This window comes from Promicromonospora sp. NPDC090134 (genome assembly GCF_044746965.1).
In the GTDB taxonomy this organism is placed as follows: Bacteria; Actinomycetota; Actinomycetes; order Actinomycetales; family Cellulomonadaceae; genus Promicromonospora.
The window spans coordinates 114,618-228,801 of the sequence record NZ_JBIVCZ010000004.1 but is presented as its reverse complement, the minus strand read 5'-3'; the positions used below and the strand labels follow the sequence as shown (position 1 = coordinate 228,801).

Sequence of the window (114,184 nt, the reverse complement as noted above, 5' to 3'; positions counted from 1 at the left end):
TCGCGAGCGTCAGCTCGCGCAGCCGGTCCGTGGTCTCCGTGCCGAGGTCCTTCGCGATCTCCTCGACGGAGATGTACTCGTCGTGCCCCTCGTCGGCCTTGGTGGACGGCGTGAACACGGGCTGCGGCAGGCGGTCGGCCTCGACCAGGCCCGGGGGGAACGCCACGCCGGACACGCTGCCGGTCGCGTTGTAGCTGTCCAGCCCGCCGCCCGCGAGGTACCCGCGCGCGATGCACTCGACCGGCACGATGTCCAGCTTCTTGCAGCGGATCGCGCGGCCCGCCCACTGAGCGGGCACGTCCTCGCTGATCACGTGGTTGGGCACCAGGTCGGCGAACTGCCGGAACCACCACAGCGAGAGCTGGGTCAGGATCGCGCCCTTGTCGGGTACGGCCGTGGGCAGCACGACGTCGTACACCGACACGCGGTCGGAGGCCACCAGGATCACATCGTCGCCGTCCGCGTAGACCTCGCGAACCTTGCCCTTCCGGATCAGTTCCACGGGCCCAAGGTTAACCCGGTACGCGCACCGGACCGGTGCGCGTACCGGGTTGTGCACCTGGTGCGCACTACGCGCCCGGCAGGTCCAGGACCGCGTAGCCGTGCCCGTCCAGGTGCACGACGTCGGGCCCGCCGTCGCCCGCCTCGACCCGGAGGCCCCGGGCGACCACCGGCCGTGCGCCCCCGGCGCCGTCCAGCGGGAGCCGCACGGCCGCGCGGCCCGGGTTGAGCACCACGGCGAGCGAGCCGCCTCGCACGTACGCCAGGGGGTATCCGGTGGCGAGCACCTCTGTCGGTGCCGCCACGTCGAGCCGCTCGTCGGCGTGCCGCAGGGCGATCAGGTCGCGGACCAGGTGCAGCAGCGAGCCGTCGTCGTCGACCTGGGCGGCGACCGTGGGCCGGTCGGGGTCCGGGTCCTGCGGCAGGTAGGTGGAGGCCGCGGGCTTGCCGGGCCCGTACGGGCCCGCGGGCAGGTCGCCCCACTGCATCGGCGTGCGCGAGCCCGCCCGGTCGTAGGTCGGGCCCAGCCGGGAGCCCTCCAGCGTCGGCGTGCCCGGTACGTACCGCATGCCGATCTCGTCGCCGTAGTAGACCGACGGCATCGCGGGCCAGGTCATCGTGAGCACGTGCGCCACCCGCGCCTGCTCGGCGTCGCGCGGGCCCGCCACCAGCCGCGTGAAGTCGTGGTTCGACGTCGGCAGGCCCACCACGCCGCCGCGGCCGGCCGCCGCGATGGCGTCCGTCGCGGCCCGCCAGGCCGTGACGAACGTGGCGGCGTCCCCGGTCCCGTCCGCGCCCGCCCAGGGCGACGGCTCGCCCCAGCCGGGGCTCACCGTGCCCGCGTCGTTGTTCCACAGCGACCGCAGCGGCAGCCCGTCGTCGTCCCCGCCGAACTGGAGGAAGAAGTCGGCGTGGAAGCCCGCCGGGACGGCTACCTTCGGGTCGCCCCACTCGCTGATGATCACGCGCCCCGGGAACTCGCGGTCCAGCCAGGCGCGCATCTCGTGCCAGAGCTTGCCGGTCTCGACGTGGCCGGGATCGTCCTTGACCAGGGACGCCGCCATGTCCACGCGGAACCCGGCCACGCCGAGGCCGAACCAGTGCGCCATGATCTCCCGCAGCGCGGCCCGGTTGGCCAGCGGCCCCGGGGCATCGACGGGCTGCCGCCACGGCTCGGCGGGGTCCGTGCGGGCATACCCGAAGTTCAGCGCCGGCTGCACGGGGAAGAAGTTGGGCTTGTAGTACCCGCCCCGCGTGCCCGGGCCGGGCTGGAAGCCCTCGGCGGGCACGTCGCTCCACACGAACCTGCCGTCGTCCGGGTCGTCGGCCGACGCGCGGAACCACGGGTGCTGGTCCGACGTGTGGCCCGCCACGAGGTCGAGCAGCACCGAGATGCCGCGCCGCCCGGCCTCCTCGGTCAGCCGCGCCATGTCCTCGTTCGTGCCGTAGCGCGGGGCGACGGCCATGAAGTCGGCGACGTCGTACCCGGCGTCGGCGAACGGCGAGACGAAGCACGGGCTGAGCCAGATCGCGTCCACCCCGAGCCACGCGAGGTAGTCCAGGCGCTCGGCGATCCCCGCGAGGTCGCCGATCCCGTCACCGTTACCGTCCGCGAAGGACTGCGGGTAGATCTGGTAGAGCACGGTGCGCCCGAGGCGCGGGGCGAGGTCGACGGAAGCCAAGGAGCTACCCCTTCGTAGGTGGTGCGGAAGATCCAGCGTGTCAGACGCCCCGGTCACCCGGGTGACCGGGGCGTCTGACACGTCGGGGTGCTAGTCGCGGCCGACGGCGAACGTCTCCATGGCCATCAGCGGGCGCACCTGGCGCTCCAGGGCGCCGGGCGCGACGTAGCGGCGCATCGCGTCGTCGGCCAGCTCGTTGCCGAGCGCGGCCATGATCATGCCCTGGTCCAGGGACAGGTAGCGCTGCGAGACCTGCCCGCTGCGCACGGCCACGGCGTCGTAGAAGCCGCCCGGGCCGTAGGCGTCGAAGTCCGCGGCGATGTTCCGCAGGTTGGTCATGGCCTCCCCGGGCGCGTAGCGCAGGGCGAGGAACGACGCGTGCGGCGTCACCACGCCGTCGCCGTACTCCGTGGGCGCCGGCGAGCCCTCGCGGCAGCCCTCGTACGGCTGGTCGACGCTCGTGCGCTCCTGGTCCGAGGTGTAGCCCGGCCCGTCCAGCCCGAGCTGGTCCACGCCGTACTCGCGGTACCCGCCGGCCGGGTTGTTCGACGGCGAGAAGCCCCAGTACCCGTAGTCCGCCTCCCGCAGGCCGTGCTCGATCTGACCCTGCACGTACAGCAGGTGGTTGCGGCCCCACGACCGCGGGCCCCACGTCTCCTCGGGCACGAACAGCGGCACCATGAGCGCCTCGAACATGCTGCCGCCCCAGGTCGGGACCACCCGCATGCCCCGGTACGGCAGCGCGCCCTCGAAGACCGGCACCCCCAGGTGCTCGGCCCACTGCCCGACCGGGCGCGTCTCGGTCCACGACCAGTCGCACGTGTCGGGGAACGTCCGGTAGGTGCCGAAGTAGTGCTCCGCCGGGATCTGGCCCTCGGCGATGCCCAGGTACGAGGCGATCCGCGGCTCGGTGTTGAACGCGCCGTAGTGGTGCCCCGTGTACCAGACGTCGGCGCCCATCTCGCAGTAGTCCCCGGCCACCGGCGCGGTCTCCTGCGGGTCGACGTCCCAGAACCCGCCCCGGATCTGGTTCTGCGCCGGGTCGTAGTAGCAGCCGAAGTCCATGGCCTCGCGGACGGCGTCCGCCTCGTCGGCCAGGGACGGCTCGGCGCGGCTCGTCAGCAGCAGACCCGTGGCGAGCCAGCCGTTGTCCACGCTCGACAGGAACGGCTTGATCCGGTCGCCGCTCGTGGGGAACGTCAGGAGCTTGTCGCCCGTGGCCGGGTCGTACCAGTTGTAGAACATGCCGCTGGGCTCGTGCTTCTCGAGCCCGGCCACGGTGTGCAACGTGGTCGCCAGGCGCTCGCGGGCCTCCTTGCGCCCGATCAGGCCCGTGTCCCGCGCCACCACGGTGCTCCACAGGTACGCGCCGATGTTGGTCGGCGAGGTATAGCCGCCGCGGCTGGCCGGGTCCAGGTCGCCGCCGATGTTGTCGTCGGGCAGGCCCGTCTCCTCGTCGACCAGGGCCTCGAACGAGCGCCAGGTGTCGGCGGCCCAGGTGCGGAGCTGACGGCGGTCCTGGGCCTGGGCCGACGTCGCCCCCGTGGCGCTCGCCGGCAGTGCGGTGAACGCCAGGGCGGCGACGGCGGCCGTCGCGATCGTGGTGCGGATCCTGCTCATCAGGTGTCTCCTACGTCGTCGTAGTGGTGACAGGGCAGCGGTGGTGACAGGGCAGCGGTGGTGCGGACGGGTCAGGCGGGCAGCTCGCCCGTGCGCGCGACCTGGCCGAGCCACGCGAGGCTCGGCTTGGGCGTGCGCTCGAAGGTGGTGCGGTCCACGGCGATCAGCCCGAACGTGGGCCGGAAGCCGCTCATCCACTCGTAGTTGTCGAGCAGCGACCAGTGCAGGTAGCCGTCGACCCGGCAGCCCGCGGACATGGCGCGGGCCATGCCCTGCAGGGCGCCGGTCGTGTAGTCGATGCGGCGGGCGTCGTCGGCCGTGGCCATGCCGTTCTCGGTGACGATCATCGGCACGCCGCCGGTGATCTTGTGGGTGTACTCCAGCGCCTCGCCGAGCGCCTGCGGGTAGTACTCCCAGCCGGTCAGCGTCTTCTCGACGTCGTCGCCGAAGGGGATGGGCTCGCCGTCCGCCCCGATGATGGTGCGCAGGTAGCTCTGCACGCCCACGAAGTCGTCGCCGCGCGCGACCTCCAGGAAGAAGTCCTCGCGCGGGTAGGCGTACGCGTCGCGCGCCTCCTGCGCCCCCGGCGCGGCCTGGAACACCTGGTTGGCGATGGTCCACCCGGCCTGGACGTGCCCCAGGCCGTGCAGGATGTCGACGGCGCGGCGGTGGGCGGTCGCCTGGATCTCCGAGGCCGCCTGGTCCGGGGCGGCGAGCCCGGCGGCGTCCAGGTTGGTGCGCCGGCTCGCGCCGAGCATCATCGAGGTGATGTTGGGTTCGTTGATCGTCACCACGTGGCGGACGTCGCCCAGGATCTCCGTCGTGGTCTCCACGTACCGGCTGAACAGGTCGACGGCGTCGGGCGCGAACCAGCCGCCGCGCTCCGCGAACCAGCGGGGGAGCGTGAAGTGCAGCAGCGTGACCATCGGCGTCACGCCCGCCTCCAGGCAGGTGTCGATCATCCGCCGGTAGTGCGCGAGCTGCGCCCGCGAGATCTCGCCCTCGGCCGGCTCGATGCGCGCCCACTCGATCGAGAAGCGGTACGCGTTCAGGCCGGCGTCCGCCAGGAGGCGAATGTCCTCCGGGTAGCGGTGGTAGCTGTCGACGGCGTCGCCCGAGCTCTCCGCGCACAGTGACCCGGCGACGTGCTCCTTGGCCCACCAGTCGCTGTTGGTGTTGCCGCCCTCGATCTGGTGCGCGGCGGTGGACGCGCCCCACAGGAACGTAGGTGCGGTGGGCAGCGTGATCTGTTCGGTCACGGAAGAACTCCTACTTCAGGCCGGTGGTGGAGATGCCCTGCACGATGTGCCGCTGCAGGGCCAGGAAGACGATCAGGATGGGCAGCACGATGACGGTCGCGCCCGCCACCAGCAGGCCGTACTGCACGGTGTTCTGGCCCGTGGAGTACAGGGCGAGCGCGACGGGCAGCGTGTACTTGTCGGCCGACTGGACGGCGACCAGGGGCCACAGGAAGTTGTTCCAGGACCCGAGGAACGTCAGGATGCCGAGCGTCGCCAGCGCGGGCTTGGTCTGCGGCAGCACGACGGCGAAGAACGTCCGGAACTCGCCGGCCCCGTCGACCCGGGCGGCGTCGAGCAGCTCGTCCGGGATGTCGAGCATGAACTGCCGCATCAGGAACACGCCGAACGGCGCCGCCAGGAACGGCAGGATGAGCGCCGCGTAGGTGTTGATGAGGTCCAGGTTGGCCACGAGCACGAACAGCGGCACGAACGTGACCATGCCGGGGACCATCAGCGTGCCCATGATCAGCAGGAACAGGGCGCGGCGGCCGGGGAAGTCGAGCTTGGCCAGCGCGTAGCCGACCATGGCGCTGAACAGGACGGACCCGACGGTGACGACCAGCGCCACGATCACCGAGTTGGCGAAGAACCGCGGGAAGTCCAGGGACGCGAAGAGCTCGGTGTAGTTGTCCCATGTGGGCTGCTCGGGGAGCAGGGTGGGCGGGAACTGCCGGATCTCGCCCTCGGGCTTGACCGACGAGACGACCATCCACACCAGCGGCCCGAGCGAGGCCGTCAGGCCGAGCAGGAGCACGACGTTGAGCAGGATCGCGCGCGGGGTGAAGCGGCGCGAGCCGCGCTGGTGCGGGGCCGACCGGTTCGTCGTGGGGCGGCGCGTGCCGGGCCGCTCGGTTAGGACCGTCATCACTTCTCCGTCCTGAGCAGGCGGAACTGGAGGTAGGACAGGATCACGATGGCGACGAACAGCACGTAGCTCATCGCGGCCGACAGGCCGTAGTTCCCGAACCCGAACTGGTTGAAGATCTCGTAGGCCACCGAGTTGGTGGCCCCGAGCGGCCCGCCCTGCGTCATGACGAACGGCTCCTCGAAGAACTGCAGGTAGCCGATGCCGGTGATGACGGCGCAGAACAGCAGGGTGGGCCGCAGCAGCGGCACCGTGATGGACCGGAACTGCCGCACGGCACCCGCGCCGTCGATGGCCGAGGCCTCGTACAGGTCGCGCGGGATGCCCTGCAGCCCGGCCAGCAGGATCACCATGGAGTACCCGACGTTGCGCCAGGTCGCCATCATGATCAGCGCGGGCATGGCCCAGGTCTCGTCGGTGAGCCAGCGCGGCCCGTCGACGCCGACCAGCCCGAGGGCCGAGTTCACCAGCCCGAAGTCGGGCTGCAGGAGGAACCGCCACACCACCGCCACCGCGACGATCGACGTCACGACCGGGGCGTAGAAGCCCACGCGGAACACGGACCGGAACCAGGTCAGGCCCGAGTTCAGCAGGACCGCCAGCAGCAGCGCCACCCCGAGCGTGAGCGGCATGGCCACCCCGACGAAGTAGAGCGTGTTGCCGGCGGCCTGCTGGAACTTCGGGTCGGCCAGCACGGCCGCGAAGTTGTCGAACCCCACGAAGTTCACGGCCCAGGGCGTCCGGAGGTCCGAGCCGTGCATGTCGGTGAACGCCATGTACAGCGAGGACGCCACCGGGACCAGCATGAACACGGCGAACAGGATCGTGAAGGGCAGCGCGAAGCCCCAGGCGGCGAGGCCCGTGCGGCGGCGGCGTGCGGAGAGGGCCACGGGTCAGTCCAGGCCCGTCCCGATCGAGGTGGCCGCTTCCTGCATCTTGGCGGCGGCCTCCTCCGGGGTCAGGTCGCCCGCGATGGTCTGCTCGATGATGAGGTCGAGCTCGTGCTCGATCTCCGACCAGGTGGGGATCGCGGGGGTGGAGCGTGCGGTCTCCAGCACGCCCTGGTACATGGCCACGGCCTCGTCGTCGGCCAGCGCGGGGTCGTCCCACGAGGTCTGGACGGCCGGCAGGTCGTTCGAGATGCCGAACCAGTCGACCTGGGTGGCCGGGTCGGTGGCGTACTGCACGAACTTCCAGGCCGAGTCCGGGTTGGCGGCGTCCGCCAGGACGGCGAGGTTGGAGCCGCCGATGAACGACGCCGTCGCCTCGTCGGCGGGCAGCGGCACCACGCCGAACTTGTCGGCGAAGTCGTCACCCGCGGTGGTCAGCAGGTTGGCGCGCTCCCAGGGGCCCGAGACGAACGAGCCGAGCTTGCCGTCGATGAAGTTCTGCACCTTCTCGTCCTCGACGAGCACCGGCGGGGCGAGCCCGTCGCGCATGAACGAGGAGTAGTACTCCAGGGCCTTGACCTGGGCGTCGTTGTCGAGCGTGAACTCGCCGGCGTCGTCCAGGATCTCGCCGCCCGCCTGCCAGTAGAACGGGAAGTACATCAGGGCGGTGGAGTTGCCGCGCGTCTGCAGCGCGATGCCGTGCTCGGCGCCGGCGTCCTGCAGCCCGGCCGCGAAGTCGGTCAGGCCCGCCCAGTCCGCGGGCGCCTCGACGCCGGCCTCCTCGGCGAGGTCGGTGCGGTAGTACAGCACGCGCGACTCGACGTACCACGGCACGCCGTACGAGGTGCCGTCGACCTCGGTGGTCTCCCAGGCGCCCGGGAAGAACGCCGAGGAGTCGATGTCCTCGGGCGTGGGCGCGAGGCCGTCCAGGCCCACGAAGCCGCTCATCAGGGTGGTGCCGACCTGCATGACGTCGGGCACCTCGCCGGTGGCGATGGCCGTGTTGATCTTCTCGGTGGACGACTCCCACGGCACCGGCGTCACGTTCACGGTGACGTCCGGGTTGTCGGCCTCGAACTGCTCGGCGAGCTCGGGCAGCAGCTCACCCTCCGTACCCATCGCCCACACCTCGACGGTGCCCGTGGCGGGGCCCTCCGAGATGCTGCTGGCGCTGTCTGCCGTGGTGCCGGCCTCGTCGCTGCGTCCGCACCCGGTCAGGGCGAGGGCCAGTGTGAGGGTCGACGCCGTCGCCGCTACGGCGAGGCGAGGTGTCCTGTTCACGATCACTCCTTTGTTGACCTGCTTCCGAAATTTCGAAGGCGAATCTCGGAAAGACCCCGGGAGATTAGACGGGCCGCACGATGGTGTCAACCAGCCCGCGGCCCGCTACCGCCTGGTTTACCGGGGCACGCGACGCGATGGGCTACCATCCTGATTTCGGAAACGCTTGCTTCACCGATGTCCGACGGAGGACCCATGGCAACCGACCAGCCGCACATCCCGCTCGCCGTCGTGGCGGCCGAGGCGGGCGTCTCGGTCCCGACGGTCTCCAAGGTCCTCAACGCGCGGCCCGACGTCTCGGGGAAGACCCGGGCGCGCGTCACCGAGGCGCTCGCGCGGCACGGCTACGAGGTGCGCCCGCCGCAGCCCAAGCCCACCGGCATGATCGACGTCCGCATCGTCGACTTCGAGGGGACCTGGTCCGAGGCCGTGGTCCGGGGCGCCGTCGCCGGCGCCCGCCGGTTCGGGCTCGACGTCGTCCTGGCGGTCGAGCCCGACCCCGACGACTGCAGCGCGTGGGTGCGGCACGCGCTGGAGCGCGGCACGGACGGCCTGGTCAGCATTGTCGCGGTGCCCGACGCCGAGGCGCGCCGCGCCCTGGAGCAGACCGGTACGCCGCTCGTCGTCGTCGACCCGCGGCAGCGGCCGCCCGAGGGCATGCTCAGCGTGGGCGCCACCAACTTCCAGGGCGGGCTGGAGGCGACGGCGCACCTGCTGTCCCTGGGCCACACGCGCATCGCCACCATCACCGGCGCGCTGGAGCAGGACAACGCCATCGCGCGGCTCGCGGGCTACCGCGCCGCCATGATCCGGGCCGGCCTGACCACCGACGACGACCTGGTCCACGTGGGCGCCTACGGCGTGACCTCCGGGTACGAGGGTGCGCAGCGGCTGCTGGCCCTGGACGACCCGCCCACCGCGATCTTCGCCAGCAGCGACGACACCGCGCTCGGCGCGCTGCGGGCCTTGCGCGAGGCCGGGCTCGTCGTGCCGCGCGACGTCTCGCTCGTGGGCTTCGACGACCTGCCCATCGCGCCGTGGATCGACCCGGCGCTCACCACGGTGCGCCAGCCGCTCGCGGAGATGGGCGCCACCGCCGTCGACCTGGTGTACCGCGCCCGTACGGCGAGCGGGCACACGCTGCGCACCGAGCTCGCGACCAGCCTCGTGGTGCGGAGCTCCACCGCGGCGCCGGCTCGGTAGGGCCGCCTCGTCAGCGGCGCCCGCGCGTCAGCGCTTCGGGCGGCGCGGCTTCTCGACCTCGGGCAGGGGCAGACCGCCGGGGCCCTCCTCCGCCGTCGGGATCGCGGGCTCGCCGCGGGCAACGCGCTCCTTGGCGCTGGCCGCGTACGCGTCCACGTACTCCTGGCCGGACAGGGCGAGGATCGCGTACTCGATCTCGTCGGCGACGGCGCGCAGCACGAACTTGTCGCTCTCCATGCCCTTGTACCGGCTGAAGTCGAGGGGCTCGCCGATCACGGCGCCCAGCGGCATGAACGCGGGGATGGACCGGCCCACCGGCTGGGCGACTTCGGTGTCGACCATGGCGACGGGGATGACCGGGGCGCCCGACTCGAGCGCCATCCGGGCCACGCCCGTCTTCGCCTTGTAGAGGCGGCCGTCAGGGCTGCGGGTGCCCTCGGGGTAGATGCCGAACAGGCTGCCCTCACGCAGCACGCGCAGGCCGGTGCGCAGCGCGGCCTCGCTGGCGGCGCCGCCCGAGCGGTCCACGGGGATGACGCCGATGCCGGTCATGAACCAGGCCACGATCTTGCCCTTGAGGCCCTTGCCCGTGAAGTAGTCGGACTTGCCGAGGAAGGTCACGCGGCGCGAGATCAGGAGCGGCAGGATGAACGAGTCGATCACCGCCAGGTGGTTGCTGGCCACGATCGCGGCGCCGTTCCGGGGCACGTTCTTGCCGCCGACGACCCACGGCTGGTACGCGAGGCGCAGCAGCGGGCCGACCAGCACGTTCCTCATCACCCAGTAGAACAAGATTCCTCCTCAAGACCCGCCCCCGCGAGCCCCCTGACGACAATAGAGTGTGCCCATGGCCGCATCGAACACCGACGACCGAGACGACGACGTGCCCGGCGACACCCCACGCGAGCTGGGCGACGACGACGTGGCATCGCGCTGGGCCGACATCGTCGCCACGCTCGGCGACATGGACGTCTCTCGGGCCGACGGGGAGACCGACGGCACGGAGAAGTCCGCCGAATCTTCTCAGACATCGCGGTCCGATGACGAGGGCAGCGACGACGACGGGGGCGCGGACGGCGACCGGACCGGTGACGCGGGCGCCGGCGGGGCCGGCCGCCAGGTGGGCGGCTGGTCGGACGGCGGCTGGTCCGGCGGTGACTGGACGAGCACGGGCGACACGGACGCGGCCGACGGGCCGGGCACGGGGCCGGGCTCGTCGTCGGACGCCTCCGCGTCGCGCACGCCCTCCGGCCCGCGCGACTGGCCGCTGTCGCCCGACGCCGAGGCGCTCGAGGAGGCGGAGTCACACTTCACGCCGCCGGAGCCGCCCGCGCTGCTGTCCCGCGACCCGCTGCTCACCATGGCGTGGAGCTTCGTGGTCGGCGTGCCCGTGCTCGCGGTGATCGGGATGATCGTGTCGGCGGCGGTGCCGGCGGTCTCGATCCCGCCGCTCGCCGGTCAGATCGGGCTCGGCCTGTTCGTCGCCGGGCTGGGCGTGCTGATCTGGCGCATGCCGCACCAGCGCGACCCGGACGACAACGGCCCGGGCGCCGTCGTCTGAACCGGAGCGGAGCCGCAGGTTCGGACGACCGAGAGCATCGTGTAGCCGAACGACTCAGGCGGACAGATCACCCGGGTGATCTGTCCGCCTGAGTCGTTCGGCGTCGGGGAGTGCTCAGCGGCGCGCGAGGTCCGCCGCGCCGACGATGCCGGCCTCGTTGCCGTGCTCGGCCAGCTCGATCTTGGCCACGGGCCGGTGCCCCATCGCCGAGAGCTGGGCCTCGAAGCCGCGCCGCACCGGGCCGAGCAGCAGGTCGCCGGCCGCGCCGACGCCGCCGCCGATCACGATGAGCTCGGGGTCCAGCAGGGCCGCGACCGACGCGGAGCCCTCGCCGATCCAGCGCCCGAGGGTCGCGAGCAGCTCGATCGACAGCTCGTCGCCCTCCTGGGCGGCCTCGGTCACCATCTTGCCGCGGATCTTCTCCGGGTCGCCGCCCGCGAGCTCGAGCAGGCGGTCCGCCTGGTCCACCCGGGCGACGGCGGCGTGCTGGGCGTCGCGCTCCAGGGCGCTGCCCGAGGCGTACTGCTCCCAGCAGCCCTCGTGGCCGCACCCGCAGTAGTGGCCCTCCGGCACGACGCGCATGTGCCCCACCTCGGCCGCCATGCCCCACTTGCCGCGCACCAGCTCCCGCTCGGAGATGACGGCGCCGCCCAGGCCGGTGCCGACCGTGAGCATGAGCATGTCGGTGGCCTCGCGGCCCGCGCCGAACCGGAACTCGGCCCAGCCGGCGGCGTTGGCGTCGTTCTCGACCACGATCGGCAGGTCGGCGTCGACGAGCTCGGCGACCTTCGCGGCCAGCGGGTACTCCCGCCAGGCGATGTTGGGTGCGAAGTTCACGGACGTGCGGTCCGGGCTGACGAAGCCGGCCGCGGCCAGGCCGATCGCCCCGACCTCGTGCTCCTTGACGAGCTCGTTGCACGCGTCCGCGATGGCCCTGTCGATGTGCGCGACGTCGTCGGCGTCGGTCTCCCGGCGCACCTGGGCGAGGATCTTGCCCTCCTCGTCGACGACTCCCACAGCGATCTTGGTGCCGCCGATGTCGACCCCGATGGCGTGCATTCGTCCTCACGTTCTCTCGTTGCGCGACGGCCGCGTGGGCCGTCGAAAAAGGGGCTGCACCGAGAAGGTGCGCACACCCAGGGTAGCGACCGCGAGGAGTGCAACACGCGGAGTCCGTTTCCCGGTATCTTTGCAGGCACGGTCAGTACTGCCACTGGAGTCAGAATGGACGAGATCTTCAGCCCGATCCTCATCGAGCTGCCCCCCACCTCCAATCTCAACGATGTCCTCGCTGAGCGGGTCGGCGCCGGCGCCGACAAGCCGATGATGGAGGTTCCCGCGGGGAAGGGCGAGCCCTGGCGGGTCGTCAGCGCCGGCGAGTTCGACGCCCAGGTGGTCGCTGTGGCGAAGGGCCTGGTGGCCCGTGGGATCGAGCCCGGGGACCGCGTCGGCATCATGTGCCGCACGCGGTACGAGTGGGCCGTGCTGGACTTCGCGGCCTGGGCCGCGGGCGCGGTGCCCGTCCCGGTCTACGAGACCTCCTCGGCCGAGCAGGTCGAGTGGATCCTGTCCGACGCCGAGGTGAAGCTGGTCTTCGCCGAGACCGCGGCCCACGCCGCAACCGTCGCCGAGGTGCGCGACGCGACCCCGCTCGTGACCGACGTGCTCGTCATCGACGACGGTGCGCTCGACGCGGTCGCGGCCGCCGGCGGGGACGTGTCCGACGACGAGATTGCCCGACGCCGGGGCATCGCCGGGCTCGACGACCTGGCCACGATCATCTACACCTCGGGGACCACGGGTCGGCCCAAGGGCGCCGAGCTGACGCACCGCAACTTCGCGTCGCTCGCCGTGAACGCCGTCGAGGCCGTGCCGGAGGTGTTCGCCAAGGACGGCGGACGCACCCTCCTGTTCATTCCGATGGCGCACGTGTTCGCGCGCTACATCCACGTGCTCGCGGTCGCCGGCGGCGTGGTCACCGGGCACTGGGGCGACACGTCGACGCTGGTCGACGGCCTGGGCGAGTTCAAGCCGACCTTCATCCTCGCGGTGCCGCGGGTGTTCGAGAAGGTCTACAACACGGCCGAGCAGACGGCGGCGGCCGGCGGCAAGGCGAAGATCTTCCACTGGGCCACGGCGACGGGCATCGCGTGGTCGCGGGCGCTCGACACGCCGTCGGGCCCGGGGCTGGGCCTGCGGCTGCAGCACGCGGTCGCCAGCGCGCTGGTCTTCTCCAAGCTGCGCGCCAAGCTGGGTGGGCGCGCGGAGTTCGCGGTCTCGGGCGGCGGCCCGCTCGGCGAGCGCCTCGGTCACTTCTACCGCGGCCTGGGCCTGAAGGTGCTGGAGGGCTACGGCCTCACCGAGTCCACGGCCCCCACCAGCGTGAACCGTCCCACGGCGACGAAGATCGGCTCGGTCGGCCTGCAGCTCCCGGGCTGCGGCGCCAAGATCGCCGAGGACGGCGAGATCCTGCTCAAGGGCCACCACATCTTCCGGGCGTACCACAAGAACGAGGCCGCCACGGCGGAGGCGTTCACCGAGGACGGCTGGTTCCGGACGGGCGACCTGGGCGTGCTGGACGACGACGGGTTCCTCACGATCACCGGCCGCAAGAAGGAGATCATCGTCACGGCCGGCGGCAAGAACGTGGCGCCCTCGATGCTGGAGGACCGCATCCGCGCGCACGCCCTGGTGAGCCAGTGCGTCGTGGTCGGCGACGGCAAGCCGTTCATCGGTGCGCTCTTCACGCTCGACGCCGAGGGCCTGCCGGGCTGGCTCAAGATGCACGGCAAGCCGGCGATGTCGGTCGACGAGGCGCGCAAGGACCCCGACGTCCTCGCGGCCCTCGACGGCGCGGTGCAGCGGGCGAACAAGGCGGTCTCGAAGGCCGAGTCGATCCGCAAGTACACGGTGCTGGCGGGCGACCTGACGATCGAGAACGGGTACCTCACGCCCAAGCAGAGCGTGAAGCGGGCGGTGTTCCTCAAGGACTTCGACGCCGACGTCGAGCGCCTGTACGCGGACAAGAACAAGGACAGCCTGCACCTCCTCAACTGAGGCCGGGCCGCCCCTCGCACGTGTCAGACCCCACAGGTCACCCGGGTGACCTGTGGGGTCTGACGCGTGTCTGACGCGGGCGGGGTCAGCTGGTCGTGAACGAGATCCAGGTGTCCGGCGGCAGGTCCGGGCGGCCGGGGACGGCGCGGTGCTCCTCCGTCCAGGCCGCGCCGACGGCGTCCGCGGCCACCGCCCGCCAGAACCGCACCGCCGGCGGGTTGGCGTCCTGGAACGCGACCTCCCAGCGGCCGGGGAACGAGGCCAGCACGTGGGCCGCGAGCTCCCGCCCGACGCCGATGCGCCGCACGCCGCGCACCACGAAGAACGAGCTGAGCACCCGGGTCGGCCCGTCGAGCCCGCGCACCAGCGCGAACCCGACCGGCGACGCCGGCGCGCCGGCGGGCTCCAGGTGGGCGACGACGCCCCGCCAGCCCGGGTCGGTGAACGCCGCGTCCAGGCGCTCGCGCCGGAACTGGCCGCTCGCGTCGGGCAGCGCACCGGAGACCTCGGACATGTCGTGCCGGAACAGGAGCCAGAGCCGTTCGAGCACGGGCTGGTCGGCCGCCGTCGTCGGGCGGAGGGTGAGCCGGGCGGGTGGGGTCTGCTGTGAACTCGTCGTGTTCGTCATAACGGAAAGCCTCCCGGGCCGCTAGGCGCCGGGAGGCTCACCGACATTCTCTCATGCGCGGGACGCCGTCCGACAGCGACCGTCCGGAGGTGCTCAGTCACCGGACGTGCCGAGCGCCACCCCCACCGCTCAGTAGGATGACGACGAAGGGTGCCGTGCGGGCGAACGCCGGCCGCGGTGCCCCCGAAATTTCCCTGATGAGAGGTGCTCCTCCGATGGCTGTTCGTCGTGTGGCCCTGCTGACCGCCGGCGGCTTCGCGCCCTGCCTGTCGTCCTCGGTCGGCGGTCTGATCGAGCGTTACACCGAGCTCGACCCCGAGATCGAGATCATTGCCTACCTGCACGGCTACCACGGCCTGCTGACGGGCAACAAGATCGAGATCGACGACGAGGCTCGCAAGCAGGCTCATGTCCTGCACAAGTTCGGCGGCTCGCCGATCGGCAACTCGCGCGTGAAGCTGACCAACGTCAAGGACGCGGTCAAGCGCGGCCTCGTCAAGGAGGGCCAGGACCCGCTGCACGTCGCCGCGGAGCAGCTCAAGGCCGACGGCGTGGACGTGCTGCACACCATCGGTGGTGACGACACCAACACGACCGCCGCCGACCTCGCCGCCTACCTGCACGAGAACGGCTACGAGCTGACCGTCGTGGGCCTGCCCAAGACGATCGACAACGACGTGGTGCCGATCAAGCAGTCGCTGGGCGCGTGGACCGCCGCCGAGGAGGGCGCGAAGTTCGCGGCCAACGTCATCGGCGAGAACCGGGTGGGCCCGCGCATGCTGATCGTGCACGAGGTCATGGGCCGCCACTGCGGCTGGCTGACCGCTGCCACGGCGCAGTCCTACCGCGGCTGGCTCGACGAGCAGGAGTGGGCTCCGGCCCTCGGCCTGTCGCGCGAGCGCTGGGACGTGCACGCGGTGTTCCTGCCCGAGCTCGAGATCGACCTGGAGGGCGAGGCCAAGCGCCTGCGCGGCGTCATGGACGAGATCGGCAACGTCAACATCTTCCTGTCGGAGGGTGCGGGCATGCACGAGATCGTGGCCCAGCTCGAGGCGGCAGGCGAGACCGTGGAGCGTGACCCGTTCGGGCACGTGAAGCTCGACACGATCAACCCCGGCCAGTGGTTCGCCAAGCAGTTCGCGGAGAAGCTGGGCGCGGAGAAGGTCATGGTGCAGAAGTCCGGCTACTTCTCGCGCGCTGCGGCCGCCAACTCCGAGGACCTGCGCCTCATCAAGTCGATGACCGACTACGCGGTCGAGTGCGCGCTGCGCGGCGAGTCCGGCGTCATCGGCCACGACGAGGAGGACGGCGACCGGCTCAAGGCCATCGCGTTCCCGCGCATCGCGGGCGGCAAGGCGTTCGACGTCTCGCAGGAGTGGTTCGGCCAGATCCTCGCCGAGATCGGCCAGCCGCTCGTGCCGGCCGCTCCCGCGGAGCACTGAGCACCGTGCGGGCACCACTGGCATCGCTGGTAGCACCGGCACCGGCACTGCGGACGGCGGGTCGATGAGCACCGTCGCCGACCCGGCCGAGCGCGCCGCCGGTCCGGCAGGGCTGGACCACTACCGCACGCTGGAGGCGCGCCAGCAGCCGACGTGGCCGGACCCGGCCGCGCTGGCGGCCGCCACCGGCCGCCTGGCCCAGGCCGCGCCGATCGTGGTGCCCGCACAGGCCGACACCCTGACCGAGCGGCTGGCCGCCGCCGGCCGGGGCGAGGCGTTCCTGCTCCAGGGCGGAGACTGCGCGGAGACGTTCGCCGAGGCGAACGCCGACCGCATCCGCAACAAGATCCGCACCATCCTCCAGATGGCGGTGGTGCTCACGCACGGCGCGAGCACGCCCGTGGTGAAGATGGGCCGCATGGCGGGCCAGTACGCCAAGCCGCGGTCCAGCGACACCGAGACGCGCGACGGCGAGACGCTGCCCGCGTACCGCGGCGACATGATCAACGGGTTCCCGTTCACCCCGCAGTCCCGGATCCCCGACCCGGAGCGGCTGGAGCAGGCCTACCGGATCTCGTCGGCGACCGCCAACGTCGTGCGGGCCTTCACGCAGGGCGGCTTCGCCGACCTGCGGCAGGTGCACGAGTGGAACCGCGGCTTCATGAGCAACCCCGCCTACGCGCGGTACGAGAAGACGGCGGACGAGATCGACCGGGCCATCCGGTTCATGCACGCGTGCGGCGCCGACTTCGACGCGCTGCGCTCCGTCGAGTTCTACCTGAGCCACGAGGCCCTGGTGCTCGACTACGAGCGGGCGCTGACCCGCACCGACCAGCGCACCGGCAACGCCTACGACACCAGCGCGCACTTCCTGTGGATCGGCGAGCGCACGCGCCAGCTCGACGGCGCCCACGTCGACTTCATGTCCCGGATCGCCAACCCGATCGGCGTGAAGCTGGGCCCGACGACGGCGCCGCACGACGCGCTGGCGCTCACCGAGCGGCTCAACCCGGACAACGTGCCCGGGCGCCTCACGTTCATCACGCGCATGGGCGCGGGCCGGGTCCGCGACGTGCTGCCGTCGCTGGTCGAGGCCGTGACCTGGTCCGGCGCGAACGTCACGTGGGTCACCGACCCCATGCACGGCAACACCATCACGTCGGACAGCGGCTACAAGACCCGCCGGCTGACGGACGTGCTCGACGAGGTGGCCGGGTTCTTCGAGGTGCACAAGGCGCTGGGCACCGTCCCGGGCGGCCTGCACATGGAGCTCACGGGTGACGACGTCACCGAGGTGCTCGGCGGCAGCGAGGAGATCTCCGACGCCGGCCTCGCGCTGCGCTACGAGACGCTCGTGGACCCGCGGCTGAACCACCAGCAGTCGCTGGAGCTGGCGTTCCAGGTCGCGGAGATGCTCCGCAGCTAGCGGGTCAGGGCTGCGCGGGTCAGAGCAGCGCAGGTCAGAGCAGCGTCTGCGCCACCCGGCGCACGGCGGCGCGCTTGCCGCCGATCAGGGAGTCCACGGGCCGCTCACCGAGCTCGTCGTTGGGCGTGAACAGCCACTCGAGGATCTCCTGCTCGGTGAACTGCGCGTCGGACAGCACCATGATGGTGCCGCGGAGTGTCGGGATCACGCCGGGGCGGCCCTCGACGTCCGGCAGCACGAAGATCGCCGGGACCTGGAAGGTCGTGCGCTCGCCACGCTTGATACCGACGACATGCCGGTCGCTCACCAGGCCACGGGCCTTGCCGACCTCGATGTCGAGGGACTCGGCGAGGTCAGGGAGGGTCAGCCATTCGCCCACGAGGGCATCGAGATCTGTCACGGGAGAAGCCTAGGCGACGCGGCCCGGGCTCGGGACACGGCAACGATCCGGCAACGGCCCGCCGTCCGGTATGCGCGTTCCGGCCTGGCCGTGGGTGGTCACCCGTACACTCCCACCCGTGGCTCAGGTGACGGCAGACCCTCTCATCGGCCGCCTGGTCGACGGGCGGTACGAGATAGTCGCGCGCGTGGCGCGCGGAGGCATGGCCACGGTGTACCGCGCCCACGACACGCGGCTGAACCGTGAGATCGCCCTGAAGGTGATGCACCCGCACCTCGCGGAGGGGGAGCAGGCCGCGAGCTTCCGGCAGCGCTTCGAGCGCGAGGCCCGGTCGGCCGCCGGCCTGCAGCACCACGGCGTCGTCGCCGTCTACGACCAGGGCACCGACGGCGACATGCGCTACCTGACGATGGAGTACGTGCCGGGAACCAACCTGCGCCAGCTCATCCGCGACGGCGACCTCACGCTGCGCCGCTCGTTCGCGATCCTCGACGTGGTGCTCTCCGCGCTCGCCGCCGCGCACGCCAAGGGGATCGTGCACCGCGACATCAAGCCCGAGAACGTGCTGCTGGAGGAAGGCACCGGGCGGCCCAAGGTGGCGGACTTCGGCCTGGCCCGCGCCATCTTCGAGGTGTCGAACACGACGACGGGCACGATCCTCGGCACGGTGGCCTACCTCGCGCCGGAGACCATCGCCACGGGCCATGTCGACGCGCGCGCCGACGTGTACGCCGTGGGGATCCTCGCGTTCGAGCTGTTCACCGGACGCCTGCCGCACGAGGGGGAGGGACCCATCCAGGTCGCGTTCGCGCACGTCAACACCGACGTGCCGCCCGTGAGCGCGTTCGCCGGCCACCTGGGCCGCCCGCTCGACGTCCTGGTCCGCGCGCTGACCGCGCGGGACCCGGACCGGCGCCCGCACGACGCCGCGGTGGCGCTCGACGCCCTGCGCAGCACGTTCCGCCAGATCCCGAACGAGGTGCTGGACATCCCCGCGAAGGTGGCGCCGCCGCCGTCGTCCGCCGCGGTGAAGGCCGCGCGTACCGCGGTCGTGGAGCGGCCGCCGGCCGGCCAGTGGGTGGTGCCGCAGCAGCAGACGCCGCCGCCTCCGCCGCCCGCGCCCCGGCCGCGCCGTGGCGGCAAGATCCTGCTGGGTGTCGCGCTGGTCGCGGTCCTGTTCAGCGCCTGGTGGTACACGGAGCACGGCCCGGGCGCCTACGCGGTGGTCCCCGACGGCGTGGTCGGCGTGGCCGTGGCCCAGGCCGAGGAGGCGCTGACCGAGGCCGGGCTGACGCCGGACAACGTGGGGCAGCACGACTCCGACGTGCCCGAGGGTGAGGTCATCTCGGTAGTCCCCGACGAGGGGCAGCGCTCGCAGCGCGACGTGCCCGTACGCCTGGTGGTCTCGCTCGGGCCCGAGCTGGCGGAGGTGCCGGCAGGGCTGGTGGGCATGGCCGAGGAGGAGGCGCGGGCGGCGTTGCGCGGCGTCGGCCTCGTCGACGTCGAGGTCTCGCGCGAGTACTCCGCCGACGTGGCACGTGACCTGGTGATCTGGGCCTCGGTCCGTGACGGCGGTACGGTCCCGACCGACGAGACCGTGCGGCTCACCGTCTCCGACGGGCCTCCGCCCGTCACCGTGCCGGAGCTGACGGGTCTGTCCGCGGCCGAGGCGCAGGACGCGCTGGCCGCCCAGGGCTTCGACGTCGTCCGGGAGGACAAGTTCGACAAGAAGGTCGAGGCCGGGACCGTGATCCGGACCGAGCCGGGCGGCGGCAAGGGAGCCGAGCCGGGCAGCACCGTCACCATCGTGGTGAGCATGGGCGCCCAGGGCACGGTGCCCGACGTCGTCGGGTTGTCCGTCGAGGACGCCCAGGCGCTGCTCGACGAGGCCGGCTACACGTCGGCGGTGCGTGGCTTCGGTGAGCTGTTCGACGAGGGCGTCAAGGAGACCGAGCCCGTCGCGGGAGAGAAGCTGAAGAAGGGCGAAGAGGTCACTCTCTGGACCTGGTGAGGCTCTGGACCTGGTGAGGCCGGGCTGGTGAGGCTCAGGCCGTCCGGTCGACCGCCGCGTGGGCCAGGTCGGTGAGCAGGCCGCGGCCGGGCTCCGCCAGGTCCGCCAGGCCCAGCAGTGCGTGACCGCGCACGGCGAGGTCGGCGATGAGCTGCTCGACGGCGTCCAGCGCGCCGGAGCCGACGATGACCTCGCGCACCCGCGCCACGTCGTCGTCGGACAGGTCGGGGTTGCCGAGCGCGGCGACCAGGACGGCGGCCTCGGGACCGTCGGCGTCGGGCAGCAGCGCCAGGGTGCGGGCGACGACCACGGTGCGCTTGCCCTCGCGCAGGTCGTCACCGGCGGGCTTGCCCGTGACGGCCGGGTCGCCGAAGACGCCGAGCACGTCGTCACGGAGCTGGAACGCCTCGCCCAGCGGCTTGCCCGCCGCCTCGATCCCGGCCGCCGCCTGCTGGCCGGCACCGGCCAGCAGCGCGCCCAGGGCGAGCGGGGCGGCCACGGAGTAGCTCGCGGTCTTGGCGCGCAGCACGTTCCGGGCGCGCTCCTCGTCGGCGGCGGGGTCCCGGCCCCACGGCTCCGCCTGGACCAGCACGTCGAGGAACTGGCCCACGACCACCTCGCTCTGCATCACGTCGAAGCGGGCGCGGGTCGCCTCGGCGACGTCCGCGGGCAGCGGCGCGAGCGCCGCCGAAAGCTCGCGCTGGGCGGCCAGGAGCACCAGGTCGCCGATCAGGATGGCGGCGGAGTCGCCGAACCGCACCGGCTCGCCGGCCCAGGCCGCGACGGCGTGCCGCGCGGCGAACGCGCGGTGGGCCGTGGGGCGGCCGCGGCGGGTGTCAGAGTTGTCCATCACGTCGTCGTGCAGCAGGGCCGCGGCCTGGAACAGCTCGAGCGCGGCGCCCACCCGGACGGTCGCGACGCGGGCGGGGTCGGCCGGGTCGGCGGAACCGCCGTGCGCGCGGAACGACCAGTAGCAGAACGCGGCGCGCAGCCGCTTGCCGCCAGCCAGCAGCCCGGCGGCCTCCTCGACCATGGCCTCGGCGCTCGGGCTGATCGCCCCGACCTCGGCCGCCAGCCGGGCGAGGTGGCCGCTCACGGCGGCGTCGACGTCGCCACGGAGATGCTCGGCGTCGACGAGGGCGGCGGGGTCCAGGGGGGTGGGGCTCAGAGCGGTGGGACGGGCAGGAGAGACGGGCACGGCACCAGCCTATGGGGTACGGACGGTGCCGCTGATCGAGCCGAGGCGCCGCTCCCCGTCGTCGAGCACGCCCACCACGAGCGACTCCTGCACCTCGCCGGACTTCTCCTTGGTGATGCGCAGGAACGCGGTCTGCGCGGTGAGACCGCTCGCCTCCGGCGCGTCGATCCGCCGGAAGCCCTGCGCCGTGAGGATCTTCTCGGCCTGCTTGATCACCTGGTCGGTCGGACGGCTCGACGACAGGTTGAGCGTGACCTGAGTCATCGGGACGTCCTTGGTCTTCGACCCCTTCGACCCCTTCGACCCCGCGGCCGCGGGCACGGGCTGCGCCGACGACGCGAGCAGCGTCGCGTCCTCCGGCATCGGGAAGAGCTCCGGCGGGAACCCCTGCGCGTAGGTGGCCACCGCGGACGACGGGTCGAAGGTCGGCAGCTCGGTGGGTCCGCCGGTCGCGGCGTCGCTCGGTCCTGGGCTGCTGCTCCTGGTGGTGCTGCCGGTGGTGGTGCTGCCCGCCGCTGACTGCTCGGTCCCGGCACCGCACCCCGTGGCGGCGAGCGCCAGCCCGACGGCGGCGGCGAGCACGGCCGTGCGGCGGGCTGTGGCGAAGCGGGGCACGTCGCACACCGTAGCCGCACAGGCCCGGGTGATGACAGCGTGCGGTGATGAGACCGTCGGGACGGGGCGGTGCGGGAGCGAGCGCGACCACAGGAACCGCGTTGTCCACACGGCCCGCCTGGGCGCGCAGCCGTCCCGCCGGCGGGCTGAGATCGTCCACATGAACCCCGACAACGGCACGGCCCGGGACGGCGTCCCGAACGACAGCCCCGTGTATGACAGCTCCGCGTATGACAGCCCCGCCAACGACAACTCCCGTCGCGACGTCCCAGGGAACGCCGTCCCCGGGTACGGCATCTCCCCGGACGACCTCCGCCAGGCGACGGACCCGAACGCTCGACAGGTCCCGAACGCTCGACAGGTCCCGAACGCTCTGGTGGTCCGCGTAGCCGGGCCGGAGGACCTCCTCGCCTACGTCCCGTACCGGCTCGGTTTCGAGCCCGTCGAGTCCGCGGTGGTGGTGAGCCTGACGGGCCCGCGCCAGCGGGTCGGGCTCGTGGCGCGGGTCGACCTGGGCGACCTCCGCCTGCGCCGCCCAGGTGACCCCGACGGTCCCGACGGCGCGGCCACGGCCCGCTGGCTCGTCGACCACGTGGTGGCCGACGGCGCGGACCGGGCCGTCGTGGTGCTGTACACCGCCACGGACGTCACGGTGCCGTCCGGCGCGGCACGGCGCGCGGCGGACCTGCTCCGGGCACGGCTCGACCGACGGCTCCCGGGGACCGAGGTCTGGCTCGTGACGCCGACGGGCTTCCGGGCTCTCGACTGCGCCGACCCGATGTGCTGCCCGGCGCAGGGCCGGCCGCTGTCCGCGCTCCAGGGCACCCGCGTCGCCGCCCACATGGTCCTGGAGGGTCGCACCGTGGCGGGCACCCGCGAGGAGCGGTACACCCTGCGGGCCGCGCCGGAAGCCGCCCGTACGCAGGCGCGGCGAGCCGCGGCGCGCTGGACCGACACCTACCGCCGGCTGCTGAGCCGGACCAGGTTCCCGAACGGCGGCGGCCCGATCGACGGCGCGGCGTTCGGCCCGCTGCCCGCGGGGGGCACCGCCCGAAGCACCGGCCGCGGCATCGCCGTGCGGGCCGAGCAGGTCGCGCGGGCCGAACGGGCGCTCGCCGACTGGGGAGCGGAGAGCTTGGGCCTGTGGCGCGCCGCGGTGCGTGCCACGGCGCGCGCGACGCCCGGGGAACGCGTGCCGCTCTCCCCGGTGGACCTGGGCAAGATCGGTGCGGCGCTCGCAGACACGCCCGTCCGGGACGCGGTGCTGCTCAGCCTCGCTCCTGGCACGGCGGAGACGGCGCTCCGCACCGCGCGGCGGGAGACGGACGGCGACACGGACCGGTCCACCGGAGCCGTCATGGCGCAGATCATCGACCCGCAACGGGGCATCCCGCCCGACGAGGACATCACCCGGCCGGCACGCGCCGTGCTGGAGGCCGTGGTCAGGCACGTGCCCCGCAACCGGAGGGCCCCGGCGTACCTGCTGCTGGCGCTCGTCGCCTGGTGGCACGGCGACGGCGGGCTGGCGGCCGAGCGGGTCTCGGACGCGCTGGGGGTGGACCCGGACTACCGCCTCGCGCTCCTGCTGCGCAGCGCGATCGTCGGGGGTGTCCCGCCCGGCTGGGTGCGGCGGGAGCAGGCCCTCTTCCACGGTGACTCCTGTGCTGAATCCGCTGGCGACTCCCGTGGCGACTCCCTTGGCGACGCGGGTTCGGACGAGCTGGCTGCCGTGTGAGTGCGGTGCGAGCGCCGTGTGCGGCATCGACCTGGCCGCGGTGTGGGGTAGCGTCGGCTGACATGACGATCGTCGTCGGCCACCTCGCCACGTCCGAGGGCCGAGAGGCCCTCAGCACCGCTGTCACCGAGGCCCGGGAGCGCAATGCCCCGCTGGTCGTCGTCACGAGCGGGAAGCGTCCCGTCGACGAGTGCCAGGCCGAGCTCGACGAGCTCGTGAGCGGCCCGGCGGCCGGGCTGGACGTGCGCGTGGAGGAGGGCAGCGGCGATCTCGCCGAGGACCTGATCCGTGCGGCCACGAGCACCGGCGCCGAGCTGATCGTGATCGGCCTGCGCAAGCGCAGCCCCGTCGGCAAGCTCATCCTCGGCGCGGGTGCGCAGCGGATCCTCGTCGAGGCGCCGTGCCCGGTGCTCGCCGTCAAGGTCTGATTCCGTCAAGGTCTGAGTCCGCGGCGTCCGATCCGGCGGCGCCTGATCCGCCACGTCCGATCCGGCGGCGCCTGATCCGCCACGTCCGATCCGGCGGCGCCCGATCCGCCACGTCCGATCGAGCCACGTCCGATCCGGCGGCTTTCGATCCCCAGGTCCCCGTCGTTCCAGGCCCGGCCTGCGCTCGATCCGTGATCGGTGCAGCCCGAGGCCTGGTCGAGAGCCTGGTCCAGGACAGATTCGCCGCAGATTCGCCGAACTGGGAATGGTGCGGGGGTGCCAGTCGTTGACTCTTGGCACGCGAAATCAGAAACCCCGTGGGATGGTCCCGCCCGACGTGACTTCGCACTGACTTTGCCCATATCACCGCGTTCGTCGCGGGGTACAGGGAGGCCGACGGTACAATATATATGTTCGCCGGCGGAAGAAGAAGGTCCAGTGACGGCCCCGCCGGCGGTACACCGCCCCCTCGAATGCCGAAAGGTCGGTTTGTGGCGCCCACTCCGCTGAAAGCCCCCCAGGACACCGCTCCTGTCCCTGCACGCGACAACCTGCCCCGTGAGTTCGAGCATCCTGCCTTGCAGGAGCTCCTCGCTCGCGGTGCCGCCGACGGCTCGGTCGACGCCGAGAACTTCCGGCGTGCATGCGAGACGGCGCAGGTCGGTGACGCCAAGCGGCTGAAGGCGGTGCTGCGCGCACTGGCCAACGCCGGTGTGCAGGTCGGGCTCCCCACTGTTACCAAGGTGGCCGCGGCGTCGGCCACCCGTTCCACAGCGGTCGCCGCCAAGGCGCCCGCCGACGAGGCGGAGGCCTCCGCGAAGCCTGCCCGGCGCACCCGGGCGACGGCGGCGAAGACCACGACCGCCAAGAGGTCGACCCCGGCGCGCTCCACCGCGAAGCCGAAGGACGACGACGAGATGCCCGACGACGTCGATCTTGAGTTCGACGACGTCGACGAAGATGACGAGGCGACGACGAGCACGCGCAAGAAGCCGGCGGCGAAGGCCGGCGCGAAGAAGCCTGCTGCTCGGGGCAAGTCGAAGTACGACAACATCGAGCCCGACGGCGTAGCCGTCGAGGACCCCGAGGACGAGACCGACTCCGGTCCCGAGACCGTCACCAAGACGACTCGCGGCCGAGGCGGCAAGACGGCCAAGGAAGGCGACGAGAGCTCCGGCTTCGTCGTCTCCGACCGGGACGACGACGACCAGCCCGCACAGCAGGTCGTCACCGCCGGTGCCACGGCCGACCCGGTCAAGGACTACCTGAAGCAGATCGGCAAGGTCGCGCTGCTGAACGCGGAGCAGGAGGTCGAGCTCGCGAAGCGCATCGAGGCCGGCCTGTTCGCCGAGGAGCGCCTTGCCACCACGGAGTTCGACCGGAACGACAAGGACCAGCGCCGCTTCGAGCGCGACCTCAAGTGGATCGCGCACGACGGCAAGCGGGCCAAGAACCACCTGCTGGAGGCCAACCTCCGCCTCGTGGTCTCGCTCGCCAAGCGCTACACGGGCCGCGGCATGCTGTTCCTGGACCTGATCCAGGAGGGCAACCTCGGTCTGATCCGTGCGGTCGAGAAGTTCGACTACACCAAGGGCTACAAGTTCTCGACCTACGCGACCTGGTGGATCCGGCAGGCGATCACGCGTGCCATGGCCGACCAGGCTCGCACCATCCGCATCCCGGTGCACATGGTCGAGGTCATCAACAAGCTGGCCCGCGTCCAGCGCCAGATGCTCCAGGACCTGGGCCGCGAGCCCACGCCGGAGGAGCTGGCCAAGGAGCTGGACATGACCCCTGAGAAGGTGGTCGAGGTCCAGAAGTACGGTCGCGAGCCCATCTCGCTGAGCACCCCGCTCGGCGAGGACGGCGACAGCGAGTTCGGTGACCTCATCGAGGACTCCGAGGCCGTCGTCCCCGCGGACGCCGTGTCGTTCACGCTGCTCCAGGAGCAGCTGCACCAGGTCCTCGACACCCTCTCGGAGCGCGAGGCCGGCGTGGTCTCCATGCGGTTCGGCCTGCAGGACGGCCAGCCCAAGACGCTCGACGAGATCGGCAAGGTCTACGGCGTGACGCGCGAGCGCATCCGGCAGATCGAGTCCAAGACGATGTCGAAGCTGCGCCACCCCTCACGGTCGCAGGTGCTCCGCGACTACCTCGACTGAGCACAGTCGACCGAGCACGATCGACCCGGCCCGGGCACGACCCGGGCCCGACGCCGGGCGGGTGAACTTCTTCGGAAGGTCACCCGCCCGGCGTCTTCGTATGGGAGCGTGCCCGATGTGTCCACCTCGATCAGCGCCGCTCCCGGAGCAGGACTTGTCCGGACGCTCGCGGTAGTCCTCGTCACGTGCCTCACCGCCACGCTCCTCACGGTCGGCCTGCCCGCCGTCCCCGCCGTCGCGGCGGGGTACACGCTGACGGCGTCCGGCTCGGCCACGACCACGGCGGCCACCGCCAGGACCCTCTCGGTGGTCTACCGCTACAACGGCGCCGCCCGGAAGAACGCGTCGGTGGCCGTCCAGCAGTACCGGGACGGCACCTGGGTCCGGATCAAGACCGTGACCACCGGCTCCACCGGCAAGGCGACGACGTCGGTGAAGCCGTCCGTCACCACCAAGTACCGCTTCAAGACGGTCAAGGCCACCAGCGCCACGCTGACGGTGACGGTCGTGCCGGGGTCGTGGGCGATCGCCGGCTCGGGCAACGGGCACGGCGTGGGCATGGCCCAGTACGGCGCCTACCAGATGGCGCGTACCGGGAGCACGGCGTCGCAGATCCTGGGGTACTACTACCCGGGTGCGACCGTGGGCACCGCCAACAACCCGCGGACGTCGATCGACGTCCAGGTGCTCGGCAAGGCGGCCGACCCGACCACGACCACGATCAGCCTGTCCGCGGGCTCGTGGCGGCTGCTCGACGGCGCGCAGGCGCAGCTCGCCACCGGCACGTCGGCCCGCAAGCTCTCGATCGCCCGGACCACGGCGGGCGTGACCGCCAAGATCACCGAGAACGGCACGGTGCGCCAGACGATCAGCGCCCGCCGCACGCTGTGGCTCGAGTGGACCGGCACGGACTACTGGGCCGGTACCGCCGGCACCGTGACCGTCTCCGGGGCGCAGGGCAGCTACCGGCACGGCCGGCTGCGGATCACCAGCCCCAACCCGCGGCCCAACGTGGTCAACCAGGTGGTCCTCAACGACGAGTACCTCTACGGGCTCGACGAGATGCCGTCCCTGTGGGGCACGAGCGCCTACGGCGGTGCCGCCGCGCTCCAGGCGCAGGCGATCGTCGCGCGCAACTACGCCATCCTGGCCAAGACCGCAGGCCTCAAGACGTCGTGCGACTGCCACCTCTACGACGACACCAGCAGCCAGAACTACACGGGCTGGAAGAAGGAGGGCGGCGAGGCGGGCTCGACGTGGCGCGCCGCCGTCGACGCCACCCGGCAGGACGGCGCCTCGACCGTCTCGATCGTGCGCAACCCCGCCGATGAGATCGCCGAGACGCCGTACTTCGCCTCGACCGGCCGCGGCGGGAGCTACTCCGGCACCACGAACAACCAGGACGCCTTCGGCACCGCCGCGCAGTCCCACCTCGCGCACGTCGCCGACCCCTACTCGGCGCAGGCACCGGGCAACCCGAACACCTCCTGGACCGGGACACTCACGCAGACGAAGGCCAAGTCGGTCTTCGACCTGGCCTGGGTCAAGTCCGTCAAGGTCACGGCCCGCTACTCCAGCGGCCAGATCAAGACGATGCAGGCGGTCTCGGTCCAGGGCACCACCCGCAACCTGACCAAGACGGCGGAGGGCTGGCGCACCACGCTCGGGTTCCGGGCCTCGTGGGCGGACACGGTCACGTCGCGGAAGTGAGCTCGGCAGAGATGCACTCACGCTCGACCGAGATGAACTCAATAGGAATGAGCTGAATGCGGGGTAGGCGGCGCGGCGACCCGGCGTTACGGTAGCCCCTGGCAACGATGCCTACCGTGTTGCCGACCGTGTACGGGACCAGGAAGGTGACACCGATGTCGCTAGCAAGGTCGCACCGCAGCCCGTCGTCTGCCCACCCCGCACCAGCCCTCGTCCGACGTCGCCTCGGCGCGGCGTTCGCGGCCCTGGCCACGGGCGCCGTGCTCGCCGTCGTACCGGGGACGGCCGCGCCGGCCGCCACCCCGGGTGCCGGCCCGGCTGCCGGCCCGGGTGCGAGCCAGGCGACCTGGCCGGTCACCGACGCCCACCTGCCCACCCCGTGGACGCAGGAGGTGACGCCCGACAACGCGCTCCCGGAGTACCCGCGGCCGCAGCTCACCCGCGATCGCTGGGAGAACCTCAACGGCCTGTGGGAGTTCGCGGGAGCGGCCGAGGGCGAGGCCCCGCCGTTCGGCGAGACGCTCGCCAAGGAGATCCTGGTGCCCTACCCGACCGAGTCGGAGCTGTCGGGCGTCGACCGGCACGAGGACCACATGTGGTACCGCCGCACGGTCGAGGTCCCGGACTCCTGGCGCTCCGGCGGTCAGCGCGTGGTGCTCAACTTCGGCGCCGTGGACCACTCCGCGACCGTCTGGGTCAACGGGCAGGAGGTGGCGCACCACGAGGGCGGCTACGGCCGGTTCTCCGCGGACGTCACCGACGCCCTGACGGCGTCGGGCCCGCAGGAGGTGCTGGTCGGGGTCACGGACCGCACGGACGCGACCTGGCAGCCCGTCGGCAAGCAGCGCAACGTCCCGGACCACGGCATCTTCTACGAGGGCGCGTCCGGCATCTGGCAGACGGTCTGGATGGAGCCCGTCGCGGCGAGCCACGCCACGACGCTCGACATGACCACCGACGTCGACACCAGCACCCTGACGCTCACCGTCGAGGGCAGCGCGGCGGCCGCCGGCCGGCAGGTCGACGTCGTCGTCCGCGCGAGCGGCGGGAAGGACAGCTCCGGCGGGAAGGACCGGGCCGGAACGAAGGACAGGGCCGGCACGAAGGGCGAGGCCGTGGCACGCACGGCCGGGACCGTGGGCGACGCGATCTCGGTGCCCGTGCCGCGCGCCCACCTGTGGACGCCGGAGGACCCCTACCTCTACGACCTCGAGGTCCGCGTCCGCGACGCGCGCGGCAAGGTCGTCGACACGGTCGGCTCGTACTTCGGCATGCGCGAGATCGGGATCGCGCCCGGCGCGGACGGGCGCAACCGGGTCACGCTCAACGGCGAGGTCGTCTTCCTGCTCTCCACGCTCGACCAGGGCTACTGGCCGGACGGCATCTACACCGCGCCCACGGACGAGGCGCTCGCGTTCGACCTGGAGCAGCACAAGGAGCTGGGCTTCAACACGGTGCGCAAGCACATCAAGGTGGAGCCGGACCGCTGGTTCTACCACGCCGACCGGCTCGGCCTGCTGGTGTGGCAGGACATGCCGGCGATGAAGCCCGGCCGTCCGCCGGTCGAGGCGCAGGAACGGTTCGAGCGCGAGCTGCACGAGATGGTCGACCAGAGCTGGACCTCGGTGATCGGCTGGGTGCCCTTCAACGAGGGCTGGGGCGAGTGGTCCCAGGAGGCGACCGGGCGGATCGCCCGCGAGGTCAAGGCGCAGGACCCGACCCGGCTCGTCGACGCGCACTCCGGCGTCAACTGCTGCGACTCGCTGGGGGACAGCGGCGCGGGCGACGTCATCGACTGGCACCAGTACGTGGGCCCGGCCCAGCCGGTCCCGGACGCCGCGCGCGCCTCGATCGACGGCGAGCACGGCGGGTTCGGCCTCGAGGTGGACGGGCACATGTGGTTCGAGGACGGTCACGCCTACGAGATGACGCCCGACGCCGCCACGCTCACCCGGCGCTACGTCGAGAACACGGAGGACGTGCTCACGTCCGCGCAGCAGTGCGGCATCAGCGGGTCGATCTACACGCAGATCACGGACGTCGAGCACGAGGTCAACGGCTTCTTCACCTACGACCGGCAGGTCGAGAAGATGGACTTCGGGCAGGTGCGTGCGGTGAACGAGTCGATCATCGAGGGCGCGGACGGCTCGGGCGCGGAGCCGCCCGTCGTCGACCCCGGGACGCCGGGGCTGGCCGGGGTGCACGCGTGGGGCTTCGACGAGGGCGCGGGCACCGTCGCCGCGGACGGCGTCGGCGACGCGGACGCGACGCTGACGGGCACCACCTGGGCCGACGGCGTGGCGGGCGGCGCCCTGTCGTTCGACGGCGCCGGCGAGGCCGACACGGGGCGGACGCTGGTGCGCACCGACGGCTCCTACAGCGTCTCGGCGTGGGCGCGGCTGGACGTGGCCGACGGCGGTTTCCAGACCGTCGTGAGCCAGGACACCGGGGGCAACAGCGCGTTCTTCCTGCAGTACTCGGGGCAGGACCAGCGCTGGGCGATGAGCTTCGTGGGCGCGCGTGCGCTGTCGCCGACCAAGCCGGAGCCAGGCCGCTGGTACCACCTGACGGGGGTGCGCGACGCCGCGACGGGGGAGCTGTCGCTCTACGTGGACGGCGAGCGGGTCGACGCGTTGGACGTCTGCACCGCACCCGAGACACAGGGGCCGCTCGTGATCGGCCGCGGCCAGTACGGCGGCAACGAGGTCGACCACCTGCGCGGTGACGTCGACGACGTCCGGGTCTTCGACCGGGCGCTGACCGCCGAGGAGGTCGCGCAGCTCGCGGCGGGCTGAGGCGCCCGGACCCGGACATGACGACGCCGGCGGTGGGTCACCCCTCGGGGTGGCGCACCGCCGGCGTCGGCCTGTCGGCGTCTGTGGTCCGGTGGTCGTCCAGCCTGGGTGTCAGGCCTGGCCGTGCTCCGCGTGGAGCCGGTCGGTCTCGTCCTGGACATGGGTGGCGACGTCCGCGTAGGCGGACGCGTGTGCGCGCGCGTGGTGGCCGCAGAAGAGCAGCTCGCCAACGGGCAGAACGACGCGCACGTAGGCCTGCGCGCCGCAGCGGTCGCAGCGGTCGAGGGCGGTGAGCGGTTCGGTCGTCAAGGTCGTCACATCTCCATCCAACCATTCGCTCGCGCGGTTCATGCCGGCCCGGGTGGGCGGTTCGCTGCGAGCATAGCGGCGTCGCTCACACTTCTGGTGCCCTTCCGCCCCCAATTGCGCTGAAAGGGTAATTTCCGTCATGGGGTGAAAACTGGCGTCACACAGCGGTTCGCAGGGCGTTCGGGTCGCGTCGCGGGGCGCCTGACGTGGGTTGTCGGTGACCTCGTCTACGCTGTCGCCGTGACCGCAACGTCCGAGTCGTACACCGCTCGCCACCTGTCCGTCCTCGAGGGCCTCGAGGCGGTTCGAAAGCGTCCCGGTATGTACATCGGGACCACCGACTCCCGTGGCCTGATGCACTGCCTCTGGGAAGTCATCGACAACTCCGTCGACGAGGCCCTCGGCGGCCACGCCACGAAGATCGGCGTCGTGCTGCACGCCGACACCTCGGTGACCGTCTCGGACGACGGGCGCGGCATCCCCGTCGACATCGAGCCCAAGACGGGCCTGAGCGGCGTCGAGGTGGTCTACACCAAGCTGCACGCGGGCGGTAAGTTCGGCGGCGGCTCCTACCAGGCGTCCGGTGGTCTGCACGGCGTCGGCGCCTCCGTGGTGAACGCCCTGTCCTCGCGGCTGGACGTCGAGGTGGACCGCGGCGGCAAGACGCACCGCATGACCTTCCACCGGGGCGAGCCGGGCACGTTCTCCGACCCGGCCTCGGGTCCGAGCCCGGACGCGACGTTCCACCCCTTCGTGGACCACTCCGAGCTGGGCATCGTCGGCAAGGTGCCGCGCGGCCGCACCGGCACGCGCGTGCGCTACTGGGCCGACCGGCAGATCTTCCCCAAGTCCGCGGTGTTCAGCTACGACGAGCTGGTCACCCGCGTCCGGCAGACCACGTTCCTGGTGCCGGGCCTCGAGATCGTGGTGCGGGACGAGCGCGGCCTGCCCGGCACGCCGGGCGAGCACGGCCCGCACGAGGAGTCCTTCCAGCACACCGGCGGCGCGGCCGACTTCGTCGAGTTCCTCGCCCCCGACACGCCCGTCACGGCGACGTGGGTGCTGCAGGGCTCGGGCAACTTCACCGAGACGGTGCCGGTGCTGGACGAGCGCGGCCACATGTCGCCGCGCGAGGTGCAGCGCGAGTGCGAGGTCGACATCGCGCTGCGCTGGGGCACGGGCTACGACACCGAGGTGCGCTCGTTCGTCAACATCATCTCGACCCCCAAGGGCGGCACGCACCTGACGGGCTTCGAGCAGGGCCTGCTCAAGGTCATCCGCAAGGGCGTGGAGACCAACGCCCGCAAGCTGAAGGTCTCCACCAAGGACGGCGCGGAGCGCATCGAGAAGGACGACGTGCTCGCGGGCCTCACGGCCGTGGTCACGGTGCGTCTCGCCGAGCCGCAGTTCGAGGGGCAGACCAAGGAGGTGCTGGGCACCGGCCCGGTGCGCCAGATCGTCTCCCGCGTGGTCGAGAAGGAGATCCAGGCCCGCCTGACCGCCACCACGCGCGACGGGAAGACGCAGGCCTCGCTGCTCCTGGACAAGATCGTCGCCGAGATGCGCGCCCGCATCACGGCGCGCAAGCAGAAGGAGATCTCGCGCCGCAAGAACGCGCTGGAGACCTCGTCGCTGCCGGCCAAGCTGGCGGACTGCCGCTCGAACGACGTGGACCGCTCCGAGCTGTTCATCGTCGAGGGCGACAGCGCGCTCGGCACCGCCAAGCTGGCCCGGTCCAGCGACTTCCAGGCGCTGCTGCCGATCCGCGGCAAGATCCTGAACGTCCAGAAGGCGTCGATCAGCGACATGCTCCGCAACGCGGAGTGCGCGGCCATCATCCAGGTGCTCGGTGCGGGCTCCGGCCGGTCCTTCGACATCGAGGCCGCGCGCTACGGCAAGATCATCATGATGACCGACGCCGACGTGGACGGCGCGCACATCCGCACCCTCCTGCTGACCCTCTTCTACCGCTACATGAAGCCGATGGTTGAGGCCGGCCGCGTGTTCGCGGCGGTGCCCCCGCTGCACCGGGTCGAGGTGATCGGCAACGGCCGGCGCAAGAACGAGTACATCTACACGTACTCCGAGGCCGAGCTGGGCGTCACGCTGAAGAAGCTCGACCGGGCGGGCCGGCGCTACAAGCCGGACATCCAGCGGTACAAGGGTCTGGGCGAGATGGATGCCGACCAGCTTGCGGAGACCACGATGGACCCGCGCCACCGCACGCTGCGCCGGGTGACCGCGGAGCACGCCGAGGCGGCCGAGCGGGCCTTCGAGCTGCTCATGGGCACCGACGTGGCGCCCCGCAAGGAGTTCCTCATCGCGGGGGCCGCCGAGCTCGACCGGTCGCGGATCGACGCCTGAGATCGACGCCTGAGACGGCGGCGCCGTCGTATGCATGCCGACCTAGACTGGCCGGCGTGAACACGACTTCCCGCCATCCCCTCCGGACCGTCGCCTCGGCGGCGGCCGCCCTTCTCGTCGCCGGCCTGCTCGCGGCCTGCGCCGGTACGACGGCGGAGCCGGAGCCGATGGTCTCGGCGACGCTGGGCCAGCAGTCGGCCGCCGAGGCGTCGCCGTCCGCGGAGGCCTCGCTGTCGACCGACGCGTCGGGCGAGGTCGAGAGCCTGAGCTACGGCGGCCGTACCGGTGCGACCGCCCTGGAGCTGCTGCTGGAGGCGGACCCGTCGGCCGAGGTCACGGGGGAGGGCGCCAACGCGTTCGTCACCGCGATCGGCGGCCGGGTCGCCGACGACTCGAAGAACGAGTTCTGGTCGCTCGCCGTGGACGGTGAGCTCGCGCAGGTCGGCGCCGGAGCGCTCGAGACCGAGGACGGTCAGGAGATCACGTGGACCCTCGAGACGTACTGACGCCGTCGTCGGACGGGCGCGACGAGCCGGACCGCGATGTGCCGGGGCGTGACCCCGTGCGTCGTGACCCCGTTCGTCGTGACCCCGTGCGTCGTGACCTGACCGTCCGGGAGCTGGCCCACCGCTGGTGGCGGCCCGCGACCGTGGTGCTGGCGCTGGCCGCCGCGGTGGTGTGGCGGCTCGTCGCGCCCGGGCTCGGTGCGCCCCCGAACCTGGAGATCGCCACCGCGGCGACCTTCCTCGCCGTGCTCCTGCTGCGCAACCGCTGGGCGGCCGTGGTCCCGTTCGCCGTGGTCGCGGTGAGCGACGCGGTGCTCGGCAACACGCAGATCATGTGGTTCACCTGGTCGGCGTGGGCCGTGGTGGGCGCCGGCGCGATCCTCGCGCGGCACCTGCGCGGACCCGGTCGGTACGCGGCCGCGCTCGGCGTGGGCGTGGGCGGCTCGCTGTGGTTCTTCGCCTGGACCAATTTTGGCGTGTGGCTGCTGGACGGGCTGTACCCGTCGACCCTGGACGGGCTGCTGGCGAGCTACGTGGCGGGGGTGCCGTTCCTGCGCACCATGCTGCTCGGCAACCTGGTGCTGGTGCCGTTCGCCGCGCTGCTCGTCGGCCTGGTGGAGCGTGCCGAGACGGCCGCGTCGCCGGCCCCCGCGGTCGCCAAGAGCTAGGCCGGTCCCGGTCCCGGTCCCGGTCGCGGTCGCGGTCGCGGTCGCGGGCCGGGCGGACACTTCTGTCCGGATGCTGTTGTCTCCACACTATTGCGGTTAGAGTCAGTAGTGGCCCGCTCGCGGGCGCGGGCGCTCAATGCCGAGCGTCCGAGGACCTCACCGAGGAGATCCGATGCCGCTCGTCAACCGTCCGCACGCCTCGCACCTGTCGTCTGCCGTGCCGAAGCCTGTACCCGAGCCTGGTTCCAAGCCTGTTTCCAAGCCTGGCCGCAGGTCCGTCCAGCTGCGCTGGACCGCTGTCGTCGCGGCCCTGACCGTGCTGGCGCTGCCTGCGGTCGCCGTCCCGGCCGCGGCGGCGTCCGACCTCTCCGATCCGTCCGCCCCGTCCGCCGCGCCCGACCCGTCCAGCTCGGCGTCCGACGTGCCCGACGTGCCCGTCGTGCCGAACCAGGCAGTCCCGCTCGACGACTTCTACACCCCGCCGACGCCCCTGCCCGACGGCGCGGACGGCGAGGTGGTCCGGTGGCGCGAGGAGCCCCGGCAGCTCAGCGCCCGCAACTACCTGGTGATGTACCACTCGACCAACGCCACCGGCCAGGACATCCCGGTGACCGGCCGGGTGCTGGTGCCCACCACGCCCTGGCGGGGCGAGGGGCCGCGGCCGATCGTGTCCGTGGCGAGCGGGACGCGCGGCGTCGGCGACACGTGCGCGCCGTCGCGCTGGCTCGACTACGAGCGGCCGTTCATCGAGCCGATGCTGTTGGCGGGCTGGGCGGTCGCCGTGACCGACTACGAGGGGCTCGGCACACCGGGCGGGCACACCTACGTCGTCGGGCAGTCGGAGGGGCGCACCGTCATCGACGTGGTGCGCGCCGCCACGAACCTGCCGGCCACCGGCCTGCAGGCCGGCGGCAAGGTCGCGTTCTCCGGGTACTCGCAGGGCGGCGGGGGAGCGATGTGGGCGGGCGAGCTGCAGCCGGAGTACGCGCCGGAGCTCGACCTGGTCGGCGTCGCGGCGGGCGGCGTGCCCGCCGACCTCGGCGAGGTCGCGGAGGGGCTCGACGGGCAGGTCGGGTTCGGGTTCCTCCTGTTCGCGGCCTACGGGCTCGACGCCGCCTACCCCGAGCTCGATCTCGGGTCGTACCTCAACGAGCGTGGCCGCGAGACGTACGAGCGCGAGCAGGACGCCTGTGTCGAGGCGACGATCGCCCACGCGTTCCAGAACATCGGGATGTTCACGTCGACCGACCCGCTGCAGTCGCCGCAGTGGCGGGCGCGCCTCGACGAGAACCGGCTCGGGGCCAACCCGCCCGACGTCCCGATCCGCCTCTTCCACGGGACGCTCGACGAGATCGTCGCGCCGGGCCAGGCCCGGACGCTGCGGGACGAGTACTGCGCCGCCGGCGCGGAGGTCCAGTGGGAGTGGCACCTCGGCGAGCACGTCTCGACGATGGTGACCGGGGCGCCCGGCGTCATCGCCTTCCTCGACCGGCGGTTCAAGGACCGGCCGTTCCTCGTTCACTGCTGAGCGCACTGCTGAGCGCCACCGACCGGGCCTCTGCCGACCGGCCGTCGGCCGAGATCCATGCAAACGCGCAGGTAGAGGCCACTTTTTGCGCGACCGACGACGGGTCCGGGGTGATCCCCGGGCCCGTCGTCGCCATGCCGTGTGCCGTTCCCCGGCTGTTCACGCGCGCGTCGCCGTCCGGTTAGTCCGGTTGATGACGATTACCGCGTACGTGAGTCCGTCCGAGAACGACCAACGCACGAGGGGTTCTGTCATGGCCAACATCAATGTGACCTTCCAGCAGATGGAGGACGCTTCCCAGCGCATGAAGCAGGAGGCGGACGACATGCAGGCGAAGCTGGACCAGCTGCGCTCCATGGTCGACAACCTGGTCCAGGACGGCTACGTGACGGACAAGTCCTCCAAGCGGTTCGACGAGTCCTACAAGGAGCTCGACAAGGGTGGCAAGCAGGTCATGGAGGGTCTGACCGGCATCGGCGAGTACCTCAAGCAGGCCGCCGAGGCACTCCGCAAGACCGACGAAGAGCTCGCGAACGCCCTGAACAAGTAGTCCCGTGGCCGACCTCGTAGTCACGTCGGTCGCCGTCGACGAGGCCGCCGAGCAGCTGGCGGCGATCATCGACGAGTTCAAGAACATGGGAAAGCTGTGGGAGGACGGCACCGTCTGGGGCCACGACACGGTCAAGAAGGCCATGGACGACTTCGTCGAGGACTGGTGGGTCAAGCGGGAGAAGCTGACCACCAACCTCTCGGACCTGCAGAAGAAGATGGCGCAGGCCGCGGAGCAGTGGAACAACCTGGAGATCGAGCTCGCGGCGTCGTTCGACGAGCAGTAGGTCACGAGCAGTAGTTCACGAGCAGCAGGAGGACGACGAGGATGGGCGACACCCGGGCCGGGGAATGGCACCTGCTCGACTACGACTCCGACCCCGTCCCGGCCGACGTGGCCGGGTTGGACCCGGTGATCAAGCACTACGAGGACATCGCGCAGGCGATGTCGACGCAGGCCAAGCTGCTCAAGAAGATCGGCGACGGCGACGAGACCCTGCTCAAGGGCAAGGCCGCCGACGCCATGCGCAAGCGCTCCCGGGAGAGCGCCGACGCGCTGAACAAGGCGTCCGGCCGGTACGACGACATCCGGGACGCGCTGCGTACCTTCCGGCCGGAGCTGGAGTACGCACGCTCGGAGACGGGCCTGGCACTGACGGCGGCCCAGGACGCGGCCGCCGCACAGAAGGGTGCCGAGGGCCTGCCCGACCCGGTGAACGCCGACCGGCCGGACGACGCCCCGCCGCTCACCGACAAGGAGAAGCAGGAGTCCGAGAGCCGCAGCGGCAAGATCAACGAGGCCAAGGGCGACCTGGAGGCGGCCAAGGCCAAGGCACGCGCGGCCATGGTCAAGTTCGACGCCGCGGCCACCGCCGCCGCGAACAAGATCCGGGAGAACTGGGGCGACGACGGCCTGCACCACAGCGGCTGGGAAGCGTTCCTGCACAAGCTGAACAAGTTCCTCAAGAAGCTGGTCGAGATCCTGATGTACATCGGGATGGCGCTGGCGGTGCTCAGCATCCTCATCCCGGGCCTCGGCATGCTCACGCTGCTGAGCGTGATCGCGACCGTGGTCTCCGTCGCCGCGAGCTTCATCCTGGCGGTCCAGGGCGAGGGCAGCTGGCTGAGCGTCATCATCGGCATCCTCAGCCTGGGTCTGATCGGCGTCGCGGCCAAGATGGCCGGCTCGCTCAAGACCATCCAGGCCGCGCAGCTCGGCTCCAAGGTGAAGTTCACGCCGGGAGCGATCAAGGAGCTCAACAGCCTCGCCAGCCGGCTGGCCATCTACTCGAAGAACCCGATGCGCCCGTTCGACCGGTTCATGACCGGCAAGCTCGGGGCCCAGATCAAGCCGTTCACGAACTGGGGCAACTTCATCCAGACCACTCGCGTGTCACCCGGCTGGTGGCAGATCGGCAAGCCGAACGCGTGGGTCAAGGGCGACTTCAGCAAGTTCGGTGCGTGGTTCAAGAACGACTCGAGCCGCTTCCTGGCCGCCGTCAAGGGCGGTCCGTGGCGCTGGGACCGGCTGATCGGCATCAGCGACATCAAGGACGTGCAGAAGATCAACGCGGCCCTCGGCCAGCTCGGGATCACCGGGTTCGCCATCAAGCCGTGGATGTACATCGGCCCCATCTCGTACACGTTCGGCTGGTCCATGCGGCCGTTCAGCCTGATCAACCCGTCGAACTTCAACCCGACCGACCCGCGCTGGAGCCTCGACGGCTGGCGCGACGCCGACTACAGCGGCCTCTACTCGGAGCAGACGGGCCTATGACGACACCGGAGACCAGCACACCCAGCTCTGCCGGCACGTCCAGCTCTTCCAGCACGGCCGGCTCTGCCGGCACGGCCGGCGCACGTGCCCTGGCCGCGTCCTGGGAGTTGCGGCTGGACCTGCCCGAGGGCTGGCTCGAGGTCCCGGGCGGCATCACCGGGGCGGCCGAGGACCTCGCCGCCTGGGAGCGCGGGGCCACGGCCGTCGTGCGTGAGTCGCTCGAGCCCGAACCCGACGAGTCCGGCACGCCGGTCGAGCTGGACGACGACGCACGTGCCTACCTCGACGAGCTGGCCGTCGTCTCGGTGACGAACCTCCGGGCATTCGCCGACGGCATGGCTCCCGGGGACCACCGCGTCGTCGCGGCCCTCGGGGTGATGGGGCGCGGGCCGGTGCCGGTGCTCGTCGCCGTGGGGATCAGCGACCCGGCCGCGCCCGACGACGACCTCATGGCCGCGCTGGGAGCGACGGGCGGCTACCCGGCGGCACCGCCCGCCGTCGAGTACCCCGACATGCCCGAGGGCGACGGGGTGCGGGTGATCCGCCTCGACATCGGCGAGGAGAGCGGCGGCGCCTGGATGAGCGTGGGGCTGGGGCGGCGCACCGAGCACCCCGACGCCGTGGTGGACACGGTGCTGGTCTGGCGCACCCAGGACCTCCTGCTCGGCGCGGCGATGGTGGAGCTCCTCGACCAGCTCATGCCGGCCGTGCGGATCGACCGGGCCGAGGCATGACCGGGCCCGCGACAGGAGAGCACGCGACCCCGACCGACACCTGGGCGTTCCTGCTGCCCCCGGGGTGGGCGCGGTTCCCGCTCGGCGAGGGGCGCGGCACCGAGCTGGACGCCGCCGTCGACGAGGTGGTCGCCCGCGCACTGCCGGCGGACCCGGCGCTCGCGGGCGGCCCGGACGCCGACGTCGAGGCACGCCGGGAGCTGCTCCGGGCCTCGCTCCGCGCGGCGCTCACCGGTGCGGGTGCCGGCGCCGACCCGGCCAGCAGTACCGGCACCAGCACCAGCACCAGCACCAGCACCAGCACCGGCGCCGTGTACCTCCCGATCGTCCCGATCGCCGGCGTCGCCGTCCCGGCGTCGATCACCGAGACCGAGCTCTTCGGCGAGGTGGGGCACAGCCCCGCCGAGGTCGCGGAGCAGGTGCTGGGCCGGACCCACGACACGTGCGAGGCGGTTGACCTGGACGGACGTCCGGGTGCGCGGGTGGTGCGGACCGGGCACGATGTGCACCGAGAGGGCGGTCGGCCGGTGAGCTCCTCGCGTGAGGTGACGTATGTCGTCTCCCGGGACGAGGCGGTCGGTGACTGGCTGGTGCTGTCCTTCAGCACCGGCTGGAGCAGCCGGGACACCGAGCGGCTGGCCGAGACACTGGTCGAGTTCTTCGACGCCGTCATGGCCACGTTCCGCTGGACCGGTCCCGGCTCGAACCCCGTGAACCTGCCCGAACGGAGGGTCCCCGGATCCGCGTGAGGGTTTACCCGAAGATTCACCCCAGGGGTGTCCGGTTCATGTACGATCGCCCTGTTTTCCACGAGGCAACCCGAGAGGACCGATCATGGCCAACATCAATGTGACCTTCCAGCAGATGGAGGACGCTTCCCAGCGCATGAAGCAGGAGGCGGACGACATGCAGCACAAGCTGGACCAGCTGCGTTCGATGGTGGACAACCTGGTCCAGGACGGCTACGTGACGGACAAGTCCTCCAAGCGGTTCGACGAGTCCTACAAGGAGCTCGACAAGGGTGGCAAGCAGGTCATGGAGGGTCTGACCGGCATCGGCGAGTACCTCAAGCAGGCCGCCGAGGCACTCCGCAAGACCGACGAGGAACTCGCCAACGCGCTGAACAAGTAGTCGTCGGATGGCCGACCTCGTCGTTACCTCGATCGCCGTCGACGAAGCTGCCGAGCAGCTGAAGTCGGTGCTCCACGAGCTCGAGAACATGAAAGAGCTCTGGGACGACGGCGACCTCTGGGGTCACAGGACGGTGAAGAACGCCATGGGCGACTTCGTCGACAGCTGGTGGGTCAAGCGGGAGAAGCTCCAGGAAAACCTCAAGGACCTCCAGGACAAGATGGAGAAGGCCGCCGAGACCTGGAACGACACCGAGATCGAGCTGGAGAAGTCGCTCACGCCCGAGGGCTGACCCGACGGACCTGAAGCTCGACAGACCCGAAGACCTGGTCGGCGCCGGACGGCGCGACCAGGCCCAAACTATGAGGAGGCCGGATGAGCGCCGCCCGCGTGGGTGAGTGGCATCTGCTGGACTACGACGACGACCCTGTTCCGGCCGAGGCGTCCGGTCTGGATGCGGTGATCAAGCACTACAAAGAGATCGCCGAGATGATGACCACGCAGGCGGCGCTCCTCAAGAAGATCGGCGACGGCGACGAGACCCTGCTCAAGGGTGAGGCGGCCGACGCCATGCGGGGCCGCGCCGGAGAGAGCCACGAGCATCTCGCCGCCGCCGCGGGTCGGTATGACGACGTCCGCGCGGCCCTGGAGGGCTATCGTCCCGAGCTGGAGACCGCGCGCTCGGAGACGGGCAAGGCCCTGGCGAAGGCCGAGGACGCGGCCGCGGCCCAGAAGGGCGCCGAGGGCATGCCGGACCCGGTGAACGCGGACCGACCGGACGACGCGCCGCCGCTCACCGAGCAGCAGAAGCAGGAGTCCCAGAACCGTTCGAACAAGATCGAGGGTGCCAAGGGCGAGCTGGCGGCGGCCAAGGCCATCGCCGTCGCCGCGATGTCGGCCCTCGACTCGGCCGCGGAGCGGGCGGCCGCCAAGATCAAGGAGAACTGGGGCGACGACGGGCTCAAGCACAGCGGCTGGGAAGCCTTCGTGCACGGGTTCAACAAGTTCCTCAAGGGGCTGGTCGAGATCCTCGGCTACATCGGCATGGCGCTCGCCGTGCTCGCGATCCTCCTGCCCGGGGTGGGTGCGCTGGCGCTGGCCGGCCTGATCGTCGGTGTCGTGAGCCTCGTCGCCTCGATCGTGCTCGCGGCCCAGGGCGAGGCGAGCTGGATGGGCGTCATCCTCGGCGTCATCGGCGTCGCGGCGGCCGGCGTCGGCATGGTCGTGGCCAAGTCGATCACGGCGTCGGTCAAGGCGGCACAGGGTGCCGTGCTCGCCGGCAAGGGCGGCTCGAGCACCTTCATCGGCACCCTGGGCGGTTTCATCATCAAGCCGATGCAGCTGCAGAAGATCTCGATCATGATCACGAACAAGCTGCCCGGCTGGGCCTCGATCGTGTCCCCGATCAAGTCCTGGTCGCTCAGCGGCGCGCTCGGCCTCGGCGGGCTCAAGGAGCTCAGCCTGCTCGGCCTCTGGGGCGCGAAGTTCACGATCAAGCCGTGGATCTACGTGGCCGGTCCGGGCGCCATGCTGTCGGGCCTGATCAGCGGTCTCTGGGGTGCCGTGCCGCCCACGAGCTTCCCCGGCGAGGACAGGCGCGGGGACTGGACCGGAGAGACCGACTACGAGTACAACCACCTCACCACCTGAGCCAGGAGCCGATTCAGTGTTTGCGACTTCGCTGTGTGCGACGAGACGTAGGGGGCCGGCATGAGCGGCGTCGGCGTCCAGGACTGGACCTGGACCATCGAGGCCCCGGCCGGCTGGCTGGTCGTGCCCTCCACGGTGACCGAGCCCGCCGAGACGGTCGGCGCGTGGCAGGGGGAGGCCGTCGAGCTCCTGCTCACGTCGTTCCTGCCGGAGGACCCGGACGGCGGGACGGCGCAGCCCGACGCCGGGCACGTGGAGCTCGTGCGCGGCTCCCTGACGCAGACGGTCGCGAGCCTGGTGGCGTTCGCCGACGAGGCGGCGACCGAGGGCGCCCGGGCGATCGCGGGCCTCGGCCTGCTGGACCGCGGCCCCGTTCCGGTGCTCGTCACCGTCGGCGTGATGGACCCGGCCGAGTCGGACGACGCGCTCATGACGGTGCTCGGCGCGACCGGCGGCAACCCGGTGAACCCGCCGAGCATCGAGTACCCCGAGCTGCCCGACGGCGACGGCATCCAGGTCACCCGCGTGGACATCGACGAGGCGGGCGGTGCCTGGGTGACGGTCGCCGTCGGCCGGCGCACCGAGCACCCGGAGGCGGTGGTGGACACGGCCCTGATCTGGCGCAGCCAGGACCTCGTGCTCGTCCCCACGATCCTGGAGACGCTCGTCGGCCTGCTGTCGGCCGTGAAGATCATCCGGAGCGAACCGTGAGCGAGAGCCCCGTGAACGAGAACCCTGTGAGCCAGAACCCCGCGAGCGAGACCCCCGCGAGTGCGGCCCCCGCGAACGGCCAGTCGGGCGGCAAGCCGACCGACGCCTGGGTGATGCTCCTGCCGCCCGGCTGGGCCCGGTTCCCGACGGGCGAGGGCCGCCAGCGCGAGCTGGACGAGGCGGTCGAGCAGGTCGTCGCCCGGGCCCTGCCGGACTCGCTGCCCCGCGACAAGGCCGAGCCGTTCCGGCGCATGCTGCGCGACGAGCTGCACAAGACCCTGGGCCAGGCGCGCGACGCCGGCACCGGCGCGGTCTACCTGCCGACCGAGCCCATGGAGGGCGTGATCGTCCCGGGTTCGATCGCGGAGATCGAGGTGGTCAGCGACGTCGGCACCGACCCGACGCGGATCGTGACCAGCATCCTGAGCGACGGGTACGAGGAGAGCGAGCTGGTCGAGATCGACGGCCGCCCCGGCGTCCGCGTGGTGCACACCGAGCACGGCGTCAAGAGCGAGGACCTGGAGCTGTCGACCCGGCAGGTGCTGTACGCGGTCTCCCGGGACGAGGCCGACGGCGAGTGGCTGGTCCTGTCGTTCACCACGATCTGGAACAGCGAGAACACCGAGCGCCTGGCCGAGGCCATGGTGCTCTTCTTCGACGCGGTGATGACGACCTTCCGCTGGGCCGGCCCCGGCACCAACCCCCTCAGGCTGCCGGAGCGAAGCGTTCCCGGCTCGGCCTGAGCGAGCCACCTGCGAGGCCCTTCCTGAACCGCCGGGCCTGAACCGCCGGGCCTGAACCACCCGAGCCTGAACCACCCGGGCCTGAACCACCCGGGCCTGAACCACCCGGCGCACCACCCCTGACTGACGCGGCTCACCTGGAGCGCGACACATCTGAAGACGGAGCAACTGTGCAGCACGCACCCCGTATCGCCGCCGCTCTCGCAGCGGCGGCCCTGTTCACGACCGCCGTCACGGTTCCTCTCGCGGCCGCCGCCCAGGCGGCCACCACGGGTCCCGTTCTCGTGGGCGCCGCCCACGCCGCGGTCCACGCCGGCCCTGCCGCGCACCACCTCGCAACGGACAAGCTCGCCACGGACACGAAGGCCGGCGAGAAGGTCAAGTACTACGTGGTGCCGGCCAAGCCGGAGGGCCAGCAGGAGTTCCTGTTCGACATCGCCCAGCGACTCCTCGGCGACGGCAACCGGTACAAGGAGATCTTCGAGCTCAACAAGGGCCGCACGCAGCCCGACGGCAACGCCCTGGTCGACGAGACCGTCCTGCTGCCGGGCTGGGTCCTGCAGCTGCCGGACGACGCCGAGGGCGAGGGCATCGAGGTCGGCGTGCTGCCGACGGGGCCTGCCGAGGGCGCCGGCGAGGCGAGCGCCTCGCCCGAGGCGCCGGCCGCGCCGTCCGTGCCCTACTACGTGATCGCGACGACGCCGGAGGGCGAGCCGGAGTACCTGCACCTGATCGCCGAGCGGTTCCTGGGCGACGGCGAGCGGTACACGGAGATCTTCGAGCTGAACAAGGGCCGCACGCAGCCCGACGGCGGCAAGCTCACCGACCCGGCGGTCGTGACGGTGGGCTGGGTGCTCCAGATGCCGGAGGACGCCAAGGGCGAGGGCCTGCAGAACGGGCCGCTCCCGGGCGCGAGCCCGTCGGTGGAGGCGAACGCCCCGACCGAGGCGACCGACCCGGCCGGCTCGGCCGGCTCGGACGAGCAGTCCACCGGCGGGTCCGGGCTGGAGCCCGTCCTGATCGGCATCGGCCTCGCCGTGGTCGCGGCGGCCCTCGTGCTCCTCGTGGTCTACGCGGTGCGCCGCTCGCGCTCCGGCCGCGCGGAGCCCTTCGACGACAGCCTGCTGCGCACCGACACGTCGGCGTCGTGGATGGTGGACCGTGCCCTGCGAGTGCTGCTCGCGTCGTGCGAGCGCGACGGCGTCGAGGTGCCGGGCATCACCGGCGTCTTCATCGAGGGCGGCGCGATGCGCCTGCGGCTGGCCGGCCCGGTCTCCCCGGCGCCCGAGCCGTGGGTGGCGAACGAGGACGGCCAGAGCTGGTCGGCGCCCCTGGCGCGGCTGCAGGCGGCACCCGCCAGCGAGGCCTCGACCGCGCAGTTCTCGCGGCTGGTCACGATCGGCGTGGCCGAGACCGGCCGGGTGCTGGTCGACTTCGCCCGCGCCCGTGGTGTCATCAGCCTGGACGGTCCCACCCGCGCGCGGCACGAGGTGCTGCGCCGCTGGCTGGGCGAGCTGACGGGCAACCCGTGGTCGAACGACCCGCGCGTGGTCATGGTCGGCAACGGCCTGCCGCAGCCGGAGCAGGTGGAGCACCTGGCGGCGATCGAGCAGGTGATCCCGGAGCTCGACGCCACCGGCGGCGGCGTGCTCGTGCTGTCGCAGGCGCCGTCGGTGGCGCAGCAGGACCTGCTGGCCGCCCGGTTCGCCGACCCGCGCTTCGCCTGGGTGGTCATCGTGCTCGGCGAGTCGACGTCGGCGAAGTGGCGGATCACCGCCGGCGACGACGGCTGGCTGCGCAGCGGCTTCCTGCCCGACGTCCGCTACACGGAACAGACGGCGGTGCGACGGGCCGGTGAGTGAACGACTGACAAGGGTCGCGCGCCGCTTTCTGGCGCCGACCCTGGTGACCGCGCTGCTCGTCGCGCTCGTCGGCACGGGCGTCGTCCCGGCGCAGGCGCAGGAGGACCCGGTACTGGTCTCGCAGGGCAAGCCGACCGTCGCGTCGTCGCTCGAGAAGCCCGAGTTCCCCGCGCGCCAGGCCGTGGACGGCAACCCGAACACCCGGTGGTCGAGCGCGTTCAGCGACCCGCAGTGGCTCCGGATCGACCTGGGGCGGTCCACGACCATCCACCGGGTCGAGATCGACTGGGAGGTCTCCTACTCCACGGACTACCGGATCGAGCTGTCGAACGACGGCGAGACCTGGGAGGCGGCCTCGATCCAAGCGGGCGACGGCGGCAACGACGTGCTCAACTTCCTTGGTGAGGGCCGCTACGTGCGGATGTACTCCGGGGCGCGCGTCGGCACGGCGGGCAACTCCATCTGGGAGATGCGGGTCTACGGCGAGCCCGAGCCCACGCCGACCGCGACGCCGACGCCGAAGACGCCGGACCCGAAGCCGAGCGTGACGCAGCAGGCGGAGGCCACCCCGACCCCCACGCCGACGCCCGTGCCGAGCCGCACCGGCCCGCCGGGCTCGGTGCTGTACTACGTGGTCAAGGCGACGCCCGACGACAACGTCGAGAAGCTCAACGACATCGCCGAGCGGTTCCTGGGCGACCGGGAGCGCTGGCCGGAGATCGCCGCGCTGACCGAGGGGCACCGGCAGCCCGACGGCGAGTACCTGACCGACCCGCGGACCCTGACGCCCGGCTGGGTGCTCCGGATGCCGAAGGACGCCGTGGGCAAGGGCCTGAAGTTCGGCCCGCTGCCGGGGTACGAGGGGCCGTCCCCCTCGCCGTCGGCCACGCCCTCGCTCGAGCCGACCCCGACCCCGGCGTCGACCAGCGACGTGGCCGGGGCCGACGACGCGGCCTTCTCCCTGCCCGTCGTCCCGATCCTGCTGAGCGTCGGCGGGCTGGTGCTCCTCGCGCTCCTGGGGCTGGTGCCGCTGTGGCTGGTGCGCCGGCGCAAGCGGCACGAGCCGTTCGACGACAGCCTGCTGCGCACCGACACCTCGGCGGCGTGGACCGTCGACCGGGCGTTGCGGGTGCTGATGGCGGCCTGCGAGCGCGACGGCCTGGAGATACCGGGCACGACCGGCGTGTTCATCGAGGGCAGCTCGCTGCGGCTGCGGCTGACGAACCCGGCCTCGCCCGCTCCGGCCCCGTGGCAGGTGAGCGAGGACGGGCAGAGCTGGTCCGCGCCGCTGGCGAAGCTCCAGTCCGGGGCGGCGTCGGAGAGCCCGACCACCCTGTTCTCGCGGCTGGTCAACCTGGGGATGGGGGAGACGGGCCGGGTCCTCGTGGACTTCTCCGTGGCCCGCGGCGTGATCAGCCTGGACGGCCCCACCCGGGTGCGGCACGAGGTGCTGCGCCGGTGGCTGGGCGAGCTGACGGGCAACCCGTGGTCGAACGACCCGCGCGTGGTCATGGTGGGCAACGGCCTGCCCCGGCCCGAGCAGGTGGAGCACCTGGCGGGGATCGAGCAGGTGCTGCCCGAGCTGGAGGTGGGCGACGGCGGCGTGCTGGTCCTGTCGCAGGCGCCGTCCGCGGCGCAGCAGGACCTGCTCGCGGCCCGGTTCGCCGGCCCGGACTTCACGTGGGTGGTGATCGTCCTCGGCCAGGCCCCGTCCGCGAAGTGGCGCTTCACCGCGGGCGACGACGGCTGGCTGCGCAGCGGGTTCCTGCCCGACGTGCGCTTCGACGAGCAGACCGCCGTGCGGCGGGGAGGCGAATGACATGCACGCTCTGATCACCGTGCGCCACGGCGCACGCGAGACGCTCCTGTCCCTGGACCTGGACGAGCGCACCAAGGCGGCCGACCTGGCCGAGCGGCTGGCGGCCGAGGTGGGCGCGCCCCGCGGCAGCACGATGTACGTGGACGGCCGCGCCGTCCAGGGCCACGGGGTGCAGGACCGCTCCGTGCACGGTGCCGCGATCGCGACCGGTCCGGGCGCCGAGCTGCTCGTCGCCGACTCCGGCGTCCGGGACGGCGCCGTCGTCACGTTCGCCGAGCCCGGGATCGGGACCGGCGGTTCGGGCGGCCCCGTCGACCTGTGCGTCACGGGCGGCATCGGCACGGGCGCGGTCGCCCGGCTCGGCGTCGGCGAGTCGATCCTTCAGGTGGGTCCCGACGGCCGGGTCCGCGTCGACGAGCCGCGCGAGGGCGGGCTGGCCGCCATCGCCGTCGTCGTGGGGCTGGACGGCGCCGTGCGGGTGCGGCGGATGCCGGACCCGCGCTCGGCCGGGCGGCTCGTGCACCTGGACCGGTCCGAGGACCCGCTGGGCGAGGACGACGCGCCGTGGCCCGCGGGCACGCAGCTCCGGATCGGTCCGAGCGTCCTGACGGTCCAGTCCGCCACGCGGCCCGACGCCGACCTGCGGCCCGCCACCGAGCCGGGGCACCTGGACTACAACCGTCCGCCGCGGCTGCTGCCGCCGATGCCGCCCACGCACTTCCGGCTGCCGAGCGAGCCGGTGGCTCCCGCCCGGAACCCGCTGCCGTGGCTCGGCATGGCCATGCCCGCGGTGCTGGGCGTCGTGATGGCGATCGTCTTCAAGTCGCCGTTCTACCTGATGTTCGCCCTGGCCTCCCCGCTGATGGGCTGGGGCAACTGGTGGATGTCCAAGCGCAACGGCACGATCACGCACAAGGAGCGCCTCAAGCAGCACGCCGAGGAGCGGGCGGCGCTGGAGGAGGAGGTGCTGGAGGCGGTGCGGCGCGAGCAGCACCGGCGCCGGGTCTCCAGCCCGGGCGCCGCCGAGCTGCGGCTGATCGCCACCACGCCGACGCGTCGCCTGTGGGAGCGCCGCAGCACGGACAGCGACCACCTGACGGTCCGGCTCGGGCTCGCCGACGCGACCAGCCGGGTCGAGGTCGAGGACAGCGCCGAGCCGGAGCACCGCCGCAAGACCCGCGCGACCGTCCGGTCCGTCCCGGTCACGGTGTCGCTCAAGGAGGCCGGCGTGGTCGGCCTGGCCGGTCCCGGGGACTGGCCGCGTCGTCGGGCCCGCTGGATGGTGGGCCAGCTCGGGGTGCTGCAGAGCCCGCGTGACGTCCAGGTCTACGTGCTGACCAGCTCCGAGCACGTGCAGGACTGGGCCTGGGCGGCGTGGCTGCCGCACGCCCGCCCGGCGTTCGGCCAGGACGCCGTCGCCCTGATCGGCACGACGACGGACACGCTCGCCGCCCGCGTCGCCGAGGTGAACTCCCTGATCACGCAGCGCCGGGCCGCCATGGAGGGGGCCGGCGGCAAGGTCATGTCCGGCCCGCAGGTCGTGGTGGTGCTCGACGGCGCCCGCCGCCTGCGCGCCCTGCCCGGCGTCGTGTCCATCCTGCGCGACGGCCCCGGCGTCGGCGTGAGCGTCGTCTGCCTGGACGGCGACGAGCAGCTGCTGCCGGAGGAGTGCACGGTCGTGGCGCTCGCCCGCGTCGACGGCGGCATGACGCTGCGCCGGCAGGACGCCGATGACCTGCGCACCATCCTGGTCGACGAGGTGAACGACGACTGGTACGAGCCGGTGGCCCGCGCCGTCGCCGCGGTGCACGACGTGACCGCCAGCGAGGGCGAGGGCCTGATCCCCGACTCGGCGCGCCTGGTCGAGGTGCTCGACATCGAGGAGGTCGACGCCGAGCAGATGGTGGCGCGGTGGCGGATGATCTCGACCGGCGGCAAGGGGAGCACGGCGGCCGTCGTCGGTGTGTCCCTGGACGGGCCGTTCGTGCTCGACATGGTGCGCGACGGGCCGCACGCCCTGGTGGGCGGCACGACCGGTTCCGGCAAGTCCGAGTTCCTGCAGACCGTCGTCGCCTCGCTCGCCGTGGTGAACACGCCGGAGACCATGAACTTCGTGCTGGTCGACTACAAGGGCGGCGCGGCGTTCAGCCAGTGCGAGCAGCTGCCGCACACGGTCGGCATGGTCACCGACCTCGACACCCACCTGGTGGAGCGCGCGCTCGACTCGCTGCGCGCGGAGCTCACCTTCCGGGAGCACGTGCTGGCCGCCGCGGGCGCGAAGGACCTGGAGGACTACCTCGACGCGCAGAGCCGCGGGTATGTCGGCCCCACGCTGCCGCGCCTGATGATCGTCATCGACGAGTTCGCCTCCATGGTGCGCGAGCTGCCCGACTTCGTCACCGGCCTCGTCAACATCGCCCAGCGAGGCCGCTCGCTCGGCATCCACCTCATCCTCGCCACGCAGCGCCCGTCCGGCGTCATCTCCCCGGAGATCCGCGCCAACACGAACCTGCGCATCGCGCTGCGGATGACGGACAAGAGCGAGTCCAAGGACGTCATCGACGCGAACGAGGCCGCGGAGATCGCCAAGTCGCAGCCCGGCCGCGCCTACGCCCGGCTCGGGCACTCGTCGCTGGTCCCGTTCCAGTCGGCCCGCGTGGGCGGACGGCGCCTGTCGCTGTCCGACGTCGGGCAGGTCGAGGCGCCGTTCGTCGCGCGGATCTCCGTGACCGACCTCGGGGCCCCGGCGCCCAGCCGCCCCCGGGTCAAGCGCAGCGAGGACGTCGAGACCGACCTCGCGGCGCTGGTCGAGACGCTGCGCGAGACGGCGCGTGTGGGCGGCTGGGACGAGCCGCGGCGGCCGTGGCTGCCCGCGCTGCCGGACCTGCTGCCGTTCGACGATCTGGTGCAGACCAGCGCGCAGTCGCAGTTCGCCTGGGCGCTGGAGGACTCGCCGTCCGACCAGCGGCAGGGTCCCGCCCTGATCGACCTGGACGAGTTCGGGCACCGGTACGTGGTGGGCGCGCCGGGCAGCGGCCGGTCGACGGTGCTGCGCACCAGCGCGTTCGCCGCGGCCAGCCAGATGTCGGTGGCCGACCTGCACCTGTACGCGATCGACTGCGGCAACGGCGCGCTGACGGTGCTCAACGAGCTGCCGCACACCGGCGCCGTCGTGCAGCGCGGGCAGGCCGAGCGGGCCAAGCGCCTGCTCACCCGCCTGCAGGCCGAGCTCGGGCGACGCCAGCAGGTTCTCGCGGCCGGCAACTTCGCCAGCGTGACCGAGCAGCGTGAGCTCGCCGAGCCGGGCGCCCGCCTGCCGCGCGTGCTCGTGCTGATCGACCGCTGGGAGAGCTTCATGAGCACCTACGGCGAGGTCGACAGCGGCAAGCTGGTCGAGACCGTCCAGGAGCTCCTGCGCGACGGCGCGAGCGCCGGCATCCACCTCCTGGTGTCCGGCGACCGCAGCCTGCTCTCCAGCCGGATGAGCGTGCTGACCGACGACGCGCTCGTGCTGCGGCTCACCGACAAGTTCGACTACGGGATGGTGGGCATCGACCACAAGAAGCTGCCCGAGGAGATCCAGCCGGGACGTGCGTTCCGGTCGGGCAGCGGGCTCGAGGTGCAGGTGGCGATCCTCGGCGACGACCCCTCGGGTCGCGCCCAGACCAGCGCGGCCCGCGTCATGGCCGCCATGATCCGGGAGCGGGAGGACGTGGTGCCCGGCACCGGCCCGTTCCGCGTGGACGACCTGCCCTCGACGATCACGGTGGACGCCGCGTACCAGTACGCCGGTCCTGAGGCCGCGCAGCCGATGTGGGCGCTGCTCGGCGTCGGCGGCGACGACCTGACCGCGTTCGGCATGGACCTCGCCGGGGACGCGCCCGCGTTCCTGGTGGGCGGACCCTCGAAGTCGGGGCGGTCCACGATGCTGGCCGTGATGACGGAGTCGCTGCTGCGCGGCGGCACCCAGGTGGTCATCCTGGCGCCGCGCCCGAGCATCCTGCGCGACCTCGAGGGCAGGGCGGGCGTGCGCGCCGTCCTGACCGGCACGGAGATCACCGAGGAGGAGCTGGCGCCGCACCTCGACCCCGACGGCGAGCCCGTGGTGCTCGTCGTGGACGACGGCGAGCTCGTGGCCGACGTCCCCGCCAAGACCTGGCTGCGCGCGTACCTGCGCACGGCCGCGGACAACCGGCGCGGCCTGATCCTCGGCGGCGACGCCTCCGAGGTGGCCAGCGGCTTCTCCGGCTGGCAGGTCGACGTCAAGAAGAGCCGGCGCGGCGCGCTGCTCAGCCCGCAGGACCGGTTCGACGGCGACCTCGTCGGCGCGAGCCTGCCCCGCTCGGCGGTCTCGACGCAGGTGACGCCGGGCAAGGCGCTGGTGCACCTGGGGTCGGGCGAGCTGATGACGGTGCTGGTGCCGACGCTGTAGCGGTTGTTGTTGCTGTAGCGGGCTGTCGCGAGCCGGGACCGGGCTGCCGGTCCCGGCTCGTCGGTCTTGTTCGGCTGGTCCTGTTCGGCTGGTCCTGTTCGGCTGGTCCTGCTGGCCGGTCCTGTTGGCCGGTCCTGTTGGCCGGTCGTTCGCGGGCCGTTCATCCCGGTGGTGGAGGGTGCGGCCCGTGCGTCGCTCTCCGACTGTCGCGGCAGCCTCCGCGCTGCTCGCGTTCCTCCTTCTGCCCGCGCTCGCCCCCTCGGCGGGCGCGCACGGCTTCACCTCCACCGTCTACGCCGACGCCTCGACCCCCGAACCGGGCGTCGTGCGCACCGAGCTCGCCCTGGAGTACGACCTGCTCGTCGTCTCCGCCGCCGAGTACCAGGACGACCGAGCTTTTTTCGACGAGGGGATGGCCCTCTGGGAGACGGGCGAGGAGCCGACGGCGCTCGCCGCCCACGCCGACACCGTGCTCGGCTACGTCACCGACCGCTTCCAGGTGACGGCCGACGGCGCGGCGTGCGCCCCGGCGCAGGTCGGCGGCTTCGAGATCACCGACCGCGAGGGCGTGCCGTACGCCGTGCTGGTGCTGGACCACGCGTGCGGGGCGCCGGCGGAGACAGGGAAGCCCGTCGACCACGAGGTGCGCAGCACCCTCTTCGCCGACGACGAGGGCTACGTCACCGGCACCACGACCATCCTCGACTACGAGCTCGACGGCGCCGCCGGCAGCGCGGCGCTCACGCAGCACACGCCGTCCTTCTCGACGGTCGAGCACTGGTACGAGCGCATGGGCCATTTCTTCGTGCTGGGCGCGGAGCACCTGCTGCTCGGCCCGGACCACCTCCTGTTCCTGCTCGCGCTGATCGTCGGCTCGCGCCGCCTGCGGGACGTGGTGCTCGCCGCGACGTCGTTCACGCTGGCGCACTCGGTGACGTTCCTGCTGGCCGCGCTCGGCGTGGTCAGCGCGCCGGCGGCCGTGGTCGAGCCGGTCATCGCGCTGTCGATCGCGGTGGTGGCGGCCTGGCACGTGTGGGGGATGTGGCGCGGGCGGGGATCGCCGTCGCACGCGGGCGCCCTGGGGCATGAGGGCGTGCTGGAGCCGGCTCGGGCCGGACGGCTCGGGCTCGACAGGGCTGGACAGGGCTGGGCTGGGCTGGACCGGGCCGACTGGTTCCGGCTCGCCGTCGTCTTCGCCTTCGGCCTGGTCCACGGCCTCGGGTTCGCGGGTGCGCTCGGCATCGACGAGCCGTTCTCGTGGACGTTGCTGTGGTCGCTCCTGGTGTTCAACGTGGGCATCGAGGTGGTGCAGCTCGGGATCATCGCCGTCGTCTTCCCGCTGCTGATCCTGCTGCGCCGCCGGGCGCCGCGCACCGCGCTGTGGACGGGCGTCGTGGTCGCGGCCGGGGTGACGGTCGTCGGGCTGTTCTGGTTCGGTCAGCGGCTGTTCGGGCTGGGCTGACAAGGGACTTCGCGGCCGGGGCCGAAAGATCACCCGCCGTCGCGCCGCATGTTCATCTGTCGCTCATCCCGGCGTCGGCACCGATTCGTCTCCCGGGGCAAGTGTCGGCTCGGCGCCGCTCGGCGCTCCCTTCACTGGAGGACTCATGCAAGCGAATGACCATCGCCCGGCCGCGTCCGTGCGCGGCTGGGGTCGTTCAGCCGTCGCGGCGGTGGGGCTCGTCTCCGTCGTCGCCGGCGGCCTGACCTACGCCGCGACGTCGGCGGGTGCAGCCGACCTGCCCTCGACGTTCCTGGGCGGCACGACCACCTGGGCGTACTCGGACGACAACACCGACCCGGCCGCGGGCAGCAGCGACCGGCTCACCTGGACCTACGCCGGGTTCGACGACGCGGGCTGGCAGCGCGCCGCCGGGCCGTTCGGCGCGAAGAACGGCTCGGCGACGCCGGACCTCGGCTCCGGCTTCCCCGTGACCACGGTGCTCGACCACTACGTGGACCCGGCTGCGGCGACCAAGGTCGCGATCCCGACCTACCACCTGCGGACCACGTTCGACGTCACGGCGGACCAGCTCGCTCAGATCGCGTCGCTGCGCGGCGACGTGACGTTCGACGACGCGGTGCAGATCTTCGTCAACGGCACCAAGGTGGCCGGCTTCGTCGACGAGCGCGTCGAGGCCGTCCCCGACGCGCAGAAGAACCTCACCTACGCCGGCGCCAGCGCCGGTGACCCCGTGAACCAGCAGTTCAGCGTCCCGGCCGACGTGCTCCAGGCCGGCGTGAACACGCTGGCGATCGGCCTCTACAACGACCGGGCGAGCAGCTCCGACGCGTACCTCGACCTCAGGTCGCTGGTCCCCGTCGAGGTGCCCGAGGAGGAGCCGACCACCACGGTGACCGACCTCGTGCTCGGCATCGGCGCGACCCAGGCCGAGCGCAACCTGGCCTGGTACTCGGACCAGGACACCGAGCAGGTGGCCCAGATCGCGCCCGCGGGCGAGGTCGTGGGCGACGTGTTCCCGGACGACGCGATCAGCGTGGCGGCCACGGGCGGTCCGTCGTCGAGCGGCGAGTTCTACCGCCACGCGACGTTCACGGGGCTGCAGGAGAACACCGCGTACTCGTACCGGGTCGGTGCCGAGGGCGCCTGGTCGGCGGTCTCCACGTTCCGCACGCGGGACTTCGACGGCGACTTCGACTTCCTGTTCTTCGGCGACCCGCAGCTCGGCTCGTCCGGCAACGTGCCGCGCGACACCGAGGGCTGGGTCGACACGCTCGACGTCGCCACGGCCGCCTACCCGGACGCCGAGATGCTCTTCTCGGCCGGTGACCAGGTGGAGTCGGCGAGCAGCGAGGCGCAGTACGAGGCCTTCCTGTCGACCGACCACCTGCGCCAGATCCCGTTCGTGGCGAACAACGGCAACCACGACGTCGGCAACAAGGCGTACCGCCAGCACTTCAACACGCCGAACCTCGACGAGACGGCCGGCCCCGGATCCGGCACGAGCTCGGGCGGCGACTACTGGTTCGTCTACAACGACGTGCTCTTCCTCAACCTCAACTCCAACAGCCGCGACTACGCGTCGCACGAGCGGTTCGTGCGCGACGTCGTCGCGGAGCACGGCGACGAGGCGAAGTGGAGGGTCGTGTCGTTCCACCACTCGATCTACTCGGTGGGCCCGCACGCGACCGACAGCGACGTGATCGACCGCCGCAACACGTGGCCCACGCTCTTCTCCGAGCTCGGCATCGACCTGGTGCTCCAGGGCCACGACCACAGCTACGCCCGCTCGTACCTGATCCGCAACGGCGAGAAGGCCGACCCCGCCGAGGAGGCGGGCGCCGACGTGCTCACCCCGGGTCCCGGCGGCGTGCTGTACGTGACGGCCAACTCGGCGTCCGGCTCGAAGTACTACTCGGCGAACGCGGCCGGCTCGTGGTGGCTCTCGGCCTTCAACCAGGAGAACGTGCGCAACTACACGGCCGTGGAGGTGTCCGACGACGCCATCTCGGTGCGCACCATCCGCTCCGAGGCCAAGGACGCCGACCGCCCCGTGAACTCGGTCGTGGACCAGGTGACCATCGCCAGGCCGGTCGACCCGAACACCCAGAAGCTGCAGGTCGTGGTGCCGCAGGGCGCCCCGGGCGAGTTCGTCTGGAGCATCGACGGCGCCAACACGCTGGTCGACCTCGGCACCGCCGAGGCCGCAGGCGACCACTACGCCGCCGAGGGTTCGATCAACCCGATCCGGGTGACCGACACGCGCCGCGGCGGCCCGCAGTGGTCGCTCTCGGCCCAGGTGGGCGACTTCACCTCCGGTGACCAGTCGTTCTCCGGCAAGTACCTCGGCTGGACCCCCGACGTGATCGAGGCGGGTGGCGGCTCCGTCGCCGGTGCGCAGATCGCGACCGGGTTCGGCGGTGGACCTGGCCTGTCGGAGTCGGCGGCCCTCGGCCGCGCCGCGGCCGGGCACACCACGGGTTCGGCGCACTTCGGCGCCGACCTCGACCTGAAGATCCCCGTCGACGTCACCGACGGGACCTACCGGGCCACGCTCACGCTCACCGCGCTGAGCTGACCGAAGCGGGGCTGACCTGCGCGGGCTGACCTGTTCGAGCTGACCTGCGTGGGCTGACCTGCGCAGTGCCGCCCCGCGCCGGGCGGGCGGCGCTCTCACGAGGAGCGTCGCCCGCCCGGTGACCCGGTCGATCCGTCCCGAACCTTGTCTGAACCGCACCATCGAAGGAAGCTCCATGCCCGTGCCCGCCGCCCGCGCGACCACGCGCCGTGTCGCCGCTCGCTCCTCGGCCGCGTTCGCGGCCCTGTCCACGGGGCTCGCGGCCCTGCCTGTGGGGCTCGCGGCCCTGGCCGTCACCCTCGGGACGGCGCTCGCCGGGCCGGCTGCCGCTGCGCCGGCGACCGCGCCCACCGACGACGTCACCTGGGGCGTGCGCACCGCGACCAACGACCACGGGGCCGAGCGGGAGAACTTCCGCTACACGGTGGACCCGGGCGCCAAGGTGTCCGACGAGCTCGTCGTCACCAACCACGGCGAGACCCCGCTCAAGCTCGACATCTACGCTGCCGACGGCTACACGACGACGGCGGGGCAGCTCGACGTGCTGACGCGGGACACCGGCGCTGAGGACACTGACACGGGGGACACTCACACGGGGGACACCGACACGGGGGACACCGGCTCCGTGCACGTCGGGTCCTGGCTCGACCCCGCCGTCGACCAGGTGCGCCTCGCGCCCGGCGAGAGCGCCGACGTCCCCTTCACGCTCGACGTGCCCGACGACGCGACTCCCGGCGACTACGCCGGCGCGATCCTCACGTCGCGCACCGTCACCGCGCAGGAGGCGGGGCTCGACTACGAGACCCGGTCCGGGATCCGCGTGTACCTGCGGGTCGCCGGCGACCTCGCGCCGAGCCTGACGGTCACCGACGCGCACGTCGGGTACCACCAGACCCTCAACCCCTTCGGACCGGGCGACGCGACCGTCACCTACACCGTCCGCAACGACGGCAACGTCCGCCTGGCCGCGCAGCAGGACGTCGGCGTCGCCGGCCCGTTCGGCTGGCTCGGCGCGCAGGGCGCGGCCGCCGACGTGCCCGAGCTGCTGCCGGGCGAGTCCTGGCCCGTGTCCGTGCCGGTCGACGGCGTGGCCCCGCTGTTCTGGCTCGGCGCCGACATCGTGCTCGTCGCCCAGCTTCCCGACGTAGCCGGCGCGACCCCCGGCGTGGCCCCGGTCGAGGCCCACGCGTCCGGCTTGGCCGTGCCCTGGCCGCTGCTCGCCGTCATCGTGCTGCTGGTCGGAGCCGTCGTCGTGATCGTGCGCCGCCGCCGGACCCGCGGGCAGCGCGAGGACGCCCGCGTGCAGGCCGCCGTCGCGAAGGCGCTCGCGGAACGCGCGGCGTCGGAGGGCACGTCGGCGGAGGGCACGTCGGCGGAGGGCACGTCGGCGGAGGGCACGGCGGTGGAGGGCACGGCGGTGGAGGGCGCGGCGGGCGAGGGCGCGGCGGGCGAGGCCGAGGAGTCGACGGGCTCTGACCAGGCAGCCCCTGAGGAATCAGAGGCGCCGAGGTCCGGGGCGGTCGCACCGTGATGCGGCCGGCAGTGGGACTCACCGCGAGTCTGGCCGCGGCCGCCGTCGCGCTCACCCTCGCCGCGTGCGGCGCCGTCGCGCCCGGCTCGACGTCGGACGGCGTCGCCAGTCCGCCGCCCCTGACCGGTTTCGCCGCGCGGTTCGTCGGGTCCAGCCACGAGCCGGCGCCGGAGGCGACGGTCCGCCCCACGCCGGGCACGTGGGACGACGTCGCCGTCCCCGCCGGGTACACGATCGTCGTTATCGCCCGTGGCGACGACGACGCGACGGCGACCCTCACGGACGCCGTCGAGCGCTACGCCGCAGACCACGGGGCGGACCTGACCGTGCTGGAGGCGCGGAGCGACGACGAGGTCGAGCAGCGCATCGACGAGGCCGTGACGGCCGCGCCGGACCTCGTGGTCGGCGTCGGCGACGGCGTGGTGGACGTCTTCTCCTTGATCACCGCGCAGTACCTGGAGACCGACTTCCTGGTGGTCGGCGCGCAGCTCCCGGAGCCGACCCACAACGTGACCGCTGTCGTCTGGCCGGGCGCTGAGTTCCGGGGAACGGGGCTGGGCAACGACGACGCCCACCCGGCCGCAGTCACGCCCGGCCGGGCGCGCGAGGCGGTCTCGGCCGGGGCGGCCAGTGTGCTGCACGACCTGACGGGCATCGTCATCGAGCTCGGCTAGGTGCTCGGGGTGTCGGAGGGCTCGGTTAGGGTCGAGGAATGGCCGGACACCGGATCTTCGCGATGAGCTTCGCCAGCATCTACCCGCTGTACGTGCAGAAGGTGGAGCGAAAGGGGCACGCCACTGCCGAGCTGGACCAGGTCATCACCTGGCTCACGGGCTACGACGACGCCGGGCTGCGCCGTGTCCTCGACAGCGACGTCGACCTGGAGACCTTCTTCGCGCAGGCCCCCGCGATGAACCCGAACGTGTCCCTGATCAAGGGCGTCATCTGCGGGTACCGCGTCGAGGACATCGAGGACCCGCTGATGCAGCAGATCCGGTACATGGACAAGCTGGTCGACGAGCTGGCCCGTGGCAAGAAGATGACGTCGATCCTGCGGGGGAGCGCGACGGCCGGGATCTGAGGCGGGCGGCACGGAGTCCTCGGTCGCGGCGATGGTTGCCGGCTCCCTGCCATGGTGCGATCCCGCCATGTCCCGATCCTCTCTGTCGAGGTGTGCGCGAGGCCCCTGAGGCGTGCCCCTTGAGCAACAGTAGGCCTTGATCTGCCTCGGGAAGAGTTATCCACGGATTTCAAATGCGCCTCGCAGTGCGTATGAATGTTCGAGACAATGGTGTCAGGCGAACGGCGAGGGCAGGGGGTGGCACCGGTGGAGTCCACGAACGGGCGAGGAACTGAGGGCGTGCAACCAGCTGGTGCTCCTGCTGCTGGCCCGGCAGGCGTGGCCTCGTTGGAGGGTGTGCTGGACCGGATCGAGGCCGCGGTGGGGGAGCTGGCGGCCCTGGTGGCGTCGGAGGTGCTCGATGGTTGGGGCGCTCCGTCGATCGCCAGGCTGATGCGGGCCCACACCCGGGTCCGCAAGGTGACCGGACGGTTGGATGGTGTGCGGTTCACGGTGCTGCCCCGGATCGAGGACGAGGGTTCGTGGCGTAGTGGTGGCATGTCCCGGACGTTCACGTCCTGGCTGCGCCTGCGCGAAGGCGTGTCGGCGTCGACGGCTCGGAAGGACGTCACCGCCGCCCGCCGCCTGGCGCAGGCGTTGCCGGTGACCCGTGAGCGTCTGGTCGCCGGCACCCTGGGCGCGGATCATGCCCGCGTGATGTGCGAGGTGGCCCCGACGAGTCAGAGTCGTGAGGACGCGTTGGCGTGGCTGGTCGATACCCGCACGGGTGAGCCGACCACACCAGAACTGTTCGTCCAGACGGTGCCGATCGATCTGCCCGACCCGGCGGACGACCCGGACGGTACCCGCACCCGTGACCAGATCACCGAGGTGCTGGAGACCGCGATCTCCGAGGGGACCCTGGTCACGGGTGAGGGTCTGGTGTTGCGGGAGGCGGGAGTGTTGAACGCGGATCAGTTCCGGGTGGTGGCGCGCCGGTTCGCCACGGTGACCGATCCGGACACCGATGACGTGGAGGACGACATGGCCGCCCGGGGTGAGTTCCTGGACGTGTCCAAGACCCTGGGCGGCTTTCACGTGGCGGGGTTTCTCACTGACGAGCACGGTCTACTGGTCTCGACGGCGATCACGGCGTTGATCGGTGCCCCGGCCGCTGAGGATGATCGGTCCCCGGCGCAGCGTCGGGCGCAGGGACTGGCGGATCTGGCACGCCTGACCCTGGACGCGAATGTCGTTTCGCCCGGTGCTGCGATCCCGCCGCATCTGAACGTGACGGTGTCGTGGTCGGAGCTGACCGCGCAGGTCACCCGTACCCGGGACGGGTTGTGCCTGACCTGCGGACAGGCGCAGCCAGGTCGGGGCAGCAAGCCCTCACTCCCGGTCCCGCGCGGCACAGGACCGACGACACCGGGCAGCGCGACGACACCGGGCAGCGCGACGACACCGGGCAGCGCGACGACACCGGGCAGCACGACGACACCGGGCAGCACGAGAACACCGGGCAGCGCGGCGACACCGGGGCGGGTCACCGTGCCCGGTGCGCCTTCGGTGTCCGGGTTGCTGTCCGTGGGTGGTGCGGTGTTCACGGAGTCAGGTGGTCGGGTGCCGTCGGGGTTGTTGCGCAGGTTGGCGTGTGACAGCGCGGTGACGCGGGTGGTGTTCGGCCCGGATGGTGCGGTACTGGATGTGGGGCGGGCGCAGCGGACGGTGTCGGGGCAGATGCGTCGTGCGGTGATCGCGCGCGATGGGCATTGTGTGTTCCCGGGCTGCGATCAGCCGCCGTCGCGGTGCGAGGTTCATCATGCGGTGACGCACTGGGCTGATGGTGGTGGGACGTCGGTGGGCAACAGTGCGTTGTTGTGCTGGTACCACCACCAGCTCGTCGATACCCGGGGCATCACGATGCACTGGGCCGGTAAACCTGCCGCGCCCACCGGGGCCGGGGCGCTGCTGGAGACCGGGTGGGCCTTCACCGACGCCCGTGGTCACCGCCTCCGCCTGCCCGAACCCATCGACCCGATTCCCGTACCGAGCGAGGCTGCCGACCCCGACGACTCGTCCGCCATGCCACCCGCGACGGCGGCATAGCCGATGGCCCGGCGATGCCCTGGCTCTGCCCTTCCTCGCGCGTTCGAGAGGCGAGGTCGGGACGAGCCAGGGCATCGCCGGTCAGACCGCGTTCGGGGTGAGCGCGTTGAAGACGACCTCGCGTTCGGCGCCCGTGGCGATGCGCCAGACCGCGTCGGCGAGGTCGTCGGGGTCGAGCACCGGTTCGGGTGTTGCTTCCGGCGCATCCGCTGCGCTGACGTTCGTGGTCGCCCGGCCCGCTGTCAGCATCCGGTGGATGTCGCCGCGCTCGATGAGCCCGCCCACCACGAGCGAGCCCACGTGGACGCCGTCGGGCCCAGCGGCCGCGGCGAGGGTCAGGGCGTAGGTGCGCAGCGCGGCCGAGGCCGGCGCGAACGGCCCGAGGAACGGCAGCGGGACGACGGCGCTGAGTCCCGACACGTAGACGATCGCTCCGCTGCCGCGCTCGCGCATGCCCGGCAGCACCAGTCCGGCGAGCTCGACGGCGGGGTCCACGACCTGGGCGGCGGCGGCGCGGACGTCGTCGGCGCGCGTCTCGAGGATGCCGATCGGGGCGGCCGCCGGGTTGTCGGCGCCTGGCCCGTGATAGACGACGTCGACGGGTCCGAGCTCGGCCTCGACCTCGCCGACCGCGCGCCGCAGGTCACCGGGGCGGCGCACGTCCGCGGCGACGGCGACGGCGCGGACCCCGGCCGAGCGGAGGTCGTCCAGGTAACCGGGGTGCCGGTCGGCACTGCGGGAGACCAGGCCGACCTGGTACCCCTCCTTGCCGAACCGCCGGGCCACCGACATGCCGAGGCCGGGTCCGGCGCCCAGGACCAGCAGGGTGGGGGAGTGCTCATTCTTGTCTCCTCGTCGTCTCGCCGTCGAGCTGCCCCGACGTGACCGTTGGATACGGTGACGTCATCGATCCTCACGGCACCACGGACGTCTCGGAAGAAGGCACTTTCATGTCAGATGGGAACACCGGTGTCCCCCACCCCGACGCCCACATGGTTGCCGCCGCCGACCGCGGCCAGCTGCCGGGACGGGTCCCGACAGCGGACTACGAGGCGTGCCCCGTCACGCACACGGTGCGGATGCTGGGCGACAAGTGGACGCTGCTCGTGCTGATGCTGCTCGCCGAACGCGCGCACCGCTTCAACGAGCTCCACCGGCGCGTCGACGGGATCAGCCAGCGGATGCTGACCCGTACCCTCCGGGCGCTCGAGGACGACGGACTGGTCACCCGAACCGTCTTCCCCACGGTTCCGCCCGGGGTCGAGTACGACCTCACCGAACGGGGCCGCGAGCTGCTGGTCCCGCTGTCGGCCCTCGCGGACTGGGTCGTGCGGGACCGGGTGGCATAGGCGGTTCGCGCCGCCCGCCCCTCCGTGGGCGCCCGGCCCCGCACCCCGTGTCCCGGACCCTCCCAGGACCCTCCCAGGATCTTTCTGTCGCGTCTTGAGCGGCGGAATCTCGCTGGTTAGCGTCGCGCCGGACGCGCGGCGACGTCGCGCCCGGAACGGAGGTCGTGCCCAGGGCAGACGGCGTCCCGACGGCAGTACGGCAAGGCCGCTTCCCGCCTCTGGGCGGGGGAGATGTGGCCGACGGCCACTTGAGCTCATGCGCGCGGTGTACCTCGTCCGAGCTCCCGGATCGCGTCGAAGAGATCTTGAGGGATCTCGAGCTGTGGGAGGTGCCCGGTGCCGGGCAACACCGTGAACGACGATCCCGGGATGGCCGCGGCGTAGGCGCGGCCGTAGTCGGGGTCGACGATGCCGTCGCTCTCGCCCCACACGACGTGCACAGGCAGGTCGAGGTCCCTGAGCCGCTCGAGCAGGGTGCAGCAGCACGCGTGAGTGCGTGCGTTCGGCGAGAAGGTCAGCGAAGCCGATCATGGTGCGCGCGCCGCCGCCACCGTGCAGGAGTAGGAACGGCCGGGTTCGGTCCCAGTCCTCGACGGTCACGGGTGTTCGACCGGCGGCGACCGAGACGGTGATGGTGTGCCTCTCGCTTCGCGTCCACGACTACGCCGCGCGTCAGTGGTCGAGCCGGCGTAGTGCCTGGTCGATCGCCGCGCGCAGCCGCTGGGGATCCTGGCCCGCGCGCTGCCGCACCCGCAGTCCGGTCAGGACGGTGAACAACAGGTCCGCCGTCGCCTCGACGTCGAGGTCCGCGGGCAGCTCGCCGGTGGTGATCCCGCGACGCAGCAGGGTTGCGATCACACCGGTCGTGCCGTCGAAGGCGGCGTTGACGCGCCGGGCGGTCTCCGGGTCGCCATCGCCCAGCTCGGTGGCGGTGTTGACCATGAAGCAGCCGGGCTCGTCCGGTGCCCCGACCATCGACCACAGCCAGTCGCGCAGCGTCGCGAGCACCGGCCGCTCCTCGGCCAGTGCGTCCGCGTTGCGTGCCGTCTCGCGCTCCTGGTAGAGGTCCAGTGCACGCAGGAACAGCTCGTGCTTGTCGCCGAAGGTCCGGTACAGGCTGCTCGGGTTGAGTGCGAGGGCCGCGCCGAGATCGCGCGTGGAGGTGGCGTGGTAGCCGCGCCGGTGGAACAGCTCGGAGGCCCGCGCGACCACGTCCTGCTCGTCGAACTCCCGGGGTCGTGCCATGGCCCAAGCATACCTCGATTGTGTAGCGACCGCTCCCGTACTAGGGTGCGTCAACATACGGGAGCGATCGCTCCCCAACGAGGAGGCCAATGATGAGCAACAAGGTGGCGGTCGTCAGCGGTGGGACCGCGGGCATCGGTGCGGCGGTTGTCGAGCGCCTGCGCGGTGCCGGCTATTCCGTCGTCACGGGGTCCCGCTCGGCCGTGCCCGAGAAGAGCGACGACCTGACCGTGGTGCGGGCCGACCTCGGCACCGGGCAGGGGGTTGAGGCGCTCGCCATGGCCGCGCTCGAACGCGGCCGCGTCGACGCCGTGGTCAACAACGTCGGGCGGTTCGACCACCGTGCCTCGTTCCTGGACATCACCGACGAGCAGTGGCGGGAGAGCTTCGCCGTCAACGTCCTCTCGGCCGTACGGCTGACCCGCGCACTGCTGCCGGCCCTTCTCGAGCAGGGCGGTGCGATCGTCAACGTCTCGTCGATCAACGCCCGGTTGCCGTTTCCCAATGTCGTCGACTACTCCGCGTACAAGGCCGCGCTGACCAACCTCACCACGAGCCTGTCGGAAGAGTTCGCCCGGCGTGGTGTCCGGGTCAACGCGGTGTCGCCCGGACCTGTCCGCACCTCGAGCCTGAGCGCCGTGGCCACCGCGTCCGGCATCACCCGGGACCGCACCCTTGATGAGGGCGTGCCCGCGAAAATGGGCGTCACGCTCGACCGCGTGGGCGAAGCCCACGAGGTCGCCGAAGCCGTCGCCTTCTTCCTGAGCCCGCACGCCCAATGGATCACCGGTTCCGACCTCGTGGTCGACGGGGGAACCATCAAGACGGTCTGACGGGTCCAGCCCACTGGGCCTGGACCGGGCCCAGTGGGCCGCCGGAGCGGCGGATGGACGGTGCGCCGCCTGCGGCCGTTCTGGGTCTATAGCGGTGCTACATTGTAGCGGTGCTACAGAACGCGCTCGGTGACGCCCGCCAGCGTCTGCTCGCCGCCGCTTTCGAGATCGCCACACGTGACGGTGTCGACGCGGTCTCCACGCGTGCGGTCTGCGCGGCAGCAGGCGTGCAGGCCCCGTCGCTGTACCACCACTTCGGCGACCGGTCGGGACTGATCCGCGCGGTCGTCGATACGGCGTTCGAGGAGTACTTCCAGCGCAAGGACACCGCTGCACCGGTGGACGACGCGGACCCGTCCGCCCGCGTCGCCGCAGGATGGGACGCGCACATCGCATTCGCGCACGCCTACCCAGGTCTCTACACGGCGATGTACCCGACATCGGGCCCGCCGCCGAGCCAGGTCGAACGAAGCGGTGCGCTGCTGCGCGCCGGTTTCGACGAGCTCGAGCAGGCAGGTGCCCTCCGGGCAGGGGTCACCGCGGCGCTGGCGACGAACGCGCTTCGCGCAGCCCTCCGCGGTGTCGCCCACGCCGTCGCCGCGAACCCTGACAACGACGACAACGACGCGACGTCCGCCGTCGTCCGTGACGCGCTCATCCACGCGCTCGTCTCGGATCAATCACCCGACCCTCGCTAGGGACCAACACCATGACCGACCTGCTCACAGGCAAGACCATCCTCATCACCGGCGCTTCGGCCGGCATCGGCGAGTCCGCCGCGCACCTGTTCGCCCGCGAAGGTGCGAACGTCGTCATCACAGGCCGCCGCAAGCCTGAGCTCGAGCGGGTCGCCGAGAACATCGAGAGCGGTGGAGGCAACGTCCTGGCCGTTCAGGCCGACACCACCGACGCCGGCGAGGCACACCGAGCGGTCGCTGCCGCGGTCGAGAGGTGGGGGCACCTCGACGGCGCCCTGAACAATGCCGGTCGCACCCAGGGCGGCGGCCGCCTCGCCGAGGTCACCGACGAGACCTTCGACGCCGTCCTCGAGACCAACTTCAAGGGCGTGTGGCTGGCCATGCGCGCCGAGCTGCAGGCCATGACCACGGAGGGCGCGCCTGGCGGCTCGATCGTCAACGTCGGCAGCATCGGCGGCACCTTCGGCGCTGCCGGGCAGAGCGTGTACGGGGCGACGAAGGCCGCGGTCGTCGCCATGAGCCGCGCCGCCGCCGCCGAATACGGCCGCGACGGTGTCCGCGTCAACGCCATCGCACCCGGCGCCACGATGACCGAGATGATGGTCGCCTGGCAGGAGCGCGACCCGGGCATCGTCGAGCATCTCAGCTCTCTCGCCGCCCTCGGCCGCCCAGGCAGACCCGACGAGATCGCCGAAGCGGCCGCATGGCTCCTCAGCGACCGCGCGAGCTACGTCACCGGCATGACCCTCGGCGTCGACGGCGGTACCGCCCCGTGGCCGCACTGAGTCGTCCCGAGCCGCACCACCACCCCCTTCGAACAGCGTGTTGTTGTGCTGGTGGGGGCCGGCTGGGTCCCCAGCCGGCCCGTGGCCGGACCTTTCTGTCGCGTCTTGAGCGGCGGAATTTCGCCGGTTAGCGTCGCGTCGGACGCGCGGCGACGTCGCCGCGCCTGGAACGGAGGTCGTGCCCATGACAGGTCCAGCGAACGGTTTTCCCGTCGACCGGCGGGCGCTCCTGGCGGGTGCCGCCGGGGTCGCCGGCTCCCTCGTGGCGGGGCTCGCCCTGCCTGCCGCGTCGGCCGCGGCGGCACGCGGCCGCTACCCCGCGAACTGGCCCGACCCCGAGCCCTATGGTCTCGCGGACACCCGCACGGACCTGTGGCCGCGCAACGACAACTCCTTCGTCCTCCCCCTCGAGCTGCGCCCGCGGGACCGGGAGCTCGGCCGGGTCTGGATCCGGGACACCTATGTGAACTGCTTCGTCGTCGACGGCAAGCCCCTCTATGTCGCCACGGGGACCACGCGGGTCCCGGGGCTCCCGGCCGCCGGTCCCTGGAACGACGGCATCTTCCTGTGGCTGGCTCCCTCGCTGCGCGGGCCGTGGCGGCTCGCCGACACGACGGCGATCCGGTCCGACGCCGAGCCGGGCGCCGAGAAGGGCGCCGAGAAGGGCAAGGTCTGGTCGCCCGAGTTCGTGGGCGAGAACCGGCCCGGCCGCACCGTCGTCGCCCCGTGGCAGGAGTACTGGGACGACCATGGCCAGTTCGGCAAGCGCGGCAACGCCTGGGCGCCGGAGGTGCACTACTTCCGCGGTACCTGGTACATCGTGGCCTGCATGGGTGACCACTCCACGAAGGTCGGCTCGTTCCTGCTGATCAGCGAGGGCGGCCCCGAGGGCCCGTACCGCCTGGCCGAGGGCAACGCCGACAAGCCCTTCGGCGACTCGTTCGTCGGCGGGCCGTCGTTCATCGCGCCCGGGGCATACCACCACATCGACGGCAGCATCTACACCGAGGACGACGCCGCCTGGCTGGTGCTGCACAACCACCTGTACGCGCCGTTCCGGGACGACATGGAGGACATCGTCCCGACGACGGACCTGCCGCTGTTCCAGCAGACGCCGTACACGCCCGAGCCGTACCTGGAGGGCGCGTACGTGTTCAAGCACGGGGGCAAGTACTTCCTGGTGCACGCCGCGTGGGACCGCGCCTCGACCAACACCGACGGCACCACGCGGAACGCCTACGACACGGCCGCGCCCGGTCGGGTGCAGTACCAGTACGACGCCGTCGTCGCCGTCGCCGACCGGTTCGAGGGCCCGTACTCGGAGCGCTGGACGGCGGGGGTGGGCGCGGGGCACAACAACTTCTTCCTCGACCACCACGGCCAGCCCTGGGCGACGTTCTTCCGCAACCCGGCCGCCGGCTACTGGGCCGACCCGTCGCGGGTGGGCGACGCGGCGGCCGCCGGCGTCGTCCGCCTGGAGTGGACGGGACCGGAGGGCAACCGCCTGTACGCGGCCCGCCGCCCTGGCCACGGCCCGCAGGCCTGACCGCCGCACAAACCGTTGAGTGCTGGGTGCTTGCGGGATCAGGTGGCCCGATCCCGCAAGCACCCAGCACTCAACGGTCTGTGCGTGCGGCGAAGGTGGTGCGGGTCAGCCCTGGCGGTCCGCCAGCGCCGTCTGGTACTCGTCGCGGATCGTGTCGCCGCCGCCCTTGGCCCATGCCGCGGCGGCGTCGGCCCAGGCGGTGACGGGCTTGCGCCCGGCCAGGATGTCGCCCTCGACGGACGCCAGCTTCTCGCCGAGCTGGCCGCCCTTGCGGCTGGCCGTGTCGCTGAACAGGCCCTGCACCGGGTTGCGCACCGCGGTGGGCACGACGGCGGCCTGGGCGTCGTGCTCGGCCTGCGCGACGTCGGGGTCGCCGGCCTGGAAGTTCACCCAGGGGCCCTCGACCACGTACTTGAGCCCGAGCTGGATCTCGGTGCGGCCCTGATCGGTGAGCACCGGGTCCGTGCCGTCGAGCTCGTGGTGCACGCCCTCGACACCGTAGGTCCTAAAGAGGTGCTCCTCGGAGCCGAACGGGGCGGCGAGGTAGTTCACCAGGCTGAGCAAGGCCTCGACGCGGCCCTCGGACTTCTTGCTGATCGACGTGATGTTCTGGACGGGCGCGCCCAGGTGGATGCCCGCCGTGCCACCGCCCTCGGCGAGCGGGGGCGCCGCGACGGCGAGCCGGAAGTTCTCGTCGATCGGGTAGTTCGAGAAGTCGGGCCACGCGCTGAACGTGTCGTCGAGCATGCGGATCGTGCCGTTGACCAGCCAGGTCTTGCGCTGCGGCTGGGTGGCCGGGACGCCGTCCGGGTGCACGAACCCGTCCGCGACCAGGCGCCGGCCGAGCTCCAGGGCCTCCTGCTGACGCTCGTGCAGGTTCGCGCTGGTGAGCTTGCCGCCGTCCTCGGACCAGCCGTTCGGGATCTCGTACATCTGGCGCAGGTGCCCCAGCGGCACGCGCCCGAGCGCCCAGGTGTTGCCGCCCGAGAGGTCCTTGCACAGGTCGTAGAACTCCTCGGCGGAGGTCACGTTCGGGTCGATGCCCTCGGCCTCGAACCAGTCCTGGCGCGCGTAGAACACCATGCTCTGCGCGGGCCCGCGGGGGACCGGCACGGCGAAGATCTTGCCGTTGTAGACGCAGGACTGCCAGCTCTCGGTCGGGATGTTCGCCAGGAACGGGTACTTCTTCACGGCGTCGCCCGAGAGGAACTCGGTCAGGTCGGTGGCGCGTTCCTCCAGCAGGCTCGGCAGGCCGGGGACATCGCCGGGGAACATCTCGAAGATGTCCGGCAGCCGGTCGCCGGCCACGGTCGTCTGGAACCGGTCGGAGAAGTCGCCGGCCGGCGTGAGCGCGATCGTCAGGGCGAACCCGAGCCGCTCGTGCAGCTCCTGCCAGTAGGCGTTCTTGTCGGCTCCGGGCGGCACCGGTGTGTTGGTCATCCCGAAGATGCCGATGTCCTTGCCGTCACCGATCGTCCCCTCCGTCACCTTCTGGGGGCTGGCCGGATACTTCAGCATGGTGTCGGGCACGCCGTCGGTGCCCTTGATGTCCATGGGCACGCCGCCGTACGGGACGTACGTGGGCAGGGCGACGGTTGCGTTGCCGGTCAGGGCACCGCCGCCACGGCCCTCGTTGCTGCAGCCGGCAAGGCCGAGCACGGCGAACGCGCCGAGGCCCATGCCTCCCATCAGGAGGCTCCGGCGGCTGATGTTCGTCTCCGTGAGCAAACGGTTCATGACTACTCCTCATCGAGCGGGGGGTTCGAGCGGGGGTTCGAGCGGGGGGAGAGCGGGACAGAAAGCCGGGTCAGCCCTTGACGGCGCCCGTGAGCATGCCCTTGGCGAAGTGGCGCTGGAGGAACGGGTAGACCAGCAGCACCGGCACGATGGAGACCACGAGGATCGCCATCTGGAGCGACGTCTGGGGTGGCAGGGCCGCGGCGTCGATACCCAGGTCCTGGGAGCCGAGCTGGGCGCCGTCCACCACGTAGGTGCGCAGCACGAGCTGCAGGGGCCACTTGCTCGCGTCCGACATGTAGAGCAGCGCGTTGAAGAACGCGTTCCAGTAGCCGACGCCGTAGAACAGGCCGACGACGGCGAGCACCGGCTTGGACAGCGGCAGGCCGATGCGCCAGAACAGCTGCCACTCGGTGGCGCCGTCGATCCGCGCGGCGTCGATCACCTCGTTCGGGAGCTGTACGAAGAACGCCCGCACGACCACGACGTTGAAGGCCGAGACCGACGTCGGGATGATCAGCGCCCACAGCGTGTCCAGCAGGCCGAGCCGCTGGACCACGAGGTAGCTCGGGATGATCCCGGGGTTGAAGAGCAGGCTGATCAGCACGACGAGCAGCATCGCCCGGACGCCGAACGCGCCCTTGCGGCTCAGGGCCCAGCCGAGCGTCGTCGTCAGCGCGAGGCTCAGCGTGGTGCCGATGCCCGTGACGACGATGCTGATCCACAGTGCCTGCGTGACGACGCCGCCGGCGAAGATCATCTGGTAGGCGCTCAGGTCGATCCCGGTGGGCAGGAGCACGAAGCCGCCCGCCTCCGTGACCTGCTCCGGCGTGGCCAGGCTGGTGGAGATGATGCCGACGAACGGCAGGATCACCAGGGCGCAGGCGATCGTCAGGACGATGCCCTTGACGGTGCGCTCCACGGGGCCGGGCATCGCCACGCCGTCGATCACGGGGCGCGTGCGGGGTCGCTGCCGGTTGTCGCGCGGGCCGGGGTCGGCCTGTGTCGAGGCCGGTCCTGCGGTAGTGGTCGCGCTCATGCTCGGTACACCCCTTCCTCGCCGAAGGCGTGGGCGGTCTTGTTGGCGACGAGGACCAGGACCAGCCCGATCGCTCCCTTCACGAGGCCGACGGCGGCCGCGACGCCCCAGAACCCGCCCAGGACGCCCTGGTTGTAGACGTAGGTGTCGAGCACGTCGGACACGCCGAGCCCGACCGCCTGCTGCTGGAGGATCAGCTGCTCGAACCCGACGCTCAGGGAGTCGCCGAGCTTGAGGATGAGCAGCATGATGATGATCGGCCGCATGCCCGGCAGCGTGATGTGCCAGGTCTGGCGCCAGCGCGACGCGCCGTCGACGGCGGAGGCCTCGTACAGCGACTTGTCGGTCCCGGCCAGCACCGCGAGGAACAGGATGGTGGCCCATCCGGTGTCCTTCCAGATCACCTGCGACGTGATGAGCGCGTAGAAGGCGTCGGAGTTGCCGATGATGTCGACGGGCTGCCAGCCGTGCGACCGCAGGAAGTTGTTGATCAGCCCGGCCCCGCCGAGGATCTGCTGGAACACCGCGACCACGATCACCCAGGACAGGAAGTGCGGCAGGTACAGGATCGACTGCACCCACTGGCGCACGCGGTTGGACACCAGGCTGTGCAGCAGCAGGGCCAGGATGATCGGCGCGGGGAAGACGAAGACCGTCTGCAGCAGCGTGATGACCAGGGTGTTGCGCAGCGCGGCCAGGAACTCGGGGTCGCCGGAGAACAGGATCTGGAAGTTCTCGAACCCGACCCAGAGGCTGCGCTCGATGCCGAGGTACGGCTGGTAGTCCTGGAACGCGATGACGTTCCCGCCGAGGGCCAGGTACTGGAAGACGACGATGACCGCCATGCCGGGCAGCGCCAGCAGCAGCACCGCCCGGTCGCGGGCCAGGCGCCGCCACCACGGCTGCGGCCTGCGGATCAGCGGCGCTCCGTCACCTCCTCCAGCCGCGCGACGGTGGGAGGACGCGCGTCCCGCGCGGGCCTCGTCGACCGCGGTCATCCCGCGGCCCCCGGCACGTCACGGACGTGCGGCGCGTTGTCAGGCATGGTGTCGCTCCTCGGTGAACGGACTGCTGGTGAACTGATGGCCCGGGGCCTCTCCCCGGGCTCGGACGACCCGCCACGCGGGTCCACACTGCTGGTTGATTCGTCGCTGCCTGGTACATCGTTGTTCCACGGACGATCTCGGTGCGACGGCTTGCTCCATTGCCACGGGGCTGCACCATTGCAGAGTGATCGATCACCGCTTGCGGGTTAGGCTAGGAGGTGATCGATCACTTCGCAAGGGCCTCTCACCCGACGGCGATCTGCGGGGGCGTGCCAGAATGCTCGCGTGCCACACGGACGCGGGTGCTGACCAGCGGTGATGAGCGGCGCTGACCAGCGTTGACAACCAGCGGTGATGACCAGCGAGGACGGGGCATGGCGAACGAGAGCTCGACCCACACGTCGACGGGCAGCGCGACCGACAGCGCGACCGACAGCGCGACCGACAAGCGGCGTGCCACGATCTGGGAGGTCGCCAAGGCCGCCGGGGTCTCCCACCAGACCGTCTCGCGCTACCTGCGCAACGACGCCAAGATGCGGCCCGAGACCGTGGCCCGCGTGCGCCAGGCCGTCGAGGAGCTCGACTACCGCCCCAACCTGACCGCCCGGTCCATGCGCACCCGGCGCAGCGGCCGGGTGGCCGTGCTCCTCCCGGCGGTAGCCACATACGGTCCGCCGCAGATCCTGAGCGGCGTGATGGAGGTGGCCCACGAGCACGGCTACACCGTCGAGGCGTTCAGCGTCGAGGGCACGCCGGCCGACCGCTTCGAGCGGGTGCTGGAGCTCGCCGACTCCGGTCAGGTCGAGGGCGTCCTCGCCCTCGCGCCGCTGCCGCCCGGGTCCGGCGGGCGGTTCCCCGAGCGGGCCGCGATCGTCGTGTCCGCGGACTACGACGACAAGTTCCGCGGCGTCGGCGAGCTGGCCGACGGCTCACCCGTCGAGGACCTCGTCGTGCGCCTCGCGGAGCTGGGCCACCGTCGGTTCCTGCACGTGACCGGCGCGCTCGACTACGCCTCCGCCCGTGGTCGCCGCGACGTCTTCGTGGCCACGGTCGAACGGCTCGGGCTGGGCCCGGCCCTGGTCATCGAGAGCGACTGGTCGGCCGAGGGCGGCCGCGCCGCCGTCCTGTCCCTGCCGGAGCAGGACCACCCGACCGCCGTCATCGCCGCGAGCGACGTCGGTGCCGCCGGTGTGGTCCTGGGCGCCCGGGAGCGCGGGTGGACCATCCCCGGCGACCTCAGCGTGACCGGCTGGGACAACAACCAGCTCGGGGCGTACCTCGAGCCCACGCTCACCACGGTCAACGTGGACCATCGCAAGCTCGGCAGGGCGGCCATGGCGCGGCTGGTCGCCACGCTCCAGCCGGAGACGGCGGCCGCGCGCGAGGCCGAGGCGGCGTCGGACGGTCCGCTGAACACGATCATCTGGCGCGGCTCGACGGGCCCGGCGCCGTCCTGACGGCCGTACCGACCGCCCGCCTCGACCGCCCGCCTCGACCGCCCGCCCCGCCCCGCATTCGTTGACGTACGGCGGGCGGGGCGGGACCGGGTGGGGCAGGACCGGGTGGGGCAGGCCGGGTCAGGCCAGGGCGGCGGACAGGACGGCGGCTACGTCGGCCGGGGTGGGCATGGCCGCGATCTGGGCGGCCACCTGGTGAGCCGACTCGGCGTAGGACGGGTCCGTGCGGAGGGTCACGACCGCCTTGGCCACCGTCTCCGGGACGTCCGGGCCGGGCTGCACGGCGATGCCCGTGCCGGACGCGCTGACCACCGCGGCCTGGAGGAACTGGTCGGCGCCCTGCGGCACCACGACCAGCGGCAGCCCGCGCGCCAGCACGCCGAGCGTCGTGCCGGCACCGCCGTGGGTGACCACGAGGTCGACGTCGTGCAGCAGCTCCGCGAGTGGGGTGAACGCCGCGAACGTGACGCCCTCGCCGGCAGAACCGCCGAGGTCGTAGTCCGCGGCGCTCGCGGTGAGGCCGAGCGTGACCACGAGGTCCACGCCGACGGTGCGCAGCTCGGCGAGGATCGGGGTCAGGGTCGCCGGGTCCGAGAAGTGCGTTCCGAACGTGACGAGAACCTGGGGGCGCTCGCCGGACGCGGCGACGCCGGCGTCCGCGTCGGTGCCCGTGTCCGCATCAGTGCTCGTGCTCATGCTCGCGTTCGTGCCCGGCCCCTGGTGCGGCTCCGGTCGGACGGGGATCCGGTTGGCGGGCGCCTGCCAGCCGGGCGGCTGGAGCAGGTCGGGGCAGGGGTCGAGGTGCCACCGCGCCGGGACGGGCGTCAGGCCGCGGTCGGCGTAGCGGGTCCCGACAAGGGCGGTCATGCCGTCGGTGAACTCGGCGGGGATCGCCGGGCCGAACGCCATCGTGGCGAACGGCACGTCCAGCGCGGCGGCCACGAGGGGGCCCACGAAGTCCAGGGCCTCGGCCACGATCAGGTCGGGGGCGAAGGCCCGGGCGGCAGCGACGGCGTCGTCCGCGGTCAGGTCCACGCGGGTGCCCGCGAAGAAGTCGGCCACGGCCTCCGGTCGAGGGTCCGCGGCGGCGTCGACGCCGGTCCGGCGCCCCGACTCCGCGAACAGGACGTCCGCCGTCGGACCGGCAGGGAGCAGCTCGATGCCCTCGGCGTCGAGCAGCGGCCCGAACGCCGCCGCGGTCAGGACGCCGACCTGGTCGCCGCGGTCGCGGAACGCGCGGGCGAGGGGGAGCAGGGGCAGCAGGTGCCCGTGGGCGGGGGTGCTTGAGAAGAGTATGCGCACATTGATTAGTGTAGGACTACTCCGGATTCTCGTGGAGCCCGTCACGCCCCCTGGACCAGGCCCTGGTCGCGCCTGGACCGGGCCCCGACCAGGCGTCAGACCGGGCCCCGGATCACGCTCTGAGCAGCGCGAACACGAGCTGCTCCCGCAACCACGCGCGGCACGTCTCCGGGTCCCAGCCGAGGGCACCCAGCCGCAGCCACGACTCCGGGCTGAGGTAGTAGGCCAGGACGTCGGTCGCCCGTTCGGCGCTCAGTCCCTCCCGCAGCGCGCCCAGCGTCTCCAGCCGGGCGGTGATGAGCCCGAACCGTTCGCGCAGCAGCCGCTCCGTGCCCCGGAACGTCGCGCCGATCTCCGGGTCCGCCGACGCGTTGGCGATCAGCACGGTCATCAGCCGGCTGTGGCGGTGGACGACGTCGCCGGTGCCGCGCAGCGTGAGGTCGACGATCTCGCGGGCGTCGTCCGCGTCGGCGATCGCGGCCAGCGTCTCCTGGATGCTGTCCTCGCCCGACGCCCGCTCGGTGAGGCCGCGCACCAGGCCGAGCTTGGTGCCGAACGCCACGTACACGGTGTTCGGGGACACCCCGGCCTCCTGCGCGATGCGGCCGATCGTCACCCGCCCGTAGCCGTCCTGCGCGAAGAGCGCCTCGGCCGCGTCCAGGATCGCGGCGCGCGTCGCGGCCGCCGCCTGATCACGTACGGCGGACCGGTAGGGGCGAGATGTCATGCGGCCCAGCCTAAGGAGCGGCGGCTGATCGGGTGGATGCCGGGCTGGACAGGACCGCCCGCCTGCGCTGAGGTAACCCGCATGAGGTGGCGCAACGGCGAGCAGGGCTACGGCATCATCACGAAGGTCCTGCACTGGGGGACTGTGACGCTCCTGGCCGCCCAGCTCGCGGTCGGGTACGCGATGGACGACGACGGCGACGTGCCTGACGTCGACTGCGACCCGCCGGGGGAGGACCGCAGCGGCGGCGACACCACCGATGCCGAGGAGGACCGGTTCGACCGGCTCGAGGAGGCCTGCGAGCAGGCCCAGGACCAACGCGAGCAGGACGCCGACGACGCCGTCGGCTCCGCGTGGTCGGACCTGTGGACGGCCGACTGGACGGGCGGCGGCGTGGGTGGTGGTGCGGACGGCGGGGCGAGCGGCCTGCTCGACGGCGCCGCCGGGCTCGCCCTGCCGGCGTGGCACGTCCTCCTCGGGCTGGCGATCATCGCGATCGGCGTGCTGCGCGTGGTGTGGCGCAGCACGACGCCGCTGCCGCCCTGGGACCCGCGGCTGACCCGGACCGACCGGAAGGTGCTGCACCACGCCGAGCGCATCCTGCTCGCGATGCTCTTCGTGGTCCCGGCGACCGGGATCGCGCTCGTGGTGGGCAGCACCGACCTCCTGCCGCTGCACGTCGCGGCGCACCTGTTCTTCTACGCTGCGCTGGCGGTGCACGTCGGCGTGGTGGTCCGACGGCGGGTGGTGGGCCGGATGCTCTGGGGGCGGCCCGCCGCCGGGCGCTGAGTTTTCCGCCCGACGTGCGGCCCGCTCCCGGCGCACCGACGATCGGGTGATGAGCACAGGCTCGGCGACACCGCCGTCAGGAACCGGACCGGACCCGACACCCCCCGCCGCCGTGGCGGGCGACCGGCGGTTCTTCGGGCATCCCCTCGGGCTGATGACGCTGTTCACGACCGAGCTGTGGGAGCGGTTCAGCTACTACGGCATGCGCGCGATCCTGGTCTACTACCTGACCGACACGATCGCCAACGGCGGCCTGGGCCTCGAGCAGACGCTCGGCGAGGCCGTCGTCTCGATCTACGGCACGGGCGTCTACCTGCTGTCCGTGGTCGGCGGCTGGCTCGCCGACCGGGTCATCGGCGCCCGGCGCTCCACGCTCTACGGCGGCATCATCATCGCCGCCGGCCACGTGTGCCTCTCGGTCCCCGCCGCCGGGTTCTCCTACCTGGGCATCGTGCTCGTGGCCCTCGGCACCGGCCTGCTCAAGCCCAACGTCTCCTCGATGGTGGGCTCCCTGTACGACCGGCAGGACCCGCGCCGCGAGTCGGCGTTCTCGATCTTCTACATGGGCATCAACATCGGCTCGTTCTTCTCGCCGATCATCGTCGGCGCTGTCCGCGCCGTCTGGGGTTACCACGCCGCATTCTCGGTGGCCGCGATCGGCATGGGGATCGCGCTCGTGTTCTTCGTGCTGGGCCGCAAGAACCTGCACGGCGCGGGCGACGTCATCCCCAACCCCGTGCTGCCGGGGGAGCGACCAGCGCTGGTGCGGATGTTCGCGATCATCTTCGGCGCCGTGGTGCTGGTGTACCTCGTGGCCGTGCTCGTGGCCGGCGGCTGGGGCGTGCACGCCCTCATCGACGCCCTGAGCTACATCGCGTTCCTCGCCCCGATCGCGTTCTTCATCATGATGTACCGCTCGCCGCGCGTCACCGACGCGGAGCGCCCCCGCCTGGTCGCCTACATCCCGCTCTTCGTGGCGGCCATGCTCTTCTTCATGATCTTCGAGCAGGCGGCGACGACGCTCGCCACCTTCGCCGCCGACCGGACCTCGCGCGAGATCCTCGGGTTCACCGTCAGCCCCGAGTTCTTCCAGTCGATCAACCCGGCCTCGATCATCATCCTGGCCCCGGCGTTCGCCTGGCTGTGGGTCCGCACCAAGGACCGGCCGCCGACGCCGTACAAGTTCGCGATCGGCCTGGCGCTCGCGGCCGTCTCGTTCCTGGTGCTGGCGGCGGCGTCGGCCATCGCGGGCGACGACCTCACGCCCGGCTGGGTGCTCGTGGTCGTGTATGTGATCCAGACGCTCGGCGAGCTGTGCCTCTCGCCGGTGGGCCTGGCCGCCACGACCCTGCTCGCGCCGCGCGCCTACCAGGGGCAGGCCATGGCGCTGTGGTTCCTCGCGCCCGCGGCCGGGCAGGCCATCACGGCGCAGCTCGTCCAGGCCACCGAGGGCGCGTCCGACACCGCGTACTTCGGCGGCATCGGCCTGGTCGCGCTGGGCTTCGCGGCCGTCCTGGCGCTGCTCGGGCCGTGGGTCACGCGGCACGTGCGCCGGGCCGACCAGCTCGAAGGGGTGCACACGAGCGGGGAGTGAGCGGCACCGGCGGCCGGTCGGAGACGGCTGGCAGAGCCCGGAACCCCGGGTCGTAGAGTGACCGCATGCCGACCATCGAGACCCTCCTCGCGTGAGCGGGAGCGCCGAGACCCGCCTCGCCGTCGTGCGCGGACCGTCCGGGGCGGGCAAGTCGACCGTCGCCGCGGAGCTGCGCCGCAGGATGGGCCGCGGGACGGCGCTCGTGCAGCAGGACTACCTGCGCCGCATCCTGCTGTGGGAGAAGGACGTGCCCGGCGGGGTCAACATCGGGCTGATCGACACGGTGGTGCGTCACTCGCTCGACGCCGGCTACTCGGTGGTGCTGGAGGGCATCCTGGCCCGCGACCACTACGGGCCCATGCTCACCGCCCTGGTTGCCGACCATGCCGGGACGACGACGTGCGCTTACCTGGACGTGCCGTTCGACGAGACGATCCGCCGGCACACGACCCGGCCGCAGGCCGCCGACTTCACGCCCGAGCAGATGGCGGACTGGTTCACCCTCGACGACCGGCTGTGCGTCGAGGAGGAGGTCGTCGTGGGGCAGGAGTCGTCCGCCGAGGAGACCGTCGAGAAGCTGTTGGCGGCGCTTGGTGACGGCCGCGTTCACGATGAGAAATCAGGGGGCCCGCGCAGTGGATGAATTGATCTATCCCATTGCCGACTTTCCGCACATTCCCGCGGGTGAGGGCTAAATCCCACCTGATACGTTGCAACAGGTAGGTCCTGTATCTGGGATGGGAGCTACCGAGCGACCCCCTCCGCAGAGGGCCCCTGCGGAGGGGCAGACCAGCCCTCCGTCCACGGCGAAGGAGGAGATCGTTGCGCACCAGCGAGCTGGCGGACCTCGCCGGCGTGACGATCCGTGCCCTGCGGCACTATCACCGGATCGGACTGCTCGAGGAGCCGGGCCGCGCGGCTGACGACGACGCGGCTGACGACGACGCGGCCACCGACGACGCGGCTGGCGACGCAGCCAACGAAGCGGCCGACGACGACCACGAGTACGGTGTGCGCCACCTGGCCCGGCTGCTGCGGATCACGCGCCTGACCGAGCTGGGCGTGCCGTTGGCCGTGCTGCCGGACGTGCTCGACGACCCCGACGCCGCCGCGGACCTCCTGGACCGGCTCGACCGGGAGGCGGCCGCCGAGATCAGGCGGCTCACCTGCCGGCGGGCCGTGATCGCCGTGCTCAGGGAGCACGGGGCCGTGCCCGACCTGCCGCCTGGTGGGGCGCCGGGGCTGCCGCCGGGAGGGGCGCCTGTCAGCGACGATCGGCACGTCCCCGCGCTGCACACGGTCGAGGAGCGCGGGCGGGGCGACTGACGCCGGGCGTCGGGCGCCGGGCGCTTCCGCGAGGGGGTCTCAGCGCCCGCGTGCCGCGCGGCGACGACGGCGGGCCTGCGCCGCGCGGTCCTCGGCGTCGTCGAGGTCGTCCTCGACCGCGGTCAGGTCGGCGCGCGCCTCGTCCGCCTCCGCCCGTGCCTCGTCGATGGCACGGTGCGCCGCGTCGCGCTCGGCGGTCAGCCGCGCGAGCTCCTCGTCCAGGCGTGCCGCCTCGCCCTCCGCATGCTCGACGGCGGCGTCCGCGGTGCGCAGGCGGTCGCTCGCGTCGTCGCGCCGAGCCTCCAGCCGGTCCACCTGCGCGGAGGTCTCGTCGACGGCCCGTTCGGCGGCGTCCCTGTCCGGCTCCGCCGGTCCCGTCGCGGATCCCTTCGCCGTGCCCCCCGTCTCCTTCGTCGTGTCCGCCTCCGTCGTGTCCGCCTCCGCCGCGTCCGGGCGCAGCGTCACGAGGTCCGCCTCCTCGCCGAGCTCGTCCACGATCCCGAAGCCGGCGTGCTGCAGGCCGCGGGAGAGGCGTCCGGCGCGTACGGCCGCGCCGGCGTCCGCGTCCATGACGGCGGCCGTCAGCGTCTCGGTGAGGCGGTCGAGGACGGCGGCCGACACCGGTCGCCCGCCCACCTCGCCGGCGTCGCGCACGGCGCCGACCAGCGCCTCGGTGCGCTCCCGGCGCAGGTGGTCCAGCGCCTTGATGCGGCCACGGTCGCGGTCCTGCGTGGCGGCGCGGAGCTCGTCGCCGACGGTGGTCAGCGCCGCGACGTCGTCCGGCCGCTCGCGCGCCACGTGGTTGATCACCCACGCCGCGACCGACGGCTTGGGCAGGCGCTTGATCCGCTCCGCGCCGAGCCGGTCGCCGCCGTCCGCCACCTGCCGGGCCGCGGCGTCGCGCGCGGCCACGAAGCCGTCGAGCGGCTGCGTGTACAGGGCGTCGACCATCGCGTCGAGGTCAGGGGGTTCGGGCGGCGCTGTCACGGTCTCACCGTGGCACGGAGGGGCGCGACGCGCCCGACGGCCCGGCTACGCGGGCGCGCCGCCTCCGGCCCGCCGGTCCCGGTCGGCCCGGCCGGTCCAGTGGCCCACCCAGATCGCGCCGAGCAGCGCCAGCACGCCGATGAGCACCGGCGCCGCGGCCAGCGGCGCGATCGCGGCCACGGCCGAGACGAGCAGCGGCCCGCCGGTGTTGCCGATGTCGCCGCACAGCCGCCAGCCGCCGAGGAACTGCGACCGGCCCTCCTCGGGCGCGACGTCGGCCCCCAGGGTCATGACGATCCCCGAGCCGAGCCCGTTGCCGAGCGCGATGAGCGCCATCACCAGGCCGACGGTGAGCGCCGAGTCGGCCAGGGGGAGCAGCAGGCAGCCGACGCCGACGGCGACCACGACCGGCACCGCCACCACCCGCCGGCCCTTGGTGTCGAGCAGCCAGCCGCCCGGGAGGGTGAGCGCGATGTCGATCGTCGCCGCGACCGCGAACAGCAGGGAGACGACCGCGGCGGAGATGTGCACGTGGTCGGCCCACAGCGGCAGCAGGCCGGTGCGCACCGACCGCGACGCGCCGATGATGATGACGGCCACGCCGAGCGTGAGCAGGGTGCGGCGGTGCTCCCGGAGCACCGAGTGCACCGGCAGCGGGACGGCGCCGCGGCGTACGCGGCCGAAGTCCGGCATCCGCGTGACGATCAGCGCCGACGCGACCGACGCGCACGCGGCGAGCAGGAACACGGAGCGCACGCCGAACAGGTGGATCAGCAGCGCGCCCAGCAGCGGGCCCACCAGGATGCCCAGGCGCATCGACCCGCCCAGCAGCGCCATGCCGCGCGCCCGGTGGCTCACCGGCACCGCGTCGATCAGGAACCCCTGCCGGGCCAGCAGGAACGCCGTCCAGCTCATGCCGCTGACGAAGACGCACACGCACAGCAGCCAGACCGAGGGCACGAAGAACGCGACCAGCATCGCCACCGCGTCGACCAGCCCGGCGATCACCAGGGTGCGGCGCTCGCCGAGCCGCGCCACGAGCGCGCCCGACGGGAGCGAGTTGGCGAGCTGCCCGATCCCCAGCAGCGCGACGACGAACGCCGCCAGCGCCGTGCCCGCTCCCAGGTCGCCGGCGTGGATCGCCAGCACGGGCATGACGGCGCCGTGCCCGATCGAGCTGACGACGGACGGCAGGTAGGCGACGACGGCGATGTCGCGAAAGCGGAAGTCCCGATCGTCCCCTGAACCGCCGCTACCGCCGTCGTTCGTCACGCCGTCATCGTGCCAGATAGTTAGCCTCGGCAACGACCTGGTCCGCAGTGTGGGCGCCGCCTGCTCCCAGCCCGCCTTATTCGAGCACCGCCCCCTTCGACGCCGACTGGACCAGCTTCGAGTACTTGGCGAGCACGCCGCGCTGGTAGGAGTGGGGCAGCGGGGCCCAGCCCGCGGTGCGGGCCTCCAGCTCGGCCGGGTCGACCAGCAGGTCGAGCGTCTTGCTCGCCACGTCGAGGCGGATGCGGTCGCCGTCGCGCACGAAGGCGATGGGCCCGGCGTCGACCGCCTCCGGCGCGATGTGCCCCACGCACAGGCCGGTCGTGCCGCCGGAGAAGCGGCCGTCGGTGATGAGCAGCACGTCCTTGCCGAGGCCCGCGCCCTTGATGGCGCCCGTGATGGCGAGCATCTCGCGCATGCCCGGCCCGCCCTTGGGCCCCTCGTAGCGGATGACGACGACGTCGCCGGCCTGGATCGTCCCGTCCTCCAGCGCGTCGAGTGCGCCCCGCTCCCGCTCGAACACGCGCGCGGTGCCCTCGAACACGTCGGAGTCGAAGCCCGCCGACTTCACGACGGCGCCCTGCGGGGCCAGCGACCCGTTCAGGATCGTGATGCCGCCGGTGCGGTGGATCGGGTTGTCCATCGCGCGCAGGATCTTGCCGTCCGGGTCCGGCGGCGCGATGTCGGCGAGGTTCTCGGCCATGGTGCGGCCCGTGACGGTCAGGGCGTCGCCGTGCAGCAGTCCGGCGTCGAGCAGCGCCTTCATCACGACGGGCACGCCGCCGATCCGGTCGACGTCGTTCATGACGTACTGCCCGAACGGCTTGAGGTCGCCCAGGTGCGGCACGCGGTCGGCGACGCGGGAGAAGTCGTCGAGGGTGAGCTCCACCTCGGCCTCGTGCGCGATGGCGAGCAGGTGCAGCACCGCGTTGGTGGACCCGCCGAACGCCATGACGACGGCGATGGCGTTCTCGAACGCCTCCTTGGTCAGGATGTCGCGCGCCGTGATGCCCTGGCGCAGCAGGTTCACCACGGCCTCGCCCGACCGGTGCGCCCAGGTGTCGCGGCGGCGGTCGGCGGCGGGCGGCGCCGCGGAGCCGGGCAGCGACATGCCGAGCGCCTCGGCCGCCGACGCCATCGTGTTGGCCGTGTACATGCCGCCGCAGGCGCCCTCGCCGGGACAGATCGCGCGCTCGATGCGGTCCACGTCCTCCTGGCTCATCAGCCCGCGGGAGCACGCGCCGACCGCCTCGAAGGCGTCGATGATCGTGACCTGCTTCTCGGTGCCGTCCGTCAGCTTGACCCAGCCCGGCATGATCGAGCCGGCGTAGAGGAACACGCTGGACAGGTCCAGGCGGGCGGCGGCCATGAGCATGCCCGGCAACGACTTGTCGCAGCCGGCGAGCAGCACCGAGCCGTCGAGGCGCTCGGCCTGCATGACGGTCTCGACGGAGTCGGCGATCACCTCGCGGGACACGAGCGAGAAGTGCATGCCCTCGTGCCCCATCGAGATGCCGTCCGAGACGGAGATGGTGCCGAACTCCAGCGGGTAGCCGCCCGCGGCGTGCACGCCCTCCTTGCTCGCCTTCGCGAGCCGGTCCAGCGAGAGGTTGCAGGGCGTGATCTCGTTCCAGGAGCTCGCGACGCCGATCTGCGGTTTGGCGAAGTCGTCGTCACCCAGCCCGACGGCGCGGAGCATGCCGCGCGACGCGGTGGCCTCCAGGCCGTCCGTCACCTGACGGGAGCGGGGCTTGACGTCGACCGGGGGGTTCTCGTCAGTGGTCATCCTGCATTGTGCCTCGCGCGAGCCGACCGAGCAGCCGCTGGGGGATCCGCTCCGGGGATCGGCGTGCTATACATCTGATGTTTTCGCCGGTGCCGTCGAGGAGGACCCCACATGCTGACCACCGAGGTACGCGCCACCGGCGTCCGGCTCACCACGCTCGGGTGCGGTGCCGCCCCGGCCGGCAACCTGTACCGGGCGACCACGGACGAGGCGGCACGCGCGACCTTCGAGGCCGCGTGGGACGCCGGGATCCGGTACTTCGACACGGCGCCGCACTACGGCCTCGGCCTGTCCGAGCGCAGGCTGGGCGCCTACCTGCGCACCCGGCCGCGCGACGAGGTGGTGGTCTCCACGAAGGTCGGACGACTGCTCGTCCCGTCGCCCGAGACCGCCGACCGCACCGACCCCGAGATGTTCGACGTGCCCGCCACCGCGCGCCGGGTCTGGGACTTCTCCCGTGACGGCGTGCTGGCCTCCGTCGAGGCCAGCCTGGAGCGCACCGGCCTGGACCGGTTCGACGTCGTCTACCTGCACGACCCCGACGCGCACTGGGCCCAGGCCGCCCACGAGGCGCTGCCCGCCCTCGTGGAGCTGCGCGACCAGGGCATGGTCGGCGCGATCGGCGCCGGGATGAACCAGTCCGCGATGCTGACCCGGTTCGTGCGCGAGACCGACGTCGACGTGGTCATGTGCGCCGGGCGGTTCACGCTCCTGGAGCAGCCCGCGCTGGCCGACCTGCTCCCCGCCGCGGCCGAGCGCGGCGTGGCGGTCGTCGCGGCCGCCGTCTACAACTCGGGGCTCCTGGCGCACGACCGGCCGCCGTCGGACGCGACCTACGACTACGCGCCCGTCCCCGCCGGGCCGCTCGACCGCGCCCGGCGCATCGCCGCGGTGTGCGAGGAGCACGGGGTCACGCTGCCCCAGGCGGCGCTCGCCTACGTGCGCACCCACCCGGCGGTGGTCAGCACCGTCGTGGGGCTCGGGGAGCCCGGGCACGCGGTGCAGGCCGCGCAGCGGGCGGCGGTGCGGGTGCCGGACGACCTGTGGCAGGCGCTCGCCGACGCCGGGCTGCTCGCTCCGGACGCGGTGCCGGAGGCCGCGCCGGCCGCGGTACCGGACACAGTGCCCGACGCCGGAAGCTGACTGGGCGGTAAACGTCCGATCTATCTGCGCCAATCTCCTGTCGAACGGGGCAAATTCGCAGGAATCTTGCGTAAAGCCTTGAGATGCATCCGATGTCTGCGGTTGAATGCCAGCGGTTGAATGCCAGCTGGTTGGATGCGAGCGGTCGGACGCAAGGCACGTACGCAAGGGAGCTCACGTGACGGACAGCCCGGCACTTCTCCGTGCCACGGGGATCAGCAAGTCCTTCCTCGGGGTGCGCGCGCTCGACGACGTCCACCTCGACCTGCGGCACGGCGAGGTGCTGGCGCTCGTCGGCGAGAACGGGGCGGGCAAGTCCACGCTCCTCAAGCTGCTGTCCGGGATCCACCGGCCCGACTCAGGGAGCATGGAGCTCGACGGCGCGCCCATGAGCCCCGCCGGCCCCCGGCAGGCCAACGAGCTCGGCATCAGCGTGATCCACCAGGAGTTCCACCTCATGCCCGACCTCACGGTCGCGCAGAACATCTTCATCGGCCGAGAGCCCCGGCGCGCCGGGCTGCTCATCCGGGACGACGAGCTGGAGCGCCGTGCGAGCAAGCTCTTCGACCGGCTCGGCATCCCGCTGGACCCGCGCCAGCCCGTGGCGCACCTGAGCGTCGCCGGCCAGCAGATGGTCGAGATCGCCAAGGCCCTCTCGTTCGACGCCCGCGTGCTCATCATGGACGAGCCGACGGCGGCGCTCACCGAGACCGAGGTCGCCACGCTGTTCCGCATCGTGCGCGACTTCGTCTCGCCGCGCACCGGCGTCATCTACGTGTCGCACCGGATGGACGAGATCAAGGAGATCTCCGACCGCATCACGGTGCTGCGCGACGGCCGGTACGTGGACACGCTGCCCACGGCGACCACCGAGACCCGGGACGTCATCGCCGCCATGGTGGGGCGGCAGCTCGCGACCGGGGTGCGGCCGGCCGCGCCGGCGTCCGGCACCTCGCCGGGTACGGCCCCACGGGAGGTGGCGCTCGCGGTCCGCGGCCTGAGCACCCGCTCGCTCCTCAAGGACGTGTCCTTCGAGCTGTACCGCGGCGAGATCCTCGGCCTCGCGGGGCTCATGGGCGCCGGCCGCACCGAGGTGGCCCGCGCGATCATCGGGGCGGACCGGTCCACGGGCGTGGTCGAGGTGGCCGGGCGGCCGGTCACGGTGCGCAGCCCCGCCGACGCCGTCCGGCACGGCATCGGCTACCTCTCGGAGGACCGTAAGCGCTACGGCCTGCTGCTGGACCAGGACGTGGTGCGCAACGTGATGCTGTCGTCGCTGCCCGGGCTGACGCGCGGGGGCTTCGTCCGCGACGCCGACGGGCGCCGGGTCGCCGCCGAGATGGTGGACCGGCTCTCGATCCGGACGCGGTCGGTGACCCAGCGGGCCAAGAACCTCTCGGGCGGCAACCAGCAGAAGGTGGTCCTCGCCAAGTGGCTGGTGCGGGACTGCGACGTGCTGATCGTCGACGAGCCCACGCGCGGCATCGACGTCGGGGCCAAGGACGAGATCTACACGCTGCTCACGGGCCTGGCCGCGCAGGGCAAGTCGATCGTCGTCATCTCGTCGGAGCTGCCGGAGGTGCTGCGGCTGGCCGACCGGATCGTCGTCATGTGCGAGGGCCGGGTCACCGGCACGCTCGCCAATGCCGAGGCGACCCAGCACCACATCATGGAGCTCGCGACGCGGTTCGGTGCCGACCGCTCGCTCGTCACGACCGGAGGCGACGCATGACGACGACCATCCTTGGCAGAGCCAGGCTGGGCAAGAACGGGTTCGGCAACCGCCAGCAGCTCCAGCAGCTCCTCGCCTTCGGCGGGCTGGTGGTCATCTTCGTGTTCTTCTCGGTGGCCAGCCCGTACTTCCTGGACTGGGCCAACGTGAAGGGCATCCTGCTGGCCACGGCCGTCACCGGGATCATGGCGCTGGGCGCCACGCTCGTCATCGCGACGGGCGGGATCGACCTGTCGGTGGGCACCGGCATGACGCTGTGCTCGGTGATGACCGGGGTGTTCCTGGCCAACCTCGGCCTGCCGCTCGTCGTCGGGGTGCTGGGCGGGCTCGCGATCGGGGCGCTGATCGGCCTGCTCAACGGACTGAACGTCGCGTACCTGCGGCTGCCGCCGTTCATCGCCACGCTCGCGATGATGATGGTGGCGCAGGGGCTCTCCCTGGTCATCTCGGGCACCAAGCCCATCTACTTCAGCGACGTGGCGGGGTTCGGCCAGCTCGCGGGCGGCGAGCTGCTGCCGGGGCTGCCGAACGCCGTCCTCATCTTCTTCGTGGCCGCCGTGCTCGCGGGCGTGACGCTCAGCAAGACGCTCACCGGGCGCTATGCCCTCTCCATCGGCTCCAACGAGGAGGCGACGGCGATCTCTGGCGTCGACGTGCGGCGCTGGAAGGTGGTCATCTACGTCGTGGCGGGGCTGTTCACGGGCCTCGCGGGCGTCGTCATGGCGTCCCGGCTGAACTCCGCGCAGCCCGGCCTCGGGCTGGGGTACGAGCTGGAGGCCATCGCGGCCGTCGTCATCGGCGGCACCTCGCTGCGCGGCGGCAAGGCGACGATCCTCGGCACCGTCATCGGCGCGCTGATCATGGCGACGCTCACCAACGGCCTGCGGATCATGTCGATCCCGCAGGAGTGGCAGAAGGTCGCCGTCGGCATCGTGATCGTGCTGGCGGTGTACGCCGACATGCTGCGGCGCGGCAAGGAAGCCTGACCGACGTTCCACCCGACCGACGTTCCACCGACCGACGTTTCACGTTCGAACCGTTCTACCCGACCACCGAAGGAGCTGGACCCGGATGAACAGCAGCAGCAGCACGCGCAGGCGGCTCGCGGCCCTTGCCGCGTCCGTCGCCGTCCTCGCCCTCGGGGCGTGCGCCTCGGGCGGCTCGGCAGGCGGGGCGCCCGGGACGGGCGACAAGCCCTACGTCGCCCTGGTGTCCAAGGGCTTCCAGCACCAGTTCTGGCAGGCGGTCAAGCAGGGCGCCGACGACGCCGCGGCCGAGCTCGACGTCGAGGTCACGTTCGAGGGGCCGGAGACCGAGACCGAGGTGGAGAAGCAGCTCACCATGCTGCAGACGGCGCTGGACAAGAGCCCGGACGCGATCGGCTACGCGGCCCTCGACTCCGAGGCGTCCATCCCGATGATGACGGACGCGCAGTCGCGGGGGATCCCCGTCATCGCCTTCGACTCGGGTGTGGACTCGGACGTGCCCGTGACCACGGTGTCCACGGACAACCTCGCCGCGTCGGCCGAGGCGGCCAAGCACATGGCCGAGCTGGTCGGCAGCGGCAAGATCGCGATCGTCGGGCACGACCAGACGTCGCAGACCGGGCAGCAGCGCGTCGAGGGGTTCACGCAGTACATCGAGGAGAACGCGCCGGACATCGAGATCGTCGACACCCAGTACGCCGCGGGCGACCAGCTCAAGTCGGCCGACGCCGCGAAGGCGATCATGCAGGCCCACCCCGACCTCAAGGGCATCTACGGCACCAACGAGGGGTCGGCGATCGGCGTCGTCAAGGCGGTGCAGGAGACCGGCAAGGCGGGCGAGCTGACGGTGATCGGCTTCGACTCGGGCAAGGCGCAGACGGACGCGATCCGCGACGGGCTGATGGCCGGGGCGATCACCCAGGACCCGATCAAGATGGGCTACGAGACGGTGAAGGCCGCCGTCGCCGCGATCGACGGCGAGGAGGTCGAGCCCGTCATCGACTCCGGCTTCTACTGGTACGACGAGACGAACATCGACGACGAGGAGATCGCCGCGGTGCTCTACGAGTAGCTGGTCGTGGGCGCGATCGTTGCGCCTGAGACGGACGCAAGGTCGCAACCGTCGCGCCCACGACCCGGAGCACGACGCTCGCTGGGTCAGGCAGCGGAGCGCTGGGCGACCGGTCGGCGACGCAGGTCCACGCTCGAGACGGCCTGCGGGGTGTAGGCCACGTCGTTGCCACCCATGTCGGTACCGGGCGGGGCGATTGCGTCGATCCGGTCGAGGATCTCGTCGTCCAGGGTGACGTCGGCGCCGGCCAGCAGGTCGTCGAGCTGTTCCATGGTGCGCGGCCCGATGATCGCCGACGTGACACCCGGGTGCGCGACGGCGAAGGCCAGTGTGAGGTGGGTCATGGGCAGACCGGCCTGCTCGGCGAGGGGGACGATCTGCTCGACGACGTCGAGCTTGCGCTCGTGGTCGAAGTGCCCCGGCATGAGGTCGGACCTGTGGGTGCTGTTCTGCCCGCCCTTGCGGATCCGGCCGGTGAGCAGACCCTGGGCCAGCGGGCCGCTGCGGATCAGGTCGGACAGGGCCGACAGGGTCTCCTCCACGTCGGTCGCCGGGTCGGGGCGGTGCACCTGGTAGAGGTCGAGGTGGTCGGTCTGCAGGCGGCGCAGGGAGTTCTCGACGGCGGTGACGATCCAGCGCGCCCTCGGAGGCGTTCTGTCGATGACCTGTCTCGGGCGCTCAGGAATGCGTCGAGGACGCTTCCCGCAGTCGCTCGTCGTCGAACACGATCTCGACGAGCGGGCTGTGCGCGTACCAGAGGTCGAAGCGCTGGCGCGGAATGCCCCGGGCCGCCATCTCGGGCAGGTCCTGGATGTCGAGGACCGCGGTGATGACTCGCCGCCGTGTCGCATCGTCATCGACCCGCACCGCGGTCGCGGGCAGGTCCGCCGTGACGCCGTGCTTGAGATGCACCGTGAGCCGCGGGTCGGCGAGCAGGTTCGCGTACCAGCTCCGGCGGGCGGGGGTGCCACTCAGGTACCAGCGCCCGTCGACGTGCTGCAGCCAGATCTCGATGCGACGGTGGACGCCGCTGCGCCGGCCCAGCGTCGTGATGTCGATCGTGCGCTCGGCGGCCGAGGAGTCCGGCCCGATGTCGAGGGCACGGACGACGGCGTCGTTCATCTGTCCCGCCTCCTGCGTCGTGTTCATCGCCCCGGATCCTCCGGTAACTCCATGAAAGCAACGTCGCAGGTGCCGAGCCAGCAAGATCCTCTCGGTCAGTTGCACGATTCTCTTCGGTCAGGCCAGCTGGTTCAGGCGGCTCTCACGGCAGTGCGGCAGGAGCTGGGTCAGCCTCGTCGTGCATACGCACCGCGTCGACGCTGGGTGGGGCACCGAACTGGCGCCGGTACTCCCGGCTGAACTGGGACGGGCTGTCGTATCCGACCCGATGGCCGACACCTGTGATGTCGTTCGGACGGTTCACCAACAGCAACCTCGCCTCCTGCAGCCGGATCTGCTTCTGGAACTGGATCGGGCTCATCGCCGTCACCTCCTGGAAGTTTCGGTGGAAGGCGGAGACGCTCATCCCCGAGAGCCGCGCGACGTCCTCGACCCGGAACGGGCTGGCGTAGTTCTCCCGGATCCACCGCACGGCGCGCCGGATGTGGGCCATGCTGCTGTCGGAGAGCCCGAGCTGGCGCACCACCGCACCCTGTTCCCCGGTCATCAGCCGCCAGAGGATCTCGCGCTTGACCAGCGGGACCAGTGCCTGCCGGTCCCGTGGCCGGTCGAGCAGGCGCAGCAGCCGCACGATGGCGTCGAGCAGCTCCTCCGGGGCGGCGCTGACCGTGATTCCCGGCCGCGCGGCGTCGGAGGACTGCGGCAGGTCCCTCGGTCCTGCCTGCAGCAGCAGCTCGGCGACGGCGGCAGGTTCCAGGGTCATCCCGAAGCCGAGCGTGGGGTGGCTCGGAGTGGCGTCGACGACGTGCCCCGTCACCGGGAGGTCGACCGAGGCGACGAGGTACTGCCCGGCGCCGTACTCATGGATGCTGTCCCCCAGGGCCAGCCGCTTGGTGCCCTGGGCGACGACCGCCAGCACCGTGCCGGACATCGAGGACGCCGGTGGGATGTCACGGTCGAACCTGCAGATCCGGACGCCGTCGATGGCGGTCGTCTGATCCGGGCGCACGTGTCTGTCCAGCAGCTCGCGAAGTTCGTCCAGCGACATGCCACGATTTCAGCACAGGACTTGGGGCTCTCACCTGGAGGCGAGAGGATCGTGCAAGGACGCGCGCGTCCTGTTCGAGTTCAGGGCTCCTCGTCCAGGTTCTCCGGCTTCGGCAGCCAGTCCTCGACGCCCAGGAGGTGGGCCGCCATCCGGATCCGGGCGGCCTCGGGATCACGCGCGGCGAGCGCACGCCAGATGGCCTCGTGCTCGCCGTGCGTGCGCGCCTCGATGCCCTCGGCGTGCAGCACGCGCCACAGGCGCGCCCGCACGGTGCGGCCGGCGAACGACTCGATCAGCGCCTCCAGCACCGGGTTGCCGGTGTGCGCCGCGATCACGCGGTGGAACGCGATGTCAACCTCGATGAACCGGTCGTGGTCCACCTCCGCGCCGTCCAGCACCTCGGACACCTGGTCCAGGACGGCCCGGGCCTCGGCGAGTGCGTCGTCGGGCATCCGGGTCGCGGCCAGCCCCGCGGCCTCCGTCTCCAGGACGCGGCGGACGCTGTGGAACGCGGGCATGGCGCCCTCGTCCTGCAGGTCGAGGACCAGGGCCATGGGGGAGAGCAGGCGCGCGGGGTCGAGGCTGGTGACGTACGTGCCGTCACCCTGCCGGGTGTGCAGCACGCCGAGGATCGACAGCGCGCGCACGCCCTCGCGCAGGGAGCCGCGGGAGACCTGGAGCTCGTCGGCCAGGTCCTTCTCGACCGGCAGGCGGTCGCCGGGTCGCAGCCTGCCGTCGAGGATCATCCTGCGGATGCCGTCGACGACCTCGTCAGTGCGGGACATGCCCCGAAGTATCCCGCACAGAAGTATCCCGCACAGGCGTATCCCGCACCGGCGCATCTCCCACCCAGTACGTCCCGTGCGGGAACCGGAACCGGTCCAGCGACTCCTCGTACATCTGCGTGGAGTAGCCCGGCCGGGACGGCAGCACGTACGCGGTGCCCGCGCCCCGGTCCGCGACGACGCACGGGTCGGTGAAGTGCTCGTGCAGGTGGTCCACGTACTCGGTCACGCGGCCGGTGAGGTCGCCGCCGATCGCCACGTAGTCCAGCACGGAGACGTGCTGCACCATCTCGCACAGGCCGACGCCGCCCGCGTGCGGGCACACCGGCACGCCGAACTTCGCCGCGAGCAGCAGCACGGCGACGATCTCGTTGATGCTCGCGAGCCGGCCGGTGTCGAGCTGGCAGTAGTCGATCGCCTCGGCCTGGAAGAGCTGCTTGAACATCACCCGGTTGTGGCAGTGCTCGCCCGTCGCGACCCCGATCGGCGCGACGGCGCGGCGCACCGCGGCGTGCCCCAGGATGTCGTCGGGCGAGGTGGGCTCCTCGATCCACAGCGGGTCGAACCGTGCCAGCTCGCTCATCCACTCGATGGCCTGCGGCACGTCCCACACCTGGTTGGCGTCGATCATCAGGTTGCGGTCCGGGCCCAGCACCTCGCGCGCGATGGTCAGCCGCCGGACGTCCTCGGCCAGGTCCGCCCCGACCTTCAGCTTCACGTGCTGGTACCCGGCGTCCACGGCCTCCTGGCACAGCCGGCGCAGCTTGTCGTCGCTGTAGCCGAGCCAGCCGGCCGACGTCGTGTACACGGGGTAGCCGGTGCGCTCCAGGTGGGCCAGCCGTTCCTGCCTCCCCGGCTCCCGGGCCTTCAGGATCGCCAGCGCCTCGTCGCGGGTCAGGGCGTCGGAGAGGTAGCGCAGGTCGGCGACGTCGACGAGCTGCTCCGGCGCCATGTCCACGAGCAGGCGCCACAGCGGCTTGCCCGCGCGGCGCGCCACCAGGTCCCAGGCGGCGTTGAGCACGGCCGCCAGCGACAGGTGCACCACGCCCTTCTCCGGCCCGAGCCAGCGGAGCTGGCTGTCGGCGGTCAGGTCGCGGTAGACGGCACCCATGTCCGCGGCGAGCTCGTCGACGTCGCGGCCGACGAGCACCGCGGCCTGCTGCCGTGCGGCCTCGGCCACGATGTCGTTGCCCCGGCCGATGGTGAACGTCAGGCCGTAGCCGCCCAGGGTCCCGCCCGAACCGGCGGGGTCGGTGCCGGCCGGGTCGGGCGCGTCGGTCTCCAGCACGACGTACGCCGCCGAGTAGTCGGCGTCCTTGTTCATCGCGTCCGAGCCGTCGGCCGTGGCCGACGTCGGGAACCGCACGTCCTCGACGCGCACTCCGGTGATCGTGGCCATGCCGCTCCTTCGCAAACATCCGATGAAATGCCTGCAATCTACGGACGGGGGCGCTGCCGGTCAAGGTCGTGACGGTGTTGAGGGGGCGATTGGTTCGATCAATGCGGGGGTCGTGCCGAACTCGATGTCAGACCAGGACCTCGCCGTCCCGGGCCACGACGCGGCCGGCCGCGATCACGAGGGCGCGGCGCGGGGCGCGGACCACGGCGTCGGGCACGTTCTGGGCGTCGACCAGCACGACGTCGGCGGGCGCGCCGACGACCAGGTCGTGCGTCGCGCGGCCGACGAACCGGGCGGCGTCCGCGGAGGCGATCCGTGCCGCGGTGACCAGGTCCTCGTCGCGGCGGAAACCGGACAGGCGCGCGAGCTGCGTGGTCAGCGTGAGCAGGTCCCCGGTGCCGTACGGGGACCACAGGTCGCGGATGCCGTCCGTGCCCAGGCCGACGGCCACGCCCGCGGCGCGCAGCGCGTGCAGCGGCAGGGGAGCGGCGCCGATCGGCGCCACCGTGGTCATCGTGATGCCCGCGTCGCCCATCGCCGCGACGAGGTCGGCCTGCCGGGTGCCGGCAAGCTGGCCGACGGCGAAGCCGTGCGCCACGTTCACCTTGCCCTGCAGGCCGGTGCGCAGGGTGCGGTCGATCATCAGCTCGATCTGGAAGGCGCCCAGCTCGCCGCCGTCGTGCAGGTGCACGTCGATGCCCACGCCGTGCCGCTCCGCGATCGCGAACAGCCCGTCGAGCTGGCCCACGGGGTCGCGGTCGATCGAGGCCGGGTCCAGGCCGCCGATGTGCTCGGCGCCCGCGGCCGCCGCCTGGTCGAGCAGGTCCAGCACGCCCGGGCGGCGCAGCACGCCGTCCTGCGGGAACGCCACGATCTCGGCGTGCACGGCGCCGCCCAGCGCGGCCACGGCCGCACGCACCACCTCGATGCCGCGCAGCCCCACGCCCAGGTCGACGTCCACGTGCGAGCGGACGGCGGTGGTGCCGGTGCGGACCGACTCGCGCAGCACGGCCAGCGTCACGTCGACGCCCGGGATGCCGAGCTCGTCGCGGTGCGCGCGCTCGTGCGCGATCCGGCCCTGCGTGCCCGGCTCCCCGCCGTAGCTCACCCACGGCTTGCCCCACCACGACTTGTCGACGTGCGCGTGCGCGTTGACCAGGCCGGGCAGCGCGAGCAGGCCGCCGCCGTCGACGACGCCGGGCGCGCTCGCGACCATGCCGCCGGCCGTGCTGCCGTCGGAGTCGCGGGCGGCGCCGTCCGCCGCCGGGTCGTGGGGGACGACGGCGGTGATCACGCCGTCGGCGATGTGCAGGTCGCTGCGCTCGCCGCCCCATGGGCGCACGTCGCGCAGGACGGTGACGGGGGTAATGCTCATGAGGGTTCCTTCCTCGGTGGGGCAGGCGGCGGCGCAAAATGGTATCCCATTTCGGTTTCCTGGCAGGATGGCGCCCATGAGCATGCCGCCGGACGGCGACTTCGAGCCCGAGTCGGTGCGGGTCGCGCGCGCCGTCCGCGAGCAGATCGTGGACGGCACGCGCGCGCCGGGCAGCCGGCTCGTCGAGCGCGACCTCGCCGCGGAGCTGGGCGTGAGCCGCATCCCGGTGCGGGACGCCCTGCGCGCGCTCGTCGCGGAGGGCCTGGTCACGCCGCGCCCGCGCACCTGGGCCGTCGTGCGGGAGTTCACCGACGCCGACGTCGCGTACCTGCAGGAGGTGCGCGAGGCGACCGACCCCACGCAGTTCCGGCTCGCCGCGCAGCGGCGCACCGCCGAGCAGCTCGCCGCCCTGACCGAGGCGTGGGAGCGCGAGGACGCCGCCGCGCGGCGCGGTGACGCCCCGGCGGCACGGCGGGCAGCCGCGGACTTCCACGAGGCGGTCGTCGCGGCGGCGGGCAACCCGGTGCTCGCCGAGCTGCATGCCGTCACCGCCAGCCGCGTGCGGTGGCTCCTGGCCCAGCACTCCGACCTGACAGGCATCGCGGACGAGCATCGGGCGCTGCTGCACGCCGTGCGCGACCGGGACGCCGACGTCGCCGCGCGGCTCGCCCGCGAGCACCTGCGCACGAGCCGGTCTGCGGCTGCGGAGCGCCGGGCGGAGCCGTCCGGCTGAGGAGTCCTGTCGGGCGCTCGGCGGTTCGGCTGGGTGTTCGCAGAGCCGGCGCGGGGGCTCCAGGGAAACGGTTGGTCTGCGGAGTGTGTTGCTCTGTGTCGACAGTGTCGACCCAGAGCAACACACTCTGGCGATGAGTCCGGTGCCCCGTCGTCGTCGGAAGTTCGAGGCGCTCGTCCGGTGCGCCCGAACCGAGCCTCCGGAGGACACCATGACCGAGACGCCTGTCGCGACCAGCACGACCAGCGCTCCCGCCCGTCCGCCCGTCGTCGACCGGGACGCCTGGCAGGCCGCCCGCGACGAGCTCCTGGCCCTGGAGAAGGCGCACACCCGCGCGAGCGACGCGCTCGCGGCCGCCCGCCGTCGGATGCCGATGTTCGAGCTCGACGGCACCGTCCCGGTCACCGGTGCCGACGGCCCGGTGCCGTTCGCCGACCTGTTCCAGGGGCGCGACGAGCTCGTGGTCTACCAGCACATGTGGCACGACGGCGACCCGATCAGCGGGCAGTGCCCCGGCTGCACCATGAACTCCTGGCACATCCAGCAGTCCGCCCCCTACCTCCGCGCCCGCGGCGTCTCCTTCGCGATGCTGACCGAGGGGCCCTGGGCCGAGGTGGCCCCCTTCGTGGAGTTCATGGGCTACACCGAGCCCTGGTACTCGGTGCGCGACCTGCCCGCGCCCCTCGGCGTCGACATGGGCCACATCGCCTCCTTCCTGCGCGACGGCGACCGCGTCTACCTCACCTACCGGACCACGGGCCGGGGCAACGAGCTGGCCGCCGGGATCTTCGGGCTGCTCGACATGACGCCGTACGGCCGCGGCGAGACCTGGGAGGACGTGCCTGACGGCTGGCCCGCGGGCCACACCTCGTGCTGGTACTGGGCCACCGACGCCGACGGCGAGGCCACCTGGGGACCGACCAGCCGGCCCACGCCGCAGTGGACCCGGCCGGGGGCGACGCCGGTGGTGCCCACTGACGGGCACGGGCACCACCACTGAGCCGCCGCGCCGCTGCTGCCGGCGTGTCGGCCTCAGGCCGGGAGCGTCCAGGCGCCCGACGCCGCGGCCCGGCGAGCGAAGGCGTCGAACGGCGTCGCGGGCCGCCCGAGCACGCGCTCGACCGTGTCCGTGGTCGGCGTGTTGCGCCCGTCGAGCACCTCCTGGAAGAGCCAGGCGAGGCCCTCGGCCTCCTCGGGGTGCACGCCCGCGGCGGTGAGCTCGGCGACGAAGTCGGCGGGTGTGAGCGGGACGTGCTCGACCGTCCGACCGGTCGCGGCGCTCAGCGCGTGCGCGACCTCGGTGAACGTCAGGGCCTCGGGGCCCGTCAGCTCCAGGACCTCGCCGGCGTGGGCGTCGCTGGTGAGCGCGAGGGTGGCGACGTCGGCGACGTCCTCCAGGCTGACGAACGGCTCGCGCACCTGGTCGGCCGGGACGGCGAGGCGGCCGTCGAGCACGCCGTCGAGCAGGAAGTGCTCGCTGAAGTTCTCCTGGAACCAGGAGCAGCGCACCACGGTCGTGGCGGCCGAGGCGGCGAGGGCGAGGTCCTCGCAGGCCCGCGCGCCGTCCTCCCCGCGGCCCGACAGCAGGACGATGCGCTCGACGCCGTGCCGGACGGCGCGCGCGGTGAACGCGTCGATCACCGCGTCGGCGCCGGGCAGCGCCAGGTCGGGGGAGTAGCAGACGTAGACGGCGGAGGTCCCGTCCAGCGCGGCGTCCCAGCCGGCGTCGTCGTGCCAGTCGAAGGGGACGGCCGAGGGGGCGGCCGAAGGGGCGCCCGAGGGGGCGGCGCCGGAGCGCGAGGCGATGCGGGGCTGGTGGCCCTGGGCGCGGAGCCGGTCGGCGACGCGGCGGCCGGTGCGGCCGGTGCCGCCGGTGACGAGGATCGGAGCGGTGGTCGTGGCGGTGGTCCGTGCGGTGGTCTCTGAAGTAGTCATGGGTCCATCGAAGCGTCGCCAGCCTGGACTCTGAATGGCTCAGAATCTGCGTCTCATGTTCCAGCGTCTAGGGTGGGCGGATGGATCCGCTGTCGCAACTCCTCGCGCACCCGCACGCCGAGGGAGCCTTCACGCTGCTGATGTCGATGCGCGCGCCCTGGGCGGTCCGGGTCGAGGACGAGGCCGCGCTCACGGTCGTGATCGCCACCTCGGGCGGCGGCCTGCTGGAGGCCGGCGACGCGGTGCACGAGCTGCGCACGGGTGACGTCGCGCTGGTCCGTGGCCCGCTGCCCTACCGCGTGGCCGACGCCGCGGGCAGCGCGACGGTCGCGATCATCGAGCCCGGCCAGCGCTGCGTCACGCCGGACGGCGCCCCGCTCGACCTGGCCCTCGCGCACGGGCTGCGGCACTGGGGCAACGACCCCGACGGCCCGGACCGGATGATCGTCGCTTCCTACGCCGACATCGGCAGCGTCGGGCGGTTCGTCACCGAGGTGCTGCCCGACGCCGCCGTGGTCGAGGCGGGCGCGCTCGACCCGGCGCTCGTCGGCCACCTGGCGCGGGAGATCGCGCGCGACGACCTCGGCCAGAGCGTGGTGCTCGACCGCCTGGTCGACGTGGTGACCATCGAGTCGATCCGCGCCTGGACCGCCGCGCACCCGCCCGCCGGGCCCAGCTGGGTGGGTGGGATCGGCGACCCTGCGGTGAGCGCGGCGCTCCGGGCGATGCACGCCGAGCCCGAGCGCGCCTGGACCGTCGCGGACCTCGCCCGGCGGGCCGCCGTCTCCCGCGCGACCCTCGCCGCGCGGTTCACCGAGCGCGTCGGCACGCCCCCGCTGCGGTACCTGACGAGCTGGCGGCTCGCGCTCGCGCGCGACCTTCTCGTGGACCGCTCGCTCACGCTCGACGCCGTGGCCCAGCGCGTCGGGTACTCCAGCGGGTTCGCGCTGAGCACGGCGTTCACGCGCGCGTTCGGCGTCAGCCCGGCCGCGTACCGGCGTCGCCTCGCGGAGGGACCGCGGCCGGTCGGGGCCGGGTGAGGGACGACGGCGGGTGGCCGAGCCCGGAATGCCCTGGCCGCGCCCGCTGCCCCGCGATACGGTCCGCCGATGCCCCCGCTCCCGAACCCTCCGCGCCCTGACCTCTTGCTCCCGCTGCGCCAGCAGTGCCGGGGCCTCGTTCTCGACGCCGAGGACCGCATCCTGCTCGTCGCCCACGCGATCGACCAGGTGGGCACCGTCTGGATCGGACCGGGCGGCGGGGTGGAGGACGGCGAGACCGTGGAGGAGGCGCTGCGGCGCGAGCTCTTCGAGGAGGTGGGGCTCGTCGTGCCCGACGACCGGCCGCTCACCCCGGTGTGGACCCGCCAGGTCGCCTACCCGGGTGCGCCCCGGTCCGACTTCCGGGGTGTGCACGAGGACTTCTACCTCGTGCGCACGGCGGCCTTCGAGCCGACGTCGGGCCTCGCGCCGGGCACCCCGGGGCACCCGGACACCGAGGGGATCGTCGACGCGCGGTGGTGGTCGCGGGCCGACCTGGAGACCCCGGGCTACGGCGAGTTCTTCGGGCCCCGCGACCTGCCGTCTCTGCTCGCCGCGCTGCTCGCCGACGAACGGTCGGGCACGCTGCCCGGCGCGCCGGTCAGCATCGGGCTCTGACCAGCCGCGTCGCCGTCTGTACCTGGTACTGTGCCGACCCGTGAACCGACAAGCAGAGCAGCATGTCGAGCGGTACGGGCTCGTGGTCGACGTGGTGCCCGAGAAGCGTGAGGAGTACCTGCGCCTGCACGCCGCCGTCTGGCCGCAGGTCGAGGCGACGCTCCAGGCCTGCAACGTGCACAACTACACGATCTTCGTGCTGGAGAACACGCTGTTCGCCTACTACGAGTACACCGGCGAGGACCACGCGGCCGACATGGCCCGGATCGCGGAGGACCCGGTGACCCAGGAGTGGTGGACGCACACCGACCCGTGCCAGACGGCGTTCGGCACGGACGCCGTGCCGGGCGAGGGCTGGCGTGACATGCAGGAGGTCTGGCACCTGGCCTGACGGGGCGGGTGCGGGGGAGACGTCGTCCCCCGGGGGTGGGTAACGGAGATGTAGCGGTGCTACGTCTCCGTTACCCACCCGGCTGCGTGAGGCTTCCCGGCCCAGCCCGGCCCAGCCTCAGCCCGTCAGGAGCCGCTCCGTACGCTCGGCTGCTGGAACCCCGAGAACCCGGGCGTGCTGTCCGTGGTCAGGGCGATCTGGTTGACCACGATCCCGGCCTCCCGGGGTGCCAGCGAGATGGTGTGCCGGCCGGGTTCGAGGCGCAGCGCGGACCCGGTGATGCCCGTGCTGCCGTACCAGGTGTCGGTCCCGGTCTCGGGGCCGCTCTTGGCGGACGAGTACGCCCACCGGCCGTCGACCAGCACGTGGTACGAGTCGGCGTTGTCGTTGGGGTGGCTCGTGTTGGCGAACAGGTAGTAGGTGCCGCCGGTCGCCACGTCGACGGTGAGGTCGAGCTGCGGCGGCGTTCCGGCCGCCGTGCCCCCGTTCACCTTCTCCGTCGGGCCGGCGTTGAACAGCGCCTCGGCCTGGGCCGCGGTCGTCGCCAGCCACTGCGCCTTCGCGCTGCTGTTCGCCGGCGGGACCACCTGGACGCCGTTGCGCGCCAGCGCCCAGTCGTGCGTCCCGTTGTTGCTCGGGTCCGAGACGGCGCCGTCGTCGTCCGCCAGGGCGTCGGCGGCGTCCATCACGACCAGGCCGCCCCGCTCCTGGTAGACGCCGGACGGCGCGTCCTCGCCTCGCCCGACCGTCACCGAGGCCACCCAGGTGGTGCCGTCGCCGGCCGTGACGGACAGCTCCGCGGTGCCGACGCGGTTGCCCGTGACGGTCACCGCGCCGCCGGAGACCGCCGCCGACGCCGCCGTCTCGTTGTCGGACTCCGCGGTCGCCGCGTCCGACACGCCGTCCAGCGTGACGGACGCGCCCACCGTGGTGTCGACGTCCGCCAGCCGCCGCAGCTCCGGGAGCCCGGCGGGCAGCGGCGCGACGACGGCCCGGTCACGCGGGGCGATGGTGTTCGGGCTCTCGGGCGGTCCGACCAGGCCGTCGCCGGCCGCGCCGTCCCGCGTCTCGATGATGATCCGGTCGAACAGGATGGCGGCGTCCGAGCGGTAGACCACCAGGTCGTGCCAGCCGGGCTCGGCGACGTCGACCGTGAACGCCAGGGGCTCGATGCCGTGCATGATGTTGAAGCCCCAGGCGCTGGTGCTCGTACCGGCCACCGAGTTGCCGCGCAGCGTCGCCTCCGTGGGTACCTGGTCGTCCAGCCCGATCGCCGTCCGCGCCGAGCGGCGCGTGCCGTCGTCCAGGGAGCCCTCGTTCAGCGTGGGGACGCGATAGAAGCTCCCCGTGAACCGCCCGGTCGAGGAGAAGTACACCCGGTACCGGAGCTGGGCCGTGTCCGCGAAGCCGGAGTCGACCCGGGCCGCCGTCTCCGGGTACGAGCCCATCGACGCGACCCGCTGCCCGATCCCCTGCACCGCGGACCACCGGCTGCCGTCCGCGCCCGGGACGTTCCGCGCGAAGTGCTCCGCCTCCAGCGCCACGTACCCGTTCGTCTCCAGGTGCCCGCGCTCTCCGCGTCCGGGACGCAGGTCGACGGCGGCCCGCTCCACCTCGACCGTGAACGTCGCCACCGGGTCGCCGGTCTTCCGCCCGTCCACGGCGTCGTAGACCCGGATGGTGCCGGACGCCGCCGCCCGCCGCGTCGTCGTCACCACGACCCGCTGCTCCGTGGCCGTGGTGCCCGAACGCGTGGACAGCCTGATCCACGACGCGTCGGTCTCGGCGACCCACTGCTGCGGCTCGGACACGTCGCCCCGGTTGAACACGTCGAGGAACCGCTGGTCGTCGGGTGCGGCCGCGCTGAACCGCAGCGTGCCCTCCCCTGCGTCCCTGCTGCCCTCGGCGGCGGCGCCCACGCCGTCGGCCGGCGTCGCCACGCGGGCGTACCGGTCGTCGGCGAGCATCACGGCGCCCTCGTTCGGGAAACCCTCGGGGTGGCTGTGGCCGATGGCGTCGGCCCACTTGCCGTCGCTGATCGTGTCCCAGTACTCCTCGTCGGCGAAGATGCGCTCGCGGGCCTGCTTGGAGAGCAGCTCGTAGCTGCCCGCGCTGGCGTAACGCCCCTGCTCGGCCGCGAGCTGGTTCTTCCAGTAGTAGCCGATCTGCTCGGCCTGGTTCCGGTACGACTGCACCCGGTACAGCACCTGCTGGTAGAAGGTCGAGCGGTACTCCGGGTCGAGCCGCGCCGAGACGCCCTCCAGGATGCGCACCAGCTCGTTCGCCTCGTTGACGTACCGCTGCAGCTCGTCGCCGTCCGAGGTGGCGCTGAAGGGGAACGCCTGCCCGTCGTGGATGCGGCCCGAGGTGGCGCTGGACGACCCGGCCTCGCCCCAGGACTCGGCGCGCTTGGTGCTCTCCAGGGCGTCGAACCGGGTCAGCGCGTCGGTGACCACGTCCGCCGTCCGCCGGTCCAGGCCGAAGTCGCGCCGCACGTGCTCGGTCAGGAACCTGCTGCCGATGGAGTCCGCGTCGTAGCCCTCGACGTCCCAGGCCAGCTTGGCGAACAGGTCGAGCTTGACCTCGCCGGGCTTGATGTCGCCGACGTTCAGGATCCAGTACCGGCCCGCGTCCGAGTTCCAGGCCCGGTGGAGCTGCTGCACCATCAGGGACATGGGCACCGAGTTGAGCCACAGGTAGCTCTTGGGCTCGCCCCAGTAGGAGTTGTGGTAGTAGACGCCGTTGCCGCCGGACCGCTCCGCCTCGCTCGCGGTGGGCACCTGGCGCAGGTAGCCGTGGTTGTCCTCGGCCCACATCAGCGTCACGTCGTCGGGGATGTAGTCCTTGAGCCCCGCGTTGTAGAGATCGCCCATCTCCTTGTACGGGATGAACACCTGCGGGACGGCGTCGACGCTGCCGTAGACCTCCTCGATGACCTTGCGCTGCTCCACGATGGCGTCGCCCACCATCTCGACCTTGTCGTCGAACCCGTACGGGTTGCCGGGCGTGAGCACCGGGTCGCTGTCGTGCACGCCCCGCACGCCGAGGGCCAGGATGGACTCGAAGTCCTTGTTGGCCACGAGGCGCTGACGCCAGTACTCCAGGAGCGCCGGCTTGTTGATCGAGTAGTCGTAGGCCGCCACGGCGTCGGCGCCCTTGATGTCGAGCGCCTCCTTGTTGCGGTCGTACCACTGCCGCCACTCGCCCTCGTTGTTGCGCAGCATCAGCTCGGCGTGCGACGACGACGAGACGATGCCGTACGCCGCCGCCTCCTTGGCGTTGACGGGCGTGCCCGTGTCGTAGCGACCGGTGTCCGTGACCGCGTTGTACGCCGTCGAGGCCAGGTGCATCGCGGGCCACAGCGTGTTCATCCGCAGGCGCAGCATCAGCTCGAACACGTGCCGGTAGTAGTTCACGTCCGGCGTGCCCTCGCCGGTGGGGAACTTCTTCTTGGCCCACTGGACCGTGCGCTCCTCGTCGTTGACGAAGATGCCGCGGTACCTCACGTCCGGGCCGTCGTCCACGAGCGCCTTGTCCGTCACGCGGATCTCGTCGCGCTGCTCGACCGGGGTGTCGGCATACCAGTACCAGGGCGAGACGCCGATCTGCTCCGAGAGGGAGTAGATGCCGTAGATGGTGCCGCGGGCGTCGCTGCCCGCGATCACCAGGGCCTTCTCGACGCCGGGCAGGGGGTGCTTGACCGTCTTGGTCGTGAAGGCCTCCCACTCGCCCTCGATCTGCGCGGCCTCGTTGAGCTTGCCGGCGGCCACGATCTGGTCGATGAGCTCGCTCTGTCCGATCTGGCCGACGATGATCGGGGTCTTCTCCTGCCCGGCCCCGGTGATCAGGGCCGGCACCTTGCGCTGGTCCGCGGCGGCGAGGCGCGCCTCCTTGGCGGCCTCGTCGTCGACGAACAGGCTCTGCACGTCGGCGGCGTCGATCGCCCCGGTGACCATGGCGACGTCCTGCCGCAGGTCCTGGACCGCGCGGCGCACCTGCGCGTGGTCGCGGTCGCCGTGCTCGCCGCCGTAGGCGGCGTCGATCAGGACGGGCGACGTGCGGCGACCGTCGTAGATCGTGAAGCCGCCCGCTGCCTGGGCCGTCGCGGTCTCGGCGGGTCGCGTCTGCGCCGGCGCGGTGTCCAGCGGGGCAGCGGCCGCCGGCGTCAGCGACGCGGCCAGGACGGCGCCGGTCGCCAGCGCGGCGAACCACCTCCTGGCCCGGGCCGCGGGCCTGCGCGGGTCGTGCCGGAGTCCGTCGCGCCGCACTCCTCGACTTCTCTGTCCGGGTTGTGACATCTTGCGCTCCTCTCGTGCCTGCAGATCACTTCTGTGGGACGACGCCCGACGAGCCGCGGATCACCAGCTCGACGGGAAGCTGCTCGTGTGCCACGGCGTCGCTTGCGCCGGCACTGCCCGCGGCGGCACTGCTCGCGTCGTCGAGCATCCCCACCAGCAGGTCGACCGCGCTCTGCCCCAGGCCGATGTGCGGCACGCGCACGGTCGTCAGGGCGGGGGAGACCAGCGTGGCGAAGGCGACGTCGTCGAACCCGACCACCGAGATGTCCTCGGGGACGCGCACGCCCCGGCCGCGCAGCCGGTCGAGGATGCCCAGCGCCATGAGGTCGTTGAAGGCGACGACGGCGGTGGCGCCGCTGGCCACGGCGTGGTCGGCGGCCGCGAGGCCACCGGAGAAGTAGGGACGGAACGAGCCGAGCTCGACGAGCGTCACGTCGCCCAGCCGTTCGGCGGCCCGGCGCAGCCCCTCGACGCGGCGCGTGCCGGACCAGGAGCTGGTCGGGCCGGCGGCCACCGCGACCGTGCGGTGGCCCAGGGCGTGCAGGTGGCCGAGGGCCTGGGTCACGCCGTCGGCGTCGTCGGCGTCGACCGAGGGCAGCCCCACCGCGTCCCGGTTGACGAGCACGTGCGGCAGCTCGCCGAGTGCCCGGCGCAGCGTCTCGTCGTCGGACCGGGGGGAGGCGACGATCACGCCGTCCACCCGCTGGGCGAACTCCGCCAGGAGCGTCGGCTCGGCGGAGCGGGCCTCCTCCGAGTCGGCCACGAAGACGGCGTAGCCGGCGGCCCGGGCGCGGGCGTGCACGCCCTTGGTCACCGAGGCGAAGGACGGGTTCTCCAGGTCGGGCACCAGCAGGCCGAGCACGTGCGTGCGCCCCAGGCGCAGCCCGCGGGCCAGGGTGTGCGGCCGGTAGCCGAGCTGCGCGGCGATCGCGGTGACGCGCTCGCGGGTGACCGCGGAGACCTGGGAGTGGTGCGCCAGCGCCCGGGAGACGGTGGAGACGGAGACTCCGGCGAGCCGAGCCACGTCGCGCGCGTTCGCCATGCCGGCTCCCGTCGTCGGATCCGACCCCCTTTGGTCGGTATGCCGCGGACGAGTCTGCAAACGATCCCGCGAATCGTCAACCCTTTGCGCTGTTTTGCCCCCTAGGCCCGGATTCCCGGGTGATCCCTGGGCCCGCAATCGATTGCGGGCGGCGGCCCGGGATCAGCAGCCCGATCGCCAGCAGGATCGCGACGGCGAGCACCACGACCTGACCGATCGCCTCGTCGGTCGGCAGGTGCCCGAGGTGCGTGACGTGGTACGCGAAGTGCAGTATCCCGAAGACCGTCCACGCGATCCCGAGCAGCCGGCAGCCCACCTGGGAGGGCCGGAACAGCCCGTAGAGGCTCGCCGCGCCGAGCGCGAGGTACATGGCGCCGTGGTCGCGGACCAGGTGCTCGTTGTAGGGGCCGTCCTTGGAGACCCACTCGCCGAGCACGGACGGGAAGTGGTCGTAGTAGGCCTGCGGCAGGAAGTACGACCACGCCCCGACGAAGCCGACGATGATCACGGTCGCGACCAGGGATCCGTACTGGACGCGGCCCACCGGCCGAGCCTCGGCCGGTGCGTGCGCTGCGGTTGCGGGGTCAGTCATGGTCGTTTCCTTCGTGCGGGGTGGGGAGCCAGTGGGTGAGCTTGGCGGGGTTGAGCATGATCCACACGTCGGTGACCAGCTCGTTCTCGACGTGCAGGGTCATCACGCCCGTCACGACCTCGCCCGTGCGGAAGACGACGCCCAGGCCGTCGGCGGTGGGTTCCAGGTGGTGCGTCAGCTCCGGCATCTTGGCGTCGACGCCGAGCACCAGCCGCGCGACCCGGTCGGGGCCCTCGATGACGTTGCGCGCGGCGGTGACCAGGCCGTTCGCGTCCGTGCGGAGCTGGACGTCCGGCGCGAGCACGCGCATGAGCTGCTGCATGTCGCCCGCCTGGGCGGCGCGCAGGAACGCCCGGACCGTCCGGTCGTGCTCCTCGCGGGGCACGGCGGCGGTCCGGTTCTCGCGGACCTGCCGCCGTCCGGCCGTCGCGAGCTGCCGGACGGCGGCGGGGGACCGCCCCACGATCCGCGCGATCTCGTCGAACGGGACGGCGAACACGTCGTGCAGCACGAACGCGACGCGCTGCGCGGGGGTCATCGCCTCCAGGACGACGAGCAGCGCCGTGCTGACGGCGTCGTCCAGGGTGACCCGCTCCAGCGGGTCGGCCGTGCCGTCGAGCGGAGCCGTGCCGTCGAACAGGTCGGCGGGCACCGGCTCGGGCAGCCACTGTCCGATGTACTGCTCCCGCCGCCTGCGCGCCGACGCCAGGAGGTCGAGGGCGATGCGGCTGGCGACGCGGGTCAGCCACCCGGCGGGGTTGAGGATCTCGGCGCGCTCGGCCTCCTCGAGCCGGTACCAGCGCACGTAGGTCTCCTGCACGACGTCCTCGGCGTCGGCGAGGGTCCCGGTCATCCGGTACGCCAGGGACAGCAGGCGGCGGCGCTCGGCGAACACGTCGTCCAGCGTGGGGTCCGGCTGATCGGTCACGGACGGTCCCGGCGTTCGGTGGGGTGATCTCTCGTTCATCATCACCTTGACGACGCAGTCGCGCGGAGTGTGAGGCCGGGCGGCGGACCTCACACTTTCGATGGTTGTCCCGTCAGGACGTCGGAGGGCTGGGCAGCGCGGCCCCGACCCTCCAGGGACACAATGGAGCAAGGACCGGAGGAAGAACGATGAAGATCGCAGTCGCAGGAGGGACGGGAACCGTCGGCAGGCACACCGTCGCGGCGGCGCGCGAGCGCGGGCACGACGTCGTGGTGCTGTCGCGGTCGGACGGCGTGGACGTCACCACGGGCCGGGGGCTGACGGCGGCGCTGACCGGCGTGGACGCCGTCATCGACGTCACCAACACCACCACGTTCTTCGCGCGCAAGGCGCGCAGGTTCTTCGAGACGGCGACGCACCACCTGCTCGCGGCGGAGCGGACGACGGGGGTGGGCCACCACGTGGCCCTGTCGATCGTCGGCATCGACAACATCGACGCCTCCTACTACGCGGGCAAGATCGCGCAGGAGCGGGCCGTCATGGCCGGCGACGCGCCGTACACGATCGCGCGCGCGGCGCAGTTCCACGAGTTCGTCGGGCAGCTCCTGTCCAGCCAGAAGGGGCCCGTCGTGATCATGCCGACGGCACCGATGCGCCCCGTCGCCGCGCGCGAGGTGGGCGAGCACCTCGTGGCGGTCGCCGAGGGCGGCCCCGTGGGGCGGGCCACCGACCTGGTGGGGCCGCGGGACGAGCAGCTCGCCGACGTCGCGCGACGCCAGCTCGCCGCCGAGGGCATCAAGCGCAAGGTCTGGGAGGTCCGGCTGCCCGGCACCTACACCCGGGGTCTGGCCTCCGGCTCGCTGCGCGGCACCGGTGAGCGCGTCGAGGGCCGGATCACCTTCGACGACTGGCTGAAGAGCGAGGACCACCGGCCGGTCGGCTGACGGTCAGCCGGCCGCCTCCAGCAGGGCGCGGCCGGCCGCGGTGAGCTCGTGCGTGACCGTGCGGCCCGCCCGGCTGCTGTCGATCAGGCCGGCGTCGCGCAGGATCGTCAGGTGCTCGCTCGCCGTCGGCTTCGTGACGCTCACCAGGTCGGCCACCACCGAGGTCTGCAGCGGCGTGACGAGCGCGGCCAGGATCCTCGACCGGGTGGCGCCCAGCAGCCGGTCCAGCGACCTCGGGGTCACGGGTGCCGACCAGAGGTAGCGCCCTGTCGCCGGGTAGCAGATCGCCGGGGACCAGTGGTCCGAGGTGGTGCACTGCACGCGGTCGGTGATGAACAGCGACGGCACCAGGATGAGGCCGTCCGGGCAGTCGACGCCGACGTCGACGGCCGACGTGATCGTGATGGTGTCGCCGTCGGCGCTCGCGGACGGGTGCAGCCGCGGGACCACGGCGCGCAGCCCCTCGCGGTTGACCTGCACGGCCCGGTCCAGCATCTCGGTCCGGAGCGCCTGCCGCATCGACGGCCACTCCGGTTCCACGGCCGCCCGCCAGAGGCGGCGCACCGCGGCGGCGGCCTCGGCGCGGGCGCGTCCGGGGTCGTCGAGCAGCCGGCGACGGACGTCGTCGTCGTGCCCGGCCGTGGCGTCGACCAGCTCGGCGTGCACCTGGTCGAGCGGCGCGGCGAGCAGGGCGGCCATGCCCTCGTCGAACGTCGGCTCGCTGGACATCGGCGACGGGTCCAGGAAGTCGGGGCGGTAGGCGCCGTCGGCCATGAAGACCGTCAGTGCCGACAGGTCCAGGCCCGCCAGGTGCTGCCGGCGGCGGCGCAGCCACGGCTGGAAGACGGGGTGCCGCCGCGGCTCGGTCAGCAGCCGGGCGAGGCTGACCACCTCGTGGACCGGCGACATCGCCCACCGCACGCTCGCGGCCCCGGCGCCCAGTCGGTAGCGGATCACGGCCCTATTGTCGGGGCATCGTCGCAGGCAGGGCCAGACCGTTCGGCCACGGCCGAATCGAGCGCGGGCGGGCGGTCCCGCTGCCGAGACTCGGGTCATGACACAGCACACCGACGCACGACTGATCCACCTCGGCGCCAGCGGCTCGACCATCGAGGTCCTCGCGAGCGCCGCCGAGACCGACGGGGCCCTGAGCCTCTACCGCTGGCGCCTGGCGCCCACCAGCCGGGGACCGGCCCCGCACTTCCACACCACGTTCGGCGAGACCTTCGTGGTCGAGGAGGGCGAGATCGACTACTTCGACGGGACCGCGTGGCGCACCCTGCGCCCCGGCGACACTGCGCACTCCCCGCGCGGCACCGTGCACGGGCTCCGCAAGGAACGCGACGAGCCGGCCACCCTGCTCATGGTGCTCGCGCCGGGCGTGCCCCGGGAGGACTACTTCGCGCAGCTCGCCACCGCCCAGGAGGCGGACATGGACCGGCTGCACGAGGCGCACGACAACCACTTTGCCGACGAGGACGCAACTCACCTTTGAGGCCCGGCTTTCTCCGCTTTGGAGCCGTCCAGAGCGGAGAAAGCCGGGCCTCGAAGAAGAGCTGCGTCAGGCCGACTGGCGGCCGCGCCCGGTCGGCGGTGTCACCCGGCTAGGCTCACCGGGGCTACGAGAGGCAACCCGGATGAGTTTCAGCGAGACCGCACGTGCGGCGTTCCGGCGCGGGGACGACGCCGCCGTCGCGCGGCTGGCGCAGGACGAGGCCGAGCGGGCCCGCGCGACCGACGACCTGCCCGCGCTGGTCGAGGCGCTCTACATGCAGTCGCGGCTCGCGATCCGCGGCGGCGACCTGACCGAGGCGGCGCGTATCGCCTCGGACGCGCTGGCTGTCGCCGTCCGGACCGGCGACCGGCGCCTGGAGGAACGCCCGCGGCACGTGCTGGCCGGCGTGACGCGGATGGTGGGCGACCTGCCCCGCGCCCGCGTGCTCTACCAGGAGAGCATCGACCTCAACGAGGCGCTGGGCAACGACGACACCGTCACCTCCGAGCTGCACAACCTGGCGTTCACGGAGCTGAGCCTCGGCGAGACCGCCGCGGCCCGCGAGCGGTTCGCGACGAGCCGGACCCGGATCGTCGACGCCGGGTACCGCGACTTCGTCCCGTACGCGTACGTCGGGGCCGCCGCGACAGCAGTGGCCGACGACGACCTGGCCCGGGCGGCCCGCCTGCTCGGCCTCGCGCGGCGTGCCTTCGACGACCTGGGCCAGGTCCCCGACCCGGACGACGCCGAGGAGCTCGCCGCCGTCGAGACGGCGGTGCGGGGCGCGCTCGGCGCGGTCCGGGCCGACGACGAGCAGCGGGCCGGGGCCGCGTTGGACCCGTGGGCGACGCTGGTCCGCGCCGTGGAGCGAGGTGCGGAGCCGGGCGCCCGAACCGGCAGGTAGGGCCGGCGCGGGAGGAGCAGCGGTCGAACCGGCAGCGCGCTCAGGGTTTGCGGGCCGCCCCCCCGGTCAGACCTGAACCTCACCGCCGTCGACGAACAGCTCGGTGCCCGTGACGAAGCTGCTCTGGTCGGAGGCCAGGAACAGCACCGCGTTCGCGATCTCCTCGGGCCTGCCGAGCCGGCCCAGCGGGACGTTGCCGGCGAGCATGGTGAGCAGGCCGGGGGCCTGGGCGGGGTCGGGCGCGAGGCCGCTCAGCCCGGGCGTCTCGGTGGGTCCGGGGGCGATCACGTTCACGCGGATGTCGCGTCCGGTCAGCTCCGCTGCCCAGGTCCGGGTGAAGGACCGCAGCGCGGCCTTGGTCGCCGAGTAGACGCCGAACGACGGGGCCCCCTTGCTGGCGGCGGTGGAGCCGGTGATCACGACGGACGCGCCGTGGTTCAGCACGGGTAGGGCCTTCTGCACGGTGAACACCGTGCCGCGGACGTTGACGCCGAAGGTCTCGTCGAAGCCTTCGGGCGTCAGCTCCTGGAGCGTGGCGAACCGGCCGCCTCCGGCGTTGACGAACAGCACGTCGAGCCCCTGCCCGTGCGCGGTGACCGTCGCGAAGACCCGGTCGAGGTCGTCGAGGTCGGAGACGTCGCCGCGGATACCGGTGGCGTTGTCACCGAGCTCCGCCACCGCGGCGTCGAGCTCTGCCTGCCTGCGGCCGGTGACGAAGACGTGTGCCCCCTCGGCGGCGAACCTGCGCGCGGTGGCCAGGCCGATGCCCGACGTTCCGCCGGTGACGAGTGCAGTCTTGTTCTGGAGCTGTCCCATGATGATCTGCTGCTTTCGCTGATGGTGGCTGATGGTGAGGGTGGAGTCGGTAGGTCGGTCGATCGGTAGGTCAGGCGTCGGCGAGCGACGGCAGGAGCGTCGCCAGCTCGCGCCAGGTGGCCTGCGGGAGGTCGTCGGAGCCCAGGACGTGGACGGCGACGTGGTCGGCCCCGGCATCGAGGTGCGCACGCACCCGCGCCTGGATCGTGTCGATGTCACCCCAGGCGACGACGGCGTCGATCAGCCGGTCGCTCCCGCCCGGCAAGAGGTCGTCGTCGTCGAAGCCGAGGCGGCGAAGGTTGTTCCGGTAGGCGGGGAGACCGACGAACATGCCGACGCCGGCGCGGGCCGTCGCCCGCGCACGGTCCGGATCGGCGTCCAGGACGATCGCCTGGTGCGGGGCGATGAGCGGGCCCGGGCCGAGCGCCGCCCGCAAGTCCGCGGTGTACCGCGGTGTGACCAGGAAGGGGTGGGTGCCGGCGGTTCGCGCCGCCCCGAGGGTCGCCATGCGCGGCCCCAGGGCTCCGAGCAGACGACGTTCCGCCGGCAGCGGCGTCGGTGCGGCGTCCAGGTCGTCGAGGTACCGGGCCATGGAGACGACGGGCCTGCCGAACCGCTGCCCGTGGCCGCGCGCCGAACCGGGATCGCTGATCCCGAGACCCACGACGGTCCGGGGCCCGTGCAGCAGGTCGAGCCGGGCCACCTCGTGCGCGACCTTCTCGGCCGGGGTGCCCCAGATGCCCAGGACGCCCAGTGCGACCGTGCTCTCCGGCGCCACGCGCAGGAGGTTCTCGGTGTCCTCGAGCACACCCTTCCCGTCGAGCCCGGGGATCCACAGCGCGCGCAGCCCGAGCTCGTTCAGCTCGGCGGCCGCGTCCTGCACCACCGGCCGGTCCGCACCCCGCAGCTGCATGCTCCACACGCCCAGGGGCCCCAGGGTTCTGGCCAGCTCGCGTCCTGTCATCACGCTCATCTCCTAGTTTCTAACCGTACGGTTAAGAACTGGAAGGTAGCACGCTCGATCATGAGCGCAAAGTTTCTGAACGATCGGTTGTAAATTGGGTACACTGCAGGCGGAGACACTCGGGAAGGGGTGGCCATGGCGGGCGGAAGGCCGCGGACGTTCGATGCCGAGGCAGCGCTGGACCGTGCGGTCGAGGTGTTCTGGCGACAGGGCTACGAGGGCACGGCCGTCTCGGAGCTGACCGAGCGGATGGGCGTCAACAAGCCGAGTCTGTACGCGGTGTTCGGCACCAAGGAGGAGCTGTTCCAGCAGGTCGTGCGGCGCTACGCCGAGGTGGAGCTCGCCTACTTCCGCGACGCCCTCACCCGCCCGACGGCGATGGAGGTGGTGCGCGACTACCTCGACCGCAACGCGGTCGCGCTCACGCGCCCCGACCGCCCCCGGGGGTGCCTGTCGATCCAGGGCGGGTTGTCCGCGAACCCCGCCCACGAGACGGTGACGCAGTTCCTCGCGAGCAGCCGCCGGGCCGGTGAGGACGCGCTGGCCGAACGTCTCACCCGGGCGCGCGAGGAGGGCGACCTGCCCGCCGACGCAGACCCGGCGGTCCTCGCCCGCTACGTCATGGTCGTGTCCGAGGGGCAGGCCGTTCACGCGTCCGCGGGCGCCACGCGCGACGAGCTGATGCAGTCCGCGGCGATCGCCCTCAAGGCTTTCGAGCAGGCTCTCGCGCCCACGGGCTGACCGAGCCGGCACGGGGTGGACACGACGGGGTGGACACGACGGGGTGGACGCGGCAGGCGCGTCCACCCCGAGCCCCGGCCCCGGCCGGTGCCTCAGTCGGTGATGACGACGACGCCCGAAGGCGCGTCCAGCAGCTCGACGGTCAGCTCCGCGGCACGGTCGATCTGCACCCGCGGTTCGGCGGGGGCCGACCCCTCGTTGTAGGTGCCGGGGCCGTAGAACTGCCCGTAGCTCAGCACGACGCCGCCCTCGGCGAGGGTCGAGCGCTCCAGCTCGGCCACGGCCAGCGCGTCCGGTCCCTCGGGCAGCTGCCAGGCGACCGTCTGCGCGAGGTATCTCGGCGACCCGCTCTTGCGAGCGGCCTCGATCAGGTTCTGGTTTCCCTCGGTGCGGATGCGGGCGTTCAGCTCCGCGTAGGCGCCGATGCTCTCGACGTCGTCCGGCAGGTCGGTGAGCTCGTTCAGGATGACGTCGGGCGCGAAGTCACGCACCGCCTCGATCAGCCTCTCGCGGTCGAACACGTCGCAGACGATCGGCTCGGCGCCGAGCTGCCGGAGCAGGTCGGTCTTGCCGGCGGACCGTGTCATCCCGCCGACGACGTAGCCGGCCTCGACCAGCCGGGGGACCAGTCGCTGACCGATGACGCCGGACGCTCCGGCGAGGAGCACTCGTCGGCCGTTGGTGCTGGGCATATGCCTACCTTCTTCCTTGTGGGGGTTGTTCCCTGTGGGGTCGTTGCTTGTGGTGGGGTTGCTTGTGGGGTGGTTGGTCACGCGCGGCTGAGCTCGCGCGGTCCGGCCGGGTCGCCGGCGTCCTGCCGCAGCCCACGGCGCTTCAGGTGCTGCTGTGCGCCGAGGCTGAGCAGGGAGAGGACGACGACCACCGCGCTGTACCAGGCCACGGTGGGCACCACCCCGAGGGCGTTCGTGAGCTGGCCGGCGATGACGACGGGCAGCCCCAGGCCGAGGTACGACACGACATAGATGCCCGCGACGACTCCTGCGCGCTGGTGCGCGGCGACGAGCGGGATGATCAGGCCCAGGGCCGCGGTGAACGCCGCGCCGAACCCGACGCCGGCGATCGCCTGCCCGACGAACATGCCGCCGAGGCTGCCGGCCCAGGCTCCGGCGATGATCCCGACGGCGCCCAGGGATGCCGCGTAGATCCCGATCGTGATGGCCGCTCGCGGGCGCACCCGGGCGAACGACAGGCCGACGACCACGGAGACGGCCGGCGCGATGAACCCGGCGAGCCCGTCCAGCAGGCCGCTGTCGAGATGGAACACGCTGTGCACCATGCTCGGGGCGAGGCCGCCCGAGAGGCCCGCGAGCATCCATACCGCCGCCACCACGGGAGCTGCGGCGAGGAACTCCTGGCGCGCCGCGGGCGGCACGGTGACCTGGGGGATCATCGACCGGAGGGCGCCGGGGCCTCGGCGGATGGTCTCCGGGGACCCGGCGACGGCGAGGCCGCCGACCACGGTCAGCACGCTCAGCACGACGAAGACGATCGTGTTGGCCGAGGGCGTGAGCTGGATCGCGAGACCGGCGAGGAGTGAACCGACGGCCAGGCCGCCGGTGAGCCCGACGCTGCCGAGGATCGGGCCGAGGCCCTTCCGGCCTGCGGGCGCGTGCTCGACCAGTGCGGCGGTGAAGGCCGCGGTCGCCGCGCCGCTGGCGATCCCCTGGATGATCCGGCCCGCGATGACCCAGCCGACGTCGGGCGCGAGGAGAAAGACCAGGTTCGACGCGAGCTGGACGACCAGGGCGCCGATGAGCATTGGCCGTCGTCCGAGATGGTCCGACAGCGAGCCCAGGACGAGTGCCGCGGCGAGGAAGCCGACCGCGTAGACCGCGAATGCCACCGTGAGCAAGGACGGCGGGAAGTCCCACTGGGCCCGGTAGACGACGAGCAGGGGCGTGAGCGCACCGGCCGCGAGATACATGCTGGTGAACGCGAGAGCCGCACCCGCAAGGGCCAGGCCCGAAGGTAGTGCGCGCCGCTCGGAGCTGCTGCCCGCGGCGCCATGGAGGTTGTCATTGCGCATGCCGTCGACTTTACGAAGCAAGAGGTCCGGGCATACCGTCCACTTTCATGGAGGTTTCGCAGACCAATTCAGGGGCGGAGTTCCTCTCGGCCGCCGGGATCGACCTGCACCTGGAGCCGAAGGGCCCCGGCGTCCGGGCCGGACTCACCGACGCGCTCCGGCAGGCGGTGCGTACCGGACGCCTGGTTCCCGGCACCCGGCTGCCGGCCTCCCGCACGCTGGCCGCCGACCTCGGGGTGGCGCGCAGCACCGTGACCGAGTGCTACGCGGAGCTGGTGGCCGAGGGCTGGCTCACCGCCCAGCAGGGCTCCGGCACCCGGGTGGCCGCCCGGCCCGGTCCTGGGTCCGACGGACCGCCGCCCCACCCGCACCGCGTGCACCGGCGACCTGCCCAAGGACTGCTCCCGGGCGCCGAGGACTTCGCGGAGTTCCCCCGGACGGCATGGCTGGCCGCCGCACGACGGGCCCTGGCCGCGGCGCCGTACGACGCGTTCGGGTACGGCGACCCGCTCGGCCGCATCGAGCTGCGCTCCGCGCTGGCGGAGTACCTCGCCCGCGTACGGGGCGTGTACGCCGAGCCGGGACGAATCATCATCAGCGCGGGCTTCCACCAGGGTCTGGGCCTGCTCGCCCGCGCCCTGAAGGCGCAGGGCGTCCGGGCCGTCGCCGTCGAGTCCTACGGCCTCGACCTCTACCGCGAGCTGCTGGCCGACGCCGGGCTCGACATCCCCGCGCTGCACGTCGACGCCGACGGTGCGCGGACCGGCGACCTGGCCACCCTGCCCGGGACGGGAGCCGTCCTGCTGACACCGGCGCACCAGTTCCCGACCGGAGTCGCGCTGGCACCCGAACGCCGGGCGGCCGTGCTCGACTGGGCGCACCGCACCGGCGGGCTCATCGTGGAGGACGACTACGACGGCGAGTTCAGGTACGACAGGCAGCCCATCGGGGCGCTCCAGGGACTGGACCCCGAACGGGTCGCGTACTTCGGGACGGCGAGCAAGTCGCTGGCCCCGGCGCTGCGCCTCGCCTGGATGGTCCTGCCCAAGGACTGGGTCCCGAGGGTGGCCGCGGTCAAGGGGCCGGTCGAGGTGACGAGCGTCCTCGACCAGCTGACCTTCGCGGAGCTCATCGCCTCGGGCGGCTTCGACCGGCACGTGCGGGCGATGCGGCAGCGCTATCGCCGGCGGCGCGACCAGCTGATCACGGCCCTGGCGGAGCACGCGCCGAACGTCCGGGTGACGGGTATGGCGGCGGGCCTGCAGGCGGTGGTGGAGCTACCACCCGGGACCGAGCGGGCGGCGCTCCGGTCGGCAGGGCAGCACGGTCTGCTGGTGAGCGGGCTCACCGAGTTCCGGCACGAGGGCCTGACCGCCGGCTCGCACGTTTCGGACCGGGCGGCGCTCGTCGTCAACTACTCCGCGGTGTCGGACAGCGCCTGGCCGCGTGCGCTGGACGCGCTCTGTCGCATCATGCCGCCAGGGCCGGCCGGCCGGCCCGGGTGAGCCTCTCGGAGAGGTCGGGGTCTCGCGCCCGACGCACCCTAGGCGGGCACCTCGCGTGCCTCGCGGTGGCGCTGGATCGTCTGATGGTTGTCGACGGCCCAGGCCGCGAGGTCGAGGACGGTCCGCAGGAGGCTGCGCCCCAGCGGCGTCAGCTCGTACTCGACGCGGGGCGGCACCTCGGGATAGCTCGTGCGGGTGGCGAGGCCGTCCTCGGCGAGGTGCTGCAGCGTCAGGGTGAGCATCCGCTGCGAGATGCCGGGGATCGCGTGGACGAGCTCCGTGTAGCGGAGCGGGCCGGCCTCCAGCGTGCCGACCACGAGCACGCTCCACTTGTCGCCGACCCGGTCGAGGACGTGCCGGATGAAGTCGGCGTCGTCGTCGTTCCAGTGGGAGCAGGGTCCCGGCACCTGCCGGACCGCTGAGCGCACGCCTGCCATCTCGCTGCCTCCTCCGCACACATCGGTGTGCCTTTTGTAGCGCCTTCAAAACTCACGCATCATCTGGTTACACACAAAGTGTAAGAGAGGAAGCGTCATGCGCATCGAGATGTGGTCCGACATCATCTGCCCGGTCTGCGGCGTCACCCAGCTCCGGATCCGCAACGCCGTGCAGCAGTTCGAGCACGGCGACGAGGTGGAGGTCATCCACCGGTCCTTCCAGGTGCACCCCGGCATCGCCCCCGAGGGCATCACCCAGACCCAGCTCAGTCTCGACGCGGGAATGACCGTCGCGCAGATGGAGTCGGTCCTGCGGCCCATGGAGATCAGCGCCGACGCGGAAGGGTTCGGGGGCTACCACGCCATCGATCGCACGCTCGGGCCGACCGCCCTCACGCACGAGCTGCTCGCCTACGCCACGGATCAGGGCAAGCACCACGAGGCGTGGACGGCGATGTTCACCGCGCACTTCAGCACCAACCGGCAGCTGTGGACGCTGCAGCAGCTCGTCGAGTTCGCGGACGAGATCGGCCTGGACCC

General features: G+C 72.3%; 101 protein-coding genes (2 of these 101 only partly in view). 59 read left to right on the top strand and 42 right to left on the bottom strand.

Going from position 1 to position 114,184, the window contains the following annotated elements:
- The 7 genes from ACIPN7_RS13345 to ACIPN7_RS13315 form a co-directional block, all read right to left on the bottom strand.
- On the bottom strand, positions 1-559 hold the 5' portion of the coding sequence (locus tag ACIPN7_RS13345; protein ID WP_400542540.1) for a phosphoribosylaminoimidazolesuccinocarboxamide synthase. The gene continues 329 nt to the left of window position 1, outside the view; only the first 559 of its 888 coding nucleotides appear in the window; it begins with the start codon at positions 557-559; the stop codon falls past the left edge of the window.
- A gap of 10 nt (positions 560-569) precedes the next feature.
- A complete protein-coding gene (locus tag ACIPN7_RS13340) occupies positions 570-2,183 on the bottom strand; it encodes an alpha-amylase family glycosyl hydrolase (RefSeq protein WP_400542537.1) in 1,614 nt (537 codons plus the stop codon).
- Positions 2,184-2,273: 90 nt separating this feature from the next.
- Positions 2,274-3,803 (bottom strand): glucoamylase family protein, encoded by a 1,530-nt coding sequence (locus tag ACIPN7_RS13335; protein ID WP_400542534.1) that lies wholly within the window; start codon positions 3,801-3,803, stop codon positions 2,274-2,276.
- Positions 3,804-3,874: 71 nt separating this feature from the next.
- Positions 3,875-5,062, bottom strand: coding sequence for a glycoside hydrolase family 1 protein (locus ACIPN7_RS13330; RefSeq protein ID WP_400542531.1), 1,188 nt, complete (start codon positions 5,060-5,062; stop codon positions 3,875-3,877).
- Positions 5,063-5,072: 10 nt separating this feature from the next.
- Positions 5,073-5,969: a carbohydrate ABC transporter permease gene (locus ACIPN7_RS13325; protein WP_400542528.1), complete on the bottom strand. Its 897-nt coding sequence runs from the start codon at positions 5,967-5,969 to the stop codon at positions 5,073-5,075.
- Positions 5,969-6,859 carry a carbohydrate ABC transporter permease gene (locus tag ACIPN7_RS13320; protein WP_400542525.1) on the bottom strand — a complete coding sequence of 297 codons (891 nt, stop codon included), beginning with the start codon at positions 6,857-6,859 and terminating at the stop codon, positions 5,969-5,971. Before ACIPN7_RS13320 ends, ACIPN7_RS13325 begins: the two co-directional genes overlap by 1 nt.
- 3 nt (positions 6,860-6,862) lie before the next feature.
- Complete coding sequence (locus ACIPN7_RS13315; RefSeq protein ID WP_400542522.1) at positions 6,863-8,140, bottom strand: extracellular solute-binding protein; 1,278 nt, start codon at positions 8,138-8,140, stop codon at positions 6,863-6,865.
- A gap of 195 nt (positions 8,141-8,335) precedes the next feature.
- On the opposite strand from ACIPN7_RS13315, the gene ACIPN7_RS13310 reads away from it, so the two are divergent.
- Positions 8,336-9,343 (top strand): LacI family DNA-binding transcriptional regulator, encoded by a 1,008-nt coding sequence (locus ACIPN7_RS13310; protein WP_400542519.1) that lies wholly within the window; start codon positions 8,336-8,338, stop codon positions 9,341-9,343.
- 27 nt (positions 9,344-9,370) lie between these two features.
- Here ACIPN7_RS13310 and ACIPN7_RS13305 read toward each other — a convergent pair whose 3' ends face one another.
- Positions 9,371-10,135: a lysophospholipid acyltransferase family protein gene (locus ACIPN7_RS13305; RefSeq protein WP_400542516.1), complete on the bottom strand. Its 765-nt coding sequence runs from the start codon at positions 10,133-10,135 to the stop codon at positions 9,371-9,373.
- Positions 10,136-10,190: 55 nt separating this feature from the next.
- Here ACIPN7_RS13305 and ACIPN7_RS13300 point away from each other — a divergent pair, with 55 nt between their 5' ends.
- A complete protein-coding gene (locus tag ACIPN7_RS13300) occupies positions 10,191-10,904 on the top strand; it encodes a hypothetical protein (RefSeq protein WP_400542513.1) in 714 nt (237 codons plus the stop codon).
- 114 nt (positions 10,905-11,018) lie between these two features.
- Here the strand turns inward: ACIPN7_RS13300 and ACIPN7_RS13295 are convergent, their stop codons facing one another.
- Complete coding sequence (locus ACIPN7_RS13295; RefSeq protein ID WP_285104375.1) at positions 11,019-11,963, bottom strand: ROK family glucokinase; 945 nt, start codon at positions 11,961-11,963, stop codon at positions 11,019-11,021.
- A 165-nt stretch (positions 11,964-12,128) separates the two neighbouring features.
- Between ACIPN7_RS13295 and ACIPN7_RS13290 the strand changes: the two genes are divergently transcribed.
- The gene (locus ACIPN7_RS13290; RefSeq protein ID WP_400542510.1) at positions 12,129-13,961 is read left to right on the top strand and encodes an AMP-dependent synthetase/ligase; all 1,833 of its coding nucleotides are present in this window, start codon (positions 12,129-12,131) and stop codon (positions 13,959-13,961) included.
- 85 nt (positions 13,962-14,046) lie between these two features.
- Here the strand turns inward: ACIPN7_RS13290 and ACIPN7_RS13285 are convergent, their stop codons facing one another.
- On the bottom strand, positions 14,047-14,589 hold the full coding sequence (locus ACIPN7_RS13285) for a GNAT family N-acetyltransferase (RefSeq protein ID WP_400542507.1): 543 nt from the start codon (positions 14,587-14,589) through the stop codon (positions 14,047-14,049).
- A gap of 215 nt (positions 14,590-14,804) precedes the next feature.
- On the opposite strand from ACIPN7_RS13285, the gene ACIPN7_RS13280 reads away from it, so the two are divergent.
- Complete coding sequence (locus ACIPN7_RS13280) at positions 14,805-16,031, top strand: pyrophosphate--fructose-6-phosphate 1-phosphotransferase (RefSeq protein ID WP_400542504.1); 1,227 nt, start codon at positions 14,805-14,807, stop codon at positions 16,029-16,031.
- A 64-nt stretch (positions 16,032-16,095) separates the two neighbouring features.
- Positions 16,096-17,457, top strand: a complete 1,362-nt coding sequence (locus tag ACIPN7_RS13275) for a class II 3-deoxy-7-phosphoheptulonate synthase (protein WP_400542501.1) — start codon at positions 16,096-16,098, stop codon at positions 17,455-17,457.
- A 34-nt stretch (positions 17,458-17,491) separates the two neighbouring features.
- On the opposite strand, the gene ACIPN7_RS13270 is transcribed toward ACIPN7_RS13275, so the two are convergent.
- Positions 17,492-17,857, bottom strand: coding sequence for an Rv2175c family DNA-binding protein (locus ACIPN7_RS13270; RefSeq protein ID WP_400542498.1), 366 nt, complete (start codon positions 17,855-17,857; stop codon positions 17,492-17,494).
- Between the two features lie 118 nt (positions 17,858-17,975).
- Here ACIPN7_RS13270 and pknB point away from each other — a divergent pair, with 118 nt between their 5' ends.
- Complete coding sequence (pknB, locus tag ACIPN7_RS13265) at positions 17,976-19,868, top strand: Stk1 family PASTA domain-containing Ser/Thr kinase (protein WP_400542495.1); 1,893 nt, start codon at positions 17,976-17,978, stop codon at positions 19,866-19,868.
- Between the two features lie 34 nt (positions 19,869-19,902).
- Here pknB and ACIPN7_RS13260 read toward each other — a convergent pair whose 3' ends face one another.
- Positions 19,903-21,066: a polyprenyl synthetase family protein gene (locus tag ACIPN7_RS13260; protein WP_400542492.1), complete on the bottom strand. Its 1,164-nt coding sequence runs from the start codon at positions 21,064-21,066 to the stop codon at positions 19,903-19,905.
- Positions 21,067-21,075: 9 nt separating this feature from the next.
- Complete coding sequence (locus ACIPN7_RS13255; RefSeq protein ID WP_400542489.1) at positions 21,076-21,681, bottom strand: hypothetical protein; 606 nt, start codon at positions 21,679-21,681, stop codon at positions 21,076-21,078.
- Between the two features lie 160 nt (positions 21,682-21,841).
- Here ACIPN7_RS13255 and ACIPN7_RS13250 point away from each other — a divergent pair, with 160 nt between their 5' ends.
- The 5 genes from ACIPN7_RS13250 to ACIPN7_RS13230 all read left to right on the top strand — a co-directional run bounded on the left by ACIPN7_RS13250 (position 21,842) and on the right by ACIPN7_RS13230 (position 30,511).
- Entirely contained in the window at positions 21,842-23,416 is a 1,575-nt protein-coding gene (locus tag ACIPN7_RS13250) for a DUF4192 domain-containing protein (RefSeq protein WP_400542486.1), read from the top strand.
- Positions 23,417-23,478: 62 nt separating this feature from the next.
- Positions 23,479-23,844 carry a universal stress protein gene (locus ACIPN7_RS13245; RefSeq protein ID WP_400542483.1) on the top strand — a complete coding sequence of 122 codons (366 nt, stop codon included), beginning with the start codon at positions 23,479-23,481 and terminating at the stop codon, positions 23,842-23,844.
- 473 nt (positions 23,845-24,317) lie between these two features.
- Positions 24,318-26,006 (top strand): RNA polymerase sigma factor, encoded by a 1,689-nt coding sequence (locus ACIPN7_RS13240; protein WP_400542480.1) that lies wholly within the window; start codon positions 24,318-24,320, stop codon positions 26,004-26,006.
- Between the two features lie 108 nt (positions 26,007-26,114).
- Positions 26,115-27,716 carry a SpoIID/LytB domain-containing protein gene (locus ACIPN7_RS13235; RefSeq protein ID WP_400542477.1) on the top strand — a complete coding sequence of 534 codons (1,602 nt, stop codon included), beginning with the start codon at positions 26,115-26,117 and terminating at the stop codon, positions 27,714-27,716.
- Between the two features lie 155 nt (positions 27,717-27,871).
- A complete protein-coding gene (locus ACIPN7_RS13230; protein WP_400542474.1) occupies positions 27,872-30,511 on the top strand; it encodes a LamG-like jellyroll fold domain-containing protein in 2,640 nt (879 codons plus the stop codon).
- Between the two features lie 111 nt (positions 30,512-30,622).
- Here the strand turns inward: ACIPN7_RS13230 and ACIPN7_RS13225 are convergent, their stop codons facing one another.
- Positions 30,623-30,829, bottom strand: a complete 207-nt coding sequence (locus ACIPN7_RS13225) for a hypothetical protein (RefSeq protein WP_020014335.1) — start codon at positions 30,827-30,829, stop codon at positions 30,623-30,625.
- A 231-nt stretch (positions 30,830-31,060) separates the two neighbouring features.
- On the opposite strand from ACIPN7_RS13225, the gene ACIPN7_RS13220 reads away from it, so the two are divergent.
- The 23 genes from ACIPN7_RS13220 to ACIPN7_RS13110 all read left to right on the top strand — a co-directional run bounded on the left by ACIPN7_RS13220 (position 31,061) and on the right by ACIPN7_RS13110 (position 60,034).
- A complete protein-coding gene (locus ACIPN7_RS13220; RefSeq protein ID WP_400542471.1) occupies positions 31,061-33,184 on the top strand; it encodes a type IIA DNA topoisomerase subunit B in 2,124 nt (707 codons plus the stop codon).
- A 56-nt stretch (positions 33,185-33,240) separates the two neighbouring features.
- Positions 33,241-33,690, top strand: a complete 450-nt coding sequence (locus ACIPN7_RS13215; protein WP_400542468.1) for a DUF4430 domain-containing protein — start codon at positions 33,241-33,243, stop codon at positions 33,688-33,690.
- A complete protein-coding gene (locus tag ACIPN7_RS13210) occupies positions 33,669-34,358 on the top strand; it encodes a DUF6580 family putative transport protein (protein WP_400542465.1) in 690 nt (229 codons plus the stop codon). The genes ACIPN7_RS13215 and ACIPN7_RS13210 overlap by 22 nt, the downstream gene beginning before the upstream one ends.
- Positions 34,359-34,530: 172 nt before the next feature.
- Positions 34,531-35,886: a lipase family protein gene (locus ACIPN7_RS13205; protein WP_400542462.1), complete on the top strand. Its 1,356-nt coding sequence runs from the start codon at positions 34,531-34,533 to the stop codon at positions 35,884-35,886.
- Between the two features lie 253 nt (positions 35,887-36,139).
- Positions 36,140-36,436, top strand: a complete 297-nt coding sequence (locus tag ACIPN7_RS13200) for a WXG100 family type VII secretion target (RefSeq protein ID WP_400542459.1) — start codon at positions 36,140-36,142, stop codon at positions 36,434-36,436.
- Between the two features lie 4 nt (positions 36,437-36,440).
- Positions 36,441-36,722 (top strand): hypothetical protein, encoded by a 282-nt coding sequence (locus ACIPN7_RS13195; protein ID WP_377229172.1) that lies wholly within the window; start codon positions 36,441-36,443, stop codon positions 36,720-36,722.
- A 41-nt stretch (positions 36,723-36,763) separates the two neighbouring features.
- Positions 36,764-38,212 carry a hypothetical protein gene (locus tag ACIPN7_RS13190; RefSeq protein WP_400542456.1) on the top strand — a complete coding sequence of 483 codons (1,449 nt, stop codon included), beginning with the start codon at positions 36,764-36,766 and terminating at the stop codon, positions 38,210-38,212.
- Positions 38,209-38,946: a hypothetical protein gene (locus tag ACIPN7_RS13185; RefSeq protein ID WP_400542453.1), complete on the top strand. Its 738-nt coding sequence runs from the start codon at positions 38,209-38,211 to the stop codon at positions 38,944-38,946. The genes ACIPN7_RS13190 and ACIPN7_RS13185 overlap by 4 nt, the downstream gene beginning before the upstream one ends.
- A complete protein-coding gene (locus ACIPN7_RS13180; RefSeq protein ID WP_400542450.1) occupies positions 38,943-39,695 on the top strand; it encodes a hypothetical protein in 753 nt (250 codons plus the stop codon). The genes ACIPN7_RS13185 and ACIPN7_RS13180 overlap by 4 nt, the downstream gene beginning before the upstream one ends.
- A gap of 85 nt (positions 39,696-39,780) precedes the next feature.
- Complete coding sequence (locus ACIPN7_RS13175) at positions 39,781-40,077, top strand: WXG100 family type VII secretion target (protein ID WP_182617598.1); 297 nt, start codon at positions 39,781-39,783, stop codon at positions 40,075-40,077.
- Between the two features lie 7 nt (positions 40,078-40,084).
- Positions 40,085-40,369, top strand: coding sequence for a hypothetical protein (locus ACIPN7_RS13170; RefSeq protein WP_285101276.1), 285 nt, complete (start codon positions 40,085-40,087; stop codon positions 40,367-40,369).
- A gap of 83 nt (positions 40,370-40,452) precedes the next feature.
- Positions 40,453-41,727 (top strand): hypothetical protein, encoded by a 1,275-nt coding sequence (locus ACIPN7_RS13165; RefSeq protein WP_400542446.1) that lies wholly within the window; start codon positions 40,453-40,455, stop codon positions 41,725-41,727.
- Positions 41,728-41,787: 60 nt separating this feature from the next.
- Positions 41,788-42,438, top strand: coding sequence for a hypothetical protein (locus tag ACIPN7_RS13160; protein ID WP_400542444.1), 651 nt, complete (start codon positions 41,788-41,790; stop codon positions 42,436-42,438).
- Positions 42,435-43,181: a hypothetical protein gene (locus ACIPN7_RS13155; RefSeq protein ID WP_400542441.1), complete on the top strand. Its 747-nt coding sequence runs from the start codon at positions 42,435-42,437 to the stop codon at positions 43,179-43,181. Before ACIPN7_RS13160 ends, ACIPN7_RS13155 begins: the two co-directional genes overlap by 4 nt.
- A gap of 170 nt (positions 43,182-43,351) precedes the next feature.
- A complete protein-coding gene (locus ACIPN7_RS13150; RefSeq protein ID WP_400542438.1) occupies positions 43,352-45,043 on the top strand; it encodes a LysM peptidoglycan-binding domain-containing protein in 1,692 nt (563 codons plus the stop codon).
- Positions 45,036-46,862 carry a discoidin domain-containing protein gene (locus tag ACIPN7_RS13145; RefSeq protein ID WP_400542435.1) on the top strand — a complete coding sequence of 609 codons (1,827 nt, stop codon included), beginning with the start codon at positions 45,036-45,038 and terminating at the stop codon, positions 46,860-46,862. Before ACIPN7_RS13150 ends, ACIPN7_RS13145 begins: the two co-directional genes overlap by 8 nt.
- A 1-nt stretch (position 46,863) precedes the next feature.
- On the top strand, positions 46,864-51,294 hold the full coding sequence (locus tag ACIPN7_RS13140; RefSeq protein WP_400542432.1) for an FtsK/SpoIIIE domain-containing protein: 4,431 nt from the start codon (positions 46,864-46,866) through the stop codon (positions 51,292-51,294).
- A 187-nt stretch (positions 51,295-51,481) separates the two neighbouring features.
- Entirely contained in the window at positions 51,482-52,756 is a 1,275-nt protein-coding gene (locus ACIPN7_RS13135; protein ID WP_400542429.1) for a HupE/UreJ family protein, read from the top strand.
- Between the two features lie 145 nt (positions 52,757-52,901).
- The gene (locus ACIPN7_RS13130; RefSeq protein ID WP_400542426.1) at positions 52,902-55,334 is read left to right on the top strand and encodes a fibronectin type III domain-containing protein; all 2,433 of its coding nucleotides are present in this window, start codon (positions 52,902-52,904) and stop codon (positions 55,332-55,334) included.
- A 175-nt stretch (positions 55,335-55,509) separates the two neighbouring features.
- Complete coding sequence (locus ACIPN7_RS13125) at positions 55,510-56,865, top strand: WxL protein peptidoglycan domain-containing protein (RefSeq protein WP_400542423.1); 1,356 nt, start codon at positions 55,510-55,512, stop codon at positions 56,863-56,865.
- An 11-nt stretch (positions 56,866-56,876) separates the two neighbouring features.
- Entirely contained in the window at positions 56,877-57,539 is a 663-nt protein-coding gene (locus tag ACIPN7_RS13120) for a BMP family ABC transporter substrate-binding protein (protein WP_400542420.1), read from the top strand.
- Between the two features lie 38 nt (positions 57,540-57,577).
- Positions 57,578-57,946 carry a DUF2200 domain-containing protein gene (locus ACIPN7_RS13115; RefSeq protein ID WP_400542417.1) on the top strand — a complete coding sequence of 123 codons (369 nt, stop codon included), beginning with the start codon at positions 57,578-57,580 and terminating at the stop codon, positions 57,944-57,946.
- A 336-nt stretch (positions 57,947-58,282) separates the two neighbouring features.
- Entirely contained in the window at positions 58,283-60,034 is a 1,752-nt protein-coding gene (locus ACIPN7_RS13110; protein ID WP_400542414.1) for a DUF222 domain-containing protein, read from the top strand.
- Positions 60,035-60,115: 81 nt separating this feature from the next.
- Here the strand turns inward: ACIPN7_RS13110 and ACIPN7_RS13105 are convergent, their stop codons facing one another.
- Positions 60,116-60,850, bottom strand: coding sequence for an SDR family NAD(P)-dependent oxidoreductase (locus ACIPN7_RS13105; protein WP_400543249.1), 735 nt, complete (start codon positions 60,848-60,850; stop codon positions 60,116-60,118).
- Between the two features lie 134 nt (positions 60,851-60,984).
- On the opposite strand from ACIPN7_RS13105, the gene ACIPN7_RS13100 reads away from it, so the two are divergent.
- On the top strand, positions 60,985-61,383 hold the full coding sequence (locus ACIPN7_RS13100; protein WP_400542412.1) for a winged helix-turn-helix transcriptional regulator: 399 nt from the start codon (positions 60,985-60,987) through the stop codon (positions 61,381-61,383).
- A gap of 254 nt (positions 61,384-61,637) precedes the next feature.
- Here ACIPN7_RS13100 and ACIPN7_RS13095 read toward each other — a convergent pair whose 3' ends face one another.
- Entirely contained in the window at positions 61,638-61,856 is a 219-nt protein-coding gene (locus tag ACIPN7_RS13095) for an alpha/beta fold hydrolase (RefSeq protein WP_400543246.1), read from the bottom strand.
- 199 nt (positions 61,857-62,055) lie between these two features.
- Positions 62,056-62,628: a TetR/AcrR family transcriptional regulator gene (locus ACIPN7_RS13090; RefSeq protein ID WP_400542409.1), complete on the bottom strand. Its 573-nt coding sequence runs from the start codon at positions 62,626-62,628 to the stop codon at positions 62,056-62,058.
- A gap of 92 nt (positions 62,629-62,720) precedes the next feature.
- Between ACIPN7_RS13090 and ACIPN7_RS13085 the strand changes: the two genes are divergently transcribed.
- From ACIPN7_RS13085 to ACIPN7_RS13070, 4 genes are all read left to right on the top strand, one after another.
- Positions 62,721-63,461 (top strand): SDR family oxidoreductase, encoded by a 741-nt coding sequence (locus ACIPN7_RS13085; protein ID WP_400542406.1) that lies wholly within the window; start codon positions 62,721-62,723, stop codon positions 63,459-63,461.
- A gap of 110 nt (positions 63,462-63,571) precedes the next feature.
- Positions 63,572-64,159 carry a TetR/AcrR family transcriptional regulator gene (locus tag ACIPN7_RS13080; protein ID WP_400542403.1) on the top strand — a complete coding sequence of 196 codons (588 nt, stop codon included), beginning with the start codon at positions 63,572-63,574 and terminating at the stop codon, positions 64,157-64,159.
- Positions 64,160-64,170: 11 nt separating this feature from the next.
- Entirely contained in the window at positions 64,171-64,944 is a 774-nt protein-coding gene (locus tag ACIPN7_RS13075) for an SDR family NAD(P)-dependent oxidoreductase (RefSeq protein WP_400542400.1), read from the top strand.
- A gap of 184 nt (positions 64,945-65,128) precedes the next feature.
- Positions 65,129-66,490 carry a family 43 glycosylhydrolase gene (locus ACIPN7_RS13070; RefSeq protein WP_400542397.1) on the top strand — a complete coding sequence of 454 codons (1,362 nt, stop codon included), beginning with the start codon at positions 65,129-65,131 and terminating at the stop codon, positions 66,488-66,490.
- A 105-nt stretch (positions 66,491-66,595) separates the two neighbouring features.
- Here ACIPN7_RS13070 and ACIPN7_RS13065 read toward each other — a convergent pair whose 3' ends face one another.
- From ACIPN7_RS13065 to ACIPN7_RS13055, 3 genes are all read right to left on the bottom strand, one after another.
- Entirely contained in the window at positions 66,596-68,227 is a 1,632-nt protein-coding gene (locus tag ACIPN7_RS13065) for a hypothetical protein (protein WP_400542394.1), read from the bottom strand.
- A 70-nt stretch (positions 68,228-68,297) separates the two neighbouring features.
- Positions 68,298-69,266: a carbohydrate ABC transporter permease gene (locus ACIPN7_RS13060; RefSeq protein ID WP_400542391.1), complete on the bottom strand. Its 969-nt coding sequence runs from the start codon at positions 69,264-69,266 to the stop codon at positions 68,298-68,300.
- Complete coding sequence (locus ACIPN7_RS13055; protein ID WP_400542388.1) at positions 69,263-70,264, bottom strand: ABC transporter permease; 1,002 nt, start codon at positions 70,262-70,264, stop codon at positions 69,263-69,265. The genes ACIPN7_RS13060 and ACIPN7_RS13055 overlap by 4 nt, the downstream gene beginning before the upstream one ends.
- 422 nt (positions 70,265-70,686) lie before the next feature.
- On the opposite strand from ACIPN7_RS13055, the gene ACIPN7_RS13050 reads away from it, so the two are divergent.
- Positions 70,687-71,769 carry a LacI family DNA-binding transcriptional regulator gene (locus ACIPN7_RS13050; protein WP_400542385.1) on the top strand — a complete coding sequence of 361 codons (1,083 nt, stop codon included), beginning with the start codon at positions 70,687-70,689 and terminating at the stop codon, positions 71,767-71,769.
- A 120-nt stretch (positions 71,770-71,889) separates the two neighbouring features.
- On the opposite strand, the gene ACIPN7_RS13045 is transcribed toward ACIPN7_RS13050, so the two are convergent.
- Together ACIPN7_RS13045 and ACIPN7_RS13040 are read right to left on the bottom strand one after the other, a co-directional pair.
- The gene (locus ACIPN7_RS13045) at positions 71,890-73,071 is read right to left on the bottom strand and encodes a glycosyltransferase (protein WP_400542382.1); all 1,182 of its coding nucleotides are present in this window, start codon (positions 73,069-73,071) and stop codon (positions 71,890-71,892) included.
- 112 nt (positions 73,072-73,183) lie between these two features.
- Positions 73,184-73,798 (bottom strand): TetR/AcrR family transcriptional regulator, encoded by a 615-nt coding sequence (locus ACIPN7_RS13040; RefSeq protein ID WP_400542379.1) that lies wholly within the window; start codon positions 73,796-73,798, stop codon positions 73,184-73,186.
- A gap of 81 nt (positions 73,799-73,879) precedes the next feature.
- Between ACIPN7_RS13040 and ACIPN7_RS13035 the strand changes: the two genes are divergently transcribed.
- The 4 genes from ACIPN7_RS13035 to ACIPN7_RS13020 all read left to right on the top strand — a co-directional run bounded on the left by ACIPN7_RS13035 (position 73,880) and on the right by ACIPN7_RS13020 (position 77,507).
- Positions 73,880-74,587 carry a hypothetical protein gene (locus ACIPN7_RS13035; RefSeq protein ID WP_400542376.1) on the top strand — a complete coding sequence of 236 codons (708 nt, stop codon included), beginning with the start codon at positions 73,880-73,882 and terminating at the stop codon, positions 74,585-74,587.
- A gap of 49 nt (positions 74,588-74,636) precedes the next feature.
- Positions 74,637-76,181 carry a peptide MFS transporter gene (locus ACIPN7_RS13030; RefSeq protein WP_400542373.1) on the top strand — a complete coding sequence of 515 codons (1,545 nt, stop codon included), beginning with the start codon at positions 74,637-74,639 and terminating at the stop codon, positions 76,179-76,181.
- Between the two features lie 91 nt (positions 76,182-76,272).
- A complete protein-coding gene (locus tag ACIPN7_RS13025; RefSeq protein ID WP_400542370.1) occupies positions 76,273-76,824 on the top strand; it encodes an AAA family ATPase in 552 nt (183 codons plus the stop codon).
- A gap of 179 nt (positions 76,825-77,003) precedes the next feature.
- Positions 77,004-77,507, top strand: a complete 504-nt coding sequence (locus tag ACIPN7_RS13020; protein WP_400542367.1) for a MerR family transcriptional regulator — start codon at positions 77,004-77,006, stop codon at positions 77,505-77,507.
- Between the two features lie 39 nt (positions 77,508-77,546).
- On the opposite strand, the gene ACIPN7_RS13015 is transcribed toward ACIPN7_RS13020, so the two are convergent.
- From ACIPN7_RS13015 to ilvD, 3 genes are all read right to left on the bottom strand, one after another.
- The gene (locus tag ACIPN7_RS13015; protein WP_400542364.1) at positions 77,547-78,494 is read right to left on the bottom strand and encodes a hypothetical protein; all 948 of its coding nucleotides are present in this window, start codon (positions 78,492-78,494) and stop codon (positions 77,547-77,549) included.
- A gap of 45 nt (positions 78,495-78,539) precedes the next feature.
- The gene (locus tag ACIPN7_RS13010) at positions 78,540-79,766 is read right to left on the bottom strand and encodes an MFS transporter (protein ID WP_400542361.1); all 1,227 of its coding nucleotides are present in this window, start codon (positions 79,764-79,766) and stop codon (positions 78,540-78,542) included.
- A 76-nt stretch (positions 79,767-79,842) separates the two neighbouring features.
- Positions 79,843-81,552, bottom strand: coding sequence for a dihydroxy-acid dehydratase (ilvD, locus tag ACIPN7_RS13005; protein ID WP_400542358.1), 1,710 nt, complete (start codon positions 81,550-81,552; stop codon positions 79,843-79,845).
- 111 nt (positions 81,553-81,663) lie between these two features.
- Between ilvD and ACIPN7_RS13000 the strand changes: the two genes are divergently transcribed.
- The 4 genes from ACIPN7_RS13000 (at position 81,664) to ACIPN7_RS12985 (ending at position 86,485) form a co-directional block, all read left to right on the top strand.
- The gene (locus tag ACIPN7_RS13000; RefSeq protein WP_400542355.1) at positions 81,664-82,695 is read left to right on the top strand and encodes an aldo/keto reductase; all 1,032 of its coding nucleotides are present in this window, start codon (positions 81,664-81,666) and stop codon (positions 82,693-82,695) included.
- Between the two features lie 178 nt (positions 82,696-82,873).
- Positions 82,874-84,427, top strand: coding sequence for a sugar ABC transporter ATP-binding protein (locus ACIPN7_RS12995; RefSeq protein ID WP_400542352.1), 1,554 nt, complete (start codon positions 82,874-82,876; stop codon positions 84,425-84,427).
- Positions 84,424-85,413 (top strand): ABC transporter permease, encoded by a 990-nt coding sequence (locus tag ACIPN7_RS12990; RefSeq protein ID WP_400542349.1) that lies wholly within the window; start codon positions 84,424-84,426, stop codon positions 85,411-85,413. The genes ACIPN7_RS12995 and ACIPN7_RS12990 overlap by 4 nt, the downstream gene beginning before the upstream one ends.
- Positions 85,414-85,498: 85 nt before the next feature.
- Positions 85,499-86,485 (top strand): ABC transporter substrate-binding protein, encoded by a 987-nt coding sequence (locus tag ACIPN7_RS12985; protein WP_400542346.1) that lies wholly within the window; start codon positions 85,499-85,501, stop codon positions 86,483-86,485.
- Between the two features lie 86 nt (positions 86,486-86,571).
- Here ACIPN7_RS12985 and ACIPN7_RS12980 read toward each other — a convergent pair whose 3' ends face one another.
- The 6 genes from ACIPN7_RS12980 to ACIPN7_RS12955 form a co-directional block, all read right to left on the bottom strand.
- Positions 86,572-87,117, bottom strand: a complete 546-nt coding sequence (locus ACIPN7_RS12980; RefSeq protein WP_400543243.1) for an aldo/keto reductase — start codon at positions 87,115-87,117, stop codon at positions 86,572-86,574.
- Positions 87,118-87,163: 46 nt separating this feature from the next.
- Entirely contained in the window at positions 87,164-87,634 is a 471-nt protein-coding gene (locus tag ACIPN7_RS12975; RefSeq protein WP_400542343.1) for a nitroreductase/quinone reductase family protein, read from the bottom strand.
- Positions 87,635-87,749: 115 nt separating this feature from the next.
- On the bottom strand, positions 87,750-88,655 hold the full coding sequence (locus ACIPN7_RS12970; protein WP_400542340.1) for an AraC family transcriptional regulator N-terminal domain-containing protein: 906 nt from the start codon (positions 88,653-88,655) through the stop codon (positions 87,750-87,752).
- 80 nt (positions 88,656-88,735) lie between these two features.
- Positions 88,736-89,440, bottom strand: coding sequence for a FadR/GntR family transcriptional regulator (locus ACIPN7_RS12965; RefSeq protein ID WP_400542337.1), 705 nt, complete (start codon positions 89,438-89,440; stop codon positions 88,736-88,738).
- Positions 89,427-90,839: an enolase C-terminal domain-like protein gene (locus ACIPN7_RS12960; RefSeq protein WP_400542334.1), complete on the bottom strand. Its 1,413-nt coding sequence runs from the start codon at positions 90,837-90,839 to the stop codon at positions 89,427-89,429. The genes ACIPN7_RS12965 and ACIPN7_RS12960 overlap by 14 nt, the downstream gene beginning before the upstream one ends.
- Before the next feature lie 127 nt (positions 90,840-90,966).
- Positions 90,967-92,214, bottom strand: a complete 1,248-nt coding sequence (locus ACIPN7_RS12955) for an amidohydrolase (protein ID WP_400542331.1) — start codon at positions 92,212-92,214, stop codon at positions 90,967-90,969.
- Positions 92,215-92,290: 76 nt separating this feature from the next.
- Here ACIPN7_RS12955 and ACIPN7_RS12950 point away from each other — a divergent pair, with 76 nt between their 5' ends.
- Entirely contained in the window at positions 92,291-92,947 is a 657-nt protein-coding gene (locus ACIPN7_RS12950; RefSeq protein WP_400542328.1) for a GntR family transcriptional regulator, read from the top strand.
- 211 nt (positions 92,948-93,158) lie between these two features.
- Complete coding sequence (locus ACIPN7_RS12945) at positions 93,159-93,947, top strand: DUF899 family protein (RefSeq protein WP_400542325.1); 789 nt, start codon at positions 93,159-93,161, stop codon at positions 93,945-93,947.
- A gap of 32 nt (positions 93,948-93,979) precedes the next feature.
- Here the strand turns inward: ACIPN7_RS12945 and ACIPN7_RS12940 are convergent, their stop codons facing one another.
- Positions 93,980-94,882: an NAD(P)H-binding protein gene (locus tag ACIPN7_RS12940; RefSeq protein WP_400542322.1), complete on the bottom strand. Its 903-nt coding sequence runs from the start codon at positions 94,880-94,882 to the stop codon at positions 93,980-93,982.
- An 80-nt stretch (positions 94,883-94,962) separates the two neighbouring features.
- Here ACIPN7_RS12940 and ACIPN7_RS12935 point away from each other — a divergent pair, with 80 nt between their 5' ends.
- The 3 genes from ACIPN7_RS12935 to ACIPN7_RS12925 all read left to right on the top strand — a co-directional run bounded on the left by ACIPN7_RS12935 (position 94,963) and on the right by ACIPN7_RS12925 (position 96,931).
- Positions 94,963-95,922, top strand: coding sequence for a cupin domain-containing protein (locus ACIPN7_RS12935; RefSeq protein WP_400542319.1), 960 nt, complete (start codon positions 94,963-94,965; stop codon positions 95,920-95,922).
- 69 nt (positions 95,923-95,991) lie between these two features.
- Positions 95,992-96,540, top strand: a complete 549-nt coding sequence (locus ACIPN7_RS12930; protein WP_400542316.1) for an NUDIX domain-containing protein — start codon at positions 95,992-95,994, stop codon at positions 96,538-96,540.
- A gap of 40 nt (positions 96,541-96,580) precedes the next feature.
- Positions 96,581-96,931 (top strand): L-rhamnose mutarotase, encoded by a 351-nt coding sequence (locus ACIPN7_RS12925; RefSeq protein ID WP_400542313.1) that lies wholly within the window; start codon positions 96,581-96,583, stop codon positions 96,929-96,931.
- 125 nt (positions 96,932-97,056) lie between these two features.
- Here ACIPN7_RS12925 and ACIPN7_RS12920 read toward each other — a convergent pair whose 3' ends face one another.
- The 4 genes from ACIPN7_RS12920 to sigJ all read right to left on the bottom strand — a co-directional run bounded on the left by ACIPN7_RS12920 (position 97,057) and on the right by sigJ (position 103,791).
- A complete protein-coding gene (locus ACIPN7_RS12920) occupies positions 97,057-101,229 on the bottom strand; it encodes a glycosyl hydrolase 115 family protein (RefSeq protein WP_400542310.1) in 4,173 nt (1,390 codons plus the stop codon).
- 25 nt (positions 101,230-101,254) lie between these two features.
- Positions 101,255-102,271 carry a LacI family DNA-binding transcriptional regulator gene (locus tag ACIPN7_RS12915; RefSeq protein WP_400542307.1) on the bottom strand — a complete coding sequence of 339 codons (1,017 nt, stop codon included), beginning with the start codon at positions 102,269-102,271 and terminating at the stop codon, positions 101,255-101,257.
- Between the two features lie 76 nt (positions 102,272-102,347).
- Complete coding sequence (locus tag ACIPN7_RS12910) at positions 102,348-102,863, bottom strand: hypothetical protein (protein ID WP_400542304.1); 516 nt, start codon at positions 102,861-102,863, stop codon at positions 102,348-102,350.
- Positions 102,856-103,791, bottom strand: coding sequence for an RNA polymerase sigma factor SigJ (sigJ, locus tag ACIPN7_RS12905; protein ID WP_400542301.1), 936 nt, complete (start codon positions 103,789-103,791; stop codon positions 102,856-102,858). Before sigJ ends, ACIPN7_RS12910 begins: the two co-directional genes overlap by 8 nt.
- Before the next feature lie 188 nt (positions 103,792-103,979).
- On the opposite strand from sigJ, the gene ACIPN7_RS12900 reads away from it, so the two are divergent.
- Positions 103,980-104,735, top strand: coding sequence for an SDR family oxidoreductase (locus ACIPN7_RS12900; RefSeq protein ID WP_400542298.1), 756 nt, complete (start codon positions 103,980-103,982; stop codon positions 104,733-104,735).
- Between the two features lie 3 nt (positions 104,736-104,738).
- Here ACIPN7_RS12900 and ACIPN7_RS12895 read toward each other — a convergent pair whose 3' ends face one another.
- Positions 104,739-105,692 carry an ArsR/SmtB family transcription factor gene (locus tag ACIPN7_RS12895; RefSeq protein ID WP_400542295.1) on the bottom strand — a complete coding sequence of 318 codons (954 nt, stop codon included), beginning with the start codon at positions 105,690-105,692 and terminating at the stop codon, positions 104,739-104,741.
- A gap of 97 nt (positions 105,693-105,789) precedes the next feature.
- On the opposite strand from ACIPN7_RS12895, the gene ACIPN7_RS12890 reads away from it, so the two are divergent.
- Both ACIPN7_RS12890 and ACIPN7_RS12885 read left to right on the top strand, forming a co-directional pair.
- Positions 105,790-106,230 carry a cupin domain-containing protein gene (locus ACIPN7_RS12890; protein WP_400542292.1) on the top strand — a complete coding sequence of 147 codons (441 nt, stop codon included), beginning with the start codon at positions 105,790-105,792 and terminating at the stop codon, positions 106,228-106,230.
- 142 nt (positions 106,231-106,372) lie between these two features.
- Entirely contained in the window at positions 106,373-107,134 is a 762-nt protein-coding gene (locus tag ACIPN7_RS12885) for a tetratricopeptide repeat protein (RefSeq protein ID WP_400542289.1), read from the top strand.
- Positions 107,135-107,200: 66 nt separating this feature from the next.
- Here the strand turns inward: ACIPN7_RS12885 and ACIPN7_RS12880 are convergent, their stop codons facing one another.
- Both ACIPN7_RS12880 and ACIPN7_RS12875 read right to left on the bottom strand, forming a co-directional pair.
- Complete coding sequence (locus ACIPN7_RS12880; RefSeq protein ID WP_400542286.1) at positions 107,201-107,950, bottom strand: glucose 1-dehydrogenase; 750 nt, start codon at positions 107,948-107,950, stop codon at positions 107,201-107,203.
- Between the two features lie 70 nt (positions 107,951-108,020).
- Positions 108,021-108,923: a TIGR03620 family F420-dependent LLM class oxidoreductase gene (locus tag ACIPN7_RS12875; protein ID WP_400542284.1), complete on the bottom strand. Its 903-nt coding sequence runs from the start codon at positions 108,921-108,923 to the stop codon at positions 108,021-108,023.
- A 126-nt stretch (positions 108,924-109,049) separates the two neighbouring features.
- Between ACIPN7_RS12875 and ACIPN7_RS12870 the strand changes: the two genes are divergently transcribed.
- A complete protein-coding gene (locus tag ACIPN7_RS12870) occupies positions 109,050-109,655 on the top strand; it encodes a TetR/AcrR family transcriptional regulator (protein ID WP_400542281.1) in 606 nt (201 codons plus the stop codon).
- Between the two features lie 92 nt (positions 109,656-109,747).
- Here ACIPN7_RS12870 and ACIPN7_RS12865 read toward each other — a convergent pair whose 3' ends face one another.
- Together ACIPN7_RS12865 and ACIPN7_RS12860 are read right to left on the bottom strand one after the other, a co-directional pair.
- Positions 109,748-110,347: an NAD-dependent epimerase/dehydratase family protein gene (locus tag ACIPN7_RS12865; RefSeq protein ID WP_400542278.1), complete on the bottom strand. Its 600-nt coding sequence runs from the start codon at positions 110,345-110,347 to the stop codon at positions 109,748-109,750.
- Positions 110,348-110,424: 77 nt separating this feature from the next.
- Positions 110,425-111,702 carry an MFS transporter gene (locus ACIPN7_RS12860; RefSeq protein ID WP_400542275.1) on the bottom strand — a complete coding sequence of 426 codons (1,278 nt, stop codon included), beginning with the start codon at positions 111,700-111,702 and terminating at the stop codon, positions 110,425-110,427.
- Positions 111,703-111,749: 47 nt separating this feature from the next.
- Here ACIPN7_RS12860 and ACIPN7_RS12855 point away from each other — a divergent pair, with 47 nt between their 5' ends.
- Complete coding sequence (locus tag ACIPN7_RS12855) at positions 111,750-113,207, top strand: PLP-dependent aminotransferase family protein (protein ID WP_400542272.1); 1,458 nt, start codon at positions 111,750-111,752, stop codon at positions 113,205-113,207.
- 38 nt (positions 113,208-113,245) lie between these two features.
- On the opposite strand, the gene ACIPN7_RS12850 is transcribed toward ACIPN7_RS12855, so the two are convergent.
- Positions 113,246-113,644, bottom strand: coding sequence for a winged helix-turn-helix transcriptional regulator (locus ACIPN7_RS12850; protein ID WP_400542269.1), 399 nt, complete (start codon positions 113,642-113,644; stop codon positions 113,246-113,248).
- Between the two features lie 97 nt (positions 113,645-113,741).
- On the opposite strand from ACIPN7_RS12850, the gene ACIPN7_RS12845 reads away from it, so the two are divergent.
- Positions 113,742-114,184 carry the 5' portion of a DsbA family protein gene (locus ACIPN7_RS12845; RefSeq protein ID WP_400542266.1) on the top strand. It continues 259 nt past the right edge of the window, so the window shows 443 of its 702 coding nt (coding positions 1-443); its start codon is at positions 113,742-113,744; the stop codon falls past the right edge of the window.

Coding starts and splice junctions, on each gene's coding strand:
- ACIPN7_RS13275 (WP_400542501.1), top strand. CDS start 16,096: ATGAGCACCGTCGCCGACCCGGCCGAGCGCGCCGCCGGTCCGGCAGGG.
- ACIPN7_RS13170 (WP_285101276.1), top strand. CDS start 40,085: ATGGCCGACCTCGTCGTTACCTCGATCGCCGTCGACGAAGCTGCCGAG.
- ACIPN7_RS13250 (WP_400542486.1), top strand. CDS start 21,842: ATGAACCCCGACAACGGCACGGCCCGGGACGGCGTCCCGAACGACAGC.
- ACIPN7_RS12950 (WP_400542328.1), top strand. CDS start 92,291: ATGAGCATGCCGCCGGACGGCGACTTCGAGCCCGAGTCGGTGCGGGTC.
- ACIPN7_RS12930 (WP_400542316.1), top strand. CDS start 95,992: ATGCCCCCGCTCCCGAACCCTCCGCGCCCTGACCTCTTGCTCCCGCTG.
- ACIPN7_RS13325 (WP_400542528.1), bottom strand. CDS start 5,969: ATGACGGTCCTAACCGAGCGGCCCGGCACGCGCCGCCCCACGACGAAC.
- ACIPN7_RS12865 (WP_400542278.1), bottom strand. CDS start 110,347: ATGCCCAGCACCAACGGCCGACGAGTGCTCCTCGCCGGAGCGTCCGGC.
- ACIPN7_RS13290 (WP_400542510.1), top strand. CDS start 12,129: ATGGACGAGATCTTCAGCCCGATCCTCATCGAGCTGCCCCCCACCTCC.
- ACIPN7_RS13115 (WP_400542417.1), top strand. CDS start 57,578: ATGGCCGGACACCGGATCTTCGCGATGAGCTTCGCCAGCATCTACCCG.
- ACIPN7_RS12910 (WP_400542304.1), bottom strand. CDS start 102,863: ATGACTGACCCCGCAACCGCAGCGCACGCACCGGCCGAGGCTCGGCCG.
- ACIPN7_RS12860 (WP_400542275.1), bottom strand. CDS start 111,702: ATGCGCAATGACAACCTCCATGGCGCCGCGGGCAGCAGCTCCGAGCGG.
- ACIPN7_RS13090 (WP_400542409.1), bottom strand. CDS start 62,628: ATGGCACGACCCCGGGAGTTCGACGAGCAGGACGTGGTCGCGCGGGCC.
- ACIPN7_RS12890 (WP_400542292.1), top strand. CDS start 105,790: ATGACACAGCACACCGACGCACGACTGATCCACCTCGGCGCCAGCGGC.
- ACIPN7_RS13280 (WP_400542504.1), top strand. CDS start 14,805: ATGGCTGTTCGTCGTGTGGCCCTGCTGACCGCCGGCGGCTTCGCGCCC.
- ACIPN7_RS12985 (WP_400542346.1), top strand. CDS start 85,499: ATGAACAGCAGCAGCAGCACGCGCAGGCGGCTCGCGGCCCTTGCCGCG.
- ACIPN7_RS13310 (WP_400542519.1), top strand. CDS start 8,336: ATGGCAACCGACCAGCCGCACATCCCGCTCGCCGTCGTGGCGGCCGAG.
- ACIPN7_RS13050 (WP_400542385.1), top strand. CDS start 70,687: ATGGCGAACGAGAGCTCGACCCACACGTCGACGGGCAGCGCGACCGAC.
- ACIPN7_RS12940 (WP_400542322.1), bottom strand. CDS start 94,882: ATGACTACTTCAGAGACCACCGCACGGACCACCGCCACGACCACCGCT.
- ACIPN7_RS12850 (WP_400542269.1), bottom strand. CDS start 113,644: ATGGCAGGCGTGCGCTCAGCGGTCCGGCAGGTGCCGGGACCCTGCTCC.
- ACIPN7_RS13055 (WP_400542388.1), bottom strand. CDS start 70,264: ATGACCGCGGTCGACGAGGCCCGCGCGGGACGCGCGTCCTCCCACCGT.
- ACIPN7_RS12990 (WP_400542349.1), top strand. CDS start 84,424: ATGACGACGACCATCCTTGGCAGAGCCAGGCTGGGCAAGAACGGGTTC.
- ACIPN7_RS13160 (WP_400542444.1), top strand. CDS start 41,788: ATGAGCGGCGTCGGCGTCCAGGACTGGACCTGGACCATCGAGGCCCCG.
- ACIPN7_RS12955 (WP_400542331.1), bottom strand. CDS start 92,214: ATGAGCATTACCCCCGTCACCGTCCTGCGCGACGTGCGCCCATGGGGC.
- ACIPN7_RS13335 (WP_400542534.1), bottom strand. CDS start 3,803: ATGAGCAGGATCCGCACCACGATCGCGACGGCCGCCGTCGCCGCCCTG.
- ACIPN7_RS12935 (WP_400542319.1), top strand. CDS start 94,963: ATGGATCCGCTGTCGCAACTCCTCGCGCACCCGCACGCCGAGGGAGCC.
- ACIPN7_RS12975 (WP_400542343.1), bottom strand. CDS start 87,634: ATGAACACGACGCAGGAGGCGGGACAGATGAACGACGCCGTCGTCCGT.
- ACIPN7_RS12915 (WP_400542307.1), bottom strand. CDS start 102,271: ATGGCGAACGCGCGCGACGTGGCTCGGCTCGCCGGAGTCTCCGTCTCC.
- ACIPN7_RS13240 (WP_400542480.1), top strand. CDS start 24,318: ATGCCGAAAGGTCGGTTTGTGGCGCCCACTCCGCTGAAAGCCCCCCAG.
- ACIPN7_RS13190 (WP_400542456.1), top strand. CDS start 36,764: ATGGGCGACACCCGGGCCGGGGAATGGCACCTGCTCGACTACGACTCC.
- ACIPN7_RS13200 (WP_400542459.1), top strand. CDS start 36,140: ATGGCCAACATCAATGTGACCTTCCAGCAGATGGAGGACGCTTCCCAG.
- ACIPN7_RS13230 (WP_400542474.1), top strand. CDS start 27,872: ATGTCGCTAGCAAGGTCGCACCGCAGCCCGTCGTCTGCCCACCCCGCA.
- ACIPN7_RS13070 (WP_400542397.1), top strand. CDS start 65,129: ATGACAGGTCCAGCGAACGGTTTTCCCGTCGACCGGCGGGCGCTCCTG.
- ACIPN7_RS12920 (WP_400542310.1), bottom strand. CDS start 101,229: ATGTCACAACCCGGACAGAGAAGTCGAGGAGTGCGGCGCGACGGACTC.
- ACIPN7_RS13185 (WP_400542453.1), top strand. CDS start 38,209: ATGACGACACCGGAGACCAGCACACCCAGCTCTGCCGGCACGTCCAGC.
- ACIPN7_RS13180 (WP_400542450.1), top strand. CDS start 38,943: ATGACCGGGCCCGCGACAGGAGAGCACGCGACCCCGACCGACACCTGG.
- ACIPN7_RS13125 (WP_400542423.1), top strand. CDS start 55,510: ATGCCCGTGCCCGCCGCCCGCGCGACCACGCGCCGTGTCGCCGCTCGC.
- ACIPN7_RS12965 (WP_400542337.1), bottom strand. CDS start 89,440: ATGTCCCGCACTGACGAGGTCGTCGACGGCATCCGCAGGATGATCCTC.
- ACIPN7_RS12900 (WP_400542298.1), top strand. CDS start 103,980: ATGAAGATCGCAGTCGCAGGAGGGACGGGAACCGTCGGCAGGCACACC.
- ACIPN7_RS12875 (WP_400542284.1), bottom strand. CDS start 108,923: ATGAGCGTGATGACAGGACGCGAGCTGGCCAGAACCCTGGGGCCCCTG.
- ACIPN7_RS13000 (WP_400542355.1), top strand. CDS start 81,664: ATGCTGACCACCGAGGTACGCGCCACCGGCGTCCGGCTCACCACGCTC.
- ACIPN7_RS12960 (WP_400542334.1), bottom strand. CDS start 90,839: ATGGCCACGATCACCGGAGTGCGCGTCGAGGACGTGCGGTTCCCGACG.
- ACIPN7_RS13295 (WP_285104375.1), bottom strand. CDS start 11,963: ATGCACGCCATCGGGGTCGACATCGGCGGCACCAAGATCGCTGTGGGA.
- ACIPN7_RS13245 (WP_400542483.1), top strand. CDS start 23,479: ATGACGATCGTCGTCGGCCACCTCGCCACGTCCGAGGGCCGAGAGGCC.
- ACIPN7_RS13060 (WP_400542391.1), bottom strand. CDS start 69,266: ATGAGCGCGACCACTACCGCAGGACCGGCCTCGACACAGGCCGACCCC.
- ACIPN7_RS12880 (WP_400542286.1), bottom strand. CDS start 107,950: ATGGGACAGCTCCAGAACAAGACTGCACTCGTCACCGGCGGAACGTCG.
- ACIPN7_RS12945 (WP_400542325.1), top strand. CDS start 93,159: ATGACCGAGACGCCTGTCGCGACCAGCACGACCAGCGCTCCCGCCCGT.
- ACIPN7_RS13100 (WP_400542412.1), top strand. CDS start 60,985: ATGTCAGATGGGAACACCGGTGTCCCCCACCCCGACGCCCACATGGTT.
- ACIPN7_RS13065 (WP_400542394.1), bottom strand. CDS start 68,227: ATGAACCGTTTGCTCACGGAGACGAACATCAGCCGCCGGAGCCTCCTG.
- ACIPN7_RS13175 (WP_182617598.1), top strand. CDS start 39,781: ATGGCCAACATCAATGTGACCTTCCAGCAGATGGAGGACGCTTCCCAG.
- ACIPN7_RS13165 (WP_400542446.1), top strand. CDS start 40,453: ATGAGCGCCGCCCGCGTGGGTGAGTGGCATCTGCTGGACTACGACGAC.
- ACIPN7_RS13030 (WP_400542373.1), top strand. CDS start 74,637: ATGAGCACAGGCTCGGCGACACCGCCGTCAGGAACCGGACCGGACCCG.
- ACIPN7_RS13130 (WP_400542426.1), top strand. CDS start 52,902: ATGCAAGCGAATGACCATCGCCCGGCCGCGTCCGTGCGCGGCTGGGGT.
- ilvD (WP_400542358.1), bottom strand. CDS start 81,552: ATGACCACTGACGAGAACCCCCCGGTCGACGTCAAGCCCCGCTCCCGT.
- ACIPN7_RS13205 (WP_400542462.1), top strand. CDS start 34,531: ATGCCGCTCGTCAACCGTCCGCACGCCTCGCACCTGTCGTCTGCCGTG.
- ACIPN7_RS12885 (WP_400542289.1), top strand. CDS start 106,373: ATGAGTTTCAGCGAGACCGCACGTGCGGCGTTCCGGCGCGGGGACGAC.
- ACIPN7_RS12970 (WP_400542340.1), bottom strand. CDS start 88,655: ATGTCGCTGGACGAACTTCGCGAGCTGCTGGACAGACACGTGCGCCCG.
- ACIPN7_RS13040 (WP_400542379.1), bottom strand. CDS start 73,798: ATGACATCTCGCCCCTACCGGTCCGCCGTACGTGATCAGGCGGCGGCC.
- ACIPN7_RS13300 (WP_400542513.1), top strand. CDS start 10,191: ATGGCCGCATCGAACACCGACGACCGAGACGACGACGTGCCCGGCGAC.
- ACIPN7_RS12855 (WP_400542272.1), top strand. CDS start 111,750: ATGGAGGTTTCGCAGACCAATTCAGGGGCGGAGTTCCTCTCGGCCGCC.
- ACIPN7_RS13285 (WP_400542507.1), bottom strand. CDS start 14,589: ATGACGAACACGACGAGTTCACAGCAGACCCCACCCGCCCGGCTCACC.
- ACIPN7_RS13075 (WP_400542400.1), top strand. CDS start 64,171: ATGACCGACCTGCTCACAGGCAAGACCATCCTCATCACCGGCGCTTCG.
- ACIPN7_RS13140 (WP_400542432.1), top strand. CDS start 46,864: ATGCACGCTCTGATCACCGTGCGCCACGGCGCACGCGAGACGCTCCTG.
- ACIPN7_RS13035 (WP_400542376.1), top strand. CDS start 73,880: ATGAGGTGGCGCAACGGCGAGCAGGGCTACGGCATCATCACGAAGGTC.
- ACIPN7_RS13085 (WP_400542406.1), top strand. CDS start 62,721: ATGAGCAACAAGGTGGCGGTCGTCAGCGGTGGGACCGCGGGCATCGGT.
- ACIPN7_RS12870 (WP_400542281.1), top strand. CDS start 109,050: ATGGCGGGCGGAAGGCCGCGGACGTTCGATGCCGAGGCAGCGCTGGAC.